This window comes from Chitinivorax sp. B, assembly GCF_005503445.1.
Taxonomy (GTDB): Bacteria; Pseudomonadota; Gammaproteobacteria; order Burkholderiales; family SCOH01; genus Chitinivorax.
The window spans coordinates 1-115,343 of sequence record NZ_SCOH01000014.1 but is presented as its reverse complement, the minus strand read 5'-3'; the positions used below and the strand labels follow the sequence as shown (position 1 = coordinate 115,343).

Below are 115,343 nucleotides of genomic sequence, written 5' to 3'. Positions count from 1 at the left end.
GGCTGGCACCCGGACAACCTCAATCCAATGTTCTATCAAAACCTTGATTACTTTCGCCCCAAGCGAGATCAAACAGCAGCAGAAAAATAAAACAACGTTTTATCAGTTAGATACAAAAATTAACCTTGTTCAATAAATAGGCTTTCCGCTAAAATTAGCGGTTTTACTCAAAATCTCCCAGCATCCGAATATTCAGAACAATGGCTTAGTGTGTGCGCTGTGCTAATGTTTCAAGGGATGGATCATTTCAAAAACGAGCGTTGAAACTTGGAACCCGCACTGCACTTTTCAGTAATTCGACATGCTGCCTGGGCACCTGGCCTGGATCACCTGGAAGCTTGGCAAGCGTGGGCCTCCGGCTTGTTGGACATGGCGGCAGAAGGCGAGCCTGGATTGTCGGCCATGGCACCAATGCTACGTCGTCGGGCCGGTCGCCTTGATCGGCTGGCCTGTGAAGTGGGCTATCAGGTCATGTCAGATGAAACCGGCATACCTGTCGTTTTCTGTTCACGCCATGGTGCTGCAGAGCGTTCGCTGGCCTTGTTGAACGAACTGACACTGGGCCAACCTTTATCACCTACAGCTTTTGGTATGTCAGTACATAATGCCACCAGCGGCTTGTTTTCAATTGCCCGCAAGGATACTGCCAATGCCACTGCACTGGCTGGGGGCTCCCTATCAGGTGTTGCTGGCGTCGTAGAAGCCTGTGGATTGCTGCAAGATAGAGCAGACCATGTATTGGTGATTGTGGCTGACAGCCTACTACCCAATGCCTACCGACATTTTGCAGATGAACCAGATCGAGCATTTGCCTGGGCATGGTTGCTGGGCAAAGCAAGTACTGACAATCATTTCAGCCTACACGCCGAGCCTATAGTAACCAACAACGAATTACTACCGGATTGCCCAGGTTCACTGGCACCGCATCGTTTCCTGCTACGTCAGGATGCAATGCTTCGGCAATCCGATGAATACGGTAATACCTGGTTCTGGCACCGTCATGCTTGACACGTTAGGCCGCTATTGGCGAGTGCTTGGCACCGGCATCAGCTTCATGGCATTTGGCTTGGGTGGGCTGGTACTGCGAGTACTGATCTTTCCGTTACTCAATCTATTTGTTTGGAAAAACCGCCTGCGTGTGGCGGTTTCCCGAGAAGTCATCCGGCTGACATTCCGTTGCTTTGTTGGCCTGATGAAGGGACTTGGGGTGCTGCGATATGACGTCATCGGCCTGGAAAAACTTAACCGCCGCGGCCTGCTGATACTAGCCAATCACCCGTCCCTAATCGATACCGTATTCCTGATGGCATTCGTCAAAAATGCGGATTGCGTGGTCAAGGCAGCATTGTGGCGAAACCCGTTTACTCACGGACCAGTCCGCGCAGCGGGTTATATAATGAATGATTCAGGTGTGGAACTGGTAGACGACTGTGTTACTTCGCTGGCATCAGGCGGCAATTTGATCATCTTTCCTGAAGGCACACGCACACCCAAGCATGGCCAAATCCAACTCAAACGCGGTGCCGCCAATATTGCCGTGCGCGGAGTACGGAATATCACACCTGTCATCATCCAATGCACCCCACCTACCTTGAGTAAGGGGGAAAGATGGTGGCGAGTACCGCCACGACGTGTCTATTTCCGCATTGAAGTCCGTGACGACATTGCGGTACAGCCGTTTATCGAACAATCAGGGCAGCCCACTTTGGCAGCCCGGCAACTCACGCAGTATCTGGAACACTATTTCATTCACGAGAGCCAAAACCATGCAGTCGCTTGAAGACGAAGTAAAACAACTGATCATTGATTCCCTGCAATTGGAAGATATGACGCCAGCCGACATCGATGCTGATGCTCCCTTGTTTGTTGAAGGGCTTGGCCTGGATTCAATCGATGCCCTCGAACTGGGTGTAGCACTGCAAAAGCGTTACGGCATTCACCTGTCTGCCGATTCAGAAGAAACCCGCAAACATTTTTCATCAGTCAGCAGCCTGGCGGCCCTGATTGCAAGCCATAAGCAGTAATGGAGCCAACCATGACGCAAGACGAAATCTACCAAATGATCGTCGATGTGTTGCATGACACATTTGAACTGGATCCCGCCAAAATTACCCGTGATGCCAACCTTTACACAGACCTGGATATTGACAGCATTGATGCAGTCGATCTGGCAGTCAAACTCAAGCAATTGACCGGTAAGCGGCTGACCGCAGAATCTTTCAAAACAGTTCGTACGGTACAGGATGTCATCAACGCCATCGAAGCATTGACCAAGGAATAGACAGGCCATTATCGGTGTTGCGAAATGTATTGATTGCGGTGATCACCGTGCTTTATCCCTTTGCCATTTGGCTTGGACAAGCACATGTTGAACCGAGAATGCTGGCATTGTTGTTGGTGGTCATTTTGCTATTGCGGGTCAACAGTAGTGGTTTGATGGCAGGTAAAGGCTGGCTCGCCGCAGCAGGGGTACTCCTAATTGCGGTAATGATCAGTAATAGCGCCTTGCCACTCAAGCTTTACCCCGTGCTAGTCAATGTGGCCATGTTGGCAGTCTTTGGCTGGAGCCTTTTCCATCCCCCCAGTGTCGTTGAACGATTGGCAAGACTGAGGGAACCAGACCTGCCAGCATTTGCAGTAGCCTATACCAGGCGTGTCACTCAGGTCTGGTGTGCATTTTTTGTGGTCAATGGCTCAATCGCCTTTGTAACTGCCTTATGGGCAACACCTCAGGTTTGGTCGTTATATAACGGACTAATCGCCTATTTATTGATGGGTGTCTTATTTGCTGTCGAATATTGCATACGCTTGCACGTCAAGCGAAAACATCATGCCTGATCTGCTGCTGACCTGCTTGAATGTCCCTACATCAGAAGACTACCTAGTGGCCCTACATCGTCAGGGTTGTGTTTCATACAGCCAGTTTCTTCAGGCCGTTCGGGCAAAGTACACCTTATTGAGCAAAACACCGGGATCGGCACTAGCACTATACGAAACCGATGGTATTCAGTTTGCCACAACCCTTTTCGCAGCCTGGCATGCGGGTAAATCTGTCTATCTTCCCGGCAATATTCTGCCAGCAACAATTGAACAGTTGCAGCACCATGTTGACCACTTTGTAGGCGAGTTTCCCACAAGTTGTCGTCCACTTCCGCTCAACGCCCTGACTATACGCGGTGATGATGACACCAGCTTGCCACCCTTATCGCCCAGCTTCCCTGGCGTTGTGGTGTTCACCTCCGGTAGCACAGGCGAACCACAGGCTATTGCCAAACAATTACATCAGTTGGCCAACGAAGTTGCCACATTGCAGCAGGTATTTGGTGAGCAGCTTGTACATACCTGTACGGTTGCCACCGTATCGCACCAGCATATCTATGGGCTACTGTTCAAAATTTTATGGCCGCTAGCCAGTCAACGCCCATTCTGGTCAGAAAGCCTCATATTTCCAGAGGCATTCTCCGAAGTATTGGCAATGCGTCCTGCCATTTTGATTTCCAGTCCAGCACACTTGAAGCGCCTGCCAGATACACTGGACTGGCAAGTCGCACGAGCACAGACCCATGCTGTATTCTCTTCTGCCGGACCGCTACCTGATGATGCAGTGCCATTGATCACTGCCCGCTTGGGTAAAACGCCCATGGAAGTGTACGGCAGCTCAGAAACCGGTGGCATTGCTTGGCGGCAACGCACCAATGATCTGAATCTTGGCTGGACGACGTTTCCAGGCGTCCAGATTCAGATCGAAAATGAGCTGCTTATAGTGCAATCCCCTCATTTGCCAGACACCACTTGGTATGGCACTGCTGATCGGGCCTCCATTCAGGACAATACCCATTTTGTATTGCTTGGTCGCAATGATCGTATCGCCAAGATTGAAGGCAAGCGCGTATCACTGGTCGCAGTTGAAAATGCTCTGCAGGCTTGTGGGTGGACGCAGGCTTCTCGCGTATTGATGCTGCCGGATACTCGGGAACACTTGGCCGCCGTACTGGAGCTCAATGATACCGGGCGTGTCAAGCTGGCCCAAATCGGCAAAACACAAATGATCCGGCAACTACGCCAGCAACTTGCCAACAGTATTGAGCCAGTCGCCCTACCCAGACGTTGGCGTTTCATCCGCAACTTACCGACCGACAGTCAAGGCAAGTGCAGCTTGTCTGCACTGGCTCAACTGTTTGCCCCCACCCAGGCCACAACATTGACTGCTTTCCAAAATGAATCCAATGCTTGTATGACTCTCGCGGTTACGCCGGATCTGCTCTATTTCGATGGCCACTTCCCACAAGCGCCGGTGTTACCTGGTGTTGCACAGGTTGATTGGGTTATCCGGGAAGGACGTAGCCGCTTTGGTATTACCGGGCAATTTACACGCATGGAAGCATTGAAGTTCCAGCGTATTATTCACCCAGGCATGCAAGTGGAACTGGAGCTGGATTGGCGCTCAGACAAGCAAGCTCTCTCCTTTAAGCTAAGCTCCAGCGCGGGGCTGCATGCCAGTGGCCGAGTCATATTCGAGTAGCCCATGTTTCAACCCTGTGTATTGATCCCGGTTTATAACCACGAACACGCAATTGGTGCCGTTCTGGCAGACGTACTGGTGCAAAACATCCATTGCATCCTGGTCGATGATGGCTGTGATGCTAGTTGTGCAGCAGTATTACAAGCCTTGGCGAAAGCACATTCAACTCAGGTCAGCCTGGTCGTACATGCCATCAATCAAGGTAAAGGGGCAGCCGTGTTGACCGGCATGCGTGAAGCGGCACGCCTGGGTTTCACACACGCAATACAAATCGATGCAGACGGCCAACATAAAGTAACCGATCTCCCCATCTTTCTGGAACTGGGTCGCCAACAGCCTGATGCCCTTATCATCGGGCAGCCGATCTATGATGAATCAGTACCCAAAAGCCGTTTGTATTCACGCTATTTGACCCACATCTGGGTGTGGATCAACACCTTGTCATTTGAGATTCGAGACTCCATGTGCGGTTTTCGCATCTACCCCATCGCACCAGTCCTGACGCTGGCGGACAACACCAAGCTGGGCAGCCGCATGGCCTTTGATACTGAAGTACTGGTCCGCTTGCATTGGGCAGGTATTCGTATGATCAATCAACCAACACCTGTGCGCTATCCAATTGATGGTGTATCGCACTTCCAATTGTGGCGGGACAACGTACAGATCTCCGGTATGCATGCAACCTTGTTCTTCGGCATGTTGCTACGTTTACCGGCATTGTGCTGGCGAAAGGTGACGGGACGATGAACCCAGCACAACAACCCAGTACAACCAAGCACTGGGCGCAAATCAACGAAGTCAGCTTTATCTCAGGTATGAAACTGCTGTTCGCCATTTTCCGATTATTTGGGCGATGGCCATTTCGGATACTGCTCTACCCAGTCGTATCGTTCTACATACTACGTAGCAAAACTGCCCGCACGGCATCCTATATTTATCTACAGCGGCTTTGGCCCAGCCTGGGGCGCCCGGTCACCGATGTCAGGCTATGGCATGTGATACAGCATTTCACAGCCTTTGCGGAAGGCATTCTGGACAAAATGCGAGCCTGGGGTGGCCAATTACCGCCGGACAAAGTAATTACCCACCAGCGTGAAGTCATGCTGGCACAGCTGGAAAAAGAACAGGGCGGACTGATTCTGGCCGCACATCTCGGCAACATCGAGCTATGTCGCATGCTGTCACACCACAACCAGCGTATGAAACTGACAGTGCTGGTCCATACCAAACATGCAGCAGCTTTCAATCGTTTACTGGCGGAGCTGAATCCCGATAGCCAATTGAATCTGATGCAGGTTACCGAGATGACACCAGATACCGCCATGCGAATTACAGAGCGAGTACAACGAGGCGAATTCGTCGTCATTGCAGCTGATCGCATTCCCGTGTCTCCCAATCCGCGGGTAGCAATCGCGCCTTTTCTAGGGCAGCCAGCTGCATTTCCTATCGGCCCTTATGTATTGGCCAGCGTATTGCAATGCCCCACCTTTCTGGTTTTCGGAATACCACAGGGAAAGCGCTACCACGTCTACTTCGAACTGTTCCGCGAACAAATCAGGCTTCCTCGCAAGGATCGTGACACCGCCTTTGCCGAATTGGCCGCCGACTATGCATCCCGGCTTGAGCACTATTGTCGCTTGGCGCCAATGCAATGGTTCAATTTCTATGATTTCTGGGCACCACCCCAGCCGGTAAAAACGCATGACCACTCCTGAACATACCGTGCCTACTATCGTGTTTGGCAACCAACGACGCAGCCTCGACGATATCGTCAATGTCGCCCACCATCGGGCTCGCGCTATCTTGTGCGACGATGCAGCATTCCAGCAACGTATTCAACGCGGCGCAGATTTAATCGACCGGATACTGGAAGAAGATGGTGTCATCTACGGCGTCACGACTGGTTATGGTGATTCCTGCACTGTTACCGTGCCGCCATCACTGGTTCCCAGTCTGCCGCAACACCTTTATACCTACCATGGTTGCGGCTTGGGCGATATGCTCAGCCCGATCGAAACGCGTGCCGTCCTGGCCACCCGCTTGCTCTCACTCAGCCAAGGCTACTCTGGTGTCAGCTATCAGATGCTGAAACAGCTGGCTGCTTTGCTGGAACATGACATCCTACCCTTGATTCCATCAGAAGGCTCAGTGGGTGCCAGTGGCGATCTGACTCCACTCTCATATGTTGCTGCTGCCCTATGTGGTGAGCGAGATGTGCTGTTCCAAGGTGAAATCATGTCTGCGACTACAGCTTTGGCCCGTGTCGGGTTGCAACCGATCGCCCTACGGCCAAAAGAAGGCTTGGCCATCATGAATGGCACTGCAGTCATGACCGGCTTGGCCTGCCTCGCATTTGATCGTGCCCGTTACCTGGCAGACATGGCCACCCGCATCACGTCATTTGCCTCTTATGCACTGGATGGCAATGCCCATCATTTCGATGAAACGCTTTTCTCAGTCAAACCTCATGCCGGTCAGCAACAGGTAGCCGCTCGCATTCGTGCCGATTTGGCCAGTGATCGACCACCACGCAATGAACGCCGGCTACAAGACCGTTATTCCATCCGCTGCGCGCCACATGTCATCGGTGTGCTGCAAGATGCCCTGCCGTGGTTGCAGCAATGGATTGAGAATGAACTGAACAGTGCCAACGACAACCCGATCATCGACATCGAAGGCGAACGGGTGCTGCATGGAGGACATTTTTATGGTGGCCACATCGCGTTCGCCATGGATAGTCTGAAACAGGCCGTCGCCAACATTGCCGATCTGTTGGATCGCCAGCTGGCTTTGTTGGTTGATACCCGCTTCAATCATGGATTGCCCTCCAACTTGTCTGGCGCCACACCGGATCGGGCTGCCATCAATCACGGTTTGAAGGCGGTACAGATTGGGGTATCGGCCTGGACGGCCGAGGCGCTCAAGCAAACTATGCCAGCGTCGGTGTTTTCACGCTCAACCGAGTGCCACAACCAAGATAAGGTGAGTATGGGCACGATTGCAGCCCGTGACTGCCTGCGCGTGCTGACGTTGACCGAACAGGTTGTAGCAGGTTTGTTGCTGGCTGTGCGGCAGGGGGCTTGGTTAAGGCAACAACAACCCGGCAGTCATCCACTGAGTGCACCGTTGATCCCCATGTTCAACCAACTGGCGGCGACCATCCCGCCATTGCAGGAAGACCGAGCCTTGGATCAGGAACTTCGTGCCTTGGTTGACGGAATGTTGCAGCAAGTATGGAGGCCTTATGCCTGATTCCAGCAGTCACCGCTGGCAGGCGGAAGTCGAGATTCAAGTACAGTTTTTCGATCTCGATCCCATGGAGATCGTCTGGCACGGCAACTATGTCAAATACCTGGAAATCGCTCGCTGCAAGCTTCTGGATCAGATTGGCTATAACTACCCGCAAATGCGCGACTCCGGTTACGCCTGGCCAGTGGTCGATCTGCACCTGCGTTATGTGAAACCCGCCACGTTCGGCCAGATCATAGTCGCTCGCGCAGAAATCGTGGAATGGGAAAGCCGGCTCAAGATCAATTACCTAATTGTCGACAAAGCCACCGGGCAGCGTCTGACCAAGGGCAGCACGGTCCAAGTGGCGGTCAGTCTTGCCAGCAAAGAGATGTGCTTTGTCTCGCCATCAATCCTGTTCCAGAAACTGGGGCTGCCAACAACATGAAACCATTGTTATGGCTAATTCTGGGTATCGCACCGGCCGCCGTGGCAAATGGCGAACTTGATCGCATCCAGGCACAACTGGCCAGACCCGATGTGTTATGTGGTGTATTCAATCAGGCGAAAACGCTGCAGGGGTTGAAAAAACCAGTCAAATCCAGTGGCCGGTTCTGCATGATCAGCAATAAGGGCGTGCTGTGGCGTACGCAGCAGCCCTTTACCAGTAATTTGAAGCTGACCCGTGACGAGATTGTAGAAAGCCAGGGTGAACAGGTAACCAAGGTATTGAATGCCCGACAGGAACCGACGGTTCGCCTGATCAATAGTTTGTTGTTCTCACTGATGAACGGCGACCTGCAGCAGTTGGAAAACAGTTTCCACATCACAACCCAAGCAGGTGGCAAAGGCTGGCAAGCCACCCTGATTCCCAAATCAGGTAACGGGATCGACCGGGTCGTTCGCCAGATCACCCTGAATGGAGCAAGTCACGTACAGCAAATCCAACTATCCGAATCCGGTGGTGATCGAACTGACATTGTATTTTCTGCCATGACTCTGGGGCGCGGTGCCTTGCAAGCGGATGAGGCCAAGCAGTTTGAATAGTCCGGCCCCTCTCAATGTGACGATTACGTCTCGTCATCGTCGCCTCTGGCAATGGCTTGCTTGGCTTTGGCTGTTGGTCATATTGGTCATGGCTGGGCATAACAGCTGGGTATGGTTGGCTGAAAAGCGTTTGCCGGAAACTGACATGTTGGCTCTGCTGCCAACAGAAGAACATGACCCTGCGGTCCGTACGGCCACTCAACAATTTGCGGATGCCGCACAGCAACGCTTGATCGTTCTGGTTGGCGATCGTGACTGGCAAGCCGCGAAACGGGCGGCCACGGCTTATCGAAATGTCGCGCTGCATCACCCTCAATGGCTCAAGCTTTCGCCAGCCCCGGCGATGGATGAACAGGCATTGTCTCGTTGGTGGCAGCAACGCGGCCAACTACTCACCACCGCTGACCAGCAACGGCTACAGTACCTGCCACCCGCGGTATTGGCACAGCAAGCGTTGCGCGACTTGGCCAGCCCATTGGGCCAAGCACGGTTTGGCGCCTGGCAAGATGATCCATTTGGTCTGTTCAATCATTGGCTAGCCGACCGTGCTGCATTAACACCCGTTCGCCAAGTGGATGGCGAATTACGGGTGGATGATGGCAATACCCATTACGCTTTGATCAGCTTCGACTTAACGCAAAGCGCCTTCTCGATTGGCGCGCAGCACACCATCATGCCGATTCTGGCTGACGCCGCCACCGCTGCGCGTACGCAAGCACCCAATGCCCATCTGCTCAGTGCAGGCGTGTTGTTACACACTGCTGCAGCTTCAACACAAGCCAGTGATGAGATGTCTACAATCGGGCTAGGCTCTTTGTTCGGCATCATGCTATTGATGTGGTTTGCTTTTCGTTCGCTGCGACCAATCAGCCTGGTGTTATTGACGTTAGGGGCAGGCATGCTTGGAGCCTTGTCCGTCTGCGCCTTGCTATTCGACAGAATTCATCTAATCACGCTGGTATTCGGTGCCAGCCTGATCGGCGTCGCTGAAGACTACGGCATTCATTACCTTGCCACGCGTATTGGTGACCAGCAGCCCCCACTGCAGACCATGCAGCGATTAATACCGGGGCTGGCGTTGGCCATGGTCACGACAGTCGTTGGGTATATTGGCTTGGGATTGACGCCGTTCCCTGGGTTGCAGCAAATGGCAGTATTTTCAGCTGTAGGGCTGACCACAGCCTGGATCACGGCCGTATTGTGGACACCTTGGCTGACGTCACCATATCAACCCGAAACCCGATTCAGCCAATGGTATGGCCGAACCCGCGCCCATTGGCCACGATTACAACGCACACCCGTTGGCATCGGCATTGCAGTTGGTTGTGCATTGGTCATCGGGTTCGGGATTACAAGGCTCACCACCAATGATGACATCCGCCAATTGCAAAACTCGCCACCCGTACTGGTGGCGGATCAGCAACAAATCAGTCGTATTCTGAAAGTACCAGCACCAGCCCAGTTCTTTCTGATCCGTGCAGACACGGAAGCAGGCTTATTAATGCGTGAGGAAACCCTACGCAACAAACTGGAAGAACTAGTGCAAAGCGGCACGCTGGAAGGCTACCAAGCAGTCTCGCAGTGGGTACCGTCACCAGAACGCCAACGTACAAATCAGATGCTGATCAGTACTCATATCTGGCGTGAGGGTGGTGCCGCGCCACAGCTGGCCCGGATACTGGAAGAGGCTCCAGACTGGGTTCACGCACGGCAGCACCAGCAACAAGCCAACGGCCTGCTGACTGTCAACGACTGGTTACAAAGCCCGATTTCACAGGCGAATCGACATTTATGGCTTGGGCATGTCAACGGACAGCTAGCTTCCGTCGTTACATTGCTGGGCGTAGAGAAACCCGATTTACCACTTCTGCGTAATTTGGCGTCCAGCAGCGAAGGCGTGACCTGGGTCGACAAGGTGGATGAGATTTCATCATTGATGGCCCGTTACCGCGGTCTGATGGGCTGGGTTGTGATGGCCAGCTATCTTGCGGTGTTGCTGGTCCTATGGCCACGATACCGTACCCGTGCTTTCCGAATCCTGCTACCGACCTTGATCGCGAGCTTGGTGGTTCTCGCTTGGCTAGGTTGGAGCGGCACGCCTTTGCAGCTTTTCCACGTACTCGCCTTGCTGATGATCCTGTGCATGGGTGAGGACTACGGCATCTTCATGCAAGAACATCCCGATCCACAGGACCGCCATGCCTGGTTGGCTGTCAGCCTATCCGCGGCCAGCACGTTGCTATCGTTCGGTCTGCTTGGGCTGAGTGCAACGCCGGCTTTGAAGGCCTTTGGCATGACCTTGCTGATCGGGATCAGTACGGTATGGCTGATTGCCCCGTGCTTCGACCGCAACAAATCGATTTTGTGATTGTTATTTGAAAGGAAGTACCATGCAGCGCACTGAACGCCACGACATACTCATCATCGGCGCCGGCCCGGCCGGCTCAGTTGCGGCCGCGTTGCTGAAGCAACAAGGGCGTGAAGTATTGATCATCGAACGCGAAATCTTTCCACGCTTTTCAATTGGCGAGAGCCTATTGCCGCAAAGCATGGCGTATCTTGAAGAGGCCGGTATGCTGCGCGCCGTGATAGAAGCTGGCTTCCAGTTCAAGAATGGTGCAGCGTTTGTGCGTGGCGACCGTTACACCGATTTCGATTTCCGCGACAAGCATTCTGAGGGCTGGGGCACTACCTATCAGGTACAACGCGGCCGTTTCGACCATGTCCTGGCGATGGAAGCCGAACGCCAAGGTGCTGAGGTACGGTATCGTCACGAAGTGATTGCCGCTGACATGGACGGAGAACGCCCAGTGGTCGAAGTGAAATCACCGGATGGCGAGGTCTATCGCATCGAAGCCAATTTCGTGCTGGATGCCAGTGGCTTCGGCCGGATTCTGCCACGTCTATTAAAGCTGGAAACCCCGTCAGACTTTCCGGTTCGAGGCGCCATCTTCACCCACATCGAAGATCGTATCCCTGTTGGTACCTTCGACCGGAACAAGATTCGCATCACGATCCATCGGGAGCATGTCGACGTCTGGTACTGGCTGATCCCGTTTGCTGACGGCCGCTGTTCGATCGGCGTGGTTGCCAAGCAGGATTTTCTGGCGCAATACCAAGGCAGCGACACGGAACGCCTGCAGGCACTGGTCTTTGAAGACCCGGCGTCGCAAGCATTGTTGGCCAACGCACAGTGGGATACACCGGCACGGCATATCGTTGGCTACGCGGCCAATGTCACATCATTGTATGGCAAGCATTTCGCGTTGCTCGGTAATGCCGGCGAGTTTCTGGACCCCGTGTTTTCCAGCGGCGTTACCATTGCGTTCAAATCTGCCAGCCTGGCCAGTGATTGCCTGCGTCGACAGGCAGCAGGCGAAACAGTCGATTGGCAAAATGATTACGCAGTGGCATTGAAACAAGGCGTCGACACCTTCCGGGCCTTTGTCGAATCGTGGTACGCGGGTGGTTTTCAACGCATTATCTTCCATGAAAACCCACCGGCTAAGGTTCGCCGAAATATTTGCGCAATTCTGGCCGGCTATGCCTGGGACCAGACCAATCCCTATGTAGCAGAAACAAAGCGTCGCCTTGGCGTGTTGGAAGAGTTGTGCAAGTAATGCGTATTACACTGGCCGCTGCGACATTCACAATCACCTGTTTGCTACCCGCTTGCAAGCAGGTGCCGCAAATCATCCCGCGATTACAGTTATCGCCAGCCAGTCTTGGCCAACCACTATCACTGCAACAGCAAATCGAAGTAACCGGTACCAACCAGCACCATTCGCTGAATGCGGTGTTAGAGGTGGATACCCAACATCTGACGATAGTAGGCATGGCACTTGGACAGCGTGTATTGACCTTGCGATTTGATGGTCAACAGCTGCAGGAACAGCGCCATCCGCTACTGCCAGCCCAAGTACAAGGTTCTGAAATACTGAATGACCTACAGCTTGCATTATGGCCAGCCGATGCCATTCGTCCCCATTTACCGAGCGGTTGGCATTTGGATGATTCGACGTCACAACGCGTGCTATATCAAGACAATCAACGCATTACTGAAATCAACTATACCGCTCAGCCAGCTTGGCTTGGACTGATCGAAATACGCAACCTACGCTATGAATATCGGCTGACGATCCGTTCAGCCCCGATGGACAATTAGAATATGTTTTACCTGAACGCACTCGGCCTTGTCTGCCCGCTCGGTGCCAACCATGAAGATGTGCGCAGACGCCTGTTTGCAGGCGAAAGCGGACTGAAGGTCACCGATGAGTATTCGCTTGGCAGGCCCTTACCCATCGGCCCGGTGAGTACGCCCTTGCCCTCCTTGCAAGACTGGCCTTTACCGCTACGCAGCCGTAACAATCAAATGGCCTTACAGGCCGTCCTGGCTATCCAAACAGAAGTCGACCGTGCCAAAGTCCGTTTTGGCGCGCATCGCATCGCAGTGATTCTGGGCACCAGCACATCTGGTATCGCTGAAGGTGAACGGGCAATTCGTCACCAACAGGCTCACGGTCAGTTACCGGCGGACTTTCATTATGCTCAGCAAGAAATGAACTCGCCGGCACGTTTCATCGCTCATTGCCTGGGGGTGACCGGGCCCTGTTACGTCCATTCCGCTGCGTGTGCATCCAGTGCTAAGGCCATGGCCAGCGCTGCACGATTATTAGCGACCGGAATAGTCGATGCTGTCATTACGGGTGGTGTGGATTCACTGTGCGCTTTCACCATTGCCGGCTTTTCTGCATTGGAGTCCGTCAGCGCACAACGTTGCAACCCATTATCGATCAATCGTGATGGCATCAATATCGGTGAAGCGGCGGCCTTGTTCCTGATGACCCGCGAACCAGCCACTGTTGCCCTGAGCGGTTGGGGTGAATCGTCTGACGGTTATCATATGTCCGCCCCTGCCCCTAATGGCCATGGCGCCCGCCTAGCAATCGAACAGGCCATGACGCGAGCAGGCCTCAACGCCAGTGACATCGACTATATCAATTTGCACGGCACAGCCACACAGCAAAACGATGCCATGGAAAGTAAGGTCATTCACGCACTGTTTGGTGCAGACCTGCCAGTCAGTTCCAGTAAGGGATTTGTTGGTCATACCTTGGGGGCTGCCGGCGCGATCGAAGCGGCCTTTTGCTGGTTGAGCATGCAGGATGACAACGTTGAAGGTTATCTCCCACCCCATCTCTGGGACGGCTTCAGCGATCCAGCATTGCCCGTCATTCACCCGGTTGCAATTGGTGAGCACCTTGGCCATCCACCTGCTCACGTGTTATCGAATTCGTTTGCCTTTGGTGGCGCCAATGCCTGCCTGGCTTTCAGTAGGAGTGCAACATGACTGGCCTGCCTGATATCAGAGACCTGGTACCACATGCCGGCCGCATGGTGTTACTGGACCGTGTTCTTGAAGTAGATGAATACAGCCTGACAGCAGAAGTCACCATCTGTTTCGACAGTGTGTTCTGTGATGGACAAAAAGTGGGTGCCTGGGTTGGTATCGAATACATGGCACAAGCCATTGCCGCGTTTGCCGGTGCACGTGCCCGTAAGCATGGAGAACCCGTCAAGCTTGGGTTTCTGTTAGGCACTCGCCGATATACCACCAGCCAGCCGCATTTCATGGTTGGCGATACGTTACGGATAACAGTTCGGGAGGAACTGCAAGGTGAAAATGGGTTGGCATCATTCGATTGCGCCATCAAGAGCGACAGTATCGATGTCAAAGCGGCCCTGACAGTATTTCAGCCGGCCGACCCGGAAGCATATTTGGAAGGACAGGAAGCATGAACTCAACGGTTTTGGTCACCGGCTCCAGCCGCGGTATTGGCAAGGCAATCGCCTTGCGTCTGGCACGTGACGGTTACGACATTGTCTTGCATTGCCGTAACAAAATGGAGGAAGCCAACGCAGTCAAACAGAACATTGAAGCCATGGGTTGTGCCGCCCGGGTGCTACAGTTTGATGTATGCGATCGGATCGCCACCAGCCAGGCACTCCTGACCGATGTGGAAACCCACGGCTGCTATTACGGCGTCGTCTGCAATGCAGGCATTGCGCGAGACAACGCTTTCCCCGCCATGTCCGGGGAGGACTGGGATGCCGTCATCAATACCAATCTGGATGGCTTTTTCAACGTATTGAACCCACTGACCATGCCCATGGTGCGTCGGCGGGCACCGGGCCGAATCGTCACATTGTCCTCAGTCTCCGGCGTGATGGGCAACCGCGGCCAAGTCAATTACAGCGCGGCCAAAGCGGGCATCATCGGTGCCACCAAAGCTCTGGCGCTGGAATTGGCCAAACGCAGTATCACTGTCAACTGTGTAGCACCAGGCCTGATCGACACGGACATGACTCAGGATGCCATGCAGGAAGAGATCATCAAGCACATTCCAGCACGTCGTATCGGCAAACCAGAAGAAGTGGCCGCCACCATCAGTTTTCTGTTGTCACCAGACGCCGCCTATATCACGCGCCAGGTCATCAGTGTGGATGGGGGCTTATCATGATGAATCGCCGTGTCGTCATTACCGGCATGGCCGGCATCAGCCCATTGGGGAATGATTGGCCCAGCATCCGTGCGCATTTGCTTAGCTATCGCAATGCTATCGTCCGTATGGGTGAATGGGCACAATATGAAGGGCTGAATACGCAATTGGGGGCCATTGCGCAACCTTTTACGCTACCGGCCCACTACAACCGCAAGACAACCCGCAGCATGGGGCGTGTTGCCCTGATGGCCACTTGGGCCACTGAAATGGCCTTGCAGGACGCCGGACTACAGGGTGATCCGATTGTGAAGAGTGGCAAATTGGGTATTGCCTATGGCTCCTCGGCCGGTACACCTGCTTCGATTGGTGATTTTGGTCGGATGATTCATGCCAAGTCTACTGAAGGCATCAACGCCACCACATACATCAAAATGATGAGCCATACCGCCGCGGTCAATATTGGCGTGTTTTTTGGCATCACTGGCCGTGTGATCACCACATCCAGCGCCTGTACATCAGGCAGCCAAGGTATCGGTTATGCCTATGAAGCCATCAAAGCGGGCCGGCAGACCGTCATGATTGCCGGTGGCGCGGAAGAACTGGATGCCACGGAGGCAGCCGTCTTCGACACCCTTTTTGCCACCAGTGTGCAAAACGATCAACCCGAATTGACCCCACGCCCCTTCGATACCAAGCGGGATGGCTTAGTACTAGGCGAAGGCGCAGGCACGCTGATTCTGGAAGACCTTGAGCATGCCAAGGCGCGTGGCGCACGCATCTATGCCGAAATTGTAGGTTTTGGCACCAATTGCGACGGCACCCATGTGACCCATCCCAATCCGGATACCATGCGCATCGCTATGGAACTGGCCTTGGCTGACGCCAATCTGCCAACCGATGCTATTGCATATGTCAATGCTCATGGCACAGCAACCGACCAAGGTGACGTTGCTGAGAGCGAAGCCACCCATGCCATTTTTGGCCAAAACATATCAATCAGTACACTGAAAAGTTACATGGGCCATACATTAGGTGCCTGCGGTGCGCTGGAGGCCTGGATGAGTATCCAGATGATGCGAGAAGGCTGGTTCAGCCCTAACGTCAACCTGACCGAAGTTGATGAACGCTGTCCCACACTCGATTACATCATGCACGAGCGCCGGATGCTGGATGCCGAGTACATCATGAGCAACAACTTCGCTTTTGGCGGTATCAATACTTCGCTGATTTTCAAACACTTCCGGTAACAGCAGGAGTTTGCATGAAAAAGCAGTACCTGATCGGGTCTCTGGTAGTTGTACTAGCTTTTGCGGGTTGTGCCCACCGGCAGGACATCCAGTCAGACAAGGTGTTCTACACCCAGGTTGGCCTTTACCATCACCATGGCAAGGTTGCCCCATCCAATGCCTTGGCAGGCAGCTTTGTCCCGGTCAATACCCAGGTCAAGCTGCTCTCTACGGTGGATGGCAACAAAGTGGATGAGATCAACCTGCAAGTGGTCAAAACCGGTACATCCATTACCATCCAATTGCGTCAGGATGTAACCGGTGTCACTTTGGACGAAGCGCGCAAACGCATGTTTGGTGAACAGCCGGTCAACACGGCACAGTTTGGCCAATCCGTCGAAGAAGCCATCCAGACTGGCCGAATCATCAAAGGCATGCCTAAACAGGCAGTACTGATGGCCGTTGGCTACCCACCTGGCCACAGGACCCCAACATTGGTGGGTGATGAGTGGTCGTATTGGTTCAATCGTTATGACCGCAAACTTATCCGGTTTGTGGGCGGTAAAGTGGAACAGGTCAAGGATTGATAGGTGGAAGTGCACGGACTTGATAACCGGGCAAAGGAACTGCTGTCTTGCATGACGAATCATTTATTGACTGCTGAATACCAGGTGGTATGTCAACCTCAGCAGCCACAGCGAGCTCCAATCCCGTTCAGCCTTGCCGAGCAACGCAGCATGGAGTGGCTTGCTGCCTAGTACTGGCTTTCCCTCTTGCGGGTTTCTTTTGCCGTTGCCCCAAGTGCGTGCAGCACGGGGTGCCTACTTTTGGGGACTTTTCTTGTCGAGACAAGAAAAGTCCCGTGACTACCGAACGAGACTGGCACCCAAGCAGCCCACTCGACCTTTGACAACAGAGCCAATGCGTAACCTCAGTTAACTCAGCCAATCAAGACCGAAAGGCCCTTTTCCCTTGCTTCGGAATCTGCCTTGTCTATTTCGCTCGAAACAACCTGATAGGCAAAAATCCCAAAATCATTCGTTCTCGATCTGGAACATCCAGCTTACCAGCACAGCGTCAGCCAGGTGACTCAGGCAGTCATCCGCCACCCATTGCGGCAACTTTAGCTTCAGGCATGTGTTGATGGCTTCGATCAATTGCAATGTGAGCATCAACAGCACCTTACATGATCATGAGCTGGTTAGATCGGCAGTGGCAGCAAACAACTTAGCGCCCAGTCAACCCTTCCACCTGCCTTAACTGCAGGTTTTCAATCTTGAGTGAAACCGCATCCAGCTTGGCTTCGATGACCAGTTGGTTACGTACATAGTCTTCACGTCGTACATACTGAATCGGCAAATCGGCCTGAAAGCGCAAAAAATCGCGCTCCAGCGTTTGCCAACCCTCCGTTTCCCGGTGGATTTGTACCAGCAAGGCAGCAAATTTGTCTTCCCAATGGCGTGAGGCCACTTCACGAGTGGATTCGAGTGATGCAAAACGCTCATCCAACCGGCGATCCATCTGTACCAACAACATCTTGCCGGCAGCAAACACAACGCTAGCCAATGAAACCAGCATCGACAACAATTGCCAGAACTCGATCTGCAGCATCATACTCCTCCCCCTTCCTATAGTTGTTGGCATTTGATGTAATATGGGCAACCTGCTACCAGCGGACATCCGGCAATAGGAATCAACTCGCCACAACAAGACATCAGGCTGAATTCTGCCGATGTGCTCCGCGATACTGTGTGCAGCCTAGTCCGTGCAACATCGCCGAACAAGTTCTCACCCGATTAATGAGATCCATCAATACCCTCCTCTTTTTGTTGTTGCACATGTCCAGTCAACCCGCCCTTTCACCTTGACGGTGTAGCAGTGAACAACTCCGCAGCACGACATTGTCCACATGTACATAAAACCGTGGGTCAACTTACAGCACTGCCATGTGTCATCCATCGTTGGTCGATATACCTGGGTAACTGCATCAATCCTCCGTTCCAGTTGATTGGCGTCAGTCAAATGCCGGGGCCTGAACATGGGTAAGTACCGTCCGTGTTATCAGAATGTGTTGTGCGGCCATGACATAAAGTCATAATCGACGGTACAGGGATAGGCGCAGATCGTCGATTTGACGAATTGGCATGACGTCCTCACACAACAAACTGCCACCATTATTTACGGCACGTCAGGAAGGGTCTTTTAATCTACTTTAAAATTTATTACATATATTTATCAAAATCTTGTGATGTACGCGCACCACCCGAACATCTTCTTGGTACTAGCACTTTCCGCCGGACTGCAGCAATGGCCCGGTCAATCTTTTCTAAACTGCTGTTGGAAGTGACAACCAAATTGTCGGTCTTGAAATGCTTAGAAAGGAATACCTTGACTCAGGCCTCATTCTGCTGGGTATTGATCTTGATACAAGCATGCTTGTGCTCTCAGTAGGTAGCATCTTCCAATCGTGGAGGATCTCGCGGCTGATCCCAAGCTTACCGGCAAGATCCGTCTGGCTATCACCGCTGTAGGCTCGATCAATCGCCACCACATACTGTATATTTTGACAGTTAAATCATTCTTGGCATACAATATCGCTATGCTGACAGTCTATGAATAACTATCCAATACAATAATTTAACCTATCGACTCTCAGTCAGCAGAAAGGCCTGTCATTACCGCAACAAACCATCCTCTTTGTCCGTTTCAAACCGGGCTAACACTTATGCAATTGGCAGGCTGACATCATCCACATACCATGCTGAGGAGGCAACGTTCAACGTCACAAATCGTTATCTTCCGCCGCTCCGGCTGGCCGCAAATGGCGGCTATACAAGCCTTAGCGACAATGCAGCCGGGTCGGCAAACCTACATCCAAAAATTTTTGTCCCTCATGATGACAACACCTTACGTAGCCCGGTCCACTTGCCGAGCGACACAATTTTGCAACAGCCATGCCGGCTCGGCGATCAGGGCAAGGTGGATCATACCTTGCCCTGGTTACTCAACCCGACCACTTGGTTGCAACACATGAAAAGCACCAGACGTCCATGGCCTCGCCTGATTCAACCAGCCTACCGGCCATGTGTAATAACAGAAACCAAAACAAAAAGGAGCACGCATGAAGGGATCCTTCCGCAGTAAAGGGCCAGAATTGCTCGTCGACCTCGCTCAACACGTCGCCGCTTCGCTGGTTGAACTCGCCAAACTGGATCAAGCCCATTCCGAACAGGTGGGTTGGGAGATCGCTGAACGCATGGCAAGCCACTGGGGCGGACAAAATGTTTATTTTCCCATGGGATTGACACAGCGCATATCGGAACGCGATCAACTGATCTACCAGGAATTTACCGGTACCAACCATGCTGAGCTGGCACGCAAGTACGGCGTGTCTTTGCAATGGATTTACAAGATTGTCAAAACGGTGCGTGAACGCGAAATAGCCATGTCAAATCGCAAAACGCTTCAATAGGTACCCACAGTGATCGGCCTACCAACCGATTCAACCACTGGCCGATCCACCTCATCACAGTTTGCTTGCCTATCAGATTAAAAAAACTACTGGCGGCATGCCATTGGAATTAGACATAATTGCAGCCCTTCAGATATTCACCTTGATTGACCAACATTGAAAGAACTGCAATATGAAGATATCCACTGCCTTACTTGCCGCCAGTCTGCTATCCGTCACCAGTTTCAGCTACGCCAGGGATGACGCATTACACTTGCCGATTGAAGCCGCTATGAATAGCCAGAATTTCAAAGACAAACTGGATGGTTCAGTCAAGTTTTATTGGGGCAAACAAAAATCCCCCAAGGTAGTCGAAGAATTTGCGGTCGACATTTCCAATCGCAAAACCAATTCTGTTGGCAAAACACCAGAAGAAGCCTGCCAATGGGCACTACTGGCTGCTTTACAGGCATTTCAGGACAAAGCCAAAACACTGGGCGCCAACGCGGTCATCAATGTCGTGAGCTACTACAAGAAGAACGAATTCAGCAGTACTAATGAATACGAGTGTCACGACGGCTCGATCATGTCCGGTGTCGCCATCAGGGGCAAACTGGTAAAAGTTGCTTCGTAATACACTGAGCATCTGTTCAAGATCTGTGATGAATGGCTACCGCAGGGTGAAATACAGCTAAAAAACCGAAATACATGGGTAACACATGAGGATATTGAGCAGCATATAAACCCCGGTCGCTCAATAAAGCATTGAACAGATTCCAAACGTATGCCGGGTGCCGAAGCAGGGCACCCAGTATGTCACGATTCACGTGCTACCAGACGCTGCAAGATCGGGCTGGTCATGCAAGTTGTCACAATCGTCATCAATACCAGCACCGTAAACAATGGTGGTGAGATCACACCAATATCCAACCCGATATTCAAGATCACCAGCTCAACCAATCCCCGGGTGTTCAGTAATATACCCAACGCCCAGCTTTCACGTTTCGCAATACCTGCCAGATAGGCTGCCAGCCCAGCCCCAACCACCTTGGCCATGGTAGCTCCCGTAATCACCAACAATACATAAGGCAACATGTCGATATGCAGCAACGCCTGCATATCGGTTCTGAGTCCAGTGAACACAAAAAAGATAGGGACGAACAATACTAAAGTCAGGTCTTCGAAGCGCTCTACCAGCCCTTCAGCCTGTCCTTTGATACGTGGCATGACAATACCGGCCACAAATGCGCCAAACAGTGCATGGATACCCAGCCACTCAGTTGCCACAGCTGAACAGAACAACAACACCAACACCAGTGCCAACCAGTCGTGAGTAAACTCTGCCGCACCGGCCCGGCAGTTGACCACCCAGGCCAGAAGCGGCCGCACTAATCCCACCATGACAGCCAGATAAGCCAGTGCACCACCGATCATGACCCATACCGACAAGTCATCGGTACGGGCATTGACCATGGCCACAACAACACTCAGTGCAATCCAGACTATGATATCGATCACCGCTGCACTCGACAGGGCCATGGTGCCCAAGGTCGCACGAGCCAGACCTGCATCACGCAGAATTCGCGCCAATACCGGAAATGCCGTGGCACTGCATGCCACACCAATAAACAACGCAAAACCATGAAAGCCAATTGCCGCATTGCCAAAGGCGGGATACAGCACGTGCGCCAAGCCGATGCCACAGGCAAACGGCAGGGTCAATGCACCAATGGCCACCACAAGTGCAGGCCGTGATGTTTGACGCAGGGCGCGCAGATCCATCTCCAAACCAATGACAAACATGAATAGCACCAGCCCAACCTGGCTGACAGCACTCAACGAAACCAGTTGAGCTGCGGGGAATAGCCAGTGCGACAAGGCAGGAGCCCATTGTCCAAACAAGGTCGGACCGAGCAGGATACCAGCGGCCATCTCCCCCACCACTTGCGGCTGCCCAATGTGGCGGCACAGGCGCCCCAACAATCGAGAAACAGCCAATATCGTCACCAATTGCAGCAAAAAGCGAATCAGTGCGTACTCATCCACAACAGTCGCAGCTTTGCCAACGGTCACTTCTGCATTCATAGGGGCCGGCACCTGCAGATAGAGCAAGGCCACAGCAACCAATAGCGGCAATAGCAATATCACTGGCAGCCACTTGGTATGCAGTGGCTTTTTCAATCCATCCAACATGGTATATCCATCATTCATTGCGTCAAATCGACGATTATCCCATTTACCACTCGTCCGTGCCGATGACAGTTCACCCCGCACTTCTGGCAACTTGTCGCATCCCCCTTGAGCTCGACCTGGGGAATACATTAATCAGACCAGATGGAGATCATCAAAAGAACAGGGAAAACGGTTGAATGCTGACAAATTCATCGTACATATGTGAATAATCAGTGAGTTAGTGGTGACTTTGCACAGCAATGCACAGGCGTGCAAACAAATGCAATACCACTATTGATCCAGCACTTTGAAGCTTTAACTTAAAAATATTAAGTCATTGTTTCATAAAAGATATAAATTCAAACAATAGAGGACTTGGTCAGCAACAAGAAACCAAATGTTCTTGCAGGGCTCTGAGTCTTATTCGCCCTGCCATATCCGGAAAAAACTGCCGTATCAGGCCACACCAAATCCCAAGTCAACCGGTGCACCGGCAAGAATCTCCTGCATTTTGGCCACAGCAGGTGACGATAGGGCGTCGCCATTCCATTCCAAACGACTACCAGCAGTTTCGATCGATTTGAACGAATTTTGCATTAACTGCAACCATTGATAAGCAACAGCGCCAGTTGCCTGATTACCCAAGCGGTACCATGCTTCAGTTCCTGCTGCTGCCATTTCGAACACTGCCAGCATGCTGCTTTGTACCATGCCATCGTGCAGATGGTTTGCCAGCTCAGGCTGCATGGCCAGCATCTGATTGATTTTATCCGCATTCTGGCCCTCTGCTTGGAGCGAACCATCAAATTGCTCTTGCAGTATGAACTTGGCATTTGTCGGAATACCAGCCTCTCGCAACCGATACATCAATGCCTCGCGGACATCCTTCATTTGCTTCGCCACTGATTCTCGTGTGGGCAACACCAAAGGACCCAGATCAGCAAGCTTGTCCTGCATGTTCAACAGACGCCCATCCTGGCTGATCACCACAGGCTCACCGACTGCAATCCCTCTCGTGGCGGATGATATAGCTGGTGTTGTATGTCGCGTCTCAGCAGGCCGCTGATAAGCAAGGATCGACTTTGGAGATACGGCTTGGGTTTGCATGGCTGTCTCCCATATGATGATTGGAGCTCAGTCACCAGCAAAACTTACACCAGAAAGAGAAGGCAAGAAGATAAAAAACAGCTAAAAGCAGTAAGCGAGACAAATCGCCTCGCCCTAGATTCAACAGGAAACCATTTTGATCAACTCAACTACCATGAATGCGGACATATTTCGCATGCAACTGGTCCTGTGTCTCGACGTGATCCGGGCTGTGTGGAATACAATCGACCGGGCAGACCTGTTGACATTGCGGCTCATCATAATGGCCCACACATTCGGTACACAGACTCGGGTCAATCACATAGATTTCCGGCCCTTGCGAAATGGCACTATTCGGGCATTCCGGTTCACATACATCGCAATTGATGCACTCGTCGGTAATCATTAAAGCCATAGTAAAATCCTCAACTATTCATATCTGCATTTTGTCATGACCTGTCAGCGAGTGCAAACAGGGTCATTACTTAGTTATGCCATTGATTCTTCTGAATTCGACTGTTCAAGCAGCACATAATTCACCAGCCCCGCTTTGCTTTGTCGACGGACCTGCCATCCAACCGGTAGATCCGGTAGTACTGCACATTCGATGTAGATCAAACCACTTGAATTGGCACGTTTGGTCGCCAATGGCAGCACAGCCTTCAGCAAGTCGCTCTTAAAGGGTGGATCCAGAAAAATCACATCGAATCGGTCAAAGCAATGCGTGATGTAGCGCACAGCATCTGATTGAATCACCTCTACATTACACGCGCCCAAGTGCCGCACATTCAGTTGGATGGCTTGAACCACTTCCCGAGATAACTCAACCATACTGACGTGCGCCGCCATACGAGAAGCTGCTTCCAATCCCAATGCACCACTGCCAGCAAACAAATCCAGGCAGCGCAGGCCTGTCAAATCCTGCCCTAGCCAGTTGAACAACGTCTCCCGCACCCGATCAGGTGTTGGACGCAAACCTTGATGATCTGGGAAAGTAATCTGGCGGCGTTTCCATTCACCCCCGATAATTCTGACCTTATTGCGATACATGTGACTTTCGCTGTGAACAAAACCACTTGCCAACCATTGACTAACACGGCGCAAGCGGTTGAAAACGGGATAGAATCGCATTGATCCTATTTCAGGTTTGACGGTATTCAGCGTCTGAGGCCATTCGGTGTCAAGTTGTCGCTGCCAACTGAAAATAGGTCAAGGAATCGGCTCGGGATCATCCCAACATGGGATCAATCCCAATAAACGGGTAAAATTATACCCGACTCAACCCAGCAGAATGCCATGCAACGTTTCTTCGATCTGTTCAAACGAGACAAAAACAAGGCTGCGGCCCCAACACCCGCATCCGCTCCCCCCGAACAACAACCCGCACCGGGACCGGACGTTACGCCCACGACCACCGTGTCAGCTGCAGACCAGACCATGTCAGCGGAGCAGGTCGCACCAGCCATCAGCGAACCTGTACCGCCAGTCGTTACGGCACCAGGGTCCGTTGTCGAACCTACCATCCTTACAGCACAAGTTCCAACCACATTCAGCACCCCGGCATCCGATTTGGCACCAACATTGGGCAATCTGGAAACACCTGCCCTGTTGGCGCAACCCGCCATCACTATCGAAGCGAACATACCGGCAGATGACAGTAAACCTGGTTGGCTCAATCGGCTAAAGCAAGGTTTGGCGAAAACCCGTACTCAGTTGGGCAAGCAGTTCACGACGTTGTTCCGTGGCCGCAAAATTGATGAAGATCTGTATGAGGAACTGGAAACCATTTTACTGACCGGTGATGTTGGCGTGGATGCCACAACGCACCTACTAGAAGACATTCGAACTCGTGTTGCCAAACAAAATCTGGATGATGCCGAGCAATTGCGCAATGCGTTACAGCAATCATTTACCGAGTTGATTCAACCACTGGAAAAACCACTGGATGTTTCGACCGCCAACCCATTCATCATCATGTTGGCTGGCGTGAACGGCGCAGGCAAAACAACGTCCATAGGCAAATTGGCCAAGTATTACCAATTGCAGGGCAAAAAAGTGCTATTGGCCGCTGGCGATACCTTTCGTGCCGCAGCACGTGAACAATTGATTGCCTGGGGAGAGCGCAATGGCGTAACGGTCATCGCACAGGAATCTGGAGATTCCGCAGCAGTGATCTTCGATGCAATCAATGCCGCAAGAGCTCGCGGCATTGATATTGTTCTCGCTGACACAGCAGGTCGTTTGCCGACCCAATTGCATCTAATGGAAGAAATCAAAAAAGTCAAACGTGTCATTCAAAAAGCTGACCCTACTGGCCCACACGAGATTCTGCTGGTGCTGGATGCCAACACCGGTCAAAACGCACTTAGCCAGGTCAAGGCATTCGATGATGCACTGGGGCTCACCGGCCTAGTTGTCACCAAGCTGGATGGCACTGCCAAGGGCGGTGTGATCGCAGCCATTGCCAAGCAACGCCCGGTACCCGTTCGCTTCATTGGTGTCGGTGAACAAATCGATGACCTGCGCCCATTTTCTGCCCGCGATTACTCAGAAGCGATGTTCAACGAATGATCCAGTTCAGCCAAGTTGTCAAGCGCTATCCCGGTGGCTATGAAGCGCTCAAGAACATCAGCTTCGAAATCGACAAAGGGGAAATGGTACTGCTGTCTGGCCATTCTGGTGCTGGCAAGTCCACTTTACTGAAGTTGATAGCCGGTATTGAGCGCCCAACGACTGGTAGTGTTGTCGTCAACGGACAGAACGTAGGACAACTGAAAGAGGCGGCCCTACCCTATCTGCGCCGTAACCTGGGTCTGATCTTTCAAGATCACAAACTACTGTTTGATCGAACCGTCCTCGACAATGTATTGTTGCCACTGAACATTATCGGCTTTACATCCAGTGATGCTGGCAAACGCGCACGCGCCGCACTGGATCGCGTTGGCTTACTGGAACGTGCAGGTGTCAATCCAATCCACCTATCCGGTGGTGAGCAACAACGGCTTTGCATCGCACGCGCCATTGTGCATCGACCCAGCATCGTATTGGCTGATGAGCCTACGGGTAACCTCGACCATGCCTATGCAGAAGACATCATGGATTTGTTCGAGTCGTTCAATCAGGTAGGTGTCACAGTTGTGCTTTCCACCCATGACGAAGGCTTTCTTAAAAACCGCCCACATCGCGTGCTGCGACTGAAAAATGGGGGGCTCAGTCAATGAACTGGTTTGCAGTACAAACCGCCGCATTATGTCAAGCGCTTGGTCAGATACGCCGGGCTCCAGCGAGCACATTGTTGAATGCAATCGTCATCAGCATTGCACTTAGCCTACCGCTAGGCCTTTACACTTTGCTTGACAACGCAGCACGCTTGGGTGACAACCTGCCACAACAAAACCGCATCACACTCTATTTGAAACAAAGTACAGACGAACAAGTTGACCCCGGGCTGAAAGCCAAGTTAGTGGCCCTACCTGGCATCCTCAAAGTCGACATCATTTCACGCGATCAAGCAATGGCCGACATGAAACAACGTGGGCTAGGTGAAGTGCTGGATGCGCTACCCAGTAACCCGTTCCCCAACGTCATTCACCTAACACCCAGTACTACTGAAGCGGGAGTGTTGGAAAAACTACTCACGCGACTCAAAGCTGAGCCGACTGTTGATCATCTGGTCTACGACGCAGAATGGACACATCGCCTAGCTGCTGCAATTCAGTTTGGAGAGCGCTTTGCATGGATGCTAGCAATCGGTTTGGCCACAGCTCTCGTTATTTTGACTGGCAATACTATTCGCATGCAGGTGCTGACGCGACGAGAGGAAATCGAAATCACAAAATTGATTGGTGGCACCAACCAATTCATCCGTCGCCCATTCAGCTACTTTGGTCTCCTGCAAGGCTTCTTGGGTGGCCTGCTTGGCTGTGGCATTGTGGCGTTGGCGATTACTCGGTTTCAGCCTTCCGTCATTGACATTGCCCAAAGTTATGGCAGTAATTTCACCCTGATCCTACCTTCACCAGTTCACATGCTGACTGCCATCTCCATTACCGGATTGTTGTGCTGGGGGGGGGCAGTCTGGTCGGTGAATCGATTTCTTCGTCAGCTCAATCCTTCATAGACGTAGCTGATACCAAGCATTGATAATTTCAATCACATTCACTGAACTTTAGCGTTACATTAGCAGTCTCATGCGCAGAGTGCTAAACTGTGCTTTAGGAGGAATCTCAAACATGACCGCAACGATGGCTTTGCCCGTTTTATCCAACGCAAGCAGCCTGGAACACTATATCCAGACTGTGAACAGCATTCCCATGCTGTCGCAAGAGGAAGAAACAGAGCTTGCCGAGCGTCTACAGCGGGACAGTGACTTAAGCGCAGCCCGCCAGTTGGTAATGTCCCACCTACGAGTGGTTGTGACGATCGCTCGTGGCTATGCTGGTTACGGCCTTCCGCAAGCCGACCTCATTCAAGAAGGTAATATTGGGCTGATGAAGGCAGTCAAGCGATTTGAACCCAACCGGGGGGTACGCTTGTTCTCCTTTGCAGTACATTGGATCAAAGCGGAGATCCATGAATTCATCCTGAAGAACTGGCGTTTGGTCAAAGTAGCTACCACCAAATCCCAGCGCAAATTATTCTTCAACCTGCGCAGCCTTAAATCCAGCTTCAATAGCCTTACTCATAAAGAAGCGAAGGACATTGCTGAACAGTTGGGAGTAAAGCCTGAAGAAGTGCTGGAAATGGAAATGCGCATGTCCGGCCAGGATGTTGCGCTGGAAGGCACACATGACGATGGTGAAGACACCTACGCTCCGATCGACTGGCTGGCTGACGAAGACAATGAGCCTAGCCGTAAGATTGAACGTTTGGCAATTGATCATATGCAGGGTGACGGCTTAGAGCTTGCATTATTGAGCCTAGATGAGCGTAGTCGCCGTATTGTCGAGGCACGCTGGTTGGCAGATGATGGTGAAGGGAAAACTTTGCATGATCTCGCCGCAGAGTTTGGCGTGTCCGCAGAGCGGATTCGCCAAATTGAAGTCAAAGCCTTACAAAAAATGAAGTCAGCCTTACAGGCATTGCCGAGTTATGCTTGAAGCAATGATTGGTGTAATAAGGCGGGGCAATACCCCGCCTTTGTTTTCTTCACGGATTGCACATGGCAAACACTCCGTTTAGAATCAGTCGACTAGAACAAATCATTGTTTTGACAAGTTTTTATATTTGCAAAACCACCTTGAAAAATTAGCCTGTCGGGCCAAAATAAAAATAAGTGGGCACGAATATATTGTGCTGGTACCCGACGGTGATTTTTTGTTTCGCATGCACGTAGCATAGTGTGGTAAGTTTATACACAGTCCGGTAGTACTTGCAGTCATGTCGACCCAGCTCAATGATGATTCCCTGCTTGCCCCAGAGAAAAGCAAGCTCAAGCCACCTGCGATGTATAAGGTGGTGCTTCTTAACGACGATTACACGCCGATGGAATTCGTCGTTTTGATCTTGCAGCAGTTTTTTCATATGGGACGTGAACAAGCAACAAGAGTGATGCTCAAAGTCCATACCGAAGGGCGTGGCATCTGCGGGATTTTTCCCAAAGATATTGCTGCGACCAAGGTAGATCAGGTGTTGGAGTGCGCACGCGAACATCAGCACCCGCTGCAGTGTGTAATGGAGGAAAACTGATCAATGATTGCCCAGGAACTTGAAGTTACATTACACATGGCTTTCATGGATGCGCGGCAAAAACGCCACGAATTCATTACGGTGGAGCATCTCCTTCTAGCCATGCTGGATAACCCAACGGCGGCGGAGGTGTTACGCGCTTGTGCTGTCAATATGGATGAACTTAAAAAGAGTCTGACTCAGTTCATCAACGAACACACACCGATCGTGTCTGGCAGTGAAGAAGTTGATACACAGCCAACACTCGGCTTCCAACGCGTCATTCAACGTGCCATCCTGCATGTTCAATCGTCTGGCAAGAAGGAAGTCAATGGGGCGAATGTCTTGGTCGCTATCTTCGGTGAAAAAGATTCTCATGCGGTGTTTTTCTTGCATCAGCAAGGTGTCACGCGGCTTGATGTAGTGAACTTCATTTCTCATGGCATCACGAAGGCAAATAGCAGCAAAGATCAAACTCCTTCTGCCAGCAGTGCAAAACAAGACAATGAACAGGAAGCTGAACAGGAAAGTGGAACATCTGGCGCGCTGGAAAACTATACCCAGAATCTGAATTCGCAGGCTTCAGCCGGCAAAATTGACCCCCTGATTGGCCGTGAGCTTGAAGTAGAGCGCGTTATCCAAGTGCTCTGTCGCCGCCGTAAGAACAATCCACTCTTGGTCGGCGAGGCTGGCGTTGGCAAAACAGCTATTGCAGAAGGCTTGGCCAAGCGAATTGTGGAAGGCGAAGTGCCGGAGGTATTATCCCGCTCGACAGTCTATGCCCTGGACATGGGAGCATTGTTAGCAGGTACTAAGTACCGTGGCGACTTTGAACAACGTCTAAAAGCCGTGATCAAGCAGCTGACAGCTGACCCACATGCGGTTCTGTTCATTGATGAAATTCATACTCTAGTTGGAGCAGGTGCTGCGTCCGGTGGAACACTGGACGCATCCAATCTACTGAAACCCGCATTATCCAACGGTACACTGCGGTGCATTGGCGCAACGACTTACAATGAGTTCCGTGGTGTCTTTGAGAAAGATCACGCACTTTCACGTCGCTTTCAGAAGATTGATGTGAACGAGCCAACAGTTGATCAAACCGTCGAAATTCTGAAAGGCTTGAAATCACGCTTTGAAGAACACCATGGTGTGAAGTACACCGCCTCGGCGTTGACAACGGCTGCAGAACTGTCTGCTCGATTTATCAATGATCGTCACCTACCCGACAAGGCTATTGATGTGATTGATGAAGCAGGAGCAGCACAACGTATTCTCCCTAAATCCAAGCAGAAGCGAACCATTGGCAAGACAGAAATCGAAGAAATCATTGCAAAGATTGCACGGATTCCTCCTAAAAATGTCTCGTCAGATGATCGGAATTCACTGAAAACGCTGGATCGTGATCTGAAGAACGTTGTATTTGGGCAAGATAAAGCTATTGACGCGCTGGCAGCGGCCATCAAGATGGCCCGATCAGGTTTAGGCAATCCACAAAAACCGATTGGCAATTTCCTATTCAGCGGTCCGACCGGTGTCGGAAAAACTGAAGTGGCTCGTCAACTGGCTTTCACGCTAGGTATTGAGCTGATCCGATTTGACATGTCTGAATATATGGAACGACATGCAGTCAGCCGATTAATTGGCGCCCCACCAGGATATGTTGGCTTTGAACAAGGTGGCTTGCTGACGGAGCAAATTACCAAGCATCCTTACTCGGTACTACTGCTGGATGAAATCGAAAAAGCCCATCCAGATATCTATAATGTGCTGTTACAAGTGATGGATCATGGCACGTTGACCGATAACAATGGCAGAAAAGCCGATTTCCGTAACGTCATTATTATCATGACCACCAATGCGGGGGCAGAATCACTTTCCAAGCCAACCATGGGCTTTACCAATCAGAAGCAGACTGGCGATGAAATGCAGGATATCAAACGTCTGTTCACACCGGAATTCCGTAATCGTTTGGATGCCATCATTCATTTCAACGGCTTGGATGAAGATGTAATCTTGCGAGTAGTTGATAAATTCTTATTGCAGTTGGAAGCACAATTGCATGAAAAGAAAGTCGAAATTCACTTCTCGGATCAAATGCGGAAATATCTTGCCAAACATGGTTTTGATCCATTGATGGGTGCTCGGCCAATGCAACGGTTGATTCAGGATACCATCCGCAAAGCCTTGGCTGATGAGCTACTGTTCGGCCGTCTGGCTAGCGGTGGAAGTGTCACGGTTGATATAGAGAATGATGTAGATGTAAAGTTGGATATTCAATCTACTGCTGACTCCGAGCCCGTGCCAACCAACCCTTAAGTAATTCCACAATGCAACTAACAAGCCACGTCGAATGTGGCTTGTTAGTTATCCACGCGGATGATGCACTAAATGCAGTTGCTTCAGCCGCTCTCTCGCCACATGTGTATAGATTTGCGTAGTAGAGATGTCGGCATGGCCAAGTAACATTTGTACAACTCGTAGATCCGCGCCATGATTCAATAGATGCGTTGCAAAGGCATGACGGATCGTATGGGGTGAAATCGCGCTGCTGTCAATACCAGCTGCCACAGCATAGCGCTTGACCAGCAACCAGAACATCTGTCGCGTCATCACTTCGCCTCGAATGGTCAAGAATAGTACAGACGATCCGCCCAGTGGCATCAGGGACATACGGGCATCCGACAAATAGCGCTGAATCCAAAACACTGCTTCTTCACCAAGCGGGACCAATCTTGGCTTCCCCCCCTTACCCACCGTTGCTACCGTTCCTTCACTTAGGGAGACATGTGCAAGCTGTAGCCCTACCAATTCCGACACTCGCAAACCAGTCGCATACATAACTTCCAGCATTGCTTTATCGCGCAAACCTAACGTATCCGTTACATCTGGTGCTTCAAGCAAACCATCCACCTGGCTTTCCGTCAACACTTTTGGCAAATGTCGTCGATTTGTTGGCGCTTCAAGTCGCAAAGTAGGGTCACGTGTCAACTTCCCATATATCATGCAATAGCGATAGAAACGTTTGGCACTAGAAACAAATCGGGCAACTGAGCTTGCCTTAGCTTGACGTTCACGATTCAAATAACCAAGGTATCGCTCAAGATCAACCTCGTTCGCCTCAATAAGCGAAACGACCTGTCGTGCCAGAAGCCAATTTTCAAATTGGCTCAGATCCCGCCGATAAGCTTGCAATGTATTTGACGATAGCCCCTCTTCCAGCAAGAGGCTATCGATAAACTCATCCAACAAAATCAGCCAACCCTTCATGCCAAAGTAACCATTGCTTAATAGTCAGCATGGTTCCGGCTGTTTGATGACTAAACCCACCGACACCATACTGAGCCACAATTCGGTGGCATGGAATAATCAGTGGAATTGGATTGGCACCACATGCTTGACCTACAGCTCTTGCAACACTACCAATCTTCGCGGCCAGCATAGCATAACTCTGAGTCTGGCCTGCAGGCACATCACCTATGGCATGCCATACTTGTTGTTGAAAAGCCGTCCCCGTCAGCTGTAGTGGTAAATCAAATACAAAGCTTGAATCCTCTAAATAGCACTGCAATTGTTGACAAACTCCCTCAGCTATTGCCGTACAGGGAGCAAGGATTGCAGTATCAAGTGGCAAAAAATCGATCCCTTTCAATACATGTTGATCAGTCTTAATGCCCAGCTTGGTCACTGGCATCTCAAGAATTGCCTGATATTCTTTTTGCATAGCACTTGAATTCAACCCATAGCTGTTCTGTTAGTCATACGGACTCAAATAGAAATTCCACTATTTACCCGGTAATCAAGTATTGATCAAGCGACGTACTTGATCTTGGCATTTTCGAAATAAGAGCATACTCACTCCGAGGTGTTTTCCAACGGCGCTAAATGGGCATTGGTCGCTTGCTTGAGCTTGTCCTTGGTTCGCACCTGAATGCGCAAGCGCAATGCATACTTAAGGTCGGCGCTCAAGCGTTCGTCCAGGTGTTCAGAGCTGTAACTGGGCAGGTAGAGCTTGGTGCTCAGCCAGCCACGCCTTGCCGGGCTTACTGTGATGTATCCGAAGGTTGTCCAGCATCAGGAATAGCTTCTTGCACGCGTCCTTGATCAAAGCCCGCAAGAATTCAATGAGTTTGTGGCGTGTCCCATCCACAGCAAAGACCACATAGCCTGCCCATGGGGTTGGCAGCCCCGCCCGCACACATCGGTGTTGACCACGGCAATCTCATCTCCCCCGTCAATTTTGGCGTCTTCGGTTTTGGCACGCTTGGCAATCTCAAGATACTGCTCATTGAGAGCCATTGCTCGACTTGCCTCGGGGCGTTGCTCATAGACTCGCTCGATGGGCTTCTGTGGCATGAAACCCCAGCGCTTGAGGTACTCACCCATAGTGCGAATCGGCAACGCCAAGTCGAATTCCTTCCTGACCAGCAATAACACCTCCATCTTCGTCCACAACGCAAACTCCAGCTTGAGTTGCTCAGGGCGGCTCTTGTAGATCAGGCACCGGATGTGTAACTCCTGATCGGCGCTCAGGCGCCACTGTTGCCCCAGCGAGGGTCTTGAGACAAACGGTGTTAGCAGACCGTGCTACGCACGGCTCCCTGCTCCACGCCTAGATAGCCGCCACTTCCTTGATGGGAATGCCGCACGGATAGCAGTCTCACGGCTTGTTTGCGCCTTTCGTGCTGTTCTTGCTGTTCTTGCTGTTCTTGCTGCTGCAGCTTACGTCCGTCTTCTTTACCCATTTGCATCAGATGAGGGCTGACACTAAAAATTAACCCTTAGTTGCTGGATGAATGGTAACGGTAACAACAGATAGCGGTCTTGGACTATCAAACTCAAAATCAATATTCTACAAATAAAAAACGCCGCTTTTTGCGGCGTTTTTTATTATACCAAGCAGAAGCAAAGCTTATGCCTTATCAGCCTTGCGAGTAGGCAGCTTTTCCTTAATTCGAGCAGACTTGCCTGAGCGTTCGCGCAAATAGTAAAGCTTAGCGCGGCGAACATCACCACGGCGCTTAACTTCGATAGAAGCCACAACCGGAGAATAGGTTTGGAATGTACGTTCGACACCTTCGCCAGAAGAAATCTTACGAACGATAAAGGAACTGTTCAAACCACGATTACGCTTGGCAATGACAACGCCTTCATAAGCCTGCAGACGCTCACGATTACCTTCCTTTACCTTCACCTGAACCACTACGGTATCACCAGGTGCAAATTCAGGAACTACCTTAGCCAAACGAGCAATTTCTTCTTGCTCAAGTTGTTGAATCAAATTCATATTTCATTACTCCGGTTATTGGAATCTTGTTCCTTCTGATACTCCACCAGAAGCCGAGATTCCTCTTTTGTAAACTGACGATTTACCAACAAATCCGCTCGTCGTAACCAAGTACGGCCAAGCGATTGCTTCAACCGCCAGCGATTGATTTGAGCATGGTTACCCGAAAGCAGTACATCCGGCACCCGCGCGCCCCGATAATCTTCAGGACGCGTGTAATGCGGGCAATCTAGCAGGCCATTCACAAAGGAATCCTGTTCTGCCGATGCATCTGTATTCAGGACACCGGGCAACTGGCGGACAATCGAATCGATCATAACCATCGCACCCAACTCACCACCGGACAAAACGTAATCGCCGATGGAAACTTCCATATCAACGTGTCGTTCAATGACGCGTTCATCGATTCCTTCATACCGGCCAGCCAACAAAACCAGACCGGGCTCACGACAAAGTGACATCACCAGCTGGTGATTCAACAGCTTGCCTTGCGGTGAGAGGTAGACTACTTTCGAGGCAGGTATACCAACAGCACGTTGACGCGCTTTAGCCGCACCCAACGCTAGCTCCAACGGTTCGGCAAGCATTACCATACCAGGGCCACCGCCATAGGGGCGATCATCTACTGTGCGGTAGCTGTCAGATGCAAAGTCTCGTGGATTCCAGCAATGCAAATCATATACACCACGCTCTAAGGCGCGACGTGAAATGCCATGTTGCGTGATCGCATCAAACATAGACGCAAACAATGTCACAACATCGAATTGCATTTAGTAATCCAATCCCCAATCGACTGTAATCTTACGATCAGTTGCATCGACAGATTGAACAACACTCTTTACAAAAGGCAACAAGCGCTCAGTTTCACCATTGCGCACGACGAGAATGTCATTGGCACCGGTTGCAAACAATTGGGCTACCTCACCCAATCGCTCGCCCTGGAGATTGATCACCTCCAATCCGATCAGATCGGACCAATAGTACTCACCCTCTTCAGTCTCCGGTAATTCACTACGCAATACCCCAATCTGGGCATTACGCAACGCAGCAGCAGCATTACGATCTGCAATACCTTCAAACTTTACAACAATGCTCTTTGCGTGCAGTTCAATCTCTTCAACCTTGTAGCATTGCCAGCCACCCGGCTTTCCCACACGCCATACCGCATAATCCATCAAACTATCAGGATTCTCGGTATCTGCATAAGCGTGAACCCATCCTCGCACACCAAACGGAGCACCAATTTGCCCCATTACCACGATGTCGTCAGGCTGCACAACCAAAATCAGGCTGCTGCTTTTGCAGATTTCTTGATCAGCTTGGCAACGGCGTCGCTTACTTGCGCACCGCGCTCTTGCCAGAACTGGACGCGATCCATGGCCAAACGACAACCTTCAGCGCCTTCTTTAGCAACAGGATTATAGAAGCCAACGCGCTCAATGAAACGACCGTCGCGACGATTACGGGAATCAGCAACCACTACATTGAAAAACGGGCGATTTTTAGCGCCACCACGAGCCAGACGAATAACGACCATTGCAGTACCTATCTCGAAAACAGGAAAAAGACAGAGATTGTATGTTATTGCTTTGAAATTTGACAAGAAATTTCTGGTATCAATGTTACATACCTGGGAACATACCCTTCATGCCGCGCATCAGCTTCGTCATACCACCTTTGCTAAACTGCTTCATGACTTTCTGAGTTTGCTCGAATTGATTCAACAGCTTATTGACTTCTTGCACCGTTACGCCGGCTCCCGCCGCAATCCGACGTTTACGAGATGCTTTGATCAGTTCTGGCTTTGCGCGCTCTTGTGGGGTCATTGAATTGATGATGCCCTCAATACGATTGATCAATTTGTCGTCAATCTGCCCTTGCGCAAGCTGGCTCATTTGGCCTGGCAATTTGTCCAACAATGAAGACATGCCACCCATCTTGCGCATTTGCTGGATTTGCGTCTTGAAATCCTCCAGGTCGAAACCTTTGCCGGATTTCATCTTCTTAACAAGCTTCTGCGCCTCTTCGTGATCCACAGTCCGCTGTGCGTCTTCGATGAGCGTCAGTACATCCCCCATTCCCAGAATACGCGAAGCCATCCGGTCAGGATAAAATGGCTCCAACCCGGTCAGTTTCTCGCCTACCCCTACAAATTTAATGGGCTTACCCGTGATATTCCGTACTGACAACGCAGCACCGCCACGCGCATCACCATCCAATTTTGTCAGAACCACCCCAGTCAGTGGCAATGTTGCGTTGAATGCCTGCGCAACGTTAACTGCGTCTTGCCCTTGCATTGCATCAACAACAAACAAGGTTTCAATTGGATTTAAGGATGCATGAAGTATTTTGATTTCCGCCATCATCTGCTCATCAATAGCAAGACGACCAGCTGTATCAACAATCAAAACGTCGTGAAAATGGCGCTTCGCATAATCCAGAGCAGCCAAAGCAATCGCCTCTGGCTTTTGAGTCACATCAGATGGGAACCATTCAACATCCAATTGCTGTGCAAGTGTTTTCAACTGGTCAATCGCTGCAGGACGATAAACATCACATGACACCAGCAAGACTTTTTTCTTCTGCTTTTCTTTCAATAGCTTGGCTAGCTTACCTGAGGTCGTTGTCTTGCCTGAACCTTGTAAGCCCGCCATTAGGACAATCGCCGGTGGAACTGCCGCCAAGTTGAGTGCATCATTTTGCGCCCCCATCAACTTGACCAACTCTTCATACACCACGCCAATCAACGCTTGTCCCGGCGTCAGGCTACCTATGACGTCCTTACCCAATGCACGTACTTTTACATCGCTAATGAAAGCTTTGACAACGGGTAAGGCAACATCAGCCTCCAACAAGGCCATTCGCACCTCTCGTAGGGCATCCTGGATATTGGATTCAGTTAGCCGGGCGTGCCCTCGTAATGTCTTGACGACCCCGGATAGGCGGTTGGAAAGATTATCAAACATGCTGCATTCCTTTGGATCCCGGCTATCTGCGGCCTGCCCGCACTATCCGAGATGATGTAGACTAATGTCGAAACCTTAGATTCTACATGAGTTAACGTGCGTACTCTGCCCCTATTAAGTATTGCTGCCTATTGCAGCCTCGCTTGGTATTTTTGGCGAACCAATCGTACCGAACGTAAATTGCCACTGGCGGCAGTACAAAGCATGTTATTGATTGCGCTGTCTTTACATGGCTGGACGCTAGTGGATGCGATCTGGCATAGCAACGTGATAGGCCTTGGGGTCGGAACCGCACTTTCTATTACATTGTTCCTATCGGTCTCCATCTTTTGGCTAGGCATGTTCTTCTATCCGCTAGCCAGCATACAGCCTGCATTGTTGGCCACTGCAGCTGGCGCCGTGATTACCGGAATTTGGATGCCTCCTCTACATAGTTTCCATGGCACTGAGTTATTGGCATTCCGCGCTCATGTCCTATCTGCCATGTTGGCTTATGGCTTACTTACCAACGCAGCCATCATTGCCTTGCTAATGAATGTGGTTGACAAACGCCTACATCACCACGCATTCGCAAACCATGGTCCAGCACTTCCGCCACTTCTGAGTTTGGAATCACTCCTGTTCAAAGTGTTGTTAAGCGGGTTCGTTGTACTGACCTTCACCCTACTGAGCGGGATGTTGTTTTCGGAGGAAATTTTTCATCAACCGTTTCGACTAAACCACAAAAATCTATTTACTGTCGTCGCATGGCTTGTGTTCGCGGCTCTGTTAACGGGTAGGTCTATCCTAGGGTGGCGAGGGCGAATTGCAGTACGCTGGACTTTATCTGGTTTCGGTTTGCTTCTTCTTGCCTATATTGGTAGCAAGTTTGTATTGGAAGTCGTTTTGCAACGTTGATATCTCATCACCTTCAATTTTTCCAAACCGCGCCCACTGAGTGGAAACCATACCGCTTAGCTTTCTTTTTATTGCACTAGCATGTTGTCTGATTACGTCCGCTTTTTTTTCCGCAGCGGAAGTAGCCATGCTGGCAGCCAATCGACATCGCCTGAACTTGGCTGCAAAAAGAGGCAGCCATGGAGCAAAATTGGCATTGTCCTTAATCTCGCAAACAGAAGATCTGCTTGGCGTCATTTTGCTAGGCAGTAATCTACTCAATGCCACCTCTGCGGGCTTGGCAACCGTCATCTCTTTTCAGCTGGCCGACAATGATAAATTGGCGCTTGCCATTTCCACAGTCTTGGTCACCATTGCAATCCTGATTTTTAGCGAAGCCACACCAAAGATTCTGGCAGCAAAACATGCCAATCAAACAGCCGTCATGTTCAGCCTGCCACTCAAAATAATCCTCATCTTACTTAGCCCTGCGGTCTGGATGGTGAATCAAACAGTCAGAGCAATTTTGCGCCTGCTTCGGGTAACGCTACCGGCTGACGAAGAAGACACCATGACCTCAGATGAATTCAGAATGCTAGCCTTAGACTCTGCAAGATTTGTGAGCAAGAAACATCACAGCATATTGATGAATCTGTTCGAACTACAGCAAGTAACCGTAGATGACATCATGATCCCTCGCCGCAACATTGAGGCATTGAATCTCAGCATGGCGCCAGAGCAGCTCGCTCATCAGATTGCCACTTGCCACCACACTCGCATGCCAGTCTACGAAGGGGTATCAGATGACATCATCGGAATCGTGCATGTTAGAACCGTGCTTCACCAAGCCATGCACGGCATTGAAGCTGACATGCTCCGAAACATCATGCGCGAACCCTATTTCGTGCCAACTGGTACACAGCTCTTCACCCAATTGCAGCAATTTCAGGAGTGCAAGCAACGACTTGGCCTGATCGTGGATGAGTATGGTGAACTACTTGGCCTGATCACATTAGAAGATATTCTGGAGCAGATGATAGGTGAGTTCACCACAATCCCTCCCAATATTGACACCACTTTTGACCGCCATGATGGAACAGGGATTATTGTTGATGGCAGCGCATTACTTCGGGACCTGAACCGCAAACTGGAAACCCATTTCCCACTTACAGGCCCGAACACATTGAACGGATTGATCGTTGAGTATTTTCGGGCCATTCCAGAAGCTGGGACTTGCCTTGCATTAGGCGGGCAACGGTTGGAAATCCTACAAACACAGGGACGCACAGTCAAAACTGTCAAAATTTACTTTCCTTATAAAGCCTCCTAGACTGAAGCGAGCGAATACAACTTTCTTTGCTCACAAGAAGCCTGCTGATTCCGCAAAGAAAAGTCATTCAAACCGCATCAGACATGGCGTACACGCTTTACAAAGTTTCATGTCGAGTGCATTATTTCTGAATTTTAACGGTTACTAATAAACAGACTGCTGCAACCATGGCCGTATCGCCTTCTACTACTCAATTATCCGGGCTCGCACGTGCGCTTGTTCAGCATAATCTGCTTCCACAGACTGATGCAGACAACCTACAGTCGCAGGCAAACACGGCAAGTATCTCTTTTATCCAGCAATTGTTACTCAGCAAGCGACTGACAGCCTACCAGATCGCCGAGTTTGCATCGCAGACTTTTGGGTTTCCTCTACTGGATCTGAATGTGATTGATCCGTCAACCATTCCAGGCAAAGCATTAGATCATAAGTTGATGGTAGGAAAGCGAATCCTGCCCTTGCATAAGCGCGGCAACAAGCTATTCGTCGCCATATCAGACCCCACCAATCTCCAAGCATTGGAAGAAGCCAAATTCCAAACCAGTCTGGTAGTGGATCCCATCGTCGTTGAAGACAACAAACTTGGCGTATACATTGAGAAAGCTGTCGAGGCCAGTGGCGTTAACTTGCAATCACTGGTAGATGACGACATTGCATTGGATATGGACACGACTGCAACTGCCGAAGAGCAGCCGGAAAGTGACACCAATGTCGATGTCGATGATGCGCCAGTCGTCAGATATGTACAAAAAGTCTTATTGGACGCCATCAATGCAGGGGCATCCGATATCCACTTTGAACCATATGAAAAGTTCTACCGTGTTCGCTATCGTGTAGATGGTATCTTAAAGGAAGTGGCGCAGCCACCTTTGGCATTAAAGGAAAAAATCGCAGCGCGGATCAAAGTTATCTCCAGTCTGGACATCTCGGAAAAACGGGTTCCACAAGATGGTCGGATGAAACTTAAATTATCCGGTACTCGCGCGATCGATTTTCGGGTCAGCACATTACCCACCCTGTTTGGCGAAAAAATCGTAATGCGTATCCTGGATCCGTCCAGTGCTACCTTAGGCATTGATGCGTTGGGCTATGAGCCAGAACAAAAATCTGCATTGATGAATGCGATCAAACGGCCATACGGCATGGTGTTGGTGACCGGCCCAACGGGGTCTGGTAAAACTGTTTCGCTATACACCTGCTTAAACATCCTGAATGAACCAGGCATTAATATTTCAACCGCAGAAGATCCCGCTGAAATTAACTTACCAGGGATCAACCAGGTCAACGTCAATGAAAAAGCAGGATTGACCTTTTCTGCCGCGCTCAAATCCTTTCTCCGTCAAGATCCGGACATCATTATGGTGGGTGAAATTCGAGACTTGGAGACAGCAGATATTGCCATTAAAGCGGCACAGACTGGCCATATGGTGTTCTCAACCTTACATACCAACGACGCTCCTACAACCCTGACCCGTATGATGAATATGGGTGTTGCACCGTTCAACATTGCCAGCTCCGTGATCTTGATCACAGCACAGCGATTGGCACGGCGACTATGCTCCAACTGCAAAAAGCCTACAGACCTACCCAGAGAGGCATTGTTGCAAGCAGGTTTCAATGAGGAAGAACTGGACGGCTCATGGAAACCCTATGGCCCCGTTGGTTGCGATACCTGCAAAGGGTCCGGTTATAAAGGACGGGTGGGTATTTACCAAGTCATGCCCATTTCAGAGGAAACACAGCGGATCATTCTTCAAAATGGCACAGCCATGGATATTGCGGATCAGGCGCGACGCGAGGGAGTCAAAGACCTCCGGCAATCTGGTTTGCTGAAAGTCAAGCAGGGCATGACTTCTCTGGAAGAAGTCGAGTCGGTAACCAACGAATAATCTGGGGATAATAAATGGCAGTGGCAACTCGACGACAGCCCAAGACCAAGCAATACATGTTTGCCTGGGAAGGGCAAGACAGAACGGGCAAGCGTGTCAAAGGTGAAATGAGCGCTGGTGGTGAAGCCCAGGTACAAGCAACATTGCGTCGCCAGGGCATTCGTGTAGCGCGAGTCAAACGACAGCGCAGCAGCATGGGCAAGAAAATCACCGAGAAGGATATCGCATTGTTCACTCGGCAGATGGCAACCATGATGAAATCAGGCGTGCCGCTGCTTCAATCGTTCGATATTGTGGCCAAAGGCCACAGCAACCCTTCAGTGACCCGATTACTGCTGGATATCAAGTCGGACGTAGAAACAGGGATGAGTTTGACTGCGGCTTTCCGTAAACGCCCCTTATATTTTGATAACTTGTTCTGCAACTTGGTTCAAGCAGGCGAACAAGCAGGTATCTTGGAAGCCTTGCTGGATCGACTGGCAACCTATAAGGAAAAAATCCTCGCAGTTAAAGCCAAGATCAAATCCGCAATGTTTTATCCAACAGCGGTTATCGTAGCTGCATTCGTTATCACTGCTGTGATCATGATTTTTGTAATCCCAGCATTCAAGGATTTGTTCTCAAGTTTTGGAGCAGATCTACCAGGCCCTACTCTATTGGTCATGGCCATGTCCGAGTTTTTTGTCGAATACTGGTGGGCCATCTTTGGCGGCATCTTTGGCGGCATCTTCGGCTTCATTGAAGCAAAGAAACGTTCCAAAGCACTGCAAGTTGCCATTGATAGATGGACGTTGAAAGCCCCTGTCTTTGGCGACATTATTCGGAAGGCAACCATTGCACGCTGGACCAGAACCTTATCCACCATGTTTGCCGCGGGCGTCCCACTTGTTGAAGCGCTTGATTCTGTAGGTGGTGCATCAGGTAACCAAGTGTATACCGATGCCACCAAGAAGATTCAAAATGAAGTCTCTACTGGTACAAGCCTCACAGTTGCAATGCAAAACGCAGATGTGTTCCCCAATATGGTTTTGCAGATGACCGCCATCGGTGAAGAATCTGGCGCTCTGGATTCCATGCTAAGCAAAGTAGCTGACTATTATGAAGAAGAAGTCGACAATGCCGTCGATGCCTTGTCCAGTTTGATGGAACCAATCATCATGGTTGTATTGGGTACCTTGATTGGCGGTATTGTGGTTGCGATGTATTTGCCAATCTTCAAGATGGGTCAAGCAGTTGGATAAAGATAAATAAATGAATGACTTGATCATATTATTAGCTACATCGCCCGCGGTTTTCGCGGGCGTTTGTTTGGTATTAGGCCTGCTGGTAGGCAGTTTTCTGAATGTAGTAATCCATCGACTTCCCATCATGATGGAACGTGAGTGGCAAGCAGAATGTGACTTTGCCCGTGGAGAGGAGCCCAAAACCTTACCACGCTATAATCTAGTTACCCCACGTTCCGCCTGTCCGCATTGTGGCCATCAGATTACGGCGTTCGAAAATATTCCAATTATCAGTTATGTATTAATCCTCCAAGGTAAATGCAAGGGATGTAAAGCCCCAATCAGTTTGAGATACCCGATGGTTGAGGCCATTACCGGTCTTATAACAGGCTACATTGGCCTGCGATTCGGCGTCAGTTGGCTTACTCTGGGGGCAATCCTTTTTAGCTGGTCATTAATTGCACTGACATTCATTGACTTTGATACCCGACTTTTACCAGATGACATCACCCTGCCGTTGCTTTGGCTCGGTTTGCTGTTCAATTTGAATGGCATGCTCGGTGTCCCACTTCGCGATGCCGTAATTGGCGCCATTGCAGGGTATTTGATCTTATGGAGCATATATTGGCTATTCAAGCTGATTCGCGGCAAAGAAGGCATGGGTTATGGTGATTTCAAACTACTTGCCGCATTGGGTGCCTGGCTTGGATGGGCTGCATTACCTCAGATTATCCTGATGTCCGCAGTTGCGGGTGTGATCGGCGGCATCGTTGCCAATCTACGCGCCCGTCGGGGGTTGGAAACACCATTCGCGTTTGGGCCCTACTTAGCAATGGCTGGATGGGCATCCATGTTATGGGGTTATGAAATCGCAGACATGATTGGAATCATGCGATGACTTATGTAGTTGCATTGACTGGAGGAATTGGTTCTGGCAAATCAACCGTCGCCAAACTATTTTGCTCGCTTGGCGCAGGCTTGATTGACACAGATGATATTGCACATCGCTTGACTCAGCCAAATGGTCAAGCCATTGAACCCATACGTACAACCTTTGGTTCACACTACATTGATCAACACGGCGCCATGGCAAGAGATGTGATGCGTCATCTGATTTTTGCAGATCCATCAGCCAAACAACGTCTGGAACAAATTCTTCACCCGTTGATCCATGAACAGGTGCTAATGATGCTCAAGCAAAGCCAGCATGCTTATACGCTGCTGGCTGTGCCGTTATTAGTTGAAACTGGTACCTATCTAAAAATTGCCAATCGGGTACTAGTCATCGATTGCGGAGAAGCAGTGCAAATTGCCCGAGTCATGACACGAAGTGGATTAAACGAATCTGAAGCCAGGGCAATTATGGCCAAGCAGGCACCACGCGAGACGCGCCTTGCCTTTGCGGACGATGTGATCAACAATAATGGCACGGCGGAAACGCTATACCCTCAAGTTGTGGCACTGGATAAGGTCTATAATGAGTTATCCAGTAAAATCAATTAGTAACTAACGAAACTTCGAGTGACATTTGTCAATTCCGTCTTTATCCCTCAGAATTGATGGATTATTTCGATCAACGGCAAATCCTGTGATCAGTTACGAGTTTCCATTGAACGAGCGTATCCGTACCATGCTGCGGCTGGAGGATCTGTTCGCACGCTTTGATCACTTTGCCAACAGGCAGGATTCACATGACCATCATGCGGCACTGATGGTGATGTTCGAGATCATGGAAGTCGCCAGTCGTGCAGACCTGAAATCAGATCTGATTCAAGAGCTTGAACGACAAAAGCATACACTCGAAGCGCTGCGTAACAACCCACAAATTGCCGAAGATGCGCTTGATCAGGTTCTCAATGACATCGAGCATGCATCCGCCAGATTATTGGAGATGGTAGGTCGTATTGGCCAGCATTTGCGTGACAATGAATGGTTGATGAGCATCAAGCAACGTACCTCCATCCCCGGTGGGGCCTGTGAGTTTGATCTGCCATCCTACTATTACTGGCAACGCAAACCCTTGGAAGCACGTCAAACAGATCTCCGAGAGTGGATTGGACCGCTAACCCCATTGCAAGATGGTTTCAGCATTGTGTTGCACCTGTTACGGGATAGCGGCAAGGCAATGCATTACATCGCCCGCAAAGGGGTATTTCAGCAAATGTCTGGCGGCAAAATTGTCCAACTGCTGAAGGTGTCACTGGACGAAAACTATGCGTGCGTGCCTGAACTTTCCGCCAACAAATACGCTATCAATGTACGCTTCACCCATCCGGTCACAGGTCAGGATAAACCGCGACAGTTCGATGGAGATGTTGAGTTCAATCTGACTTATTGCAATCTCTGAGCATTCGTACAAGCCCTAAACCCAAGCACCTTTACTCAGATAACATGCGATAATCCTGACCAATCATTATTGGAAACTGTTGTTGGCATCATGTCCGAAACTTCTATACCTCGCCAAGTTCCTTGCCCCAATTGCCGCACCTTGACGGCCTGGGTACTGGAAAATAAGTATCGTCCTTTTTGTTCGGAGCGGTGTCGTTTGATCGATCTGGGTCAGTGGGCAAACGAGCAATATCGTATCCCGTGTAAAGATGAAGTCGCTACGGATGGGAACAACCTTAACTAACCTCATTATCCAGCTTTTCACCCACAGCGAAGGCCGTGACATTAGCTAAGGTTGTACTGGCAATGTTATCCAATGCCTCCTGCGTCAAGAAACCCTGGTGAGAAGTCACGAGTACATTGGGGAAGGTCAGCAACCGCGCCAGTTGCAAGTTTGTCATCTGGGTAGAGATCATCCGCCAGCACACGACAACCGAAACCCTTGGCGATACCAATCGCCGCTTGTCCAATACGACCAGTTCCGATAATACCCAGCGTCTTGCCATATAGGTCGAACCCGACCAAACCATCCAGTGAAAAATTGCCATCCCGAACTCGGTTATAAGCACGATGAGTTTTACGGATTAACGACAAAAGCAGTGCAAAAGCGTGTTCAGCAACCGCATGTGGAGAATAGGCGGGAACGCGGACCACACACAAACCCAATCGACACGCCTCGGGTACGTCGATCGCGTTGTAGCCTGCTGCACGCAATGCGATCAGCCTGACACCCAGCTGTTTCAGTTGGGCCAATGTTGCTGCATCCAACTTGTCATTTACAAATGGACAAACAACTTCATAACCCGCTGCCAAGCCCACCGTTTGCATTGTCAGCCTAGCCTCAAAGAACTGAAGCTCATGTCCGTAGAGTACGTTGGCTCGGGTTAATGCATCCCGATCATAGGTATGGGTGTCGAAAACAGCAATTCGCATGTTGGCTCCAACGTCGATGGATAGACCACCACCAATTCAAGTTAAAGAGAAGTGACAGCGTGATGGGAACTCACACATCAATGTCATGTGAGATTAACTCGATATTGGGCAACATTTGTTGATACTGATCAGAAGAAGGTCAAGCCTGTTGGGCAATCATCATTGACTGGTAAAAGGTACACGCACTTGGCGATCATCAAGATTCAATATCATGTACCAGTCACGACGCCCCTGTACGCAGATTGGCAACATGACATCGGCTATCCAAGTATCACCAGAAGAAGAAATGAAACGATATCGGCTCGGCCCCATTTCCATACCTTGCATCACAAATTCGGCAGAAACCTGTTTTGCACCAACTGATGTGATAGTTAGTTTGAATGGTCGGATGGCGGTAATAGCCCCATTAGCTTTGGCGTGTATCATACGGTCAGATAGTAGAAACTGACACCCAGCGGCCAAGTCTGGACAAACCGCCGTGACAATAGTTGGTTTCTCTGGACAACCAACCAGCACGAACAACAGACTTGCCCTCATACTCAGCCACAAAAAACGGACCAATTTTTGGGCGTGAATACCGACGCTAGCACGCCACTTAGCAAACCATTGCCAAATCATCACCAAACCTGTCGTTGCATCGCAATACCGTGGGCGCCGTGTTCAGCTGCAACAGTTTGGTCACTGGGCTGCATACCACCCAGTGCATAGAGCGGAAAAGACCATCCGACTTGATGCAGTGCCTGAAAGCCAGCCCAGCCCAAGGTCGACCCACCTGGATGCGATTTCGTCGGTAACACAGATCCCAGCAAGGCGTAATCGACACCCAATTGCTTGGCATGTTGCAGGTCCGTCAAACAATGGCAAGATGCACCCACCCATACCATGGCTGGCCGTTCCTGCAATGCCATTAACGCCGCGGTCGATAGGTGCACACCATCCGCTCCACACGCTTTAGCCTGTTCAGTCGTGCCATTGACCATCACTTTTGCACCTCGTGCATGAGCACGCGTCACAACACTACGGGCAAATATCAGCCAATCGGCTCCTTCCAACTGTTTTTCGCGAATCTGTATTAACCTCAGGCCACCGGCCAATGCCTGATCAAGACGTTGCAACTGAACATCTACCCCAAGTTCAGCAACGTTGGTAATGGCATAACATTGAGGCAACGATAGCGCCCGGAAGATGGGCGTGTTGGCTGGCAATACAGGATCAACCGTCAATAGCCCAGGCTGCTGCCAAGCAAACTGTTGGCCTTCCTTCGGATGCGGCTCACCTAACCATTGGTCAACCAAAAAGAAATTCAATCTGACCGTGGCATGAGGGTAAGTAAATACTTGGGTCAACCAAGGCGTAGCATGTTTTACGTCAATGCCCAACTCTTCCTGTAATTCGCGAACCAACGCCGCATATCGAGTTTCATCGCGCTCTACCTTGCCACCAGGAAATTCCCAGTAACCAGCATAAACCTTACCTTCTGGCCGGCTAGCCAGAAAATACGATCCGTCTGGTCGCAACAATACACCAGCGACCACATCCACAATCTGATCAACCATGCAAACCTGCCCAATCCCGTGCAAATTGCCATGCTACCCGCCCGCTACGCATGCCACGAGACAACGCCCACTGTAATGCGGCACGGGTAATCTCCTCTTGGTCAACTTCTGTAACGTCAAAATGACGCAACCAATGCTGCACCGCTTGCAGATACTGAGTCTGATCAAACGGATAAAACGATACCCATAACCCGAAGCGTTCTGACAGCGAGACCTTTTCCTCTACCGCTTCAGCAGGGTGAATTTCCTCACCAACATACTTGGTTTGGGCGTTCTCATGAAAATATTCAGGTAACAGATGGCGCCGATTGGAAGTGGCATAGATCAATACATTATCAGCCGCTTGCGCTACTGAGCCGTCCAGTGCAGATTTGAGCGCTTTATATCCAGCTTCACCTTCGTCAAACGATAGGTCATCACAGAAAATGATGAAGCGCTCCGGACGACCAATAACCTGCTCGACAATATCAGGCAAATGAATCAGATCTACCTTATCAACCTCAATCAACCGCAACCCCTGGCTGGCAAAAGCATTCAATACGGCCTTTACAAGTGATGACTTACCGGTACCACGTGCACCGGTCAGTAGTACATTGTTAGCCGGCCGGCCCGCCACAAATTGCTGAGTGTTCTGTACTATCCGTACTTTTTGCGGCTCAATGTTGTGCAGATCATCCAGATTGATCTGATGGGGGTGCAACACCGCATACAAATACCCTCGGCCATGTCGGCTACGCCATAAAAAAGCTGGCGCTTGCCAATCGACGGCAGGTGGAGTCGGCGGCAATAACCCTTCCAGGCGCGACACCAATTGCTCGGCACGCGCCATAAGCTGCTGTAGTTCTATCATAATCAAGTGCGGTAGTCCGCGTTGATACGGACGTAATCGTAGGAAAAATCGCAGGTCCACACAGTGGTGTCCGCGGTGCCACGATTCAATTGCACACGAATGGTAATCTCCGACTGTTTCATCACACGCTGACCATCTTCCTCACGATAATCTGGATTACGCCCACCCTGTTTCGCCACCCAAACATCGTCTAGATACAAATCAATCTTGCTGACATCCAGATCGCCAATCCCGGCATAGCCAATAGCAGCGAGAATACGCCCCAGATTGGGGTCCGAAGCAAAAAATGCTGTTTTTACCAGAGGTGAATGAGCAATGGCGTAGGCTACGGCACCGCACTCCACATCATCACGTCCACCCTCAACCTGAACTGAAATGAACTTGGTCGCCCCTTCGCCATCGCGCACAATCGCTTGGGCAAGGTACTGGGATACATCAGTCACTGCATCGCGCAGGGCTGCAAACTCCGGACTATGTGTATCTCCAAAACCTGGCACATTCACCTTGCCTGATGCCATCAGAATGAAGGAGTCATTGGTCGAAGTATCACCGTCAATGGTGATTCGGTTGAACGACCGGTCGGCCGCATACCGTACCAACTCTTGTAACACAGCCTGCGGCACCGCGGCATCTGTGCCAACAAAACCCAGCATAGTCGCCATGTTTGGGCGAATCATGCCAGCACCCTTTGAAATTCCGCTGATTGTGACAATCTGCCCACCAATCTCAACCTGACGGGATACTGCCTTGGGTTGCGTATCCGTAGTCATGATTGCTTCAGCAGCATTCATCCAGTTGTTTTCCTTCAGATCCGTCTTGGCAGCAGGTAAGCCTGCAAAAATCTTCTCAACGGGTAATGATTCCAGAATTACACCCGTCGAAAACGGCAAGATCTGCGTTGACTTCAAGCCCAACTGGCTAGCCACGGCTTCGCAGACTGCTCGTGCATCCAACAGCCCTTTTTCACCAGTCCCCGCGTTTGCATTGCCGGTGTTCACCACCAATGCACGAATATCGCCATGACTTAAATGATCCTTCGAAACCAGTACCGGTGCGGCACAAAAGCGGTTCTGTGTGAACACGCCCGCTACCGTTGAACCGGCGCTCAAACGAAACAACAGTACATCCTTGCGATTGGGCTTCTTGATACCAGCACAGCTGTAACCGAGTTCGATACCCGGGACAGGAAACAATTGAGCGGGATCAATGGCGGGCAGGTTGACGGGCATGGCAAATCCTTATGTCGATACAGGCTGCAGAAATGATGCGGCATTTTACCGCAGAAATGAGATGTGTCCGTGCAACTGACGCATCAGTTACCCACCTCAGTCATAGTAGGATGGCAAGACTTATAACAACATCACCTGACGGCCACTAAGCAATTTGCGCAATGGCTGTGGAATACCCGCCGCCAATACGGCCTCCCGCTCAAACCACTGCCATGGTCCCGCACTTCTTGGACCTTGACCGCTGACTTCGCACTGCACTGGCGAAATGGTCAAGCGAAAATGGGTAAACACATGCTCAAATTCGGGTAAACAGGTTGTCGAATCCAATTCCAAATCGTGATCTTCGCACCATGCTCCTGCGGCAAGGCTGGCTTCTACCTCTGGCAGACACCATAGGCCTCCCCAAATCCCGCTATCCGGGCGTTTTTGTAGCAATAGTTCATTCTCACGCCAGAGCAGCAACATGGTGGTATGTCGTATTGGCACTGCCTTACGTGGCTTAGGTGTTGGCAAACTTGTCGTACGGCCCGTGTGCAAAGCCACGCAATCAGTTGCAACCGGACAAGCGTTGCAGTTAGGTTTACTGCGGGTACAAACTAGACTACCCAAGTCCATCTGTGCCTGGGTATAGGCAGCAATTCCTGAAGTTGGCACCAGCTTGTCAGCAAGGTCCCATAAGCGGGTTTCTATTTTTTTCTCGCCTGGAAAGCCCTCAATACCAAGCCACCTTGTCAGTACCCGTTTAACGTTACCATCCAGAATTGGCCTGGACTGATTGAAGGAAAAGGCACAAATAGCAGCTGCGGTTGATCTGCCAATACCCGGCAAAGCCTGCACCTGATCAATATCCTGCGGAAACAAGCCCCCATGCTGCTCGACAATCACCTTTGCAGCACGATGCAAATTTCGGGCCCGGGTGTAGTAGCCTAGCCCACTCCATGCAGCCATTACCTCATCAGCGGGCGCGTCCGCCAATGCCTGAATGGTCGGAAAGCGAGCCAGAAAAGCCTCGTAATAAGGAATGACCGTGGCGACCTGTGTCTGCTGCAACATGATTTCAGACAACCAGACTCGATAAGGATCATTGGTTTGCCAAGGCAAATCATGGCGACCATAGGCCTGCTGCCAGGCGATCAGACGCCGGGCGAACGTCTCAAACTCGGGTTTCAAGGCAAATTCCATCAAGTAATACGTTAGAACAATGACAGCAGGGCATCCACAGTAAGCAACTCCGCTATCTTGATATGGCGCAACATGTACCCTGGCAGGGTCTCTATTATAAAAGGTTCGCAACTATATGCGCCGTTTCGGTGCATATATCGCTAGCTTGCAACTATCATAGTCTCGGACACATTAGCAAAAGCCAATTCAATGCTATAAGATTATTTCAATAATACAGTTGCAAACCAGTGACTTTATTCGCCATTATGCAAGTTTCCCCACAATGACTCGTTCCGTTCAGGTGGTGCATAATATGATCCGAACCGCACATCGTGCGTTGCTGCTCACAGTCTGTTTTGCCTTTTCTTCTGCCGCATCCTATGCAGCTGACGATGCAGTTATCGTTGGCCAGTCCGTTGCATTGACCGGGCCACTTGCCGAAAGTGGCAAGGAATTGTCTGCTGGCATGAAAGCCTACTTTGATTCAATTAATGCCAAAGGAGGTGTCAACGGCAAAAAAATCACGCTAGTCGTCAAAGATGACGCCAGCCTGCCCGCCAAAACACTACAAAATACGCAAAGTTTCATTACCGACAATGTCGATGTCTTGGCGGGTTATACCGGCACACCCAATGTAGCGTTACTTATCCGTACAAAGAAGCTGAAAGATGCAGAGCTGCCATTGGTAGGCGCACTGACAGGGGCAGACAGCCTGCGCGCACCGTTTGGCACTGAAGAGAAAGCTGCTGGCCAAGGTAACTACAAACTTGAAGGTGATGCTTTTCAGGAAGGCTACATCCCACAGTTGTTCCACATCCGTGCCGGGTATGGTGACGAAGCACGCAAGATCGTCAAACAAGCGGTCAGCCTGGGCATGCAGAAAATTGGCGTACTGTATTCTGATGACGCGTTTGGCAAATCAGGTATGGCAGCGGTAACGGCGGCATTGCGTGAGCACAATCTGGAGTTGGCCTCAAAAGGTATTTACAACATCAAGACTGGCGATGTGAAAGAGTCGGTCAAAACCATCAATCAAGCCAAGCCTCAAGCAGTGGTCATCATTGCGACCGGTGAAGCAGCTCAGTCCTTTGTTCAACAGTACCGTGACATCGATCCCGGTGCCCAGCTATTTGCGTTATCTGCCGTTGGCTATAAATCGCTCGTCAAGGCTGTGGGTGCCAAGGCTCAAGGTGTAGGGATTTCGCAGGTTGTACCGATGCCATGGAACTCGTTGACCCCAGTTTCAAAAGAACACCAGAAGGTGATGAAGGAATTTGCGCCAAATGTATCACTGACTTATTCCACCATGGAAGGCCATATTGTCGCCAAGGTAATCACCGAAGCGATAAAACGTGGCGGAATCAATCGTGCCAAAATGCGTGAAGCACTGGAAGGATTGAAGAGTCTGGATGTTGGCGGGTATGTGGTCAATTTCTCAGATCAGGAACGCCGTGGTTCAAAGTTTGTCGATATCACCGTCATTGGCAAGGATGGCGAACTGATGCGTTGACCTGGGTTTCAATGATAAGTGGCGGGCTGCTCAGGTAGCCCGTTCTTATTTCTGAGAGGATGCTTTCACTTTGCTTTCTTGCGCCATTTTTTCCAACAATGGGCGCACATCCACTTGGTATTTTGGTGAACTGAGTGCTCCGGAAATAGTGACCGGAATGACTGTAATAGGTTTGCCGTCCTTGGCATGCTTGGCTGCCGCAGCTAACTGTGCCGAAAGCTGATAATCAATCACGTCTTTTGCCAAATCGAGCGCACCGTTACCACTCACGGCCAACATTGGCGCCACCAACCGCAAATCGTCATTGCTGGCCACACCTTTATCCAGTTTGAATGTAGCGTGTAGAGTATTGAACATGGTTCTGGCATCTGCTGGTGTACGTTCGATACCGCCAGGATTACCGACCAAGCGACCCAAGTTGATGCCACGTAACGCCCCCTGCTCCAGCTTCAGTGATACTTTGCCACTCAAGCTTTTGCGAACGGCATTCAGTGAATTGCCGTTGGCTGTCAGCCGTACTTCAGCCTCGCCTCTGCCCTCCAGTCGTTCCAGCCCGATCAGATCCTGCAGCAACGGACGCATGTTCAAACCAACCAGGCGCTGGTGTAGTTCGTAACTTGGCACTGCTGACAAGGTCACTCGACCACTGCCACTCAGGGTCCCCTGGTAAATGCTGGCGGCAAACGGCTCAATTTCCAGCACACCATTTTCACTCTTGATCCCCATCAGTACTTGGCCACAATTCAATGCCCCCAGCACCAGCTCGCCAACTCGTAGTTCTGCCTTACCTGTCCAATCACGAAACAGAGACAAATCGACCTGGGCATCCAGAGCAGAACCCATTTCGCCGGGCTTGTGGTCTGCTTTGATCGGCGCCAATACCAAGCGGTTCATATCCAGCTTTGCAATATCAGCGGTTAAATCATACATCGGTGCCGAGAAATCCCGCATTGCCAAACGCACATTGGCAGGCCCCCCATCATATTGGCCAGCAAGCTCGGTTTGCACCAGTTGCTCTGGCCAATCCAACAATGCGTGACCTGTTGCATCCAACTGCGAAAAAGGCTGTTTCTCCCCCTCACGGACCAACGCCACCTGCAGCTTGGCCTCCGGTAGTGAAAAACGACTGAAACCCGCACCAACCCTGACCGGCCCCGCCAGTTCTGCGTTGACACCGTAATGTGCATGCTTGGCCACAAACTGCACCACGCTATCGGCACTCAATCCGCCGGATTCGGCAGAAAGGTTACGCCATTTAATATCGACGGCCCCACTGTCAGACTGCTGCTTCAGTGCCCCTTTCAACGACAGCTCTGGTGCCCTGAAGCGACCAGCTTCCCATTGCGCGGTCGGCATCCGGCCATTGGCCGTCAACGACATGCCACCCGCCTTAGCATCAAATGCCACACGCGCACCATCCAGCGCGGCAACACCGCTGGTGTAACGTAAACTACCTTGTACTGATAGCCCAATACGGGCTCCTTCAGCACTGCCCGACCAGCGTAACTGCAAATTTGGCAAAGCCAGTTCCTGCAAGTGCGGATTCAACCGCATACCACCAGACAAGGCTACACGGCCGGAAAAACCTGGGTGCAACAAGTCACCTTCCAACCGAAGCTGCATCGGGTGAGCCGGCACGTCCCGATCTCCGTTGAGCTGTGCATAGCGCAAGGCCCAACGAACCTGTCCCGAGCTATCATACCAACGCAATTGGGACTGTTTGGCACCCAAGGAATCCAGCGTCCAGTCGATTGCCGACGCAGGACGAATCTGCAATAAATCGTCAAAATTGTTGCTGCCATCCGGCATTCGTCGCAGATTGACATGCAAACCCTCCAACGCGACACCGCTGACACTGATTCGGCCGTGCAATAGCGGCCACAAACGGACAGCAACCCTGGCCTTTTCAACACTGACGAATTCTGCTTCGCCATCTCGTTCTGACAATGTCACTCGCTCCGTTTCGACACCTAACGGGAACAATCGCATTACCATCGGGCCACCTATATGCAGTTCACGATGCGTGGATTCACGCACTCGCTCAGCCAAATCAGGAGCAAAACGACTCAGGTCGGCGACACGCGGCCATGCCCAACTCCCCACCGCCAGCAGGCCCACGGTAGCGATTGACAGATAAATGAGGGGACGGGCTTTCAAACGCACGGCGAGATATTTGCCGCCAGCGACCCAGTTGGCCGGCCGGACAAAATTGTAGGGATAGACAGCATTCTAGCGAATTACAAAGAAAAAGCCGTACCCTTTGCAAGGTACGGCTTGAGTCAGATCAAATATCAAACCTGTTGAATACCGGCGACCAACCACTTGGCAGTATTGCCTTCCACTGGTTTGATGAAGTGCCAGAGCTCTTCAAACGGTTCAGGCATGCTGTGTAAAGACTCGCTCACGCGACCATGGAAACGGACGGTTGCAATATGCTGGCCATTTTCAGTGGTGGATTCGATCACCTCGGCATCCAGTGTCGGGAATTCCGCCACATCCTTGTTGGTGACCACATCCAGCTTGATGGACTCGTACAGATCCGGTGTCAGATACTTGCGCAACTCCTCCACACTTTCCGGTGAGTTCAGCGTTTGCAGGTGCATGAAGGATGCTCGCGCCTGGCGCAGGAAAGCGGGTACCTCAGTGCCATCGCTCAAACGGCCAGACACAGCCGCCTGACTTGCAGCCGGTGCCACGCCACCACCAATTCGGAATACCTTGTCACCACCAGTCCCACCCGCCGTCGCAGGAGTAAACGGTTGGCGTGCAGCCCCGGCCATAGCAGGGGAACCAGCCTTGCGCCGAAACAACATGAAACCAACCACCGTCAAGCCACCTAACAACAAGGCCATGCCCCATGGGAAGCCAGTAGGTGCAGCGGTACTTTCACCTGGTAACTTGGTCTGTGCAGGCAATTGCACCGGCTGGGTTGTTGCTGCATTCGGACCGGGCAATGCTGAAGGTGCAGCCGCTTGTTGTGCCGCATTTGCTGGCTGATCATCTTTCATTGCTTCACTAATGACATAGCCAGCAGCAGCACCAGCTACCGCCCCAGCAGCTACACCGCCCCACCCGGGACCACTCTTCGCGGCCTGTGCTGCCGGTAGAGGCTGCCCGATAGGGCGCTGTGGCAACGCCTGTGGCTGCGGTACAACGGTACTGGGAGCTGGGCGAGCTGTAGTGCTCCGACTCATCCCTTTGCTTTTACCACCACCCAACCTGCCAGCCTCAGCAAAAGGTGCGGCCAGTACAGCTGCCGTAGCGAGGGACATAACGAGCAGGTTCATCTTCGGTTTCATTTACGTGTGCTCCTTGCACATGAAAAGTTGCATTTCAGACAGTAAGTGTGGACAAATGGTTCCAATTTCAAGCGTGCTTGCATTGGATTGTAAATCCACTACTCTGAAATCAAGGGGTTAGTACTTTACAACAATCAGAAAAATATCTGATATGACCTGTATTGAGGGATTTATCGGTCACAGACCTTAGATGTGCAGCCTAAACGGTATACAAGGTTAAAACGATTGATTTCCGCTGAAGCCCCGATTACTACCCATTTTAGAGGAATGCATCATGACCCGCGAATGGCGACATGTATTGCCAGACCCCGACCATCCACCACCAGACCGGCGAATCGGCGAACGCCGCAGCCCATGGCCAACAGTGATTTATAGCAAACACGAACGCCGCCGCCACTCTGATCGCCGGAAGATACCGCGCTGAACATGTTGTCAGTGCGGCTGACAACCGTGGCGCCAATGTCTGGGAAACCGACTTGCATCTGTCCCTGATCAAGTCGGGTCAGCGTCGTTACTTTTCGATGAATACTTAGAGGCAGGGTCAATACGCTCCAGTGCTACTACGACCGCACTACCCTCAACAATTCGCCATTTCACGTCAAACTCATACAATCGGACGCCAAACTGTCTGTTCTGATCAATGTCACCGAAGTAAGCTGGGCGAGGATCGTAGCGCAACATCTGCTCAATCAGGGATTGCAGATTGGGGTATCGTCGACTGGCATATTGAACTTGCTTGGCAGCAGATTCTGTGAACTGGATTGGCATGGCGACATCCGGTACATCTGGTGCAAAACCACCCACCGCCTCCGGCAGCACATCTGCATAAGGCAGATAGGGCTTGATATCATAAACAGGTGTGCCATCCAGCAAGTCACCTCCCCCTAGCTCCAGCACCACACCCTGCGTTGTATCCAGTTTCAGTAAACGAACCACAGACAACCCCAACGGATTGGGGCGAAACGTGGAGCGTGTCGCAAACACACCCAAACGCTTGTTACCACCCAGCCTTGGTGGCCTCACGGTTGGCTTCCAGCCTTGCTCAACAGTGCCATGAAATCCGAAAATCAACCACACGTGTGAGAACCCTTCCAACCCGCGTACTGCTTCATCCCGGTCAAATGGCGGTACCAAACGTAAACTGGCACGTGCCGCTTCAACCAGGCCCGGCTGGCGTGGAATACCAAACTTCTCTTTGTAACAGCTTTCGATGAAGCCAATAGGGGTCAGAGTAAATTGCATGTGATCACGTTCGGATAACTGAAGAGGCAGTATTGCCAGCAGACCAACATTGTCACATGAATGACGGCTCAAGCGCATATACCTTGATGCGCCCAAGCCCAAAGAAAGTCATTGAATCATTACCCACCCTTGCCAATGAGGGCAGGATTGTTCATCAAATAGCCGCGGCCAGACGTGAACCCTGATTGATCGCACGCTTGGCATCCAGCTCGGCCGCTACATCGGCACCACCAATCAGGTGAACAGGCTTGCCTGCGGCTTCAATCGTGTTTTTCAGCTCGCGCAATGGCTCTTGCCCAGCACAGATCACCACATTGTCGACCGGCAAAACTTGGTATTTCCCGCCAATGGTGACATGCAAGCCTTCGTCATCGATCTTCTCATAAGACACACCCGGCACCATCTCCACCTGCTTGTTTTTCAGCGAAGTACGGTGAATCCAGCCAGTGGTCTTACCCAAGCCGTCACCAACCTTGCTGGTTTTGCGTTGTAACAGGAATACTTTACGCGGGCTGGACTCAATATGGGGACGCTTCAAGCCCCCACGATTCAGAATGGTGTTGTCAATGCCCCACTCATCAAGGTACTTGTTGACATCCAAACTTGGGCTGACACCCTCATGGGTCAGGTACTCCGATACGTCAAAACCGATTCCACCCGCGCCAATGACAGCCACCGTCTTACCAACCGGTTTCTTGTCGCGCAGTACATCAATGTAGTTCAGTACTTTGACATGGTCTGCACCTGGCAAATCCAGCTTACGCGGCGAAATACCCGTCGCCAGAATGATTTCGTCAAACCCGCCATCCAATAACTGCTGCGCGGTAACACGGGTATTGAGTTTGACTTCGACTCCGGTCAGCTCCAATTGGCGCTTGAAGTAACGGATGGTTTCGTAGAACTCTTCCTTGCCAGGGATCTGCTTGGCAATATTGAACTGACCGCCAATTTCACCCAACGATTCATACAAGGTGACCTCATGCCCACGCTGGGCCGCCACTGTGGCAAAACTCAGGCCAGCAGGGCCAGCGCCGACAACAGCCAACTTTTTCTTATTGGCAGTTGGATGATAGTTGAGCTCGGTCTCATGACATGCACGCGGATTGACCAGACAACTGGTCATCTTCGCGACAAAAATATGATCCAGACAGGCCTGATTACAGCCAATACAGGTATTGATTTCGTCGGCCTTGCCCGCCGCTGCTTTTTCAACAAAGAATGCATCGGCCAGGAACGGACGTGCCATCGATACCATGTCGGCATTGCCATCGGCCAGTACTTGCTCTGCTACTTCAGGCGTATTGATGCGGTTGGTGGTAATCAACGGAATCGACACATGGCCGCGCAATTTCTTGGTTACCCAGGCAAAACCGGCACGTGGCACCATCGTGGCGATGGTCGGGATACGCGCTTCATGCCAACCGATACCGGTGTTGATCAAGGTAGCGCCTGCTTTTTCAATTTCCTTGGCTAGCTGGACGACCTCATCCAGATTCGACCCTTCATCTACCAGATCCAGCATCGATAATCGATAGATGATAATGAAATTAGGGCCAACGCGTTCGCGTGTACGACGGACAATCTCGATCGCAAATCGGATGCGGTTTTCGTAACTACCTCCCCACTGATCGGTACGCTTATTGGTTTTGGCGGCGATGAACTGGTTGATCAGATAACCTTCCGATCCCATGATTTCCACCCCGTCATAGCCAGCGGACTGCGCCAGCCAGGCACAGTGAGCATAGTCATTGATGGTTTGTTCAACTTGCTCGCCAGTCAGCTCAACTGGCGGGAACGGATTGATCGGTGCCTGTAGTGCGCTTGGTGCTACCGGATTAAGCTGGTAAGAGTAACGGCCTGTATGCAGGATTTGCAGTGCAATCTTGCCGCCTTCACGATGCACTGCATCAGTTACGACACGGTGATGCGAGGCCTCTTCCTCTGTCGATAATTTGGACCCACCTGCCATGCCCAAGCCTTGTTCATTCGGGGCAATGCCACCCGTCACAATCAGGCCCACACCACCACGTGCGCGTTCGGCATAGAACGCGGCCATACGCTCATAGCCATTTGGCGCTTCTTCCAGCCCAGTGTGCATCGAGCCCATCAGGGTCCGGTTACGCAGCATAGTAAAGCCCAGATCAAGCGGGGCGAGCAGGTTTGGGTAGTGGGACATGGGGTCTCCTTGAATTAGTGGATGAATACGAGGGCATCACATCATCAAAAATGTACTTACTAGTTAGTAAGTTGTCAATCACTCTGCACCGAGATTTCATGTGCGTTTTGAATTCAGATATCGATATCACACAAGCCTGTGGTACCCAGCCATGACGATACCTTAAACAACTTGCTTACATAGGTTCAAAGTCAGCCATCTAATCCAATAAAATCAACTCAATAAAAGCCACCCAATATCGATCATCCGAGTGTGCAGATCTGTTTGTGCAATGCGGAAATTTGTGACGAAATACCGCCCAATGAAACAGCAGTGCGCTTGAGATCGGGTGGAAATATGGCCCAGACAAGGGTTTAGAATGATCGGTGCAACTTTGGCAATCAACTGGCTACTGGTTAGCCCGTCTGTTGAGGTTCAAAGTAAAGTACAGAGATATATCAATTCACTTGTGAAATTGGCATATCGTCAGATTCAGGCGACACCGTGGATGATTCGCAGAATGCATCACCCACCTGGGTCGCCCTGGCATGCGCGGTCTACCATCAATAGCGGGAGCTACCGTACCAATACATAAGTTCCAGGTGCATCCACCAGTTTCTTGAAAGTTCGATTGCCCATCGCGGGTGGCTTCACCAGTTCTCCGGAATGAGGTTTGAGCCACGTCGTCCAATGTTCCCACCAACTACCAACCGTTCTGGACTGCCGCTGTTTCCAATCATCTGCAGTATCCCCTTCCAGCGGCTCGCCTGACCAGTAGCTACGCTTAGGTGGATTCACCGGCGGATTGACGATGCCAAGAATATGACCTGACGTAGATAAGGTATACACTTTGGGCCCACTGACTAATCCCATCAGCGTGAACGTCTGGCGCCATGGGGCAATGTGATCCTCTTCTGCCCCGACTGAGTACAGCGGCACTTTGATGGTGCGCAAGTCGATTTGCTCACCTGCAATGGTCAATGCATTTGGCTGAATCAATTTATTGTGCAGGTAGAACTCTCGCAGATAGTACTTGTGCATGTTACCTGGCATACGTGTGGTGTCGACATTCCAGTACAAGACATCGAATGCAGGCGGTGTTTCGCCATACAGATAGTTGTGTACCCAATAATGCCAGATCAGGCTGTTTGAACGCAGCATCCGGAAACTCATGGCCATTTCCTTACCATCCAGAAAACCTTTCTGGTCGATGGTACGTTCGATGGCTTGCAGGCCCGATTCATCAATGAACACTTCCACATCGCCCGGCCGGGCAAAATCAGTCAGTGTGGTAAACAAGGTCCAGCTTTGTACCGGCATGTCCTCCACCTTGGCATGACGCTTGGCCAGCCACGCCATATAAATGGCCAGCCCAGTTCCCCCCAGGCAATAACCTACTGCATTGACTTTGTCTGACTTGGTAACGGTACGTGCCACGTCCACAATTTGGCCGATACCATCGACGATATAGTCATCAAAGCTGGCCTCCGCCATATCGGCACCAGGGTTGCACCAGCTGGTGATGAACACCGTAAACCCCTGATCGACAAAATGCTTGACCAAGCTTTTCTTACTGTTCAAATCCAGGATGTAGTACTTGTTGATCCACGGCGCAATAATGACCAATGGTACTGCATGTACCTTGTCGGTCGTCGGAGTGTATTGAATGACTTCCAGCACCCGATTGCGGAAAACCACGGCGCCAGGTGTCGTCGCCAAATTGCTCCCCACCTGGAACGGCCGTTTGTCCGTCATGGAAATATCACCCTCGCGCATATCTTGAACAAAATTGTTCAAGCCGCGAATCAGGCTTTCGCCTTTGGTCTCGACAAATTTGCGCATCGCGACCGGATTGGTGAAGAAGAAATTGGTCGGCGCCACTGCATTCAACCACTTACGAATCCAGAATGCCCCGCGGCGACGCTCTGACTCAGGTAAACCCGGCGTCTGATAAAGGGCATCCTGCAACCAGTGGGTACACATCAGATACCATTCCTTGGAAATATCCCAGAATGGCAGGTCTTCCCAAACCGGTTCGGACCATCGAGCGTCGTCAGGCTTCACATCGATCACATCCGGCGCCTGCAATCCAGTGGCACGCACCATATGGTGTGACTGTACGCGCGCCAGATCCCCCATAAAACGCCACCAAGCTGCCGTCAACTCTTTGGGATGTGCCAGCCAGGCTTGCTGAGCACGAACAATTGTGGTGGATACCCCAAATGGATCAACCACCTCACCAAGGCGATGCTGAAGCGACATCAGCCGATCACAGCTGGACGGATCAAGTGGACCACAGGCGGGATTAAAATCTCTGGCAGTCATAAAAAGCTCCTGAACATCGCATTGGGCGCGGTAGATAGTCTACGGGCGCAAATACGCACGGTACTTTCACCAATTATCAGCATAGTTTGCGCAACGCAACATCGCCAATTTGGAACGTTACGCCAAGCAATTTGTCAGCGACGCCAGAAGGCCGGATTGAACAGTATCAACAAAGTAAAGACTTCCAGCCGCCCCAGCAGCATGGCCAACGTACAAATCCACACCTGAATATCATGCAGGCTTTCATAATTGAATGCGGGTCCCACCTGTCCCAAACCTGGCCCCGCATTGTTGATACAGGCAATAATTGCGCTAAACGACGACACAAAATCCATCCCGCTGGCTGTCAGCATGAACGTCAATGTGGCGATGCTCATGAAATAGACAAAGATGAAACCCAATACAGCGGACACCACGCTGTTTGGGATGACCATTGGGCCAATCTTGACGGGCTGTACCACTGATGGGTGCAATAGTGACAACATTTCACGTGAAGCTTGGCGAGCCAGAATCAGCGTACGGATCATTTTGATGCCACCACCCGTTGAGCCTGAATTAGCGCAGATACAGGATAGAAACAACATCCACAGCGGCACAAATGGCGGCCAGCGATCGTAATCCATACTGACAAAACCGCAGTCAGTAGCAATCGACACCAAGTTGAAGGCCACGTGCCGCAACGCATTTGATAGATACTGGTATGGCCCAAAGTAACGCAGGTACAAAGCCAAACCCAAGACGCTGACAATAATCAGTACCAGCATGGTCATCGCTTCGTAATCACACCAATAAGCGATCAACCGTTTCTCGCGCCAAGCGACGAAATGGGTGGCAAAATTCATTGCTGCCAGTAGCATGAAGACAATCAAAATGCCTTCGATCAGTGGTGAATTGAAGAAACCAATGCTGCTATCATGGGTCGACAATCCCCCGAGGCTCAATGCGGCGAATGCATGGCAAATTGCATCCAGCCAGGACATACCCGCCAGCTTCAAGGCAATGAAGCAGGCCAAAGTCAATGCCGCATAGATCAACCACAAATTCTTAGCTGTCTCGGTAATGCGGGGAGTAAGCTTTGAATCTTTGATCGGCCCAGGAGTTTCGGCCTTGTAAAGTTGCATCCCCCCCACCCCCAGCAACGGCAATATGGCCACCGCCAGGACGATGATGCCCATGCCTCCGACCCAATTCAGGAAATGGCGCCAAAAGTTGATCGACGCAGGAAGATGATCCAACCCGGACAGAACGGTCGCCCCCGTGGTGGTCAGCCCTGACATGGTCTCGAAATACGCATCAGTGAAGCTGAGATTGTCGATCGCCAACATCAGTGGCACCGTTGCCACGGCGGCAAAACCTGTCCATAACAGCACCACCAGCACAAAGCCGTCGCGTGGTTTCAATTCTCTGACGTAACGCCGTGTACTACCCCATAAACTAGATCCAATCAGCAGGACCACACCCATTGCAATCCAAAAATCCTTGGCCTGTCCGTCACCAGCCACGTAGGAGACGATCAACGGAAACACGAACAACATGCCAAACAGCACCATCAGCTTACCTAGCACATTCGCAATCGGGAGAATCTTGTGCATGGTGGTTTACAGGAATCCAAGTTTGACCTGAAACAACTTCTCCACCTTCGGAATCATGCGCCGGTTGTCGACAAACAGAATCACTCGATCACCATCAGCAATGACCGTTTCACCATGTGCCATGATGACCTGTTCACCACGTACCAACGCACCTATTACACAGCCAGCAGGTAAATCGACATCAGCAATACGCCGTCCACTCAGATGAGAAGTATCGCGGTCCCCGTGCGCCACCGCTTCAATGACTTCCGCCAAACCATGACGCAAACTATGCACCCCTACCACATCACCACGTCGCAATGTAGCCAAAAGCGGCCCGATCATTCGTTGTGCGGGAGATATGGCAATATCGATGCGGCTACCTTGTGCAACGTCCACATAGGCTGCTCGATTGATCAATGAAATGGTCTTGCGAGCCCCCATCCGCTTGGCCAACATGGCAGACATCAGGTTATCTTCGTCATCGTTGGTCAGGGCTAGAAATACATCGGTTTCATCAATGTTTTCGGTATCCAACAGCTTTTCGTCAGTCGCGTCCCCCTGAAACACCAAGGTTTGGTGCAGGTGCTCCGCCAGCCAACTGGCTCGATTGACGTTGTGTTCGATGATTTTCACATTGCAATCACGTTCTCGTTGCCGGGCCAAGCGGTAGCCAATATTGCCACCACCCGCGATGATGACGCGTTTGACCTTGCGGTGATGGCCGCACCACTCTCGTAACACCTTTTCCAGATTTTCTGTCGAGGCCATAAAGAAGACCTCATCCCCTTCCTGTACCTTGGTATCCCCACTGGGGAAAATCGGTCGCTCTCCTCGATAGATGACGGCCACACGACAATCGATTTCCCCCAGATGCTGGCGAATATCTTTCAGCTTCTTGCCCACCATCATGCCGTCAAATCGAACCTTCACAGCCAGCAATCTCAACTTTCCACCTGCCAGATCAATCACCTGCAAGGCTTCCGGGTAATCCAACAACAAATCCAGATAGTCCGTCACAATTTCTTCGGGACAAATCACCCGATGCACACCAAAGTGTTCTCTCAGAAAATCCTCACCATATCGCGCAAAACCACTGGAACGTACTCTAGCGATCCGGGTTGTGGTCTGATACAACACGCGACAAAGCTGGCATACCACCAGATTCATCTCATCATTGGGCGTTAACGCCAATAGTAGGTCTGCATCCGCTGCAGATGCCTGTTCCAACACAGCCGGGTTGGCAGCACTACCTACAATCGTCCGCAGGTCAAAACGACTTTGCAGATGTTTCAGGCAGGCTTCATCATGGTCAATGACCGTGATGTCATTATCTTCTCTGACCAGGTATTCCGCTGCTGATGCGCCTACCCTACCGCCGCCCACTATCAGAATTTTCAAATGGCTTCCCTCTGTAACAAGTTATTGTGTTATAGGCGTAACGCCATACAAAATGCAGCCTGCTGACCAAGTGCCTGGGCTTGATACTTCATAGCCGCAAGATCAACTCAAGCATTTTCTGGTGCAAACAAGCGATGAACCTATGCAAATACCAGCTTGCTCACGCGTAAGCGGGCAAGGCAATGTCCGTCAGATATTCGAAAATTGCGATATTGCACGATAGGCCTGGCAGTAAACCTCACGTAACTTGCCAGATCGCTGGCCAAGAAATACCAAGCATGAGTTAAACAGGCGGGCCATATCGGGCTTATCCGACATTGAAAATCCGTACTGTAACCCACGTATAGAACAAGCAATTTAGATGGCAGACTCAAGTGAAACTGCAAAAATGAATCAAGGAGGCTGGAGCCAAGATAGAACAAACACGATAAACGTGATCCAACTCAGTGTTGGGGTGGCAGGTATTTGTCTTTACCCCACCGCCGTTTTTTGGGCTCGCGTCGTTTACGACGCGGCCAATCACAACCACAATCGCAACAGTCCAGCACATCGCAAAAACGGCCCAGCCCATTGCCGCCAGGGCTGTCACAAGGTAAATCGCAACCGGGATCGCAATCACCCCGTTGTTGTACCAGTCGGCGCCGATGAATCGGCCCATAATGAGCATGTGCCAATGCGCAGCAGTGCATGCGCTCTTGCAGTATTCCCAAGCCCATCCATACCCCATAACGCCGAATGGCACGGTAGCCAAGCACCGAGCAACTGGCATATCCGGTATGAATCCGATAGGCGCAGGAAAAGCCTTTATAGGGAGAAATGAAACGCTGGTAGCAACGGATCAGCAACAGCACAATCTGGCGCATGTGAATTCACTGTCAGAACAGCGACAAGCTATTCATTCTCATGAAAAATCATACTATGCATCTTCTGCAACACGCTTTGAAAAGCGGATACCCAGTTGCTTTAGCTTGCGGTAGAGATGGGTGCGCTCCAGTCCAACCTTCTCTGCCACCCGGCTCATATTGCCGTTTTCCAGCTTGATGTGGTGTTCGAAGTAATGACGTTCGAAAATATCACGCGCTTCTCGAAGTGGTAGATCCAACGCTTCGCCACAACCCAGTGTTTGCTGCATGGCATAGGGAGCCAGCAGACGATTCACCTCGTTCACACCAATCTCATCACTAATCGAGGTCATGGCCAGGGTTGCAACCAGATTGCGCAACTGTTCCAGATTCCCAGGCCAATCGTGATTACGCAGCGCATTCAAGGCTGCCACGCTGAAACGGCGCGTGGGAACCTTCTTCTCCTCCACCAAGCGGTCAAGGATTTGATGTGCAAGATCCGGTACGTCCTCACGATGTGCCTTCAATGATGGCACCGGGATTTGCAAGACACTGATAGCCGCGAACAGACCAGGATCGAAATTGCGATCTTGCGTCAGTTCTACCAACGGACGACAAGTGGCACAAACCAGACGGATATTGAACTTTTCAAGTTTGGCCAATACCTGCAACAGGCCCTGTTGCGCCCGGGCGCCCAAACGCCCCACCTCACGCAGGAACAAAACCCCATTGTTGGCCTGTTGCAACAAGTCTGCAGGCGCATCCAGTGCCCGTTCGATCTGCTCGGGAGCAACAAAAGGCGTATTGGAATGATGGAGGAAGCGTGCACAGCTTTCGAACCCGACACCAGGCTCGCCCAGCAACAGAATCGGCGTCTTCAACGGCTGGACAAGATCCAATTGGCGTTTCAACTCTTGGACGGCATTGCCCTTCCCCAAGCTGGCCAGTGATAATTCACTGCCAGTATGGCCCACTCCAGTCTTGATGGCGCGACTGACCGTAGTCAGCAGTTTTTGCAGACCAATAGGCTTTTCCAGATAGTCGATTGCACCAATACGGGTTGCTTCAACAGCAGTTTCAATTGTGCCATGGCCGGACATCATCACAACCGGCATGGTCAACTGGCCATTGTTTGCCCATTCTTTCAATAGGCTGACGCCATCGCAGTCCGGCATCCAGATATCCAACAGCACCAAATCGGGCCGCGTCTGGTTGCGCCATAGTCTTGCTTGTTCTGCGTTCTCCGCGAGTTTGATGTCATATCCCTCATCCTGCAGGATTTCTGACAGCAATTCACGAATACCGATTTCGTCATCGACGATCAGGATATGCTTACCTGGCATGTGCCCACTTCATTCTATATACGGCCTAGGCCGTGGCAGGTGCCTCGGCCAAAGGTAATTCGATGGCGACCCGCACACCGTGCGGTTCGATGTTGGTGATATGGATCAAGCCACTGTGCTCGTCAATGATTTTTTTGACAATGGCCAACCCCAAACCCGTCCCTTTCTGCTTGGTGGTGACATAGGGTTCAAAAACACGGCTCAGCATATCGGGTGGAATACCACAACCGTTATCCGCCACCATCACCATCACCTTGTGATTGGCGGCCCATGCCTCGACGGACAACTGTGGGATCGGTTGATCCAACACGGCGTCTTGCGCATTTTGTAGCAAATTATGCATCACTTGCCGCAACAATGTCGCGTCTCCCATCACCCATAACGGTGTTTCGGGCAATTGCAGGTGCAAAAACGGTGTTGCTTCATATAGTACCAGCACCTCTCCCAACAACTGGTTTAAATCCAGCAATTTCAACTTGGAAGCGGGTTGACGGGCATAGTCCTTGAAGGCATCCACCATCTTTTTCAGCTCATGCACCTGCTTGACGATGGTTTTGGTCGCTCGATCCAGCATGTCGGCATCAGCCTGTTCCAACTTATCACTCAAACGATGTTGTATGCGCTCAGCTGACAACTGAATGGGCGTCAGTGGGTTCTTGATTTCATGTGCCAAACGCTTGGCCACTTCCCCCCAGGCCGCATCACGCTGGGCTTGCATCAGCTCGGTAATATCGTCGAACACCACGACCACACCATTTTCCGGGCCGCGCTGCAATCGTGCACCACGCAGCAAGATCACACGTCGACCATTCTTGCTCATCCAGTCCAGCTGGTATTGCCACTGCCGTTGCCCCTCATTGGCAAACCCCTGTTGAATCGAAGTACACACTCCTTCAAGCTCCGGCGTATCGTCAGCCCAGGCATTCAGTTTGACGCCCCGCAACCGCTCCAGATCCAGCCCCAAAATATGGCTGGCACTAGGGTTGACCGCACGTAATCGAAACCGCTCATCAAAAGTCAACACGCCGCTGGTCAGTGTTACCAGCACGCCTTCCAGATAGCCCTTGGCTGCTTCCAGCTGTGATTGATTACGATCGACCGTTTCGCTGGCTTCTGCCAATTGACGTGTCATCAGGTTGAAGGATTGTGTCAGAATGCCCAGCTCGTCGCGGCTGGTGACTGGTTGCCGTTGTGAGAAGTCACCTTGCGCCACTGCGCGCGTACCCGCAGCCAAGGCTCGCAAAGGTGCAGACAGCCGATCACTTAATACAAACGCCAGCGCCAACGCCAGTAACAGAGCCAGTAACATGGTCAAAGTCAGCGTCAAGCTATAGATAACCTTCAAACCAGCACGTGACAAGGAAAGCTGCTTGTAATCTGCCCGAACGCGTTCCACCAACTCGGCATCATCAGCCAAAGCTTTCGGGACCGGCTGAATCGCTTGCAATAGCAGCGGCGCCCCTTTGATGTCTTCAACACGCTGTACGGAACGAAGTAGCAAACCGCCCTCGATGTCGTTTTCAATTCCCCGGTAATTGGATTCGAATGCTTCCTTCAGCATCGCACCATCCGGGTAGAAAACTGGGCTATCCCGCCTACCAGCACTGGCCATGGCAATCAACCTGCCTGTGGTATTGAAAAGCGCCAATTCCTGTATTTGATATTGGGCTCGTAAAATACCCAACCTGCCTGGGTTGATGATGCCGCTATCGTCATGCAAACGTGCAGCAACCACCGACGTAGTATCGACCAAATTATCCAATTGGTGGTGAAGTGCCATTTGGCCTAATGCCAAACCTCGGTCTAACGCCTTTTCAACATTGACGTTGAACCAGCCTTCGATCGAGCGGGTCAGGAATTGAACAGAGACGGTATAGATCAGCGTACCAGGCACAATGGTCAAGGTAGCGAACATCAATACCAATCGGAAGGTCAGTTTGGCGCCAAATACCTGCTGTTTCAGCCGCCATCGTAAGCGCAATAGCTGGCGTACCAAGATGCCCAACAACACCAGTAACATCAGCCCGTTGAGGGCAAACAGTTCCCAATAATGGACAGCCAAGCCGGAAGTATTGCTACTGGCCGTTGCCAATAGGAACATCAAGATCGTGCCGAAGACCGCACCGATGATGACGAGATAGCGCATCAGTGATTATTCGCCAGCAACGGCAACTGCACGCCAATCCGACGCAATATCCCACTCCTGGGACCCGATTGCGTTGATCTGGAAGGGTTTTGGCAATTGCGACACATCAAGCCGCATACGGACACGGCCTTCATATTGCCTACCTTTGGTCAGGTTACCCGCATCAGTAACCGACCAGTTACGCACGGAGCCCAAGGCAGCCAAGGCTTGGTTCAGCGAAGAAAAACTCTGGTAAAGGGTGCCATAACCCACACGATATTTGCGGGTCAACGCGTTGTAAGTCAAGCGGGCTTCAAGACGGGCAGTGTTGTCAAACCAGGATGCCAGTTGGCGATAAGCCCAATACCAGCGTGGTTTGACAATCTCGAATTCAGTCAGGAAATACAGCGGTACCCCTTTATGCAGGACCTCGTCCAAGGTGGGATTCAGGACCACACTGAAATTGGCTTCCACAACATAGTGATCATCCTGCAACTGCAATGACGCATTTTGCACACCGATTCCGTCTGCAGCAGCCAAGCCAATACAGCATGCGCAACACAGGGCAATCCAAGACACAGTCAGCCGCCGCCAGGCGGCTAACCATGAATAGCCAGCCGGCGCGCGACAAAACACTGCATCCGGAGTGGCCGGCAAGATTGGCGAATTATTGGGGACCCTTTGCCCCTTTCGCCAGCAGTGCGTAATAGAAACCGTCATGTCTCGCGTTGGGCGTTAATTGTTGTTGTGCGTTTCCCGCCAGCGGCAATAACACGGCATCAGAATGTCTGGCCAAAAATGCGTCGATCTGCTCACTGTTTTCCTGCGGGAAAACCGAGCAAGTAGCGTAAAGCAATTTTCCACCCTCTGCCAGCAAGGGCCATAGTGCATCAAGAATTTCCGCTTGTTGTGTTGCAAATTGCGCAATATCGGATTCCCGACGCAACCATTTGATATCCGGGTGACGCCGCACTACCCCAGACGCACTACATGGTACATCCGCCAGAATCCGGTCAAATAGTTTGCCATCCCACCAGGTATCTGGTTTGGCAGCATCACCTTGCCTGACCTGTGCATTCAGATTCAACCGCCCCAGATTTTCATGCACCCTAGCCAAACGTCCTTCGTCATGATCCAAAGCCAACATGCCAACCTTTGCCCGCTCCAGGATATGGCAGGTCTTGCCGCCTGGTGCCGCACAGGCATCCAGCACCCGCTGACCATCTTGCAAGTCCAGCAAACGTGCGGCCAACTGAGCCCCTTCATCCTGAACCGATACCCAACCTTCCGCAAAATGCGGCAAGCGCGCTACAGGTACTGGCTCCAACAGTTGAATTGCCTCCTCGCCCAACCAACTCGCGGCAATACCAGCCTCGGCCAGCAACCGTAAGTAGATCGGTGCATCAGTCAACAGCAAATTGACCCGAAGCGTCATTGGCGGATGGCTGTTGGCTACAGCCATCATCGCTTGCCATTGGTCGGGGTAGTGGCGCTTCAGCAGATTGATCCACCATTGCGGGTGGGAGTACTGAGCCACTTCGTTCTTTTCACCCAACTTGAGGAACTCTTCGCGTCGACGCTGGAAATTGCGCAGGATTGCGTTCACCAGCCCTTTGGCGCCACCCGCACCAACCTTGGTTGTCACCGTGACAGCGTGGTCTACAATGGCATACGGTGCTGCGCGGGTGTATTCCAGCTGATACAGAGCGATCAGCAATAGGGGTTCCAGCTGCGGATCAGTCAACGGTTTCAGCAACAGCTTGTTAAGCACGGCCCGCAACCATCCCAAATGGCGCAATGTGCCATAGCTGATATCCTGGATTGCCGCACGATCGCTGGTCTCCAGACGTGTCTGCTGGCGGAAATGTTGCGCCAACACCTCATTCAAGTTGCGGCCGGCCAATACCTCGCCCACCACCTGCATCGCACCACGTTGAATGGCCAACATCAGTAGCCCCCTCTTGCCATCGCCATCAGACGGGCGACACGCTCCTCAGTTGCTGGGTGCGTGCTGAATAACCCGGCCAGGCCTGCACCTGACAAGGGGTTGATAATCATCATTTGAGCAGTCTCCGGGTGTGTTTCTGCGGTGTGAAGAGGAATCCCGCGTGCATAAGCATCGATCTTCTGCAGCGCCATCGCCAACGCCTGCGGGTCTTGAGAAATTTCGGCGCCAGCATGGTCTGCACCGAATTCGCGTGCACGGGAAATTGTCATCTGAATCAGACTGGCCGCAATTGGTGCAAAAATCATCACTAGCAAGGCGACAATCGGATTGACGCTGTGCTCACGATCATTCCCACTTGAAAAGAACATAGCAAAGTTGGCCAATACAGAAATGGCACCCGCCACTGATGCGGAGATTGTCGAAATCAGCGTATCGCGATTTTTGACATGTGCCAGTTCATGCGCCATTACTCCGCGCAGCTCACGCGGTGTCAGCATTTGCATGATGCCAGTTGTGGCCGCCACCGCAGCATGCTCCGGATCACGTCCCGTCGCAAATGCATTGGGCTGATGCTCATCGATCACATAAACCCGTGGCATGGGTAAACCTGCACGCTGGGACAGCTCCTGCACCATCTGATACAGCTCCGGGGCGGAGTAAGCATCGACTTCCTGCGCGTTGTACATGCGCAGCACCAACTGATCAGAATTCCAGTAAGCAAATACATTCATGCCAGCACCAAAAATCAACGCCAGCAACATGCCAGTCTTTCCGCCGATCATGCCACCAATCAGTCCGAACAGTGCTACTATGGCGGCCATCAGGATGGCAGTTTTCATCCAATTGCCAAACATGATTGATCCTCCTTTCCGACAACATTGCAAAAGACAATATGGGCGGTGCAAGCCAATGCATATGGCCAACACAGTCCCTTGAGGTGAGGTGGTGTTTTTCTCAGAAATATCAAGACCGGGCAGCCGCTGACAACCACCCTGATATGTAAACGACTCAAGCGATCAAACTGTCGCCGGGTTGAATACCACAACCAGCCAACAACGCAGTGGCAGACAGTCGTTTCCCACCAGCCCGTTGCAACTCAGTCAGACAAACCGCACCGTCACCACAGGCTACAACGATGCCATTGGCGTCGGCCTTCAATACTGTGCCAGGTACACCCTGCTCTGCCACAGCGTGCGCCATCCAGAGCTTCAATGGCTCCCCCTTCCAAGCAGCCAACCCGGCAGGAAATGGATTGAATGCACGGATGGTACGTGCAATCTGCACAGCAGGCAGGTTCCAATCAATCGTCGCCTCTATCCTGTTAAGTTTGGCTGCGTAGCTGGCTTGCGAATCATCTTGCCGCTCGCTACCCAGCTGCCCTTTGGCCAACAAATCGAGAGCATCAACGATCGCCTTGGCCCCCAGCTCCGCCAGCTTGTCATGCAAACTGGCACTGGTATCAGACTCGGTAATCGGCAGACTGCGCTTCAACCGCATTGGCCCGGTGTCCAGCCCGGCCTCCATCTGCATAATGGTAATACCAGTCTCCATATCGCCGGATTGAATCGCTCGCTGAATGGGGGCGGCGCCACGCCATCGAGGCAACAGCGAACCGTGCACATTCAAGCAACCATGTCTCGGGATATCCAGCACAACTTGCGGCAGCAACAAACCATACGCGGCCACTACCATCACGTCGGCCTTGATTTCGCATAACATTCGCCGTACGTCGGCGTCTTTCAGCGTAAGCGGCTGCGTAATAGGTAGACCATGAGCCAACGCCAATTGCTTGACTGGGCTAGACGTCAGTTTCATTCCACGGCCTGCCGGCCGATCAGGCTGGGTCAGCACTAACGGAATGTCATGTCCGACCTTGATCAGCGCATCCAACGAAGCAGCCGCAAAATCCGGTGTCCCGGCAAATATAAGTCTCATGACGCAATCTTTCTCGGCTTGATCAAACAGGTCACATGGACTTGCGGCGATTCTTTTTCAGTTTGGTCATGATGCGATCCTGTTTCAGGCGCGACAGGTACTCAACAAATACCTTGCCTTTCAGATGATCTAGTTCATGCTGAATACACAAGGCCAGTAAACCGTCCGCGTCGAGCGAGTATGGTTTTCCGTGACGATCGAGCGCTTCAACAGTGACCGTTTTTGCACGATTGGCCACCTTGTCATAAATACCCGGTACGGAGAGACAACCTTCCTCCAGTTCGCATTCGCCATTCATTTTCGTTATACGCGGATTGATGAATACCATCAGCGTGTTCTGCTCTTCGCTGATATCAGCGATGAACAGCTGCTTATGCGCATCTACCTGCGTTGCAGCGAGCCCGACACCGGGTGCTGCATACATGGTTTCTGCCATGTCATCGATCAATTTCTGCAAATCCGGGCCGAAGTCGGTAACCGGTTGAGCCACTGTGTGCAAGCGCTCGTCGGGGTAATGCAAAATGTTTAGTATCGCCATTATTACTTGCCACTTGAATAATTCGGATGCAGAATCTAATAAGATTCTAAAGAATCATGCAGTCTGGATAATCACGCCGGGCTTAACCAGCACACCACCACCTCCAGACAACAATAACTTAAGCAAGGTCGTGAGCGAGGCTCTTCAATGCGTAAAAGTATTATATCGTTAGTTTTGCTGGGTAGCGTGTTTGCCGCGCACGCAAGAGCCGATGAGCTCAAGCTACGCGAGAACGTACCTGATCAATATGTAGTCGTCAAAGGGGACACCCTATGGGATATCTCCGGTCGTTTTCTCAAACAGCCTTGGCGCTGGCCTGAAATCTGGCGCCTGAACAAGGATGAGATCAAAAATCCGCACTGGATTTATCCAGGCGATGTGATCATGCTTGATCTGTCCGATGGTTCACCACGCCTGCGCTTGAAGCGTAAAGGCGAGTTTACCAATGGCATGGCCAAACTCAGTCCACAGGTCCGAGTTGAGGAGCTACACCAATTTGCCGTCCCAAGTATTGCTCCATCAGTGATTGAACCGTACCTCAGTCAGCCACTGGTAGTCACACCAGAGCAAATGAAAGCGGCACCACGGATTGCCCAGACAGAAGACGGTCGCGTCATCATTGCCGAAGGCGAGAATGCTTACGCAGTCGGCATCAAGGATGATGAATCCACTGCCAACTGGCAAATGTTCCGCCAAGGACGCCCTCTTTATAACCCAGACAGCAAAGATGGCAAAGAGTTGCTAGGTTATGAAGCCGTTTATCTTGGCGATGCAAGGGCATTGAAAAAAGATGACAAGGTCACAACTTTGCGCATTACCAGTACCAAGCAGGAGGTGCTGATCAACGACCGACTCATTCCGGCAACCCGCCAGGAAATGTTCAATTACGTGCCACATGCACCGGAGTTTGACGTGAAAGGCCGCGTCATTGCCAATTATGGCGGTGTGTCGATTGGCGGCCAGTACTCGATTCTGATCCTGAACAAGGGCCTGCATGATGGGCTTGAAATTGGCCATGTACTAGCGTTGTACAAGAAAGGCCGGCCGATCGTGAAGGAAAATCCACGGGATGAAGCGATCTACACCCCCGCAGAACGAAATGGATTGGCTTTCGTGTTCCGTGTATTTGATCGGGTGTCCTATGCGCTGGTTACCAGTGCAGATCGCCCTGTCGAACTGCATGATGAAGTCCGCAAACCTTGATGGCAGCTGGCGAGATTCAGCCCTGGCTCCGGCTGGGGCTGATTCCAGGCATTTCCTCCTCTACTCAGTTGAAGTTGCTACAGGCATTCGGCTCACCGGATGCCATCTGTAGCGCAGCCCGTACCCAGCTTTCTCCCTACCTCAAGCCGAAACAATTGGACGGTTTTTTGAACGGCCCCGATTCGACATTGTTGGCTCAAACACTTACCTGGCTGAGAGAACCAAGTAATCATCTGGTCACCCTGGCGGATGAAGATTACCCCAAACGCCTGTTGGAAACAGTCGACCCACCAGTCATGTTTTATCTGAAAGGACGTAGAGAACTGTTGGGCAGTACCATGCTGGCCATCGTCGGTAGTCGTCATGCGACACCCCAGGGCGAACAAAATGCCCGAGCGTTTTCAGAAGCTCTCAGCCATGCCAGTCTTACCATCGTCAGTGGCATGGCGCATGGAATCGACCGTGCCGCACATGAAGGTGGCCTGACTGGCCCAGGCAGCAGCATAGCTGTTGTGGGAACAGGCCTAGACCGAGTCTACCCAGCCAGCAACCGCGATCTGGCACACCAGTTGGCCACCAATGGCGCCATCCTGTCCGAATACCCATTGGGCGTACCGCCATTAGCTGCCAACTTTCCCAAGCGCAATCGCATCATCAGCGGTATGAGTGTAGGCTGCCTGGTCGTTGAAGCCGCACTGCAAAGCGGTTCGCTGATCACCGCACGCCTATCAGCCGATCAAGGTCGGGAAGTATTCGCGATCCCTGGCTCCATTCACTCCCCGGTTGCAAAAGGTTGCCATGCACTGATCAAGCAAGGGGCCAAATTGGTGGAAACTGCTCAGGACATACTCGACGAACTTCGCTGGCAAGTCACACCACCCATCAGTCACAAACTGCCGCCAACACCATTGCAAGGTGATCCGGAAGAGGCTTTACTGCTTGAATGCATGAGTTTTGACCCGACAGCTATCGATACATTGTGCGACCGCAGCAACTTGACGCCAGATAAGGTATGCGCCATCCTGTTAAAACTGGAGTTGGATGGCCAAGTGGCCAGCCTGCCCGGCAGCCGCTACCAACGGCTGGTCTAAAGCAGGTACGTTCCCTCAGGTTTTACGAGATACCCTTATATGTTCGATGTTCTGGTTTTCCTGTTTGAACAGTATTACGGCGCGGAATTTCGTCCTGACTGGGACACGCTGTCACGTAAGCTGTCGGCTGCAGGCTTCGACCACAGCGACATCGATGAAGCGCTGGATTGGCTCGCGGATCTGGATGCCAAATCTGAAGCCTATTCAAGCTCAGTCGGCAGTGGCGGGTTGCGAGTCTATGCTGAAGAAGAGTTGGTGGTACTGGATGCCGAGAGCAGAGGTTTCCTATACTTCCTTGAGCAGGCCAATGCCATCACACCGGTACAGCGCGAACTGGTGATCGACAGACTTTTGGTGTTGAAAGACCGCGGTGCCAATATCGAGCGCACCAAGGTTGCCACGCTGATGGTACTGTGGAGCCAGCGCGAACTACTGGACGCGCTATTGGTTGAAGAGTTGCTTAATCACGCGCCAGATCAAATGCATTGAATGCATGAATTTCTGGTCCCGATTAATGCGCTTAACGCGCATTTTTTATTGATACGATGCCCACAAACCTGCTGATTGTCGAATCGCCTTCAAAGGCCAAGACACTGAAAAAATACTTGGGTAAGGATTTCGAAATCCTTGCCTCCTATGGACACGTACGCGATCTAGTGCCCAAACAAGGTGCGGTTGACCCGGCGAACAAATTCGCCATGAAGTATGAACTCATCGACCGCAACCAGAAGCATGTGGATGCCATCGCAAGCGCCGTGAAGGAAGCTGACCATATCTTTCTGGCAACTGACCCGGACCGCGAAGGCGAAGCTATTTCATGGCATATCCTGGAAATTCTCAAAAGCAAGCGGCTACTGAAAGATAAGACCATCCAGCGAGTAGTCTTTCACGAAATCACGCAAACCGCCGTGAAAGACGCAGTGGCCAACCCGCGTGCTATCTCGATGGATTTGGTCAATGCTCAGCAAGCTCGCCGTGCATTGGACTATCTTGTGGGTTTCAATCTGTCACCCTTGCTGTGGAAGAAAATCCGTCGCGGCTTGTCCGCAGGTCGAGTCCAAAGCCCAGCATTGCGCCTGATTTGTGAACGCGAACTGGAAATCCGCGCGTTCAAACAGGAAGAATACTGGACCATCCATCTGGACAGCCACAAAGGCCGGCAGAAATTTGGCGCCAAACTGTTCCAGTTCAAGGGTGAAAAGCTCGAGCAATTCAGTATCCCGACTGAAGTGCGTCAGGACGAGGTCTTGGCGGCCATTCGTGCAAGCGGCAATGATGCCCGCGTTGTCAAAGTTGAGAAGCGCAAGAAAACTCGCAGCCCAACGGCACCGTTTACTACCTCTACCATGCAGCAGGAAGCCGTGCGCAAGCTGGGTATGACCACTGACCGCACCATGCGGACAGCGCAACAGCTTTATGAGGGTATCGATGTCGGGAGTGGTATTGTCGGTTTGATCACTTACATGCGTACCGACTCGGTCAACCTGGCCAACGAGGCTATTGCAGAGATCCGTGATTACATCAACACTCACTTCGACAAGGAGTATCTGCCAGCCAATCCGGTTGCCTACAAAAGCAAAGCCAAGAATGCGCAAGAAGCACATGAAGCCATCCGGCCAACGTCGATCGAACGTACACCCGAGGCCGTCAAGCCTTTCCTGACCCCGGAACAGTTCAAGCTGTACGAAATGATCTGGAAACGTACGTTATCGTGCCAGATGGCACCGGCCAAGTTTGACACCACCAGTCTGGATCTAGCTGTAGGACAAGATGATACGACACTCTTTCGTGCTAGCGGCCAGATCCTGACCTTCCCTGGCTTCATTGCTGTATATCAGGAAGACGCTGATGATGTCGAGGAAGATGATGAAGCTCGCCTTCCGCCATTGGAGATGGGCGAAATCTTGCCGATCGATAAGCTATTTGGTGAGCAACATTTTACACAGCCACCCCCACGGTATTCGGAAGCCAGTCTGGTAAAGGCCTTGGAAGAATTCGGTATTGGCAGACCGTCCACTTACGCCAGCATCATCTCAACACTGAAAGACCGCGAATACGTCATTCTGGACAAAAAACGTTTTGTTCCCACAGATGTAGGCGAAGTCGTCAACAAGTTCCTGACCGAACATTTCTCCACTTACGTTGACTACAACTTCACCGCGAAGCTGGAAGACAAGTTGGATGAGGTCTCAAATGGGGAGCGGGAATGGATCCCTGTACTGGATGAGTTCTGGCAAGGCTTTGACAATCAGGTCAAGGAAAAACAGAACATCTCCCGCCAGGAGATTACTCAAGAGGCCATTGATGAAGCCTGCCCAAAGTGTAGCAAGCCACTTGCAATTCGCCTGGGCAAACGCGGTAAATTTATTGGCTGTACGGGTTACCCTGAATGTGATTACACGCGCAATCTGAACGATGACCAAGCCGAAGTCGAAGAAGCACCCACAGTCATTGAAGGTCGTGTCTGTCCTGCTGATGGCGGACAATTGATCATCAAGACCGGCCGATATGGCAAGTTCATCGGTTGCGCCAACTACCCGAAGTGCAAACACATTGAACCTCTGGAAAAACCAAAGGATACCGGTGTCACCTGCCCGGAATGCAAAACAGGTACGTTGATCGAACGCAAGAGCCGCTATGGCAAAATGTTCTATTCTTGCAACACTTACCCAACCTGCAAGTACGCAGTTTGGAACCCGCCAGTCAATGAGCCATGTCCGAAGTGTGGATGGCCAGTTTTGACATTGAAAACGACAAAACGCCGTGGTACTGAAAAAGTATGCCCACAGAAAGAATGTGGCTTTGCGGAGCAGGTTGCAACACCAGAAGGGGCGTAAGTTCTGCTGGGTGCGGCCACGCCACGCCCAGCCATGAACTATGTGGCCTTACCGAAGGCCGTCAATAGTCATCATTGCAATTCTATTAATTAACTTATCCGAATTAAGTAAATTCAAATCTGGATCAAGTGGTATTACACGCCGTATAGACTAGGTTAGACAATGCAAAGCGCAATACCGGGATCTATCATTCTGATCTGGATCTGAAGCAACACGCATCCTGCCTGACACTGTCTGCTACTGCACCCAAATGTCGGGCACCATAGAAGGTATTGAGGGGCATGACTGCGAGAAAAAACGTTGTATCCAGTATCGTACAGTCCGATCTGCTCGCCACTTACGAGTCATACTTGGCCGCACTGGATGCCATCACCTCGCAATTACTGGATAGTACTGAAGATGAAAGTTTCTCGGATATTGTCCGCCAACTGGCTATCACCACCCGTAGCGATGCTTGCTTGGTTTACCTCTATCAACGTGATACCGAACTGATCGACAGCGCACAAGTACTCTGTTCCTGGTGTGCCACAGCAGCACTCGCAAAATCTTTCGAATCACTTCATGAATTTGCGCTGCAAGACGTCCCTGAAATGAATGATGCCTTGCAGGTTGGGATGATATTCGTCAGAAACAGTGAAGATCTTCCTTCGCCAGTTCAATTGTTGTTCCGGGCTCATGGCCAAGCTTGTGTGGTAGCGATTCCCCTGTTGGTTTCTGGGGAACTGGAGGGCTTTCTGATGTTTGCCAGCCGACGCGAACGCCAAGCCTGGCATAGCGTTGAATTGCGTGTCCTGTCTGCCGTTGCCAATGATCTGGCCATGGCGCTCACTCAACGTAAAGCCCAACGCGCATCCGTGGCCAGCCAACGGAGGTTGGAGGCTTTGGTTGGTGCATCCGACGACATGGTATTTGAATTTGACGCACGTGGCACCATCGTCAATATATGGTCAAGCCACCCGGCCATGCCCAGCCGGACGTTACGTGGCAAACCACTGAAGGAGGCCTTGCCAACTGAGATGGCAACTGCTTTCCAACGCAGTGCATCCAAGTTGTTCAAACGTGGTAACAGTGAAACTGTCCGTTTCTCTGTCCCTCTACTGGGTAGTCACACCTATTTCATTGCTCGCCTTTATGCGGTGCCGGCAGAAGACGGTGAGAACCGTAATATTGTAGCCCAAGTGCGAGATGTCACCCATCTGATGCAAGAAGAAGCGGCCCAAAAAACATTGCTGGAAACCTTAAGCCTGCTTGAGGAAGCAATCATTGATCTGTCACCGTTAGGGGCCTTGCTGAAGACGACGCCCCCTTGGGCGAAGTTTCGCGCAATTGAGCCTGATGCCATTGAGGGAGATTATGGCTACGCATTGACGCATTTTGTCCCCTATGAGGATCAGGACAAGCTGCAGGCAGCTATTGATACACTGGTCCGTGGCGAGGTCAGCACCCAATCAGTCCGTTTTCGGATGCCCAGGCCTGATAATGAAGGCAGTTGGATCGAAGCCAAGCTGTTGGCACACCGAAGTCCGGAAGGGGAAATTATCGGTGTAAGGGGCGTACTACGTGACATCACCACGGCTTACCAGCACGAGCGACATATCACCCAGCTTGCCCTCTATGACAGCCTGACTCAACTCCCCAACCGGATTCTGCTGGATGACCATCTTCACCAGGCCCTGACTCGGGCTCGGCGTAATAATTTGAAAGTGGCATTGGGCTTTATCGACCTGGATCACTTCAAGCAGATCAATGACACCTTTGGTCACTCCGCCGGAGATAGCGTGTTGGTCAATCTGGGACGTCAGTTGCGATCAGTGTTGCGTGATATCGACACCTTGGCACGATGGGGTGGTGACGAATTTGTGGTATTGATTCCCGACTTGCCCAATCTGGTGCCACTGCGCAATATTGCAGAGCGGCTTAGAGAGATCGCCCGTGCTGGCATTTTCATCGACGGACTGGAAACCAAATCGACCATCAGTATTGGATTTGCCGTTTTCCCAGACGATGCCGATGATGAGGAATCCCTGATGTCGGCGGCGGACAGTACCATGTTTTACGCCAAATCCATCGGCCGAAACAATGTACAGTTCTACTCCGATGTGGTGCACCTTCGTGCCGCATCTCGTGAACAAGTCGCTTTGCAAGCCAGGTTATCGACAGCCATCGAACATGGTCGACTGGAAGTCTATTACCAACCCATCATCAATGCACAAACGGGGCAGGTTTGCGAAGTTGAGGCCTTGGCTCGCTGGAACGATGGACAGACTGGCTGGATCAGCCCACAAGTGTTCATTCCCATTGCCGAGCGTCTGGGATTGATCCGTGAATTGGGTGAACAGGTCATGGAGCAGGCTTTTTGTGTCTTGCAACAATGGCGTCGGCAAGGCCTGCACCACAAGCTCGCCATCAACGTGTCACGCGCCCAGTTGTTTTCGCCAGACTTCTCGTCGCGTATTCAAACCTTGCTGGCCAACTACCAGTTGCGTCCACAAGATATTGAGATCGAAATCACTGAGAGTGTTGCGCTCACCGACTATTCCCAACAGATGGTGCACCTCAAAGCGTTATCACAGGCTGGCTTTACCATTGCCATTGATGACTTTGGTACAGGCTACTCCTCATTGTCACAATTGCACGAAATGCCGGTTGATACGCTCAAAATCGATAACTCGTTCACCTCGCGTCTTCATACCGAAGAAGGACGACGTATCGTGCTAGCCATTGTGCAGATGGCTCAGGCGCTGTGCCTGGAAATTGTTGTCGAAGGAGTCGAAAAATCCACCACCGCCAGTTATCTACAAGGGCTAGGTGTCAAAAAACTGCAGGGCCATTATTTCAGTGCCCCCATTTCCGCATCCGAATGCTATGGATTGTTGGTAAACGGAGTCCCAATGGCTGGCTGAAAAATGCAGAAAATCCCGCTGACATGGCGCCAGCATTAGTGATCCATTGCATATGAATTATGTAATAAGCTATCTAAGCACTTACCATCTGTAGTTTAATGCCGTATCGGCGTAGTGCAAATTTACCGTCTATAGTTGGAAAATCCGGCAGATATCCCTTGCCTGGCTCCGAACGACGTGTTTTAGGATTGCGGTCATGGTCGCCACCAACCAGTTGGATTCACCGAATACCATCATCGGGGTTCCGTTCGAATACGGGCATAACGTCCGTACGTTATGCGATGAATTGCCTGAAACATCCGGTACCCAAGAACTGGCAATGAAAAAGCGAGAATTCAAGATCCGCCTGGCGGATGATGCTGGTCAACGTAGCTCTGCCAGCATGCTGATCAACAAAATGTACTCATGGCGTGGGTATTCCACGTCTTCTCCTCTGTCAGAGGACCCGAACCGGATTACGTTGGTTGCAGGAGATGGAGAACACACCATTGGAACCATCAGCATCAACTTCGACTCTGAAATCGGTCTACTGGTAGACCAGTTGTATAAAGACGAGCTGGATAAACTACGCGCCTCCGGCAGACGGGTTTGCGAATTCATCAAGCTTGCCGTCGATGGTGAGGTCAAATCCAAGCGAGTTCTGGCATCACTGTTCCACATAGCCATGATTTTTGCACACAACATCCGCAAAGCCACTGACATAGTAATTGAAGTGAACCCTCGCCACGTCAAGTTCTATGAACGGATGCTGGACTTCACACAAATCTCAGATGAGCGTCTGAATCCCCGAGTCAATGCCCCAGCAGTATTGCTCGGCATGGATCTCAATCACCTGCACTCCCTGGCCCGTCACTTTGGCGGCAAGCCTGAGCTGGCAAATACCGAGAAATCGTTTTACCCATACTTTTTCTCCCCCGCTGAGGAAGAGGGCATCACCAACCGCCTGATCATGATGGACAACCAGGGTTGATATGTCCCTATTTGATTACGACGAAGCCTTTTCACGCAATATCGGTTGGGTAACGGCACCTGAGCAGGCGTTGCTCCGCGCCAAACGGATCGCTATTGCGGGCATGGGCGGTGTTGGTGGCGGGCATCTATTGACGCTGGCACGCCTGGGCGTTGGTGCGTTCAATCTGTCTGACTTTGATCGATTCGACATCGCCAATTTCAATCGTCAAGCTGGCGCCATGATGTCGACACTGGGGCTGCCTAAAGTCGACACATTGCGAGATATGGCGCTGGATATCAATCCTTTGTTGGATGTCAGACTTTTTCCTGACGGCATTGATGACCACAATTTGGACACCTTTCTGGAAAATGTCGATCTTTATGTAGACAGCCTGGATTTCTTTGCTTTCGAGGCACGGAAGAAGATGTTCAAGGCCTGTGCCCAAAAAGGCATCCCAGCCATCACGGCAGCACCACTAGGTATGGGCACTGCTTTCTTGGCGTTCGTACCGGGCTCGATGACATTTGAAGAGTATTTCCGCATGGAAGGCCATGACGAATTTGAACAGGGCCTGCGCTTTTTGATGGGCTTGGCACCTGCCCGTCTCCATATGCGCTACTTGGTCGATCCTAGTCGTGTCCGTCTGGATTTGAAAAAAGGGCCATCCACCATTATGGCCTGTCAACTCTGTGCTGGTATTGCAGCAACACAAGCATTGAAAATCCTGCTCAAGCGTGGCGAAGTGATTACAGCACCTTATGGCCTGCATTTCGATGCCTATGCCAACACACTTGTTCGTACCTATGTACCGTGGGGAAACAACAACCCCATACAACGGCTGAAGCTAATTATCGGCAGAAAGCTGCTCGGGAAAAAACTTGCGCATGCAGTGCCTGTCAAAACTGCAGATGCACCGTTACGCGTCATCGATAAAATATTGGATGCAGCCCGCTGGGCGCCAAGCGGTGATAACACGCAGGTATGGCGGTTTGAAATTGTTGATGAACAACATGTCATCATTCACGGTTTCGATACCCGCGATCATGTTGTCTACGACGTCGACGGGCGGCCAAGCCAGATTTCCCTGGGTGCGCTCATCGAGAATATTCACATAGCGGCTGGCTATTTTGGCCTGCAAATCAGCTGTACGCGTCGAAGCACCACTACAAATGAAACGCAGCCCGTTTTCGATGTTCGATTAACACCCGACCCATCCATCAAACCCAGCAAGCTGTACGACTATATCAAGATACGCGCAGTACAACGCAGGCCACTGCATACCCGTTCGCTCACAGCTGATGAGAAGCAATCACTGGAAGCAGCAGTTGGTGGGCAGTTCAAGATTCAATGGCTTGAAGGGGTTGGAAAACGCTGGAGAATGGCCAAGCTACTATTCCAGAACGCCAAAATTCGCCTCACCATGCCAGAGGCGTATCAAGTTCACAAATCCATTATCGAATGGGATGTCCAGTTCAGTGAAGATCGCCTACCTGATCAAGCAGTTGGGTTGGACCCGGTTGGATTGAAACTGATGAAATGGGCGATGCAAAGCTGGCAGCGCGTACAATTCCTGAATCGTTATCTGGCAGGAACCTGGCTACCTAGGCTACAACTGGATCTAGCTCCTGGCATCGCCTGTGGCGCCCATTTCATCATCTCTGCCTCAGTCATTCCGCAAACTGTCGATGACTATGTTGAAGCTGGACGAGCCCTACAACGCTTTTGGCTAACCGCGACACAACTTGGATTACAAATGCAACCGGAAATGACTCCACTCATTTTCAGTTGGTATGTACAACAGGATCGTCGCTTTTCAACTGAAGATTCGCTTTGGCCACAAGCGCAACGTCTGCGCCAACGCCTTGCCGACCTGATCGGGGAACAATCACTCCAGCATGCCATTTTTATTGGTCGAATTGGTGCTGGTCAACCTGCTACAGCCCGTTCTACCCGGCTTCCACTGTCGAAACTGATTTATCAACCAGCACAACCATAGTTTCGGCCAGACACCATGACAATTCGTCGTAAAAAAGTATTGTTCATCGCGGAAGCAGTCACACTTGCGCATGTAGGTAGAATGTTATCGCTATCGCAAGCACTGGATCGTGCAGGATTTGAGGTCATGGTTGCCTGTGATCCACGTTATCAAGGCGCCACCGGCTCAACTACCTTACCTCTTACCGATATCCACACCATACCCAGTCAGCAATTCTTCAATGCGCTGGATAAAGGTACGCCCATTTATCAAGTACAGGATCTGATACGGTATGTGGAAGAAGACCGGGCGTTGATTCAGTCCTTCAAGCCGGATGTAATCGTTGGTGATTTCCGCTTATCACTTTCCGCCAGTGCACGCCTTGAGAAAATTCCCTATATCACATTGAGCAACGCTTACTGGAGCCCTTATGCAGATATTGACTATCTGGTACCGGATATCCCAGCCACACGGCTCCTGGGCGTCACCATTGCACAAAAGCTGTTTGACTGGGTACGGCCAATTGCATTTGCACAACATGCCACCGCCATCAACCGTATGCTTCGACATTTCAACCTACCCGAATGCAAACGCGATCTGCGAGTAGCTTACACTCAGGCAGACTACACCCTATACTCCGACCTTCCTGAATTGGTCCCGACCAAGCTACTACCCGATAACCACAGGTTTATCGGCCCCGTGCAATGGGCACCGAATGTTCCACGCCCACCGTGGTGGGAATCGATCCCAGCCAATAAACCAATCGTCTATGTCAACCTTGGCAGCTCTGGGCATGGCAAACTCCTTCCAGAAGTGCTGGAAACACTGGATGAAATGCCAATTACTGTCATCGCTGCCTCAGCAGGCCGAGTTGAACTCAAGCATCTGGCCAGCAACGAATTTGTCGCTGATTTTCTGCCAGGAGACCAAGCTGTGAAGCTCGCCTCGCTTGTCATTTGCAATGGTGGCAGCCCAACTTGCTACCAAGCCCTGGCTGCAGGTAAGCCATTGATTGGAATACCAATCAACCTCGACCAATATCTGAATATGTCCTTGATGAGTCGAGCAGGCACTGGCATTTTGATTCGCAGTGGCAAGCATACGCATCGCGAGATCAAGGTTGCTACCAATCAACTATTGCAAGATGCCCAATACTCAATAAAAGCACAAAATATTCAACAACATATACTAAATTGCAACCCTGGATTGGTCCTCACCAAGTTGATAGATCAGTTATAGATCTCATCTCTCCGTTCTAAATCGATTACCAAGTCTCCGCTGCGGTCCTGAGTCATCAGTTTATTGAATCTGATTATCTGCAGTCTGGCCACTTTTTGCCTCAATGCAAAATGTCACCCCCCGCTCCAGATCTGGCATACAGCGTAGGAACCTTCAATCATGTAAACACCCGGCGATGAAATACCATCAGCATTCATGAAAACAAAAACAGCATTCCATCGGGTTGTCTACATCTGCGTGTCGGCATTTTTTACATCCCCTTATAAAAGCCTACTGGCGAATATTTTTTACACATAGAAATCATATACTTACCACTTAATCCATGTATTGGCATACCGATTGCTTATTGTAATGGCAAGAGAATGCACCGTATTCCTCTGAAAGAACACACAACTACTCGCAAGGAGTTAAACATGAAACTCAAGAAACTGGCTCTGGGAATTGCCGCTGGCTTGACCCTCTCCAGCAGTGCTTTTGCAGCTAATGCTATTATGTTTGACATGGATGGGGCTGGTGGTGCATATGCTCCTCAACTGATTGATTCCTTCGACTGGTTGCCTGGTAACGCCCTATCGATTGGCTCGATCGGTAACTTCACACCGTTGCCAGATGGGACTTCCAGCCAACTGGTATATCAAGCATCTTTAGCTGTCTTGAAGTTTGGTGCCAACACATTCCAAGCACCCCCTGGCAAAGAATTCACAATCCAGGCTTCGTTCTGGGAACTGGGTACGGGCGTAGGTGGCGCAACGGCGGTCTTTGATCTGGATAGCACCAAGCCAAGCTGGGTTCGTATTTTTTATGGCGACAAAAACTCCAATGACAAGACTGGTAAGGATTACGATGATGGCACGATGATTCTGGAGGGTACAGTTGTTACCCAGACAGCCAACATCACCAATAATACACTTCGTCGCCCTGGCGATTTCCCTGCCTTAGGTTTAGATCAGAAATTGGATGATGGGGATGATGATGGTGGTGTGATGTCCCATCAGACAACTGGCAGTTCAGAGCTTGGTGTGAATGTTCATTTCACAGACTCCAGTTTCTTCCTGTCCGACATCCAATCAATGAGCATTGGCATGGAATTTAACAGCAACTTACGTTCGCCATTTAACTCCGTCAACCCGTCTGACGAAGTAGTAGGCACCACGCCTGTCTATGGTGCAAACGGTACGATGAATGGCATGTTCTGCTTGAATACAGCCGATCCAAGTGCAGTATGTGATTTCCACTTCCTGGCTGATGGTAACAACACCTTCAATTCCAAGGTACCGGAACCTGCATCAATCGCACTGTTAGGTTTAGGTCTGGGTGCATTGGGTCTGGGTGCACGTCGCCGTAAAGTTAAGTAAGCAAGACAAGTAAGTCGAATCACTTAGTTGATTCAAATCAGTCAAAGGAAAACCCCGCTTAAGCGGGGTTTTCCTTTTTACTATCTGATACTCATTATTATCATGTAGACTAAAATCTACCGCTATTGAACCCGTCTGCATTAACCTTTCTTATAACATCGGTTGCATAAATACAGTCGGTTCATTGAAAAATCACCTAAGCCAATTGTTGGTTAATTAGAACACCTATCAGATACGCCAGTAACATCAAACTATTTCATGGCATTCGCATTGACACTGAATTAAAGCAGCCTTTCATGCGGCTATCTCTTGGCAGGTTAACCTGTTCAGCCCAACCACATACTTACCAATTGCCACATGTATTAATCCAGTTTCCAGACGTCATCGTATATCAACTACCAATGCAATCGCCTTATCAGACAAATAGGCAACCGTGTTGGTCAATATCACTTCATTGACGAAAAGGAACTGAATCATGAATACGCATATTCTTATTGCTCAGCGTCACTTATTCAAAGTATTGAGTGGCACATTGTTTGTTGCTTGTGTTAGTCAAGCGGCTATGGCACTACCAAGCGATGCATCGGGCAGTCTCGATATGAATGGCAATGGCCTGCCACGGCTGACAACAGATACCTGCTATGCCAGTTATAACGGCAGCATTAATGCCATGGGTCAATCCAACTTTCCGGTTGCGTTCCGTTTATTCCGTGATGGCATTCCGGTTACGGCAGATAGCGCCGCTACTTGGTTTCAGGCGAATAACAGCACCATTGCATTTCAGCCTGGTAACTATCAAATGATTGCCGTCAATAAAATGCCGACACGCCCGGCACGAATCACCATGTCACTAACCTGCAGTTAATAGGGTAATCTTTACCGAATAGAGGTCCGGAACTCTGTTCGGTTTCGTTTAACCTATTCACACTTCTTCACAGCAGAATGATAAAAATAGGTCTAGAGTAAGCCTAATTCGAACTCAAGTAGATCACATTCGTAATACATGCATGACCTTGTTAAAACCAAATGGCCAGTTGCCAAAGGGGAGGCCATATGAATTCATTAACACCGATCGAGGTACCAGATCGAATTGAACGTGTGCCAGCTGCGGGCATCCAATCCCTACGCATTGATGCCAACATTCTTGGGAATCTGCTGTTGTGTTTTGATGCTGAGTACGAAATAGAATTAGCCGTATCAGCAGAACGACACTTGCAGCCTGCCAAACTCAAACGGGAAGGCAGCACCTTGTATTACCGTGCCGGCAATCTATGGAACTATCTCTTCTATCATCAATCCAGACCGATTTCTGTACAACTGTGTCTACCGCGCCATATCCGGGTGGAAGCTCATTTTTTAGCAGGAGTTCTGACACTGCAAGGAGGTGACGGTGCGCTAATCATTCACGGGGGCATAGGTGAGGTCACCGGCTATACCTGTGCTCAGCATGTAGATGTCCGATTACGGTGTGGCGATATCTCACTGAGCCATTTACCAGCTACAGCAATGTTGCGGGTAGGGATTGGTGCCATATCCCTGGATTGGGCCATGCTGGAAGGTAATGAGCGCATCGATGCCCAATGTGGGTTGGGTGGCATTGATTTATATCTGCCTCCAGGCACGGCAGCATCGAATGATCAGCACCACATGTGGCGTCATGCCCATATTACATCCCCACAGGGCAGCCAGATCAACGCGCGCTTGGTATTTGGCGGATTGGCGGCAACCATGACCCATTGATTGTCATCCCTGCACTATCTGCCAAATCGACATAACCTACCAGGCCGCGCCAATGCTAGTTCACTCAATTCCGGACAAGCATTGCATCATGATCAGATCGTGCAATGCTTGAGGCAAGCCGTTCGGCTGCTTATCATTATGGGTTGATTCTCGCTCACGATCCGTTCTCTGGCTCTGTGCAGCGGCCCCGATTTGTTCACGAAAGGTAATGCAAATGGCTGCTACTCCCTCTCCCCGCCTTACCGAGTTGCGCGCAATGCGCGAGCAACTCCAATCGAGCTATGCCGCGCTGAAAGCGGCAGGCCTCACCCTGAACATGGCGCGCGGCAAGCCGGCGTCCGATCAGTTGGACCTGTCTGCCGAGTTGATGGTACTACCTGGCGCCAACGACTTTACCGCAGCGGATGGCACCGATTGCCGCAACTACGGTGGCCTGCAAGGTCTGACTGAGGCACGCCAGTTGTTTACAAAGGTAATGGGGGTCACCGCAGACAATATCATCATTGGGGATAACTCCAGCCTGGCATTGATGCACGACTGTGTCGCATTCGGATTGTTGAAAGGCACCTGCGACAGTAACGGCCCTTGGCAAGCGGCACACACCACTTTTCTGTGCCCGGTACCGGGTTATGACCGCCACTTCGCCATTTGTGAAGAGTTCGGTATCCGCATGATCAACGTACCACTGAATGAAGAGGGCCCGGACATGGATGCCGTGGAAAAGCTGGTGGCCAGCGACCCGACCATCAAGGGGATGTGGTGCGTGCCGAAATACAGTAACCCGACCGGTACCGTCTACTCCGATACGGTTATCGAGCGTCTGGCCTCCATGAAAACCGCCGCGCCAGATTTCCGGCTGTTCTGGGACAACGCGTATGTTGTACATCACCTGAGTGGCGAAGCAGCCGACATCGCCAATATTGTTGAGCGTTGTGCTCACCACGGCAACCCGAACCGTGCTTATGTGTTCTCGTCCACCTCCAAGATCACCTTGGCCGGAGCAGGTTTGGCAATGTTTGGTAGCTCGCCAGCCAATGTCAAATGGCTGTTGGCACGCATGAACCAACGTACCATTGGCTCAGACAAGATCAACCAACTGCGCCATGTACGCTTCCTACGTGACGAAGCGGGGCTGGCTACATTGATGAACAAGCATGCCGCCATTCTGAAACCCAAGTTTGACAAGGTGATTGAGATCTTCAACCGTGACTTGGGTGAATGGGGCGTAGCCACCTGGACCGTGCCCAAGGGCGGCTACTTTGTCAGTCTGGATGTCCCTGCTGGCCTCGCCAAACGCGTCGTACAGCTGGCCAAGGAAGCCGGCATCGTCTTGACCCCAGCTGGCGCGACATTCCCAGGTGGCAAAGACCCGGAAGATCGTAACATTCGCATTGCACCGAGCTTCCCTGATCTGGAAGAGATCAGCAAGGCAGCAGAGGGTGTATCGCTATGCGTCCTGCTGGCTGCAGCTGAATCCGCCAATTGATTTCTACCGATCGATATTGATCAGCCTACTTGGGCCCATTGGGGCCCATGTTCGTTCCATCTACTTCTTTGCCAATCGTTGATACTGCTTTGCCAGATCAGAAGCCACCTGAAAAATGCGTTCGCTGGTCGTCGCCACATTGGTGATCAGGGCTCGGTCATTGCGTTTGGCCCCCAGAGCCTCCACTGCTTGATCAAAGAACAACCATTGTGTTTCCACCAGCTCAAGCTGACTGCGAGTGGATTGCGTATTTTCCGGTGCAACCTTCAGTTTGCCGACCAACTGCTTGATATCTCTCCTTGCCTTGGCCAGATCCTTTGCCAGATAAGGCTGTTTGACTCCCCAGCTTTGCAGCAGATACAGCTTGGCCATGCGTTGGGAAATCGCAGCGATTTCTTCCGCCAGACCAACCAGCTTGGCAGCAGGCACCTTGGATTTCTGCTGCAATAGTTCTCCACCCTTTTGGGTCAGATAAACCAGCTCTTCATTGTTATCAGCAAAATCCTTACCGGTTTCAACCCTTGGAATTCCTTTGAAATACAAACGGAAGTCATTCCAGACCTGATTCAGCAGGCTATAGTTTTCCTGAACTTCTGCATCACCCAGTGTCTGCAACAGGACCAGTTGGCTATCAAACTGCGTGACGGCAGCCTCCAGTTGCTTTGCCGGTTCTGTCTCTTTGATACTCAGCCCCTGCAGTACCCATGCCTTGGCAACCCGTTCTGCCAGCATGCGCTGCGAAGCAGCCAACCAGATTGTTTCGGCATCGTCAGCATGAGCCGACAACGGTATGAAGGTAACAATCAGCAATAACAACGACCACAATTGACGGCACAAAGAACACACCATGACTTTGACTCCAAAGATTGGACCACTGAAAACACTATAAACAACCCTTGTACAACTCGCCTGTGGAGAGGCATCCCCGCTAGCTGAACAAGCATGCTTGGTCGTGAAAACAGTGGAAATCTGACAGCGACGGTGCGGGATGTGCCGATGAAGTATCGGAACGAAAGTGCGTAGAAAACACGGGAAAAACACCCTGCCGACCGGGTACGCCGGCAGGGGTCAATTTGGAGAGGCTACCTACAACCGACGGTTAGTCAGCCTGTTTGCGCAAGAATGCCGGGATGTCGAGCATTTCCAGGTTCGGTGCGACCCGCGTGGATTCCGCAGTGGCCGCACTGGCGCCAAAACCGAGCGAGCCAGCCCGTTCACCACGATTGCGACGGAACGCAGCCGGGGTGTCATAGTGGTCCCATTCCGAACCGCCGGCACTATCAGTCCCTGTAGCTTTCAACACCTGCAGTTTGGGCTGATTGCGTGACTGAGCGGCACCTTGACCACCGATACCGGTTGCCACCAGCGTCACACGCAATTGTTCACCCGCTTCTTCATCAAATACCGCACCGAAGATGATTTCGGTTTCGTCAGTGCAGTACGCGCGGATCGTTTCCATCACTTCATTGACTTCGCGCATTTTCAGCGAGCTATCTGCGGTGACGTTGACGATCACGGCACGTGCGCCGGTCAAGTTGTAGTTTTCCAAGAGCGGGCTGGCCACAGCTTGTTCTGCCGCAATGCGGGCACGATCTACACCGGAAGCATAGGCAGAACCCATCATCGCCATGCCCATCTGGCTCATGACGGTACGTACGTCAGCAAAGTCAGCATTGATCAGACCCGGTACATTGATGATCTCGGCGATCCCCCCTACAGCACCGCGTAATACGTCGTCAGCGGCCTTGAAGGCATCTTTCATCGAGACATCGTCACCCAGCACTTCCATCAACTTCTCGTTGGGGATCACAATCAGCGAATCGACGAACTTGGACAGTTCTTCAATCCCCGCTTGCGCCGCTTTCAAGCGCTTGCCCTCGAACTGGAAAGGCTTGGTCACCACAGCGACAGTCAGGATACCCAGATCCTTCGCGACTTGTGCGACTACCGGTGCAGCACCAGTGCCTGTCCCCCCGCCCATGCCAGCCGTAATGAACAGCATATCTGCACCACGGATCGAATCCGCGATACGCTCGCGGTCTTCCAGGGCTGCATCACGACCAACATCCGGGTTCGCGCCCGCCCCCAGACCACGGGTCAGGCTGGCGCCCAACTGTAACTGGATCGTGGCGTTGCTGCGTTTGAGCGCTTGCAAGTCAGTATTGCAGGCGATGAATTCAACACCGCTCACCCCTGCATTGATCATGTGATCGACTGCGTTCCCCCCGCAGCCCCCCACGCCGACCACCTTAATGACGGCGACCGGAGCGATCTCTTGAACAATTTCAAACATTTTTATGCCTCTCCTTTGTTAATCCAATTTGCCACCTACTGACGCAGCTGGCGCCTTAGAACCAAATAAACGAAATACCAATCTCAAAATTCAAAAATTCCCTTGTATCCATGCCTTCATGCGCTCGAACACGGCTGCAAAACCCGTGCCGGTCAGGCGTGACGTCTGGTGACGCGTATATTGTTCTTTGCCCATCATCAGCAGGCCGACACCGGTGGAGAAACGCGGATTGCGTACCACTTCGGACAGCCCACCTACGTATTGCGGCACACCCAAGCGTACTGGCATATGGAAAACTTCCTCACCCAATTCGACCATACCCTGCATCTGTGCAGAGCCCCCGGTAATGACAATGCCAGAGGACAGCAGGTCTTCGAATCCAGACCGCCGCAGTTCGGCCTGAATCAACGAATACAGCTCCTCGACACGTGGCTCGATCACTTCGGCCAAGGTCTGACGGGACATTTGGCGAGTTCCACGCTCGCCCACTCCGGGCACTTCAATCATCTGGTTCGGGTCAGCCAACTGGCGCAGCGCACAACCATGGGCGACCTTCAGATCTTCTGCTTCCTTGGTTGGCGTCCGTAGTGCCATGGCAATGTCGTTGGTGATCTGGTCACCGGCAATTGGGATCACTGCCGTATGGCGAATTGACCCACCGGTGAACACCGCGATGTCGGTCGTTCCGCCGCCGATATCCACCAGGCACACGCCCAAATCTTTCTCGTCTTCAGACAGAATCGCCTGTGCACTGGCCAATGGCTGCAGAATCAGATCCGCCACTTCCAGGCCACAACGACGCACGCATTTCATGATGTTCTGCGCCGCAGATACTGCACCAGTGACGATATGCACCTTGGTTTCCAACCGTACACCCGCCATACCCAATGGCTCTTTCACATCTTCCTGGCCATCGATGATGAACTCCTGCGGCAGGATATGCAGAATCTGCTGGTCAGTCGGAATGTTGACCGCACGGGCAGTTTCGATCACTCGATCCACATCGGCCTGGCTGACTTCCTTATCCTTGATGGCGACCATACCGTGCGAATTGAAGCTACGGATATGGCTGCCGGCAATGCCGGTGAACACTTCACGAATCTTGCAATCTGCCATCAACTCGGCTTCTTCCAACGCACGCTGGATGGCGGTGACGGTGGATTCGATATTGACCACCACACCTTTTTTCAAGCCACGCGACGGTGCCTGGCCCATGCCAACGATTTCGATGCGACCATCGAGCTGGACATCGGCCACGATCGCCACAATCTTTGATGTGCCGATATCCAGGCCCACCAGCAGGTTCTTGTTCTCTTTCACCTTATTCACAGGCACTACACTCCCAGAATCTTTTCAGAATTTTTCACGCTTACGCGGCCTTCCTCTGCCCAGCCGCCGGTTTGGGTCTGACTGGCGCCCCCGGTTTTCTTGCAGGTCCCGGCTTGAAGTCCGGCATACGTACAGCAAATCCGTTCGGATACCGCAAATCGACATACTCGATATTGCGGTTGAGCACGGCCAAGGTGCGCGGGTAAGCCGCCACAAACTTGGATAGCCGTGCCTTCACATTCTCGCGGCCCACTTCCACCAATGTGCCGTCATCCAGTTTGACGCTCCAGGCACGCCGTGCGGAAAGCGTCACCGACATCGGCCGCCGTTCAATCGGCGCCAGCATGTCGCGTATTTCCAAATAACCTTTCGATACCTCGGCAGACGTTCCCATAGGGCCATCCAGCACAGGCAGGTTGTCGTTACTGGCGGCATCGAATAGCTCGCCATAAGTGTTGACCAGTGCCGATGAACCCCATCGCGCCAACGCGCTGTGTTCTTCCAACGCAATCTCCAGTCGGTCCGGCCAACGACGGCGGATGCTGACATTACGAGCCCAAGGCAACTTTTCAAACGCTTTGCGGGTGCGATCCAGATTCAGCGTGAAGAAAGTGCCTTTCAGCTCATGCCGCACAATGTACTGCACCTGCTCCCGCGTAATGTGATGCAAATCACCACTGACCTGAATCTGCCGTACCGGAAACACTGGCAGATTGATCAGCACGAACAGCAAGGCATACATGAACAACAGCGCTGCCAACGCATACAGCAAATTGGCCAACCACATGAGCAGTTGCGGCTTATCCCACATGAACTACCCCGTTCCTCACGCTTGCCTGCCCTTTCTCACCAAACCGCCTTAACCAACATGTGCCGTGGACAACACGCGCACAACCAGATCTTCGTAACTCATACCTTTTACCTTGGCCGCCATCGGGAACAGGCTATGACTGGTCATGCCTGGCGCCGTATTCACTTCCAGCAGGGACGGGTTGCCAGCTTCGTCCATCAGAAAATCCACTCGCCCCCAACTGCTGCAACCAATCGCCCAGAAAGCCTTTTTCACATACGCTGCCACCTCGGCCTCTTTTTCCGCCGACAGGCCACTTGGGCAGCGATACACCGTGTCATCACGGAAATACTTGGCCTGGTAGTCGTAAAACTCCGTCGCCGGCTCAATCTTGATGCTAGGCAATACTTCACCATCCAGAACCGCTGCGGTGTACTCACCACCGCCAATGAATGCTTCCGCCAACACCACTTCGTCGTACTTGCGTGCTTCTTCGAATGCCGCTTTCAGTTCGCCGTGCGCCTTGACCTTGGTGATACCGACACTGGAACCTTCGGTAGAAGGTTTCACGAACAATGGCAGGCCCAGTTCACGCTCGACTGCATCGAAATCGCTGTTTTCGTTCAGCAGCACGAATTTCGGGATCGGTAAGCCCAATGCCTGCCAGACCAATTTGGTGCGCAATTTGTCCATTGCCAATGCCGACGCCATGACGCCGCTGCCGGTATAGGGGATACCCATGGTTTCCAGCGCGCCCTGAATGGTGCCGTCCTCACCGAACGGGCCGTGCAGGATCAGGAAGACGCGATCGAAGCCTTCATCCTTCAGTGCCGATAACGGCTTTTCTGCTGGATCGAACTTGTGCGCATCCACCCCTTTCGACAACAACGCTTGCAGCACACCACCGCCACTCATCAGCGACACTTCACGCTCTGCTGACTTGCCACCCATGATCACAGCCACTTTGCCAAATTGCTTCACATCCATCGCTCTCGACCTTTCAACAGACACCGATGATGGTGGCTTCTGCCACCAGCGCAATGCCGAATTGTGCTTTTGCCATTTGCTGCGCCTCGGTAATCAGTGCCTCGATATCCGCAGCCCGCGCGCCACCCCGATTCACAATGAAGTTCGGATGCTGGCGCGAAAAACTCGCTTCGCCACGGCGTTTACCGGGCAATCCCATTTGTCTCAACAACTCACCTGCCATCATGCCCGGTGGATTACGAAACACCCGTCCGGCATTCGGTTGATCCAGCGGTTGCTGGCGCGCCCGTTGCCCCAGCAACTCGGCGATGGTGGCACGTGCCTCACCGCCAGATGCTTGACGTAATGCAAACCAAGCACCCACAAACCATTCCTGCTGACCGTCGTATCGGCTCACCTGCCGATAACCCACCCGGTAATCCGACACTGGGCGCTGGCGCAGCACACCCTGACGGTCCAATGTCAACACATCGACGATCCCGTCCCAGGTTTCCGAGCTGAAGCAGCCTGCATTGCCCATCAACGCCCCACCGACTGTGCCAGGAATACCTGCTAGAAACTCCAAGCCAGTCAGACCGGCCCCGGCAGCAAAATCCGCCAGCATCGCTGCCCTGACGCCTGCTTCGGCAAATATGCCTGGCGCACCATTGGGGGCCGTTTCCAGCTTCAACCCATTCAAGCCAGGCTGAGTGAACACCACACAGCCATCAAACCCACCATCGCGCACCAGCAGATTGGTGCCGGCACCGATGAACACCACTTTCTCGCTGCTTGGCAAGCTTGCCAAGCCAGCCTGCAAATCCGCCAGATCTGCCGGCCAAATGGCTAACTTGGCCTGCCCCCCTGCCCGCCACGACACGTGGGGTGCCATCGGGGCCTGGGCAAGCTGGCGGCCTCGCATTTACTTGGCCTATCGTCCGTCACCGGCGATCTTGCCAGGCACGGCACCAATGGAACCCGCCCCCATTGTCACAACCACATCGCCATCCTTGACAAACTCCAGTACGGCACTCGGCAAATCCGCCACGTTTTCGACAAACAAGGGTTCCACCTTGCCCGCCACACGCACCGCACGTGCCAAGGCACGGCCATCCGCCGCCACTATCGGCGTTTCGGTGGCGGCATAAACTTCAGTCAACAGTAATGCATCCGCGGTCGACAGCACCCGTACAAAATCCTCGAAGCAATCGCGAGTACGGGTGTAGCGGTGTGGCTGGAAGACCAGTACCAACCGGCGTCCCGGATAGGCACCACGTACCGCACTCAATGTCGCCTCCATCTCCACCGGGTGATGACCGTAATCATCAATCAATGTGAAGATGTCGCCATTCGGCGAGTACCTCTCGCCATAACGCTCAAATCGACGGCCTACACCGCGGAACTCCTTCAATGCCTTCTGGATGGCAGCTGGTTCAGCTCCTGCTTCCAGTGCAATGGTGATTGCAGCCAGCGCATTGCGCACATTGTGCAAACCAGCCAGATTCAACTCGACGGGCATGGTGTGCACCTTGCCGTTCTTCCAGCTGGCGGTGAAATGCATTTGTTCGCCCACTGCGCGTACATCGGTTGCACGCACTTCGGCTTCTTCGTTCAAACCGTAAGTAGTGATGGGCTTGGTGATGGATGGGATGATGGCGCGTACATGCTCATCGTCCACACACAACACCGCACGACCATAGAACGGCAAATGTTGGATGAAATCGACGAACGCCTGTTTCAATTTGCCGAAATCGTGGTCATACGTATCCATGTGGTCAGCATCGATGTTGGTGACCACCGACATCACCGGATTCAGGTACAGGAACGACGCATCCGACTCGTCCGCCTCAGCCACGATAAACTCACCCGTGCCCAACTTGGCATTGGTGCCTGCAGCTTCCAGCCGGCCGCCGATGACATACGTCGGGTCTAGGCCAGCTTCACCCAAAATCGAAGCAACTAGGCTGGTGGTGGTGGTCTTGCCATGCGTGCCAGCAATGGCAATGCCCTGACGTAATCGCATCAACTCGGCCAGCATCATGGCGCGTGGTACCACTGGAATCTTGGCTTCACGTGCTGCCAACACTTCCGGGTTGTCCACCTTCACCGCTGTGGATGTCACCACGACATCGGCACCATGCATGTGTTCGGCTGCATGGCCTTTGAACACGGTGGCTCCGGCGGCTTGCAAGCGGCGCGTAGTAGGGCTGTCGCCCAAGTCAGTGCCGCTGATCTTGAAGCCGAGGTTGAGCAAGACCTCTGCGATGCCGCTCATGCCGACACCACCAATGCCCACGAAATGAATATGTTTGACCTTGTGTTTCACGCTTTCTCCCCCGCCAAGCTCAGGCACACGGCGGCCACCTCTTCGGTGGCATCCGGTTTGGCGAGCCGGCGCGCCGCTTCCGCCATGGCGCCCAGTTTGTCTCGATTCAATGTTTTCATCAGCGCAGCCAACCGCTGCGCGTCCAACTCGTTCTGCGGCATCAACACTGCTGCACCGTTATCTGCCAAATACCTGGCATTGCCAGTCTGGTGGTCATCCACCGCATGCGGGAATGGCACCAGAATGCTGGCCACACCGGCTGCTGCCAGCTCTGCCACTGTTAACGCCCCGGCTCGGCAAATGACCAAATCAGCCTCGGCATAGGCGGCCGCCATGTCGTCGATAAACGGCACGGTATTACCCGACACACCCGCTTTGGCATAAGCAGTACGCAAATCATCAATGTGCTTCGCCCCTGCTTGATGCGTCACCAGTGGCCGTTCCGACTCTGGCAACAAGGCCAAAGCGGCTGGTACATGCTGGTTCAACGCTTGCGCACCCAAACTACCGCCTACCACCAGAATCCGTAAGGGACCGGTACGACCAGCAAAACGTTCTGTAGGGGTCGGCATCTGCGCGATGGCATTGCGGACCGGGTTACCCACCATTCGGACTTTGCCGCCCTGCTTGAACGCAGCTGGAAACGCCGTTAACACTGCATCGGCCACGGCCGACAACACCTTGTTGGTCAAGCCGGCCACCGAGTTCTGCTCATGCACCAGCAGCGGCTTGCCCAGCAACGCGGCCATCATCCCACCCGGAAAGGCTGGATAGCCGCCAAATCCAGCAACAACGGCTGGGCGATGTTTTCGGATGACACCGATGCTCTGCGCAAATGCTCGCAACAACATCAATGGCATCACGGCCAGCCTTACCAGACCTTTACCACGCAACCCGGCAATCTTCAGCGTCTCGATCGGGTAGCCATGCTGTGGCACCAGCTTGTTTTCCATACCCTCGGCACCACCCAACCACACCACTTGCCAGCCGCGCTGCCTCATTGCATCGGCCAAAGCCAATGCCGGAAATACATGGCCGCCGGTTCCGCCAGCCATGATCAGAATCGTACGCCCACTCATACCGAATACCCCCGCATGAGCTGGCGGTTTTCCCAATCAATGCGCAGCAAGACCGACAGTGCCACCAAGTTCGCCATGATGCCCGAGCCACCAAAGCTCAGCAGCGGCAAGGTCAAGCCCTTGGTTGGCAACAGGCCCATGTTCACGCCCATGTTGATGAACGCTTGGGTACCCAGCCAAACACCGACCAGTTGCGCCACCAAGGCAGAAAAATCTCGATCCAGCCGGCTGGCTTGCAACCCAATCTGGAAACAACGTAGTACCAGCGCACAGAACAGGATCAATACGATAAATACACCGGCAAAACCCAGCTCTTCAGCAATCACCGCCAGCAGAAAGTCGGTATGCGCCTCTGGCAGATAGAACAGTTTTTCCACGCTCCCCCCCAGGCCCACGCCCATCCATTCCCCTCGCCCAAAGGCAATCAATGAATGCGACAACTGATAACCCTTGCCATATGGGTCAGCCCACGGATTCATGAACCCCACCAGCCGCGCGTAGCGATAAGGTGAAATCACCACGATGGCGACAAAGCCAATCACCAGTAATACCACCAACCCTGCAAACAAGCGCCAACTGAAACCGCCCAGGAACAGGGCAGCCATGGCAATGGCGGTGATCACGGCGAAAGCACCGAAATCCGGCTCAGCCAGCAACAGCCCTCCCGTTACCAACATCACCATCAACATCGGGAAGAACCCTTTGACCAGGCTGTGCATGTAGGCGGCTTTACGCACCGTGTAATCAGCGGCATACAGCACGACAAAAAATTTCATCAACTCAGATGGTTGCAGGTTGATCACAAACAACCCCAACCAACGACGCGAGCCATTGATCTCACGCCCAATCCCCGGGATCAGGACCAGAATCAGCAAGGCCGAGCCGATCAGGAACAGATAAGGCGCATACTGCTGCCAAGTTCGCATCGGCACTTGAAATGCCAACAAACCTGCCCCTATCGAAACTGCCAGGAAAATACCGTGGCGCATCAGAAAGTAGGTGGACCGGAAGCCGGTATCTTTGTCACCTTCTGCAAATGCAATCGAAGCGGAATAAACCATCACCAGACCGATTGCGAGCAGGCCCAAAGTCACCCAGAACACGAACCTGTCGTAGGTGGCATCGGCTTTCTGCTTGCGGAATTCGGTGTAGAGCTTCATCCGCGCGCTCCTGGTAATGCCTTCACCGCCGTAATGAAGACTTCCGCTCTATGTGCATAATTGCGGTACATATCCAGACTGGCACATGCAGGTGACAGCAACACCACATCGCCAGCACGGGCCAGCTCGGTTGCTTGTCGCACGGCATCATCCATAGTGTTGGCATGCTGAATCGGCAGCGCCAGCCCGTTTAGTGTTGACTCGATCTGACGAGCATCTCGCCCAATCAACACCACCCCACGGCAAGCATGTGAAACCGCAGCGTGCAAGGGCGAAAAATCCTGGCCTTTACCATCCCCACCGGCAATCAGCACCACTTTTTGGCTCATGCCATTCAGTGCAGCCACCGTGGCGCCAACATTGGTTCCTTTCGAATCATCGATGTAACCGACACCGTTGACCGATTCCACCCACTCTACCCGATGCGGCAAGCCCTTGAAGCTACGCAGCGCACTCAGCAATGGCTCCCACGGCAGACCGATACCACGACACAGTGCCAAGCACGCCAAGGCATTGGCTGCATTGTGCAGGCCCGTCAACTGCATATCGTTGGTGCTCAGCAGAGCCTCGTCACCCTGTGCCAGCCACAACTCATCATGTCGCTTGATCAGGCCGAAGTCCTGCGCCCCCTGAGCCTTGTCGAGCCCAAAGCTGACCACGTTGCGGCCAGGCAATGCCATGTGCAGGCTGTAGTCGTCCTCACGATTGATGACCTGCACGCCATTACCCGCGAAGATTCGCGCCTTGGCTGCCGCATAGGCATTCATGTCGGCATAGCGGTCCATGTGGTCTTCGGTGACGTTCAGTACAGTCGATGCAGCCGGGTTCAATGTCGAAGTGCTTTCCAACTGAAAACTGGATAGCTCCAGCACGAACACATCTGGCCGTTCGTCTCCCAGGTCAGTCAACGCATCCAGTACCGCCAAGCCAATATTGCCTGCCACAATAGTATGCAGACCGGCTGCCTTGCACATTTCTCCAACCAGTGTTGTCACGGTGGTCTTGCCGTTGGCACCCGTGATGGCAATCACCTTACTGGGCCAGCCGTCGATCGCGCGAGCGAACAACTCGATATCGCCAACAATCTCAACCCCGGTCGCCATGGCAGCCTGCAACGCCGGTGTCGCCAACGGCACGCCTGGACTGGCTACAGCCAGATCACAACCTGCAAAGGTTTGCGGGCCAAATTTACCGGTATGGATCTCCGACAGCGGGAAATCGCTGCGCAATTTGTCCAGATTGGGCGGTACATCACGGCTGTCGGCCACGCGTACTTTTGCGCCTTGCAGCGTGAGCCAGCGGGCGACTGACATACCAGTCTCGCCCATACCCAACACCACAATCTGTTTGCCAGAGTACATGCCCATGTCTTTTTCGCTTTTACCGCAATTTCAAGGTCGACAAACCAATCAGCACCAGAACAATGGTGATGATCCAGAACCGAACCACTACTTGTGTCTCTTTCCAGCCCTTCAGTTCATAGTGGTGATGCAAGGGCGCCATCCGGAAGATGCGCTTGCCGGTCAACTTGAACGACCCCACCTGCAACATCACCGATACCGCTTCCATCACAAATACCCCACCCATGATGAACAGTACGATCTCCTGACGGACGATCACTGCAATTACGCCAAGCGCCGCACCCAGTGCCAATGCACCGACATCGCCCATAAATACTTCAGCCGGGTAGGCGTTGAACCACAAAAAACCCAGGCCCGCTCCGCCAATGGCGGCACAGAACACAGTCAATTCACCTGCGCCCGGGATATGTGGTAAACCCAGGTATTTGGCAAACACGGCATGGCCTGCGGCATAGGCAAAAATCGCCAAACCTGCTGATACCATCACCGTTGGCATGATCGCCAGACCATCCAGGCCATCCGTCAGGTTGACAGCATTGGAACTGCCGACAATCACCAGATAGGTCAATACCACGAAGCCCACCGGCCCAAATGGATACACGATGTGCTTGAAAAACGGCACAATGAACTCGGTATTCGACGGCAAGTTGGCGGTGCCCGCCAGAAACACACCTGCTGACAATGCAATCACCGACTGCCAGAACATCTTGGCTTTGGCCGACAACCCTTTCGGGTCCTTGTAGACCACCTTCTTATAGTCATCGACAAAGCCAATGACACCGGTTGCCATGGTGACAATCAACGTGATCCATACATAGCGATTGCTCAGATCACCCCACAGCACAGTGGTGATACCAATGGAAAGCAGAATCAACGTGCCACCCATCGTAGGCGTACCTGCCTTGACCAAGTGCGTTTGCGGACCATCGGTACGTACCGCTTGGCCCACTTTCATTTCTGTCAATTTGCGGATGACCACGGGCCCCATCCACAACGAAATACCCAGCGCGGTGGTCATGGCCAACACAGCGCGCAACGTCAAATAGTTGAATACATTGAAGGCACGGATATCCGTGGTATTCGCAAGCCATTGTGTCAACAGCAACAACATCGTTTTAAGTCCCTGCCCGCGCGGTCAAAAAATCCACTACCCGTTCCATTTTCATGAAACGAGACCCTTTCACCAGCACGGCAGTACCGGCTGCCAATTCATCGTTCAACGCCACCAGCAACGCTTCGATCTGACTGAAATGCCGGGCACCAGCGCCATAGGCACGGGCCGCTTCTGTCGTCAGATCGCCCAGGCAATACAGCTGTTTGATACCCTTCTGCCGTGCCAGCTCGCCGATTTCAGCATGCATGGCAGGTGCATCCGGCCCCATCTCACCCATATCCCCCATCACGAAACAGGTAGTACCGGGTTGATTGGCCAATACCGCAATCGCTTCAGCCATAGAGGCTGGATTAGCGTTATAGGTGTCATCAATCACCACCCCGCCATGACGACCTTGCTTGTGCTGTAAACGGCCTGTGACACCTGCGAAGTTTTCCAGACCACGCTTGACATCCGGCAGACCAATTCCCATAGCCAATGCAGCAGTGGCAGCAGCCAACGCATTCCGTATATTGTGCAGGCCCGGTACACCCAACTTCAGCGAAATATCACCTGCCGGGGTATGCAATGTCAGCTCGCTATCGAACACAGCCAATTTGAAAGTTGCATGCACGTCGCCTTGCTGCAAACCGAAGGCAAGCTGCTTGTGCGTACCAGCCAGCTCCCGCCAGATCGGGGCATAGGTATCGTCGGCATTGATGATGGCCACGCCCTGCTCCCCCAACCCGTCGAAAATCTCCCCTTTGGACCGGGCGACGCCTTCGACAGTACCCAATCCTTCCAGGTGTGCAGCAGCCGCATTGTTCACCAGCGCGACATCTGGCTTGCCCATCTTGGTCAGATAGCAGATCTCGCCAACGTGGTTCATACCCATTTCGATCACGGCAAAGCGGTGTTCGGAACACAAGCGCAGTAGGGTCAACGGTACGCCGATATCGTTGTTCAAATTGCCACGGGTCGCCAGTACTTCCGGCTCACTGCTGGCGGCGGCACAGATACTCGCCAGCATCTCCTTGACCGTAGTCTTGCCGTTGGAACCTGTGATAGCCGCCATCGGCAACGTGAATTTACTGCGCCAAAAAGCAGCAAGCTGACCAAGCGCGCGGTGGGTGTCGTCCACGCGGATCAGCGGCAAGTCGTCTCCTCCCTCCCAAGAGGCTTTGACGACTGCCGCTGCCGCACCTGCAGCCAATGCACCTTTGACGAAATCGTGGGCATCGAAGCGCTCCCCTTCCAGCGCTATGAACAGATCGCCAGGCTCAATCGCCCGACTATCTGTGGTGACGCGCGCAAACCCGATTTCAGGGGCAGTAGTACTGCCTCCCAGTGCTGCTGCAGCTTCTGATAACGACATCATAATTGGGTCGATCATGCATGATCTCCCGCGGGCCTGGTCAGCGCTGCACGAGCCTGTTCGACATCGCTGAACGGAGTTTTCACACCTTGCACGTCTTGATAATCCTCATGTCCCTTGCCAGCGATCAATACAATATCCCCGGCTTTTGCATTCGCCACCGCCCAGCGGATGGCCATGGCCCGATCCACTTCCACGCGGTAATCACAACTCATTCCAGCCCGGATGTGTTCGATGATGACATCCGGGTCCTCAGTACGCGGGTTATCACTAGTCACCACCGGTATATCAGCCTGGCGGCATACCACGCTACCCATCAATGGCCGCTTGCCCGGGTCACGATCCCCGCCACACCCGAACACGCAATACAGATTGCGATGTGCCGGCAAAATCTCACGAAGGGTTGCCAGCGCTTTATCCAGCGCATCCGGTGTATGGGCATAGTCCACCACCACCAATGGCTTATCGCCGCCCCCCAGGCGCTGCATGCGACCTGGTGCAGCATCGATGTTCGATAAGACCAAACCCGCTTCCGCTGGGGCTACGCCTTGTGCCAATAGCGCACCCAGTGTCGCCAGCAGATTGGAGGCATTGAACAAACCCAACAGTTTGCTGGTGATCACCACCTCGCCAACGGGTGTCACCACAGTCATACGGATGCCGTTTTCATCGACCTTCAGTTCGCGGCAATGCAACTCGCCCGCACGCAAACCATAAGCCCAGACAGGAATACCCCGCTCACGTACCTGCGCGATCAATTTCTCACCAAACGCATCGTCCAGATTGATCACAGCTCTTTTAAGCCCGGGCCACTTGAACAGCTTGGCTTTGGATTCGCCGTAGCTGGCCATATCGCCGTGGTAGTCCAGATGATCGCGAGTCAGGTTCGTGAACACCGCCACATCAAATGCCACACCATTGACCCGGCCTTGATCCAGGCCATGCGAAGACACCTCCATCGCAATAGCTGCAGCACCTTGCTGATGGTATGTCTTTAAGCGACTTTGTAACGTAACGGCATCAGGCGTAGTGTGAGTGGTGCTTTCCAGCGCATCCGGAAAACCGTTCCCCACGGTACCAATGACAGCCGTACGCACGCCGAGCTTGGTCAACGCATGGCTGAGCCAGGTCGTGATCGATGTCTTGCCGTTGGTACCCGTCACACCGATCACGGCCATATACTGTGATGGGTCGCCATTCACATGGCTGGCAATCTCGCCAGCACGCCAACGCAAGCCGGTCACCGGTTGGTGTGGTACATCCCATTCCGCTTGCCATGCAAAACCATCGACGTCGTCCCACAGTACCCCTGCCGCACCGGCCGCAATCGCTTTGCTGATGAATGCACGGCCATCGCGGTATTCACCCATGCACGCCAGAAATACATCGCCCTGTCTGACTTGGCGGCTATCTGCCACCACCCGTTTTATCGGAATGCCCAATTGGGCCAATTGTTCCATCCATGGACGTACGTTCATCACATCGTCCCCTCTATTGCTTCCTGCGGATCGATATCCGGCAGGATGATATTGTTCACAGGCGCATCGTTCGGCACGCCCAGTGCCCGCAAGGCGCCTGTCGTGACCCGAGCGAACACCGGTGCGGCCACGGTGCCACCATAATAGGTTCCACCACCTGGCTCATCGATCATCACAGCGACAATCAGACGTGGATTGGAAATTGGGGCGATGCCGACAAAGCTCGCCACATATTTGCTTTTTGAATAGCCACCACCCTCCAGCTTGTTGGCGGTACCCGTCTTGCCACCCACGCGATAGCCCACCACTTGGGCGCGGGTGGCTGTACCACCCGGCTGGGTCACCATCTCCAGCATCTTTTTGACTGCCTCGGCGTTTTCCGGCGAAATCACCTGTTTGCCAGGAGGGGGGGCCACCTGTTTGAGGAAGCTGATCGGTTTGATCTCACCATTGTTCGCAAAAATCATGTACGAACGCGCCATCTGGATCAGGCTGACCGAGATGCCATGACCATAGGACATAGTGGCCTGCTCAACTGGCTTCATTGTCTTCCAGGGCCGGACACGCCCTGCGGCTTCACCGGGGAAACCAGTATGTGGCGGCTGGCCGAAACCCAGCGACCGCAGGTAGTCGTAGTAGTACTCGCGCTCCAGCGACAAGGCCATTTTGGCAGCACCGATGTTGGACGACACCTGGATGACCTGCTCCACAGTCAGTGCACCATGCGGGTGTGCATCGTGAATGGTGTACTTGCCAAACGTCATTCCACCTGCCACGTTCAACACGGTGCTGGGCTTGAATGTTCCAGCCTCCAACGCGGCAGCGGCAGTAATCGGTTTCATGGTCGAGCCGGGTTCATACAGGTCCGTCAGTACCCGGTTACGCTTACGTGCCATGTCGATCACGCCACGATTGTTCGGGTTGTAGGTTGGCACATTGGCCAATGCCAGCACTTCACCTGTGTGGGCATCCAGAATCACTACGCCACCAGCTTTCGCCTTATTGGTGTCGACTGCCGTTTTCAACTCACGAAACGCCAGATACTGGAGGTTACGGTCGATCGACAAAGTCAGTGTCTGGCCATCAGCAGGTTTCACCATGCTGCTGACGTCCTCCACAATGTACCCACGACGATCTTTCAATACATGGCGACTGCCTGCCTTACCCGCCAGCACTTCGTTACGGGTCAGTTCGATACCTTCCTGCCCCTGATCGTCGATACCGGTCTGACCGATCACGTGCGCCAACACCTCTCCTGCCGGGTAATAACGGCGGTATTCCCGCATCTTGAACACCCCGGGGATGCTCAATGCCAATACTTTCTCGGCCACCTCTGGCTGCAACTGACGACGCAAATAGACAAAGTCCTTCTTGCGGTTGTCCGACAGCTTTTTCTTGATATCGCCCGCCTTCACGCCAATCAACTTGCTCAACTTGGCCAGTTGCTCGTCATTAGGCAGGGTTTCCATATCCGACGGACTGGCCCAGATCGATTGGACAGGTGTAGAGATGGCCAACGGCTCGCCATTACGGTCGGTGATCATGCCCCGCACCGGGTCCAACTTCATCATGCGGCTATAGCGCGCCTCTCCCTGCTCCTGCAGAAAGGTTCGGTTGAAACCCTGTAAATAGACCGCCCGTCCTACCAGTGCAGCAAAGCCCGCACCCAACGCGGCCATGAGCACGTAGCTGCGCCATGCGGGTAAACGGGCATTGAGGTTGGAATTGGCCGTGTACATGAATTCGTTACTGCGTATTGACTGCTGGTGTCGGGGCTGCCGACACCTCCTCTGTTTTGGGCGCCGCAGTTGCGGGCGGCGCCACCGCCCTTGGTGCCGTCAGTGGCACAACCTGGGTCCGGGTACTATCGGCCACGTGCATGTTCAGTTGTTTCTGGGCAATCGATTCGATCCGTGAATGCATCGCCCAGGTACTCTGCTCCAGTTGCAGTTGACCCCACTCCACATCCAACTGCTTCGCCAGCGACTGCTCCTTCTGCAAATCGATGTACAGCTTGCGTGCCTTGTGCTGCGAGGTCACCACACTCAACGCACAGGCAATCAAGACAGCCAGCAATAGCAGATTGAGGCGGGTCACAATGGGCTCTCCGTCCGTTCTGCCACACGCAGAATTGCGCTACGAGCACGGGAATTGGCCTTGACCTCGTCCTCGCTGGGGCGAATTGGTTTGCCGATAATGTGCATAGGTGGTTTTTTCAGGTCAGCGGCACGAATCGGCAAGCGGCTTGGCATGTCGTCTTCGTTGGCGGCGTCCTTCATGAACCGCTTGACGATGCGGTCTTCCAAAGAATGGAAGCTGATCACCGACATACGCCCTCCCGCTCGCAGCAAGCGCATCGCCTGAGGCAGAACTAGCGAAAGCTCCTCAAGCTCCTGATTGACGTGAATCCGTATAGCTTGAAAGCTTCGCGTCGACGGATCCTGACCCGGCTCGCGGCTCCGGACGCAGCTCGCCACGACCTCGGCAAGCTGCCGGGTGGTGGTAATTGCCCGCTCCGTTCGAACCGCAACAATCTTTCTTGCAATCTGTTTAGCAAACCGCTCTTCGCCATATTCTTTGATTACTCTGTAAATTTCTTGTTCCGGCGCCGTGGCCAACCATTCAGCTGCCGTCACCCCGCGGGTCGTATCCATCCGCATATCCAGTGGCGCATCAAAACGAAAACTGAAGCCACGCGACCCATCATCAACCTGTGGCGAGCTGATACCCAAATCGAGCAGGACACCATCCACAACCTCGATACCCAACTGCGCCAGTTCACGTTCCAGATGCGTAAAACCGTTATGCACAATGGTGAAGCGCGTATCGTCAATCGTGTGCGCTTCGGCAATCGCCTGCAGATCCTTGTCAAACGAGATCAGGCGGCCATTGGGCCCCAACCGCGACAGAATCAGGCGGCTATGCCCACCTCGCCCGAACGTTCCATCCACATAGATACCATCCGGCTTGATTGCCAATGCATCGACGGCTTCTTGCAACAACACCGTGCGATGGACAAATCCATTCGCATCGGTCACAAGGAGATACCTTCCATCTGCACGGCCAGCTCATCAGCCGGGATATCCATGGTGGCCTGGGTCAATTCATCAAATTTCGCCGCATCCCACAATTCAAACTTCTTACCCATACCCACCAACGACACATCCTTATCCAACCGGGCCTTATCACGCAGCGTACGGCTGACCGACACCCGACCGGCTTTATCCATTTCGACTTCTTCAGCAAACCCCAGCACCATGCGGGCGATTGCCACCCGTGAACCGGTCAGCTGCATCATCTGATCCCGTACCGGCAGCCAATTGGCCTCCGGATACACCAGCAGGCAACCATCCGGCGACAAGGTCAGCACCAGGCGGCCCGCGCACATCGACATGAGAGCATCACGGTGCCTGGCTGGCACCGAGAGACGACCCTTATCGTCGAGACTGAGCGTGGAAACGCCACTGAACATGCATGATCCTTCGTGTGCGGCAGGCTACTTTCTGTACCCCGCCAAACCAACCACCGGACACCACCTTTCAGGGAAAGTAACCCACTTTGCTCCACTTTCCCCCACTTTCTCCCACTATAGATGAAAAAATGAGCACGGTCAATTTGATTCAGACCATTTTCTCTTTTCACAACAAATACTTACGGCAAATATACCAAAACCGAAAAGTCTTATGAATGAAAGAGATAGCGAAGGTTTGCAAAGTGGCACATTAACGACGGGGCATACCGTACGGGAAACACCGGATCAACCCGGACAATCACCTATAAATAAAGAGCGCTTACCTGCCAACTTCACTCAAGATTTTCAGTATGCAGTCGATGAAGAGATCAGCCTGGACTGCAGGCCTTGCAGGGCGGCCCGTTACCGCCAACCATCACTGCAATCGGATCGATTTTCATGTTGCCAACCTTATCAAGGCAGCCGCTGTTTTGAAGGAGTTCGCCATGCCCACTTTCCTGAAACCCCTCATCATGCTGATCGCCCTGACCACCCTGGCCGGTTGTGGCAGCTTCCGGCTCGGGTCATCAACCAGAATCGAGGACAAGCCTTTGCGTTTCAGCGCAACCGGCTATGGAACGATGAGCGCATTCGAGGGCTACACGGCAGGTCAGAAACGGTTACTGGCAATGCGTGCCGCCAAGTTGGATGCCTACCGGACACTGGCTGAGCAGATCTATGGCGTGCGCATCAAAGGCAACACCACCGTGGCGGCACTGATCGCCCAGAACGACAGTTTCCGTATCTACCTGGATGGCTTTTTGCGGGGCGCACGCATTGTCAGCGTAACGCCGATGGCAGAGGGCAGCTATGAAACAGAGGTGGAGGTAGAGTTGCCGAGTGATTTCTGGCGTATACCGGTGACAACCCCGGTTGCAGGCCAGAATCTGCCGGTTTCAGCACTACGCCCCACCGCTCAGAGCACCGTCACCAAAGCCTCAGTTCCTGCTATCGGCACACCCATCACAACGATTCAACTGACTGCCAATCAGCCGGCTTATAATCGCAACTTCTATTTCGCCGACTGATTCTGGCCCCGACGGCTAATGGGTGCCCAGTCAAGGCACGTAACGGGAAGTCGCACCGAATGAAGATTCCAGTGCCGTTTGGCCTTTCTGGCCTGTTGTCCACTGCCTGCTTGTTGATTTGTCAACCAACACAAGCCAACACCATTACGGCCACCGGTATGGCCGCACTGGATGTTGGTACCCGTGATCAGGCAAGGCAGCTTGCCATTGCCGATGCGCTGGAACAGGCCGCCATCGAAGCTGGAGTCCGTATCAGCGGCAATCAGTCGATAAGTCAGCCCGATCAACAGACACTCAATCTGGAGCCGATACGTCGCCCGACCCAGCACCATGTCAAACGGGAATGGGTCGACCGCAATCTGTTGATGGTGGAAGTAGATGCCACCTTCGACGATAGCATGCCCAACCCCGGTAGCATGGCTTCCTCAGCCAGTCAGGAACTACCTAACTGCAATGCTGGCAACCCGAGATTGCGTCGGACCGTGGTCGTGACGCCGTTCCAGATCAGCCAACCAGGTCAAGCCGGCGATTGGGACAACCCCAGCCAGAATCTGGCCAACGAATTGATAAGGCGTCTGACTGGCAAGCCAGGTGTTTTCCCGGTAGGTAATGCTGGTGTCAGCGTGTTTGATCCCTCACCGGCAGCAGGCCAATCCATGCCACCCGGGGCGTTGATCCAACAAGTGGCTGTCAATCATGAAAGCCAGTTTGTAGTCACCGGCCGATTACTGGATGCCGGCATCAGCGGTACCAGCAAACGCTATTACTGGGGATTGAATACGGATGTCGGCAATGCCCTGGCGTTGGGTGTTGAATTGCCCAATACGCCACTGGGTGCTGGCGTGCGTGAACGCCCTTCACAACGGCGGGTTGAACTGGAATATTTCGTTCATGACGGTGCGACTGGCGTGTTACTGGATCGGCAGCGTATTGCCAAAGAAGCACAAGGGGAGGTCGTGCTGAATCGGCAGCAAAGTCTGGGTTCTGCCGGTTTCAACAACCACGATTACGGTCGAATCGTGAATCAGACGTTGGAAGAAGCCGCGAAACAGATCGCGCTGACACTACAGTGCCTGCCGTTTACAACCAAACTGGCCAAGCTGGAAGGCAAGACCGCCTACCTCGCGGCCGGCAGTATTCATAACCTGCGCCCTGGCGATCGCCTGCTAGCCTACAGCAAGGATACCCGTAACCCAGTATTCAGCCCGGACACCTATCAACCGCTTGGCCTGCCTGAACGCCCTCGCCCGGTGCTACAGATCATGCAGGTACAGCCACGCTTTGCCATTGCCCGGGTGATTGGCAACAATTCGTTGAAAGTTGGAGACTGGGTGCGTGACGATATCCGTCCAGGCTCCAATGAATCCGTCGTCATGGACGACCCTGCAACCAGCCAATCCACCGAGACTGTACCCAAATTGCCCAGTCAGATGGCCAGCAAATCGCGCAGCAGCAAACCCGGTAAATCCGGCAAACCGGCCACCAAGGCGCCGATCAAGAAGCCTGCCCCCACGGCCAAGAAAAAAGGTAAAGCCGACTGCGAGTGTCCTGATCCGAAGAAACAGGGCTAGGTTGCCGGATGCCGGCGTTCCTCATTGCCCCCAAATGGAGATGTCACCATGAAACCGGCAATTATCACCTTGGCACTGACCCTGTCACTGGCCAGTGGCCCTGCCCCCGCACAGGCTGTCAGCAAGCAGCATACAGCTAAAGCCAACACAGGTAGCGCGGCAATTTCATCATTGAAAGCACGTCAAACACGTTTGGCCGGCGTCAAAACCAATACCCCCCAAACACTGGCTTCTGCCAGACCAGGCAATGCTGCGATAGCCGAATCTCCACCAGCGCACCAGACAAGACCAATCGCACCACCACCACCCCGCCTGCCGCCTGAGCAAGTCGTCAATACTTGGGCACCATACAGTTTTCCCTGATCACCCACAGATTCCAGAGTAGAGTGCAATCAGGGTTTGATCTGCCAAATACGCAGCAGCTTGTGTCATACAGGTCTGTATTTATGCATGCTGACCCAGGCAGGATAGCCCTGCTTGCCAGCGTGGTGGAAACATGAATTTTTCACACACCCAATCCCAACAACATGTTCTAAAAAAAATTATCAGAATTTCCATGCACAATCAGATTCGATCGCTCGCCATTTCCGCCAGCTTGAATTAGCATACCAATCCAATACCAAATTCTCTTCACGAAAGGCCGCCTCATGCGTCGTGCCTCGTCAGGCTCCCACAATTGGCTATTGGGTCTCGTGCTATTGGCCGGTCTGTCCAGCCCGACCATTGCAGCAGAAAAAGTCCAATTGGAATTCTGGACCAACTCGCTCAAACCCAAATTCACCGCCTACTTCGAATCGCTGGAAAAGCAGTACGAACAACAACGCCCTGACATCGACGTAGTGTGGGTGGATGTGCCATGGGACGCTTTCGAAACCCGGCTGATGGCCGCAATTGGTGCTGGCAAACCACCAGCACTGGCCAATCTGGAGGTCCCCTGGGCTTACAACGCCGCGCAGCGTGGTTTGCTGCGACCGTTGGACAATGCGTTGGGCGCGGACAAAGCCAGGTATCTGGACGGCGCGCTGCAAGATGTCACCTTCAACGGAAAACTATGGGCCATCCCGTTTTACAACAACGCGGATGTGATCGCCTATAACACCGCGCTATTCAAACAGGCAGGGCTCGACCCCGCTAAACCACCACAATCCCTGCAAGCCCAACTGGATTACGCCAAGCAGATTCGGCAAAAGACAGGTATACCTGGGCTGGCACCACCGCTGGGCAAAATTGCCTCCATCTTTCTGCAGGAAGGCCTGCCTGTGGTAGAAAACGGCCGTGCTGCCTTCAACACGCCGCGCCATGCCGAGCTATTGAATCGGTTTGCCGATGCCTACCGTGCCGGTGCGCTCATGAAAGAAAAATTGTTTGCAGAGGATAACTTCCAGCAGAACATCGACGCCTATAACAGCGGCCGACTCGCCATGATGGCCACGGCCCCGGCAGCGTTGTCCCGCACCCGCGACAATGCCGGCCTCATCTATCGGCAAACTGCCGTGGCGGCCTCGCCACTTGGCCCGACTGGCATTGCACCCGGCGGGTGGCTATTCACCTATGCGGTTCCCAAGGGGGTGGATGACCAACTGATGGTAGAAGCAGTCAACTTTGCCAAGTTTCTGACCAATGACGATAACCAGCTGGCGTTCTCCAAACTGGCAGGCACCTTCCCCACCAGCAAGGGCGCGGTGGATGACCCCTTCTTCAAGCGCACCAGCAGCCACGCCGGCGCATTTGAATTGGCTGTGCGCGTGGCGGCCGATAACGCCCACCACATCCGTACCCTCTATGTAGCCGGGTTGCCTGACGCCAACGCCATGTTACGCAAGTTGCAATTGGCCGCGGAGCAGGCAATTACCGGCCGGAAACCGGCACAGATTGCGTTGGCGGAAGCAGCGGCCTTCTGGAATGGCAAACTGGCCAAACCAGCCCATTGATGTGCATGCCAGGCGGCTTGGTATGGCGTTCGATCTCACCGCCCGGCCTGCCGCTTCAAAACTTCGTTTCCAGCGAGATACTCCAATTCATTCGGGTTGGGTCCAGCAACCCGCTTTCCGTGACCACCCCATCTGCGCTGGTACTGGTGGTATTCCGGCGCTGGTCACGTTGTTCCAGGTTCCCGACAGTCGCCCGTACCTTGGTATCACGATTGGCATGCCACACAACATACAAGTCCGTGGTTTGCTTGGCGGCTATTTTCACCCGCTGCTGTTCACTGGCCTGTACATGATAGGTATCCGTCCAGCTCACATTCAGACCAACACTGATGGGTAATGAGACAAACCGATAATCCCCGCCCAGATTGGCCAATTGCTTGGGTTGCTCGTCCAGCCGGTTATCCGGCCCGTTCAGATCAGATACAACCGAAAACAACCTGCTGTAATTCGCCTTCAGCTCGATTGCCGGCAGTGGTGCCAGCCAGGTGTCCAGCCGGGTCTTGGCTTCCAGTTCGGCACCGTAACTACGTGCTTTGCCAACGTTCATGGGCTGCCGTACCCAACGACCACCCTGCAAGGTAGTGCGATGGCGAATCAAATCACGAATGTCTCGCAAGAACAGGTTGGCGCTCAGCAACCCGTTTTCCGGTAGATAGCGCTCATAGGCCAGGTCATACCCCCAGGACAGTTCTGGCTGCAACGCCAGATTTCCGACACCGTCGGGGCTGATTGGACTGTTGTTGTTGGACTCCACCAGCCGTGTACTCAGGTCAGACAGATTGGGCGTTTTGAAGGTACGTGCCACGCTAAAGCGCAGTTGCTGGCCGTGCTCGTCATCAAAACGCCACAAGGCATGCAGACTTGGGCTCAATACCTGGTTATCGTTGCGGCGGGTATTGCCATGGTCATCAGCCTGCAATTGCACACGTTCCCAACGCACGCCGGTATTGAACGACCAGGTGGACGACACTTCCCATTCATCCTGTACAAAACCCGCAAGTTGGTGTTCACGTGCATTCAATTGGGCACCATCTTCCAAGCGTGATGGTTGGCCGTTTTCCAGAATGGTACGTTGTTCGCGCCGCAGGCTCAGGCTACCATCCAGCCCGGCCGATAAGGTGTGATCATCACCCCATGGGGTGCTCCACTTGCTGGCAAACGATACCCCTTGATACCGTGTGCTGCCATCGTCATCCACCAACCGGGTCACTTGGCCGGCAGTATCCCGCTCTGTTCGTAGCCGCTCGCTTTGATACAAGCCTTGATAGCCCCCAAGACGGGCCGTTACACGTTGACCATCTGCTGCTTTATGGACCCAGTTACCGGTCAGCCGCCACATCTGGTTGCGACGCTTGTTCTGCTGATCGGCCACGGCAAAAACGGGCATGCCAACACGTTGATCCAAGGTGACATCACCCTGTGTGCTGGAACGCGACGCCAGCAGATAGGGGGTCAGCGACAGCTGATGTCCCCCACTCAAACGCCAACTGATACGTGGCGACAGGCTGACATCTTCACCATGGCCACGACGGCTGGTGGTTTCTGTCCTGTCTTCCAGTACCGCACCATTTGCAACCTGGCTGTGCGTGGTTTCACTGCCGTCATCAAATAGCGCGCGGCGGTTGATGGACCCAGCCAGGGTAAAACTGACGCCCTCACCTTTTCCACTCTTCTGAAAAGACAGATGCGGTGACAAGTGGCCCGCTTCACCATTCACGCCTGCTCGCAGGGTGGTAAAGCTTTTGCGGGCATCTTCCCTCAGTACGATGTTGATGGTGCCGGCAATGGCCTGTGCACTATGCTCGGCCACAGCACTACGCACGATCTCGATCCGCTCGATCATATCCACCGGCAGCATATCGACACTGGCTGCCCGACCGGCACGTGGCGGCATCTTTTCACCATCAATCAGAATCTGCGTATAGCCGCCACCCATACCACGCATCTTGATCTCGCCAGGGCGCCCCGGTTTGCCGGTATAGCTGATTCCTGGCAGCCGCCTCAACAAGCTGCCTACATTGTTCTCGCCAAATCGGTCCAATTCGTCACGGCCAACAATGATCTTGCCTGCCGTTTCATTGAGACGATCACTGATGTCGCTGATACGACTACCCGTCACTTCGATCCGCTTACTGCCTGTCGAGGGTGGATTGGCCGTCGCCGGCTGTTCCGTCGCCCATCCCCCCGTTGGTCCAACGACCATTACCACGCCAGCCAAGACGAATTGCCATCCTCGGTAGTGCCTGCCCATCGTTGTTCCTGCCTTACATGCTGAACAGCAGCATACGTGCCGCTCAACGACCTGTTCAATGTCACACCAAAGCTTTTTACATGGGGTATTCGTAAAAGTGGGTTGAAACGGGATCAAAGTTCCCCCGCCTCGATCATGCGAATGAGTGTTGAAATGTCCGCACCGTAGTTCTTGGGTGGCGGCAGTCCCTTGTGTT

The 115,343-nt window shown here is 52.3% G+C and carries 105 protein-coding genes and 2 pseudogenes (1 of these 107 running past the window's edge); 53 read left to right on the top strand and 54 right to left on the bottom strand.

Annotation, left to right across the window (positions count from 1 at the left end; genetic code table 11):
- The 20 genes from FFS57_RS10890 to FFS57_RS10795 all read left to right on the top strand — a co-directional run.
- Positions 1–90, top strand: the final stretch of a protein-coding gene (locus tag FFS57_RS10890; protein WP_137937817.1) for a DUF3025 domain-containing protein. It extends 804 nt beyond the left edge of the window; 90 of the gene's 894 nt are visible here — the last part of the coding sequence; its start codon lies beyond the left edge, outside the window; the stop codon is at positions 88–90.
- A gap of 177 nt (positions 91–267) precedes the next feature.
- Positions 268–1,008, top strand: coding sequence for a beta-ketoacyl synthase chain length factor (locus FFS57_RS10885; protein WP_137937816.1), 741 nt, complete (start codon positions 268–270; stop codon positions 1,006–1,008).
- Positions 1,001–1,780 (top strand): lysophospholipid acyltransferase family protein, encoded by a 780-nt coding sequence (locus FFS57_RS10880; protein ID WP_137937815.1) that lies wholly within the window; start codon positions 1,001–1,003, stop codon positions 1,778–1,780. Before FFS57_RS10885 ends, FFS57_RS10880 begins: the two co-directional genes overlap by 8 nt.
- Positions 1,767–2,024, top strand: coding sequence for a phosphopantetheine-binding protein (locus tag FFS57_RS10875; RefSeq protein ID WP_137937814.1), 258 nt, complete (start codon positions 1,767–1,769; stop codon positions 2,022–2,024). Before FFS57_RS10880 ends, FFS57_RS10875 begins: the two co-directional genes overlap by 14 nt.
- Positions 2,025–2,035: 11 nt before the next feature.
- The gene (locus tag FFS57_RS10870) at positions 2,036–2,281 is read left to right on the top strand and encodes an acyl carrier protein (protein ID WP_137937813.1); all 246 of its coding nucleotides are present in this window, start codon (positions 2,036–2,038) and stop codon (positions 2,279–2,281) included.
- Between the two features lie 14 nt (positions 2,282–2,295).
- Complete coding sequence (locus tag FFS57_RS10865; protein ID WP_171013836.1) at positions 2,296–2,838, top strand: COG4648 family protein; 543 nt, start codon at positions 2,296–2,298, stop codon at positions 2,836–2,838.
- Positions 2,831–4,522, top strand: coding sequence for an ApeI family dehydratase (locus FFS57_RS10860; protein ID WP_137937811.1), 1,692 nt, complete (start codon positions 2,831–2,833; stop codon positions 4,520–4,522). Before FFS57_RS10865 ends, FFS57_RS10860 begins: the two co-directional genes overlap by 8 nt.
- A 3-nt stretch (positions 4,523–4,525) precedes the next feature.
- Complete coding sequence (locus FFS57_RS10855) at positions 4,526–5,269, top strand: glycosyltransferase family 2 protein (RefSeq protein WP_137937810.1); 744 nt, start codon at positions 4,526–4,528, stop codon at positions 5,267–5,269.
- On the top strand, positions 5,266–6,237 hold the full coding sequence (locus tag FFS57_RS10850) for a lysophospholipid acyltransferase family protein (protein ID WP_137937809.1): 972 nt from the start codon (positions 5,266–5,268) through the stop codon (positions 6,235–6,237). The genes FFS57_RS10855 and FFS57_RS10850 overlap by 4 nt, the downstream gene beginning before the upstream one ends.
- Positions 6,224–7,774 carry an HAL/PAL/TAL family ammonia-lyase gene (locus tag FFS57_RS10845; RefSeq protein ID WP_137937808.1) on the top strand — a complete coding sequence of 517 codons (1,551 nt, stop codon included), beginning with the start codon at positions 6,224–6,226 and terminating at the stop codon, positions 7,772–7,774. Before FFS57_RS10850 ends, FFS57_RS10845 begins: the two co-directional genes overlap by 14 nt.
- On the top strand, positions 7,767–8,198 hold the full coding sequence (locus FFS57_RS10840; RefSeq protein ID WP_137937807.1) for an acyl-CoA thioesterase: 432 nt from the start codon (positions 7,767–7,769) through the stop codon (positions 8,196–8,198). The genes FFS57_RS10845 and FFS57_RS10840 overlap by 8 nt, the downstream gene beginning before the upstream one ends.
- A complete protein-coding gene (locus FFS57_RS10835) occupies positions 8,195–8,797 on the top strand; it encodes a LolA family protein (RefSeq protein ID WP_137937806.1) in 603 nt (200 codons plus the stop codon). The genes FFS57_RS10840 and FFS57_RS10835 overlap by 4 nt, the downstream gene beginning before the upstream one ends.
- Positions 8,798–8,885: 88 nt before the next feature.
- Positions 8,886–11,165 carry an MMPL family transporter gene (locus tag FFS57_RS10830; RefSeq protein WP_137937805.1) on the top strand — a complete coding sequence of 760 codons (2,280 nt, stop codon included), beginning with the start codon at positions 8,886–8,888 and terminating at the stop codon, positions 11,163–11,165.
- A gap of 22 nt (positions 11,166–11,187) precedes the next feature.
- Positions 11,188–12,417, top strand: a complete 1,230-nt coding sequence (locus FFS57_RS10825) for an NAD(P)/FAD-dependent oxidoreductase (RefSeq protein ID WP_137937804.1) — start codon at positions 11,188–11,190, stop codon at positions 12,415–12,417.
- Positions 12,417–12,962 (top strand): DUF3261 domain-containing protein, encoded by a 546-nt coding sequence (locus FFS57_RS10820; protein WP_137937803.1) that lies wholly within the window; start codon positions 12,417–12,419, stop codon positions 12,960–12,962. The genes FFS57_RS10825 and FFS57_RS10820 overlap by 1 nt, the downstream gene beginning before the upstream one ends.
- A gap of 3 nt (positions 12,963–12,965) precedes the next feature.
- The gene (locus FFS57_RS10815; protein WP_137937802.1) at positions 12,966–14,147 is read left to right on the top strand and encodes a beta-ketoacyl-ACP synthase; all 1,182 of its coding nucleotides are present in this window, start codon (positions 12,966–12,968) and stop codon (positions 14,145–14,147) included.
- Complete coding sequence (locus FFS57_RS10810; RefSeq protein ID WP_137937801.1) at positions 14,144–14,596, top strand: hotdog family protein; 453 nt, start codon at positions 14,144–14,146, stop codon at positions 14,594–14,596. Before FFS57_RS10815 ends, FFS57_RS10810 begins: the two co-directional genes overlap by 4 nt.
- Complete coding sequence (gene fabG / locus FFS57_RS10805; protein ID WP_137937800.1) at positions 14,593–15,318, top strand: 3-oxoacyl-ACP reductase FabG; 726 nt, start codon at positions 14,593–14,595, stop codon at positions 15,316–15,318. Before FFS57_RS10810 ends, fabG begins: the two co-directional genes overlap by 4 nt.
- Positions 15,318–16,547 carry a beta-ketoacyl-ACP synthase gene (locus FFS57_RS10800; protein WP_137937830.1) on the top strand — a complete coding sequence of 410 codons (1,230 nt, stop codon included), beginning with the start codon at positions 15,318–15,320 and terminating at the stop codon, positions 16,545–16,547. The genes fabG and FFS57_RS10800 overlap by 1 nt, the downstream gene beginning before the upstream one ends.
- 14 nt (positions 16,548–16,561) lie before the next feature.
- Entirely contained in the window at positions 16,562–17,113 is a 552-nt protein-coding gene (locus FFS57_RS10795) for a hypothetical protein (RefSeq protein WP_137937799.1), read from the top strand.
- A gap of 447 nt (positions 17,114–17,560) precedes the next feature.
- Here FFS57_RS10795 and FFS57_RS25185 read toward each other — a convergent pair whose 3' ends face one another.
- Positions 17,561–17,698 carry a hypothetical protein gene (locus FFS57_RS25185; protein ID WP_171013834.1) on the bottom strand — a complete coding sequence of 46 codons (138 nt, stop codon included), beginning with the start codon at positions 17,696–17,698 and terminating at the stop codon, positions 17,561–17,563.
- Positions 17,699–17,753: 55 nt separating this feature from the next.
- On the bottom strand, positions 17,754–18,140 hold the full coding sequence (locus tag FFS57_RS10790; RefSeq protein WP_137937798.1) for a hypothetical protein: 387 nt from the start codon (positions 18,138–18,140) through the stop codon (positions 17,754–17,756).
- Positions 18,141–19,647: 1,507 nt separating this feature from the next.
- Here FFS57_RS10790 and FFS57_RS10785 point away from each other — a divergent pair.
- Positions 19,648–19,998, top strand: coding sequence for a Mor transcription activator family protein (locus FFS57_RS10785; protein ID WP_137937797.1), 351 nt, complete (start codon positions 19,648–19,650; stop codon positions 19,996–19,998).
- A gap of 172 nt (positions 19,999–20,170) precedes the next feature.
- Positions 20,171–20,611 carry a YbjQ family protein gene (locus tag FFS57_RS10780; RefSeq protein ID WP_137937796.1) on the top strand — a complete coding sequence of 147 codons (441 nt, stop codon included), beginning with the start codon at positions 20,171–20,173 and terminating at the stop codon, positions 20,609–20,611.
- 182 nt (positions 20,612–20,793) lie between these two features.
- Here FFS57_RS10780 and FFS57_RS10775 read toward each other — a convergent pair whose 3' ends face one another.
- The 4 genes from FFS57_RS10775 to rsmD all read right to left on the bottom strand — a co-directional run bounded on the left by FFS57_RS10775 (position 20,794) and on the right by rsmD (position 24,285).
- The gene (locus tag FFS57_RS10775) at positions 20,794–22,188 is read right to left on the bottom strand and encodes a cation:proton antiporter domain-containing protein (RefSeq protein WP_171013832.1); all 1,395 of its coding nucleotides are present in this window, start codon (positions 22,186–22,188) and stop codon (positions 20,794–20,796) included.
- A 417-nt stretch (positions 22,189–22,605) separates the two neighbouring features.
- Positions 22,606–23,256: a hypothetical protein gene (locus FFS57_RS10770; RefSeq protein WP_137937794.1), complete on the bottom strand. Its 651-nt coding sequence runs from the start codon at positions 23,254–23,256 to the stop codon at positions 22,606–22,608.
- A 145-nt stretch (positions 23,257–23,401) separates the two neighbouring features.
- Positions 23,402–23,650 carry a YfhL family 4Fe-4S dicluster ferredoxin gene (locus FFS57_RS10765; protein WP_137937793.1) on the bottom strand — a complete coding sequence of 83 codons (249 nt, stop codon included), beginning with the start codon at positions 23,648–23,650 and terminating at the stop codon, positions 23,402–23,404.
- A gap of 74 nt (positions 23,651–23,724) precedes the next feature.
- The gene (gene rsmD / locus FFS57_RS10760; protein ID WP_137937792.1) at positions 23,725–24,285 is read right to left on the bottom strand and encodes a 16S rRNA (guanine(966)-N(2))-methyltransferase RsmD; all 561 of its coding nucleotides are present in this window, start codon (positions 24,283–24,285) and stop codon (positions 23,725–23,727) included.
- A gap of 246 nt (positions 24,286–24,531) precedes the next feature.
- Here rsmD and ftsY point away from each other — a divergent pair, with 246 nt between their 5' ends.
- The 6 genes from ftsY (at position 24,532) to clpA (ending at position 31,221) form a co-directional block, all read left to right on the top strand.
- Positions 24,532–25,806: a signal recognition particle-docking protein FtsY gene (gene ftsY / locus FFS57_RS10755; RefSeq protein ID WP_137937791.1), complete on the top strand. Its 1,275-nt coding sequence runs from the start codon at positions 24,532–24,534 to the stop codon at positions 25,804–25,806.
- Positions 25,803–26,456, top strand: coding sequence for a cell division ATP-binding protein FtsE (ftsE, locus tag FFS57_RS10750; RefSeq protein ID WP_137937790.1), 654 nt, complete (start codon positions 25,803–25,805; stop codon positions 26,454–26,456). Before ftsY ends, ftsE begins: the two co-directional genes overlap by 4 nt.
- Positions 26,453–27,355: a permease-like cell division protein FtsX gene (ftsX, locus tag FFS57_RS10745; RefSeq protein WP_137937789.1), complete on the top strand. Its 903-nt coding sequence runs from the start codon at positions 26,453–26,455 to the stop codon at positions 27,353–27,355. The genes ftsE and ftsX overlap by 4 nt, the downstream gene beginning before the upstream one ends.
- 112 nt (positions 27,356–27,467) lie before the next feature.
- A complete protein-coding gene (rpoH, locus tag FFS57_RS10740; RefSeq protein ID WP_137937788.1) occupies positions 27,468–28,334 on the top strand; it encodes an RNA polymerase sigma factor RpoH in 867 nt (288 codons plus the stop codon).
- A 280-nt stretch (positions 28,335–28,614) separates the two neighbouring features.
- Entirely contained in the window at positions 28,615–28,923 is a 309-nt protein-coding gene (gene clpS, locus FFS57_RS10735) for an ATP-dependent Clp protease adapter ClpS (RefSeq protein ID WP_137937787.1), read from the top strand.
- A 3-nt stretch (positions 28,924–28,926) separates the two neighbouring features.
- Positions 28,927–31,221, top strand: a complete 2,295-nt coding sequence (clpA, locus tag FFS57_RS10730; protein ID WP_137937786.1) for an ATP-dependent Clp protease ATP-binding subunit ClpA — start codon at positions 28,927–28,929, stop codon at positions 31,219–31,221.
- Between the two features lie 48 nt (positions 31,222–31,269).
- On the opposite strand, the gene xerD is transcribed toward clpA, so the two are convergent.
- From xerD to ffh, 8 genes and pseudogenes are all read right to left on the bottom strand, one after another.
- Positions 31,270–32,172 (bottom strand): site-specific tyrosine recombinase XerD, encoded by a 903-nt coding sequence (gene xerD / locus FFS57_RS10725; protein ID WP_137937785.1) that lies wholly within the window; start codon positions 32,170–32,172, stop codon positions 31,270–31,272.
- The gene (locus FFS57_RS10720) at positions 32,144–32,626 is read right to left on the bottom strand and encodes a methylated-DNA--[protein]-cysteine S-methyltransferase (RefSeq protein ID WP_137937784.1); all 483 of its coding nucleotides are present in this window, start codon (positions 32,624–32,626) and stop codon (positions 32,144–32,146) included. The genes xerD and FFS57_RS10720 overlap by 29 nt, the downstream gene beginning before the upstream one ends.
- Before the next feature lie 131 nt (positions 32,627–32,757).
- Positions 32,758–33,647: pseudogene (locus tag FFS57_RS10715) on the bottom strand (winged helix-turn-helix domain-containing protein).
- 167 nt (positions 33,648–33,814) lie between these two features.
- On the bottom strand, positions 33,815–34,189 hold the full coding sequence (gene rplS, locus FFS57_RS10710) for a 50S ribosomal protein L19 (RefSeq protein ID WP_137937783.1): 375 nt from the start codon (positions 34,187–34,189) through the stop codon (positions 33,815–33,817).
- Positions 34,186–34,959 carry a tRNA (guanosine(37)-N1)-methyltransferase TrmD gene (trmD, locus tag FFS57_RS10705; protein ID WP_137937782.1) on the bottom strand — a complete coding sequence of 258 codons (774 nt, stop codon included), beginning with the start codon at positions 34,957–34,959 and terminating at the stop codon, positions 34,186–34,188. The genes rplS and trmD overlap by 4 nt, the downstream gene beginning before the upstream one ends.
- Entirely contained in the window at positions 34,960–35,466 is a 507-nt protein-coding gene (gene rimM, locus FFS57_RS10700; protein WP_137937829.1) for a ribosome maturation factor RimM, read from the bottom strand.
- 8 nt (positions 35,467–35,474) lie between these two features.
- A complete protein-coding gene (gene rpsP / locus FFS57_RS10695) occupies positions 35,475–35,726 on the bottom strand; it encodes a 30S ribosomal protein S16 (protein ID WP_137937828.1) in 252 nt (83 codons plus the stop codon).
- An 85-nt stretch (positions 35,727–35,811) separates the two neighbouring features.
- Positions 35,812–37,155 (bottom strand): signal recognition particle protein, encoded by a 1,344-nt coding sequence (ffh, locus tag FFS57_RS10690; RefSeq protein ID WP_137937781.1) that lies wholly within the window; start codon positions 37,153–37,155, stop codon positions 35,812–35,814.
- Positions 37,156–37,251: 96 nt separating this feature from the next.
- Between ffh and FFS57_RS10685 the strand changes: the two genes are divergently transcribed.
- The 8 genes from FFS57_RS10685 to FFS57_RS10650 all read left to right on the top strand — a co-directional run bounded on the left by FFS57_RS10685 (position 37,252) and on the right by FFS57_RS10650 (position 45,105).
- Positions 37,252–38,052 (top strand): cytochrome C assembly family protein, encoded by an 801-nt coding sequence (locus FFS57_RS10685; protein ID WP_137937780.1) that lies wholly within the window; start codon positions 37,252–37,254, stop codon positions 38,050–38,052.
- 40 nt (positions 38,053–38,092) lie between these two features.
- Positions 38,093–39,361 carry an HlyC/CorC family transporter gene (locus FFS57_RS10680; protein ID WP_137937779.1) on the top strand — a complete coding sequence of 423 codons (1,269 nt, stop codon included), beginning with the start codon at positions 38,093–38,095 and terminating at the stop codon, positions 39,359–39,361.
- Between the two features lie 167 nt (positions 39,362–39,528).
- The gene (gene pilB, locus FFS57_RS10675) at positions 39,529–41,250 is read left to right on the top strand and encodes a type IV-A pilus assembly ATPase PilB (RefSeq protein ID WP_137937778.1); all 1,722 of its coding nucleotides are present in this window, start codon (positions 39,529–39,531) and stop codon (positions 41,248–41,250) included.
- Positions 41,251–41,264: 14 nt separating this feature from the next.
- The gene (locus FFS57_RS10670; protein WP_137937777.1) at positions 41,265–42,491 is read left to right on the top strand and encodes a type II secretion system F family protein; all 1,227 of its coding nucleotides are present in this window, start codon (positions 41,265–41,267) and stop codon (positions 42,489–42,491) included.
- Positions 42,492–42,501: 10 nt separating this feature from the next.
- Positions 42,502–43,371 carry a prepilin peptidase gene (locus FFS57_RS10665; protein WP_137937776.1) on the top strand — a complete coding sequence of 290 codons (870 nt, stop codon included), beginning with the start codon at positions 42,502–42,504 and terminating at the stop codon, positions 43,369–43,371.
- Positions 43,368–43,976, top strand: a complete 609-nt coding sequence (gene coaE / locus FFS57_RS10660; RefSeq protein ID WP_137937775.1) for a dephospho-CoA kinase — start codon at positions 43,368–43,370, stop codon at positions 43,974–43,976. The genes FFS57_RS10665 and coaE overlap by 4 nt, the downstream gene beginning before the upstream one ends.
- A gap of 85 nt (positions 43,977–44,061) precedes the next feature.
- Complete coding sequence (zapD, locus tag FFS57_RS10655) at positions 44,062–44,820, top strand: cell division protein ZapD (RefSeq protein WP_137937774.1); 759 nt, start codon at positions 44,062–44,064, stop codon at positions 44,818–44,820.
- A gap of 90 nt (positions 44,821–44,910) precedes the next feature.
- Entirely contained in the window at positions 44,911–45,105 is a 195-nt protein-coding gene (locus FFS57_RS10650) for a DNA gyrase inhibitor YacG (protein WP_171013830.1), read from the top strand.
- On the opposite strand, the pseudogene FFS57_RS10645 reads toward FFS57_RS10650, so the two are convergent.
- From FFS57_RS10645 to mutY, 6 genes and pseudogenes are all read right to left on the bottom strand, one after another.
- Positions 45,098–45,794, bottom strand: a pseudogene (locus FFS57_RS10645) (NAD(P)-dependent oxidoreductase). The gene FFS57_RS10650 and the pseudogene FFS57_RS10645 sit on opposite strands and share 8 nt — an antisense overlap.
- Positions 45,795–45,953: 159 nt before the next feature.
- A complete protein-coding gene (locus FFS57_RS10640) occupies positions 45,954–46,412 on the bottom strand; it encodes a hypothetical protein (protein WP_137937773.1) in 459 nt (152 codons plus the stop codon).
- Positions 46,412–47,350: a Nudix family hydrolase gene (locus FFS57_RS10635; RefSeq protein ID WP_137937772.1), complete on the bottom strand. Its 939-nt coding sequence runs from the start codon at positions 47,348–47,350 to the stop codon at positions 46,412–46,414. The genes FFS57_RS10640 and FFS57_RS10635 overlap by 1 nt, the downstream gene beginning before the upstream one ends.
- The gene (locus FFS57_RS10630) at positions 47,343–48,200 is read right to left on the bottom strand and encodes an ATP-binding protein (protein WP_137937771.1); all 858 of its coding nucleotides are present in this window, start codon (positions 48,198–48,200) and stop codon (positions 47,343–47,345) included. Before FFS57_RS10630 ends, FFS57_RS10635 begins: the two co-directional genes overlap by 8 nt.
- Before the next feature lie 2 nt (positions 48,201–48,202).
- Positions 48,203–49,429, bottom strand: coding sequence for a bifunctional glutamate N-acetyltransferase/amino-acid acetyltransferase ArgJ (gene argJ / locus FFS57_RS10625; protein ID WP_137937770.1), 1,227 nt, complete (start codon positions 49,427–49,429; stop codon positions 48,203–48,205).
- Positions 49,430–49,549: 120 nt separating this feature from the next.
- Positions 49,550–50,611: an A/G-specific adenine glycosylase gene (mutY, locus tag FFS57_RS10620; RefSeq protein WP_137937769.1), complete on the bottom strand. Its 1,062-nt coding sequence runs from the start codon at positions 50,609–50,611 to the stop codon at positions 49,550–49,552.
- A gap of 292 nt (positions 50,612–50,903) precedes the next feature.
- On the opposite strand from mutY, the gene FFS57_RS10615 reads away from it, so the two are divergent.
- Positions 50,904–52,100, top strand: coding sequence for an ABC transporter substrate-binding protein (locus tag FFS57_RS10615; protein ID WP_171013828.1), 1,197 nt, complete (start codon positions 50,904–50,906; stop codon positions 52,098–52,100).
- A 45-nt stretch (positions 52,101–52,145) separates the two neighbouring features.
- On the opposite strand, the gene FFS57_RS10610 is transcribed toward FFS57_RS10615, so the two are convergent.
- The 16 genes from FFS57_RS10610 to def form a co-directional block, all read right to left on the bottom strand.
- Positions 52,146–54,263: an AsmA family protein gene (locus tag FFS57_RS10610; protein WP_137937767.1), complete on the bottom strand. Its 2,118-nt coding sequence runs from the start codon at positions 54,261–54,263 to the stop codon at positions 52,146–52,148.
- A 128-nt stretch (positions 54,264–54,391) separates the two neighbouring features.
- Positions 54,392–55,399 (bottom strand): Tim44 domain-containing protein, encoded by a 1,008-nt coding sequence (locus tag FFS57_RS10605; RefSeq protein WP_137937766.1) that lies wholly within the window; start codon positions 55,397–55,399, stop codon positions 54,392–54,394.
- 272 nt (positions 55,400–55,671) lie between these two features.
- Positions 55,672–55,881, bottom strand: coding sequence for a hypothetical protein (locus FFS57_RS10600; RefSeq protein WP_137937765.1), 210 nt, complete (start codon positions 55,879–55,881; stop codon positions 55,672–55,674).
- A gap of 10 nt (positions 55,882–55,891) precedes the next feature.
- A complete protein-coding gene (gene tsaA, locus FFS57_RS10595) occupies positions 55,892–56,641 on the bottom strand; it encodes a tRNA (N6-threonylcarbamoyladenosine(37)-N6)-methyltransferase TrmO (RefSeq protein ID WP_137937764.1) in 750 nt (249 codons plus the stop codon).
- Between the two features lie 154 nt (positions 56,642–56,795).
- Complete coding sequence (locus FFS57_RS10590; RefSeq protein WP_137937763.1) at positions 56,796–58,817, bottom strand: NADPH-dependent 2,4-dienoyl-CoA reductase; 2,022 nt, start codon at positions 58,815–58,817, stop codon at positions 56,796–56,798.
- 555 nt (positions 58,818–59,372) lie between these two features.
- Positions 59,373–61,121, bottom strand: coding sequence for a PHA/PHB synthase family protein (locus FFS57_RS10585; RefSeq protein ID WP_249383969.1), 1,749 nt, complete (start codon positions 61,119–61,121; stop codon positions 59,373–59,375).
- 134 nt (positions 61,122–61,255) lie between these two features.
- Entirely contained in the window at positions 61,256–62,713 is a 1,458-nt protein-coding gene (locus tag FFS57_RS10580) for a TrkH family potassium uptake protein (protein WP_171013825.1), read from the bottom strand.
- 6 nt (positions 62,714–62,719) lie between these two features.
- A complete protein-coding gene (gene trkA, locus FFS57_RS10575; protein ID WP_137937762.1) occupies positions 62,720–64,093 on the bottom strand; it encodes a Trk system potassium transporter TrkA in 1,374 nt (457 codons plus the stop codon).
- Between the two features lie 443 nt (positions 64,094–64,536).
- On the bottom strand, positions 64,537–64,956 hold the full coding sequence (yidD, locus tag FFS57_RS10570) for a membrane protein insertion efficiency factor YidD (protein ID WP_137937761.1): 420 nt from the start codon (positions 64,954–64,956) through the stop codon (positions 64,537–64,539).
- Between the two features lie 53 nt (positions 64,957–65,009).
- Positions 65,010–66,278, bottom strand: a complete 1,269-nt coding sequence (locus FFS57_RS10565) for a sigma-54-dependent transcriptional regulator (RefSeq protein ID WP_137937760.1) — start codon at positions 66,276–66,278, stop codon at positions 65,010–65,012.
- A 25-nt stretch (positions 66,279–66,303) separates the two neighbouring features.
- Entirely contained in the window at positions 66,304–68,424 is a 2,121-nt protein-coding gene (locus FFS57_RS10560) for a sensor histidine kinase (protein ID WP_137937759.1), read from the bottom strand.
- A gap of 6 nt (positions 68,425–68,430) precedes the next feature.
- Positions 68,431–68,982: a DUF4390 domain-containing protein gene (locus FFS57_RS10555; protein ID WP_171013824.1), complete on the bottom strand. Its 552-nt coding sequence runs from the start codon at positions 68,980–68,982 to the stop codon at positions 68,431–68,433.
- A gap of 88 nt (positions 68,983–69,070) precedes the next feature.
- Complete coding sequence (gene rsmB, locus FFS57_RS10550) at positions 69,071–70,351, bottom strand: 16S rRNA (cytosine(967)-C(5))-methyltransferase RsmB (RefSeq protein WP_137937757.1); 1,281 nt, start codon at positions 70,349–70,351, stop codon at positions 69,071–69,073.
- The gene (gene htpX / locus FFS57_RS10545; RefSeq protein WP_137937756.1) at positions 70,351–71,205 is read right to left on the bottom strand and encodes a zinc metalloprotease HtpX; all 855 of its coding nucleotides are present in this window, start codon (positions 71,203–71,205) and stop codon (positions 70,351–70,353) included. Before htpX ends, rsmB begins: the two co-directional genes overlap by 1 nt.
- Before the next feature lie 154 nt (positions 71,206–71,359).
- Positions 71,360–72,286, bottom strand: coding sequence for a methionyl-tRNA formyltransferase (fmt, locus tag FFS57_RS10540; RefSeq protein WP_137937755.1), 927 nt, complete (start codon positions 72,284–72,286; stop codon positions 71,360–71,362).
- A gap of 31 nt (positions 72,287–72,317) precedes the next feature.
- A complete protein-coding gene (gene def, locus FFS57_RS10535; RefSeq protein ID WP_137937754.1) occupies positions 72,318–72,824 on the bottom strand; it encodes a peptide deformylase in 507 nt (168 codons plus the stop codon).
- Positions 72,825–72,971: 147 nt separating this feature from the next.
- Between def and FFS57_RS10530 the strand changes: the two genes are divergently transcribed.
- The 12 genes from FFS57_RS10530 to FFS57_RS10475 all read left to right on the top strand — a co-directional run bounded on the left by FFS57_RS10530 (position 72,972) and on the right by FFS57_RS10475 (position 89,605).
- Positions 72,972–74,027 (top strand): LysM peptidoglycan-binding domain-containing protein, encoded by a 1,056-nt coding sequence (locus FFS57_RS10530; protein ID WP_137937753.1) that lies wholly within the window; start codon positions 72,972–72,974, stop codon positions 74,025–74,027.
- Complete coding sequence (gene dprA / locus FFS57_RS10525; protein WP_137937752.1) at positions 74,027–75,118, top strand: DNA-processing protein DprA; 1,092 nt, start codon at positions 74,027–74,029, stop codon at positions 75,116–75,118. The genes FFS57_RS10530 and dprA overlap by 1 nt, the downstream gene beginning before the upstream one ends.
- Positions 75,119–75,157: 39 nt before the next feature.
- Positions 75,158–75,607, top strand: a complete 450-nt coding sequence (locus tag FFS57_RS10520) for a Smg family protein (protein ID WP_137937751.1) — start codon at positions 75,158–75,160, stop codon at positions 75,605–75,607.
- A gap of 56 nt (positions 75,608–75,663) precedes the next feature.
- Positions 75,664–77,955 (top strand): type I DNA topoisomerase, encoded by a 2,292-nt coding sequence (topA, locus tag FFS57_RS10515; protein WP_137937750.1) that lies wholly within the window; start codon positions 75,664–75,666, stop codon positions 77,953–77,955.
- Between the two features lie 281 nt (positions 77,956–78,236).
- A complete protein-coding gene (locus tag FFS57_RS10510) occupies positions 78,237–80,858 on the top strand; it encodes a bifunctional diguanylate cyclase/phosphodiesterase (RefSeq protein WP_137937749.1) in 2,622 nt (873 codons plus the stop codon).
- Between the two features lie 196 nt (positions 80,859–81,054).
- A complete protein-coding gene (locus tag FFS57_RS10505; RefSeq protein WP_249383968.1) occupies positions 81,055–81,828 on the top strand; it encodes an N-acyl amino acid synthase FeeM domain-containing protein in 774 nt (257 codons plus the stop codon).
- Between the two features lies 1 nt (position 81,829).
- Complete coding sequence (locus FFS57_RS10500) at positions 81,830–83,806, top strand: ThiF family adenylyltransferase (RefSeq protein ID WP_137937748.1); 1,977 nt, start codon at positions 81,830–81,832, stop codon at positions 83,804–83,806.
- 15 nt (positions 83,807–83,821) lie between these two features.
- Complete coding sequence (locus FFS57_RS10495) at positions 83,822–85,024, top strand: glycosyltransferase (protein WP_137937747.1); 1,203 nt, start codon at positions 83,822–83,824, stop codon at positions 85,022–85,024.
- Between the two features lie 413 nt (positions 85,025–85,437).
- The gene (locus tag FFS57_RS25795; RefSeq protein WP_249383967.1) at positions 85,438–86,379 is read left to right on the top strand and encodes a PEP-CTERM sorting domain-containing protein; all 942 of its coding nucleotides are present in this window, start codon (positions 85,438–85,440) and stop codon (positions 86,377–86,379) included.
- 475 nt (positions 86,380–86,854) lie between these two features.
- Positions 86,855–87,244 (top strand): hypothetical protein, encoded by a 390-nt coding sequence (locus tag FFS57_RS10485; protein WP_137937746.1) that lies wholly within the window; start codon positions 86,855–86,857, stop codon positions 87,242–87,244.
- Between the two features lie 188 nt (positions 87,245–87,432).
- Positions 87,433–88,119: a DUF4097 family beta strand repeat-containing protein gene (locus FFS57_RS10480; RefSeq protein ID WP_137937745.1), complete on the top strand. Its 687-nt coding sequence runs from the start codon at positions 87,433–87,435 to the stop codon at positions 88,117–88,119.
- 208 nt (positions 88,120–88,327) lie between these two features.
- On the top strand, positions 88,328–89,605 hold the full coding sequence (locus FFS57_RS10475) for an aspartate aminotransferase type Ic (protein WP_502705910.1): 1,278 nt from the start codon (positions 88,328–88,330) through the stop codon (positions 89,603–89,605).
- 60 nt (positions 89,606–89,665) lie between these two features.
- On the opposite strand, the gene FFS57_RS10470 is transcribed toward FFS57_RS10475, so the two are convergent.
- The 17 genes from FFS57_RS10470 to mraZ form a co-directional block, all read right to left on the bottom strand.
- On the bottom strand, positions 89,666–90,454 hold the full coding sequence (locus FFS57_RS10470) for a type IV pili methyl-accepting chemotaxis transducer N-terminal domain-containing protein (protein ID WP_137937743.1): 789 nt from the start codon (positions 90,452–90,454) through the stop codon (positions 89,666–89,668).
- Positions 90,455–90,704: 250 nt separating this feature from the next.
- Positions 90,705–91,898: a cell division protein FtsZ gene (gene ftsZ, locus FFS57_RS10465; RefSeq protein ID WP_137937742.1), complete on the bottom strand. Its 1,194-nt coding sequence runs from the start codon at positions 91,896–91,898 to the stop codon at positions 90,705–90,707.
- Between the two features lie 90 nt (positions 91,899–91,988).
- Entirely contained in the window at positions 91,989–93,227 is a 1,239-nt protein-coding gene (gene ftsA, locus FFS57_RS10460) for a cell division protein FtsA (RefSeq protein ID WP_137937741.1), read from the bottom strand.
- Between the two features lie 40 nt (positions 93,228–93,267).
- A complete protein-coding gene (locus FFS57_RS10455; RefSeq protein ID WP_137937740.1) occupies positions 93,268–94,038 on the bottom strand; it encodes a cell division protein FtsQ/DivIB in 771 nt (256 codons plus the stop codon).
- A gap of 48 nt (positions 94,039–94,086) precedes the next feature.
- A complete protein-coding gene (locus FFS57_RS10450; protein WP_137937822.1) occupies positions 94,087–94,998 on the bottom strand; it encodes a D-alanine--D-alanine ligase in 912 nt (303 codons plus the stop codon).
- Between the two features lie 19 nt (positions 94,999–95,017).
- The gene (murB, locus tag FFS57_RS10445) at positions 95,018–95,905 is read right to left on the bottom strand and encodes a UDP-N-acetylmuramate dehydrogenase (protein WP_137937739.1); all 888 of its coding nucleotides are present in this window, start codon (positions 95,903–95,905) and stop codon (positions 95,018–95,020) included.
- 9 nt (positions 95,906–95,914) lie between these two features.
- Positions 95,915–97,309 carry a UDP-N-acetylmuramate--L-alanine ligase gene (murC, locus tag FFS57_RS10440; RefSeq protein WP_137937738.1) on the bottom strand — a complete coding sequence of 465 codons (1,395 nt, stop codon included), beginning with the start codon at positions 97,307–97,309 and terminating at the stop codon, positions 95,915–95,917.
- Positions 97,306–98,388 (bottom strand): undecaprenyldiphospho-muramoylpentapeptide beta-N-acetylglucosaminyltransferase, encoded by a 1,083-nt coding sequence (murG, locus tag FFS57_RS10435; RefSeq protein WP_137937737.1) that lies wholly within the window; start codon positions 98,386–98,388, stop codon positions 97,306–97,308. Before murG ends, murC begins: the two co-directional genes overlap by 4 nt.
- Positions 98,385–99,548 carry a putative lipid II flippase FtsW gene (gene ftsW / locus FFS57_RS10430; RefSeq protein ID WP_137937736.1) on the bottom strand — a complete coding sequence of 388 codons (1,164 nt, stop codon included), beginning with the start codon at positions 99,546–99,548 and terminating at the stop codon, positions 98,385–98,387. Before ftsW ends, murG begins: the two co-directional genes overlap by 4 nt.
- The gene (gene murD, locus FFS57_RS10425; protein ID WP_137937735.1) at positions 99,545–100,915 is read right to left on the bottom strand and encodes a UDP-N-acetylmuramoyl-L-alanine--D-glutamate ligase; all 1,371 of its coding nucleotides are present in this window, start codon (positions 100,913–100,915) and stop codon (positions 99,545–99,547) included. Before murD ends, ftsW begins: the two co-directional genes overlap by 4 nt.
- Positions 100,916–100,928: 13 nt before the next feature.
- The gene (gene mraY / locus FFS57_RS10420; RefSeq protein WP_137937734.1) at positions 100,929–102,020 is read right to left on the bottom strand and encodes a phospho-N-acetylmuramoyl-pentapeptide-transferase; all 1,092 of its coding nucleotides are present in this window, start codon (positions 102,018–102,020) and stop codon (positions 100,929–100,931) included.
- A 4-nt stretch (positions 102,021–102,024) separates the two neighbouring features.
- On the bottom strand, positions 102,025–103,395 hold the full coding sequence (locus tag FFS57_RS10415; RefSeq protein WP_349306732.1) for a UDP-N-acetylmuramoyl-tripeptide--D-alanyl-D-alanine ligase: 1,371 nt from the start codon (positions 103,393–103,395) through the stop codon (positions 102,025–102,027).
- On the bottom strand, positions 103,392–104,855 hold the full coding sequence (locus FFS57_RS10410; RefSeq protein WP_137937733.1) for a UDP-N-acetylmuramoyl-L-alanyl-D-glutamate--2,6-diaminopimelate ligase: 1,464 nt from the start codon (positions 104,853–104,855) through the stop codon (positions 103,392–103,394). The genes FFS57_RS10415 and FFS57_RS10410 overlap by 4 nt, the downstream gene beginning before the upstream one ends.
- Positions 104,855–106,594, bottom strand: coding sequence for a peptidoglycan D,D-transpeptidase FtsI family protein (locus FFS57_RS10405; protein WP_137937732.1), 1,740 nt, complete (start codon positions 106,592–106,594; stop codon positions 104,855–104,857). Before FFS57_RS10405 ends, FFS57_RS10410 begins: the two co-directional genes overlap by 1 nt.
- A 7-nt stretch (positions 106,595–106,601) precedes the next feature.
- Positions 106,602–106,952: a cell division protein FtsL gene (gene ftsL / locus FFS57_RS10400; RefSeq protein WP_137937731.1), complete on the bottom strand. Its 351-nt coding sequence runs from the start codon at positions 106,950–106,952 to the stop codon at positions 106,602–106,604.
- Positions 106,949–107,893 carry a 16S rRNA (cytosine(1402)-N(4))-methyltransferase RsmH gene (gene rsmH, locus FFS57_RS10395; protein ID WP_137937730.1) on the bottom strand — a complete coding sequence of 315 codons (945 nt, stop codon included), beginning with the start codon at positions 107,891–107,893 and terminating at the stop codon, positions 106,949–106,951. Before rsmH ends, ftsL begins: the two co-directional genes overlap by 4 nt.
- Positions 107,890–108,327 (bottom strand): division/cell wall cluster transcriptional repressor MraZ, encoded by a 438-nt coding sequence (mraZ, locus tag FFS57_RS10390; protein ID WP_137937729.1) that lies wholly within the window; start codon positions 108,325–108,327, stop codon positions 107,890–107,892. The genes rsmH and mraZ overlap by 4 nt, the downstream gene beginning before the upstream one ends.
- A 485-nt stretch (positions 108,328–108,812) precedes the next feature.
- Between mraZ and FFS57_RS10385 the strand changes: the two genes are divergently transcribed.
- From FFS57_RS10385 to FFS57_RS10370, 4 genes are all read left to right on the top strand, one after another.
- The gene (locus FFS57_RS10385; RefSeq protein WP_249383966.1) at positions 108,813–109,394 is read left to right on the top strand and encodes an LPP20 family lipoprotein; all 582 of its coding nucleotides are present in this window, start codon (positions 108,813–108,815) and stop codon (positions 109,392–109,394) included.
- Between the two features lie 59 nt (positions 109,395–109,453).
- Entirely contained in the window at positions 109,454–110,965 is a 1,512-nt protein-coding gene (locus tag FFS57_RS10380) for a flagella assembly protein FlgT middle domain-containing protein (protein ID WP_137937727.1), read from the top strand.
- A gap of 48 nt (positions 110,966–111,013) precedes the next feature.
- A complete protein-coding gene (locus tag FFS57_RS10375; protein ID WP_137937726.1) occupies positions 111,014–111,328 on the top strand; it encodes a hypothetical protein in 315 nt (104 codons plus the stop codon).
- A gap of 284 nt (positions 111,329–111,612) precedes the next feature.
- On the top strand, positions 111,613–112,896 hold the full coding sequence (locus FFS57_RS10370; RefSeq protein WP_137937725.1) for an ABC transporter substrate-binding protein: 1,284 nt from the start codon (positions 111,613–111,615) through the stop codon (positions 112,894–112,896).
- Positions 112,897–112,951: 55 nt separating this feature from the next.
- Here FFS57_RS10370 and FFS57_RS10365 read toward each other — a convergent pair whose 3' ends face one another.
- Positions 112,952–115,147: a TonB-dependent receptor plug domain-containing protein gene (locus tag FFS57_RS10365; RefSeq protein WP_137937724.1), complete on the bottom strand. Its 2,196-nt coding sequence runs from the start codon at positions 115,145–115,147 to the stop codon at positions 112,952–112,954.
- Positions 115,148–115,343: the final 196 nt, after the last annotated feature.

What these genes read in the sequence shown, in the direction of transcription:
- FFS57_RS10510 (WP_137937749.1), top strand. Translation starts at nt 78,237, where the DNA reads ATGACTGCGAGAAAAAACGTTGTATCCAGTATCGTACAGTCCGATCTG.
- FFS57_RS10485 (WP_137937746.1), top strand. Translation starts at nt 86,855, where the DNA reads ATGAATACGCATATTCTTATTGCTCAGCGTCACTTATTCAAAGTATTG.
- FFS57_RS10665 (WP_137937776.1), top strand. Translation starts at nt 42,502, where the DNA reads ATGAATGACTTGATCATATTATTAGCTACATCGCCCGCGGTTTTCGCG.
- FFS57_RS10810 (WP_137937801.1), top strand. Translation starts at nt 14,144, where the DNA reads ATGACTGGCCTGCCTGATATCAGAGACCTGGTACCACATGCCGGCCGC.
- FFS57_RS10560 (WP_137937759.1), bottom strand. Translation starts at nt 68,424, where the DNA reads ATGCGCTATCTCGTCATCATCGGTGCGGTCTTCGGCACGATCTTGATG.
- pilB (WP_137937778.1), top strand. Translation starts at nt 39,529, where the DNA reads ATGGCCGTATCGCCTTCTACTACTCAATTATCCGGGCTCGCACGTGCG.
- FFS57_RS10850 (WP_137937809.1), top strand. Translation starts at nt 5,266, where the DNA reads ATGAACCCAGCACAACAACCCAGTACAACCAAGCACTGGGCGCAAATC.
- FFS57_RS10790 (WP_137937798.1), bottom strand. Translation starts at nt 18,140, where the DNA reads ATGATGCTGCAGATCGAGTTCTGGCAATTGTTGTCGATGCTGGTTTCA.
- FFS57_RS10640 (WP_137937773.1), bottom strand. Translation starts at nt 46,412, where the DNA reads ATGATTTGGCAATGGTTTGCTAAGTGGCGTGCTAGCGTCGGTATTCAC.
- FFS57_RS10780 (WP_137937796.1), top strand. Translation starts at nt 20,171, where the DNA reads ATGAAGATATCCACTGCCTTACTTGCCGCCAGTCTGCTATCCGTCACC.
- ftsX (WP_137937789.1), top strand. Translation starts at nt 26,453, where the DNA reads ATGAACTGGTTTGCAGTACAAACCGCCGCATTATGTCAAGCGCTTGGT.
- FFS57_RS10405 (WP_137937732.1), bottom strand. Translation starts at nt 106,594, where the DNA reads ATGTACACGGCCAATTCCAACCTCAATGCCCGTTTACCCGCATGGCGC.
- FFS57_RS10835 (WP_137937806.1), top strand. Translation starts at nt 8,195, where the DNA reads ATGAAACCATTGTTATGGCTAATTCTGGGTATCGCACCGGCCGCCGTG.
- FFS57_RS10580 (WP_171013825.1), bottom strand. Translation starts at nt 62,713, where the DNA reads ATGCACAAGATTCTCCCGATTGCGAATGTGCTAGGTAAGCTGATGGTG.
- ffh (WP_137937781.1), bottom strand. Translation starts at nt 37,155, where the DNA reads ATGTTTGATAATCTTTCCAACCGCCTATCCGGGGTCGTCAAGACATTA.
- topA (WP_137937750.1), top strand. Translation starts at nt 75,664, where the DNA reads ATGCCCACAAACCTGCTGATTGTCGAATCGCCTTCAAAGGCCAAGACA.
- FFS57_RS10775 (WP_171013832.1), bottom strand. Translation starts at nt 22,188, where the DNA reads ATGAATGATGGATATACCATGTTGGATGGATTGAAAAAGCCACTGCAT.
- FFS57_RS10855 (WP_137937810.1), top strand. Translation starts at nt 4,526, where the DNA reads ATGTTTCAACCCTGTGTATTGATCCCGGTTTATAACCACGAACACGCA.
- FFS57_RS10565 (WP_137937760.1), bottom strand. Translation starts at nt 66,278, where the DNA reads ATGCCAGGTAAGCATATCCTGATCGTCGATGACGAAATCGGTATTCGT.
- FFS57_RS10370 (WP_137937725.1), top strand. Translation starts at nt 111,613, where the DNA reads ATGCGTCGTGCCTCGTCAGGCTCCCACAATTGGCTATTGGGTCTCGTG.
- FFS57_RS10375 (WP_137937726.1), top strand. Translation starts at nt 111,014, where the DNA reads ATGAAACCGGCAATTATCACCTTGGCACTGACCCTGTCACTGGCCAGT.
- FFS57_RS10670 (WP_137937777.1), top strand. Translation starts at nt 41,265, where the DNA reads ATGGCAGTGGCAACTCGACGACAGCCCAAGACCAAGCAATACATGTTT.
- FFS57_RS10500 (WP_137937748.1), top strand. Translation starts at nt 81,830, where the DNA reads ATGTCCCTATTTGATTACGACGAAGCCTTTTCACGCAATATCGGTTGG.
- xerD (WP_137937785.1), bottom strand. Translation starts at nt 32,172, where the DNA reads ATGAAGGGTTGGCTGATTTTGTTGGATGAGTTTATCGATAGCCTCTTG.
- FFS57_RS10860 (WP_137937811.1), top strand. Translation starts at nt 2,831, where the DNA reads ATGCCTGATCTGCTGCTGACCTGCTTGAATGTCCCTACATCAGAAGAC.
- clpA (WP_137937786.1), top strand. Translation starts at nt 28,927, where the DNA reads ATGATTGCCCAGGAACTTGAAGTTACATTACACATGGCTTTCATGGAT.
- rsmB (WP_137937757.1), bottom strand. Translation starts at nt 70,351, where the DNA reads ATGTTGGCCATTCAACGTGGTGCGATGCAGGTGGTGGGCGAGGTATTG.
- FFS57_RS10415 (WP_349306732.1), bottom strand. Translation starts at nt 103,395, where the DNA reads ATGATCGACCCAATTATGATGTCGTTATCAGAAGCTGCAGCAGCACTG.
- FFS57_RS10820 (WP_137937803.1), top strand. Translation starts at nt 12,417, where the DNA reads ATGCGTATTACACTGGCCGCTGCGACATTCACAATCACCTGTTTGCTA.
- FFS57_RS10875 (WP_137937814.1), top strand. Translation starts at nt 1,767, where the DNA reads ATGCAGTCGCTTGAAGACGAAGTAAAACAACTGATCATTGATTCCCTG.
- ftsE (WP_137937790.1), top strand. Translation starts at nt 25,803, where the DNA reads ATGATCCAGTTCAGCCAAGTTGTCAAGCGCTATCCCGGTGGCTATGAA.
- FFS57_RS10475 (WP_502705910.1), top strand. Translation starts at nt 88,328, where the DNA reads ATGCAAATGGCTGCTACTCCCTCTCCCCGCCTTACCGAGTTGCGCGCA.
- FFS57_RS10590 (WP_137937763.1), bottom strand. Translation starts at nt 58,817, where the DNA reads ATGTCCCACTACCCAAACCTGCTCGCCCCGCTTGATCTGGGCTTTACT.
- FFS57_RS25795 (WP_249383967.1), top strand. Translation starts at nt 85,438, where the DNA reads ATGAAACTCAAGAAACTGGCTCTGGGAATTGCCGCTGGCTTGACCCTC.
- coaE (WP_137937775.1), top strand. Translation starts at nt 43,368, where the DNA reads ATGACTTATGTAGTTGCATTGACTGGAGGAATTGGTTCTGGCAAATCA.
- def (WP_137937754.1), bottom strand. Translation starts at nt 72,824, where the DNA reads ATGGCGATACTAAACATTTTGCATTACCCCGACGAGCGCTTGCACACA.
- FFS57_RS10635 (WP_137937772.1), bottom strand. Translation starts at nt 47,350, where the DNA reads ATGGTTGATCAGATTGTGGATGTGGTCGCTGGTGTATTGTTGCGACCA.
- yidD (WP_137937761.1), bottom strand. Translation starts at nt 64,956, where the DNA reads ATGCGCCAGATTGTGCTGTTGCTGATCCGTTGCTACCAGCGTTTCATT.
- ftsZ (WP_137937742.1), bottom strand. Translation starts at nt 91,898, where the DNA reads ATGTTTGAAATTGTTCAAGAGATCGCTCCGGTCGCCGTCATTAAGGTG.
- FFS57_RS10605 (WP_137937766.1), bottom strand. Translation starts at nt 55,399, where the DNA reads ATGAAACCGAAGATGAACCTGCTCGTTATGTCCCTCGCTACGGCAGCT.
- FFS57_RS10720 (WP_137937784.1), bottom strand. Translation starts at nt 32,626, where the DNA reads ATGCAAAAAGAATATCAGGCAATTCTTGAGATGCCAGTGACCAAGCTG.
- FFS57_RS10845 (WP_137937808.1), top strand. Translation starts at nt 6,224, where the DNA reads ATGACCACTCCTGAACATACCGTGCCTACTATCGTGTTTGGCAACCAA.
- FFS57_RS10365 (WP_137937724.1), bottom strand. Translation starts at nt 115,147, where the DNA reads ATGGGCAGGCACTACCGAGGATGGCAATTCGTCTTGGCTGGCGTGGTA.
- FFS57_RS10785 (WP_137937797.1), top strand. Translation starts at nt 19,648, where the DNA reads ATGAAGGGATCCTTCCGCAGTAAAGGGCCAGAATTGCTCGTCGACCTC.
- FFS57_RS10870 (WP_137937813.1), top strand. Translation starts at nt 2,036, where the DNA reads ATGACGCAAGACGAAATCTACCAAATGATCGTCGATGTGTTGCATGAC.
- fmt (WP_137937755.1), bottom strand. Translation starts at nt 72,286, where the DNA reads ATGAGACTTATATTTGCCGGGACACCGGATTTTGCGGCTGCTTCGTTG.
- dprA (WP_137937752.1), top strand. Translation starts at nt 74,027, where the DNA reads ATGGCAGCTGGCGAGATTCAGCCCTGGCTCCGGCTGGGGCTGATTCCA.
- murD (WP_137937735.1), bottom strand. Translation starts at nt 100,915, where the DNA reads ATGGGCATGTACTCTGGCAAACAGATTGTGGTGTTGGGTATGGGCGAG.
- FFS57_RS10795 (WP_137937799.1), top strand. Translation starts at nt 16,562, where the DNA reads ATGAAAAAGCAGTACCTGATCGGGTCTCTGGTAGTTGTACTAGCTTTT.
- ftsW (WP_137937736.1), bottom strand. Translation starts at nt 99,548, where the DNA reads ATGAAGCTCTACACCGAATTCCGCAAGCAGAAAGCCGATGCCACCTAC.
- FFS57_RS10815 (WP_137937802.1), top strand. Translation starts at nt 12,966, where the DNA reads ATGTTTTACCTGAACGCACTCGGCCTTGTCTGCCCGCTCGGTGCCAAC.
- FFS57_RS10830 (WP_137937805.1), top strand. Translation starts at nt 8,886, where the DNA reads ATGGCTGGGCATAACAGCTGGGTATGGTTGGCTGAAAAGCGTTTGCCG.
- FFS57_RS10480 (WP_137937745.1), top strand. Translation starts at nt 87,433, where the DNA reads ATGAATTCATTAACACCGATCGAGGTACCAGATCGAATTGAACGTGTG.
- FFS57_RS10470 (WP_137937743.1), bottom strand. Translation starts at nt 90,454, where the DNA reads ATGGTGTGTTCTTTGTGCCGTCAATTGTGGTCGTTGTTATTGCTGATT.
- FFS57_RS10380 (WP_137937727.1), top strand. Translation starts at nt 109,454, where the DNA reads ATGAAGATTCCAGTGCCGTTTGGCCTTTCTGGCCTGTTGTCCACTGCC.
- FFS57_RS25185 (WP_171013834.1), bottom strand. Translation starts at nt 17,698, where the DNA reads ATGCTCACATTGCAATTGATCGAAGCCATCAACACATGCCTGAAGCTA.
- FFS57_RS10530 (WP_137937753.1), top strand. Translation starts at nt 72,972, where the DNA reads ATGCGTAAAAGTATTATATCGTTAGTTTTGCTGGGTAGCGTGTTTGCC.
- FFS57_RS10455 (WP_137937740.1), bottom strand. Translation starts at nt 94,038, where the DNA reads ATGTGGGATAAGCCGCAACTGCTCATGTGGTTGGCCAATTTGCTGTAT.
- mraY (WP_137937734.1), bottom strand. Translation starts at nt 102,020, where the DNA reads ATGTTGTTGCTGTTGACACAATGGCTTGCGAATACCACGGATATCCGT.
- FFS57_RS10520 (WP_137937751.1), top strand. Translation starts at nt 75,158, where the DNA reads ATGTTCGATGTTCTGGTTTTCCTGTTTGAACAGTATTACGGCGCGGAA.
- FFS57_RS10765 (WP_137937793.1), bottom strand. Translation starts at nt 23,650, where the DNA reads ATGGCTTTAATGATTACCGACGAGTGCATCAATTGCGATGTATGTGAA.
- FFS57_RS10770 (WP_137937794.1), bottom strand. Translation starts at nt 23,256, where the DNA reads ATGCAAACCCAAGCCGTATCTCCAAAGTCGATCCTTGCTTATCAGCGG.
- tsaA (WP_137937764.1), bottom strand. Translation starts at nt 56,641, where the DNA reads ATGCAATTTACTCTGACCCCTATTGGCTTCATCGAAAGCTGTTACAAA.
- murB (WP_137937739.1), bottom strand. Translation starts at nt 95,905, where the DNA reads ATGCGAGGCCGCCAGCTTGCCCAGGCCCCGATGGCACCCCACGTGTCG.
- FFS57_RS10800 (WP_137937830.1), top strand. Translation starts at nt 15,318, where the DNA reads ATGAATCGCCGTGTCGTCATTACCGGCATGGCCGGCATCAGCCCATTG.
- FFS57_RS10585 (WP_249383969.1), bottom strand. Translation starts at nt 61,121, where the DNA reads ATGACTGCCAGAGATTTTAATCCCGCCTGTGGTCCACTTGATCCGTCC.
- rpsP (WP_137937828.1), bottom strand. Translation starts at nt 35,726, where the DNA reads ATGGTCGTTATTCGTCTGGCTCGTGGTGGCGCTAAAAATCGCCCGTTT.
- rpoH (WP_137937788.1), top strand. Translation starts at nt 27,468, where the DNA reads ATGACCGCAACGATGGCTTTGCCCGTTTTATCCAACGCAAGCAGCCTG.
- FFS57_RS10630 (WP_137937771.1), bottom strand. Translation starts at nt 48,200, where the DNA reads ATGATAGAACTACAGCAGCTTATGGCGCGTGCCGAGCAATTGGTGTCG.
- htpX (WP_137937756.1), bottom strand. Translation starts at nt 71,205, where the DNA reads ATGTTTGGCAATTGGATGAAAACTGCCATCCTGATGGCCGCCATAGTA.
- FFS57_RS10840 (WP_137937807.1), top strand. Translation starts at nt 7,767, where the DNA reads ATGCCTGATTCCAGCAGTCACCGCTGGCAGGCGGAAGTCGAGATTCAA.
- FFS57_RS10410 (WP_137937733.1), bottom strand. Translation starts at nt 104,855, where the DNA reads ATGAACGTACGTCCATGGATGGAACAATTGGCCCAATTGGGCATTCCG.
- FFS57_RS10505 (WP_249383968.1), top strand. Translation starts at nt 81,055, where the DNA reads ATGGTCGCCACCAACCAGTTGGATTCACCGAATACCATCATCGGGGTT.
- FFS57_RS10615 (WP_171013828.1), top strand. Translation starts at nt 50,904, where the DNA reads ATGATCCGAACCGCACATCGTGCGTTGCTGCTCACAGTCTGTTTTGCC.
- clpS (WP_137937787.1), top strand. Translation starts at nt 28,615, where the DNA reads ATGTCGACCCAGCTCAATGATGATTCCCTGCTTGCCCCAGAGAAAAGC.
- trmD (WP_137937782.1), bottom strand. Translation starts at nt 34,959, where the DNA reads ATGCAATTCGATGTTGTGACATTGTTTGCGTCTATGTTTGATGCGATC.
- mraZ (WP_137937729.1), bottom strand. Translation starts at nt 108,327, where the DNA reads ATGTTCAGTGGCGTTTCCACGCTCAGTCTCGACGATAAGGGTCGTCTC.
- murG (WP_137937737.1), bottom strand. Translation starts at nt 98,388, where the DNA reads ATGAGTGGGCGTACGATTCTGATCATGGCTGGCGGAACCGGCGGCCAT.
- rplS (WP_137937783.1), bottom strand. Translation starts at nt 34,189, where the DNA reads ATGAATTTGATTCAACAACTTGAGCAAGAAGAAATTGCTCGTTTGGCT.
- mutY (WP_137937769.1), bottom strand. Translation starts at nt 50,611, where the DNA reads ATGGAATTTGCCTTGAAACCCGAGTTTGAGACGTTCGCCCGGCGTCTG.
- FFS57_RS10880 (WP_137937815.1), top strand. Translation starts at nt 1,001, where the DNA reads ATGCTTGACACGTTAGGCCGCTATTGGCGAGTGCTTGGCACCGGCATC.
- FFS57_RS10650 (WP_171013830.1), top strand. Translation starts at nt 44,911, where the DNA reads ATGTCCGAAACTTCTATACCTCGCCAAGTTCCTTGCCCCAATTGCCGC.
- FFS57_RS10385 (WP_249383966.1), top strand. Translation starts at nt 108,813, where the DNA reads ATGCCCACTTTCCTGAAACCCCTCATCATGCTGATCGCCCTGACCACC.
- ftsY (WP_137937791.1), top strand. Translation starts at nt 24,532, where the DNA reads ATGCAACGTTTCTTCGATCTGTTCAAACGAGACAAAAACAAGGCTGCG.
- rsmD (WP_137937792.1), bottom strand. Translation starts at nt 24,285, where the DNA reads ATGTATCGCAATAAGGTCAGAATTATCGGGGGTGAATGGAAACGCCGC.
- FFS57_RS10600 (WP_137937765.1), bottom strand. Translation starts at nt 55,881, where the DNA reads ATGCAAGTCGGTTTCCCAGACATTGGCGCCACGGTTGTCAGCCGCACT.
- FFS57_RS10825 (WP_137937804.1), top strand. Translation starts at nt 11,188, where the DNA reads ATGCAGCGCACTGAACGCCACGACATACTCATCATCGGCGCCGGCCCG.
- fabG (WP_137937800.1), top strand. Translation starts at nt 14,593, where the DNA reads ATGAACTCAACGGTTTTGGTCACCGGCTCCAGCCGCGGTATTGGCAAG.
- FFS57_RS10495 (WP_137937747.1), top strand. Translation starts at nt 83,822, where the DNA reads ATGACAATTCGTCGTAAAAAAGTATTGTTCATCGCGGAAGCAGTCACA.
- argJ (WP_137937770.1), bottom strand. Translation starts at nt 49,429, where the DNA reads ATGCCCGTCAACCTGCCCGCCATTGATCCCGCTCAATTGTTTCCTGTC.